The organism is Proteus sp. G2626, from assembly GCF_009915985.1.
Taxonomy (GTDB): domain Bacteria; phylum Pseudomonadota; class Gammaproteobacteria; order Enterobacterales; family Enterobacteriaceae; genus Proteus; species Proteus vulgaris.
On sequence record NZ_JAABNH010000005.1, the window covers coordinates 1 to 115,343 of the forward strand.

Here is a 115,343-nt window from a genome sequence, read left to right on the forward strand (position 1 = left end):
TGCTCGTTCTTCATCAGACAATCTGTGTGAGCACTGCACATAACACGTATCTCTTAGGTAAGGAGGTGATCCAACCGCAGGTTCCCCTACGGTTACCTTGTTACGACTTCACCCCAGTCATGAATCACAAAGTGGTAAGCGCCCTCCCGAAGGTTAAGCTACCTACTTCTTTTGCAACCCACTCCCATGGTGTGACGGGCGGTGTGTACAAGGCCCGGGAACGTATTCACCGTAGCATTCTGATCTACGATTACTAGCGATTCCGACTTCATGGAGTCGAGTTGCAGACTCCAATCCGGACTACGACAGACTTTATGAGTTCCGCTTGCTCTCGCGAGGTCGCTTCTCTTTGTATCTGCCATTGTAGCACGTGTGTAGCCCTACTCGTAAGGGCCATGATGACTTGACGTCATCCCCACCTTCCTCCGGTTTATCACCGGCAGTCTCCTTTGAGTTCCCGCCATTACGCGCTGGCAACAAAGGATAAGGGTTGCGCTCGTTGCGGGACTTAACCCAACATTTCACAACACGAGCTGACGACAGCCATGCAGCACCTGTCTCAGCGTTCCCGAAGGCACTCCTCTATCTCTAAAGGATTCGCTGGATGTCAAGAGTAGGTAAGGTTCTTCGCGTTGCATCGAATTAAACCACATGCTCCACCGCTTGTGCGGGCCCCCGTCAATTCATTTGAGTTTTAACCTTGCGGCCGTACTCCCCAGGCGGTCGATTTAACGCGTTAGCTCCAGAAGCCACGGTTCAAGACCACAACCTCTAAATCGACATCGTTTACAGCGTGGACTACCAGGGTATCTAATCCTGTTTGCTCCCCACGCTTTCGCACCTGAGCGTCAGTCTTTGTCCAGGGGGCCGCCTTCGCCACCGGTATTCCTCCACATCTCTACGCATTTCACCGCTACACGTGGAATTCTACCCCCCTCTACAAGACTCTAGCCAACCAGTTTCAGATGCAATTCCCAAGTTAAGCTCGGGGCTTTCACATCTGACTTAATTGACCGCCTGCGTGCGCTTTACGCCCAGTAATTCCGATTAACGCTTGCACCCTCCGTATTACCGCGGCTGCTGGCACGGAGTTAGCCGGTGCTTCTTCTGCGGGTAACGTCAATTGATAAAGGTATTAACTTTATCACCTTCCTCCCCGCTGAAAGTACTTTACAACCCTAAGGCCTTCTTCATACACGCGGCATGGCTGCATCAGGCTTGCGCCCATTGTGCAATATTCCCCACTGCTGCCTCCCGTAGGAGTCTGGGCCGTGTCTCAGTCCCAGTGTGGCTGATCATCCTCTCAGACCAGCTAGAGATCGTCGCCTAGGTGAGCCATTACCTCACCTACTAGCTAATCCCATATGGGTTCATCCGATAGCGCAAGGTCCGAAGAGCCCCTGCTTTGGTCCGTAGACGTCATGCGGTATTAGCCACCGTTTCCAGTAGTTATCCCCCTCTATCGGGCAGATCCCCATACATTACTCACCCGTCCGCCGCTCGTCAGCAAGAAAGCAAGCTTTCTTCTGTTACCGCTCGACTTGCATGTGTTAGGCCTGCCGCCAGCGTTCAATCTGAGCCATGATCAAACTCTTCAATTAAAAGTGTTTGATGCTCAAAGAAATCGAAAACTTAGCTATTCATAAATGAATTTACTTTTGTTGTTCACTCTTCAAGACTTGATACATCTAATATTTTAGAAGATATCGTCTCTGCGAGTGCCCACACAGATTGTCTGATAATTTGTTAAAGAGCAGTGCAACATTCGCTGCCGTTTCCGGTCTTCTGCATTGTTGCGAGGAGGCGTATATTACGTTATTCCTCTGAAGAGTCAAGAGTTTTTTCAAACTTTTTTCTTTTCTCTTCGCTGTCCTTCGTGGCTGTTGTCAGCTCATCGTCGGTCAGTGGATGCGCATTATAGGGAGATCTCGGATTAGCGCAAGTGTTTTTTTAAAATAATTTTTCGTTCGCTTTTTTTTTCAGCAAAACACGGAAAAACGCTCTATTTCTATGCTAATAGCGTAAAATCCGAACAGCTTTCTATAGCTGACTCACGTAAGATAGAAGATAAATTATGGTATAGGTAACCTTTATTATGCAATTTAGCGACCAACGTTCAGCTTCTCAAAAAAACCTTTCTTATATTGTTGCTGAAAAATTAGGTAAACAAATTCTTTCTAGTCATTACGAACCTGAATCTTTGTTACCAGGAGAAATAGAATTAGCAGAATTACTCTCTGTTAGTAGAACCGTTATTCGAGAAGCGATAAAAATGCTTGCGGCAAAAGGAATGCTTTTACCGCGCCCAAGAATAGGCACTCGAGTAACACCAATGCAGAACTGGAACTTATTAGATAATGATCTTCTTAATTGGTGGATAGACAGTGGTGAATTTAATAAAGTCAGCCACTACTTTCATCATGTTCGTTTAGCTATAGAACCTCAAGCTTGTTATTTAGCTGCATTTAATGCAACCGAAAGCCAAAAACAGTCTCTTGCTTTATTCGGCAGAGAAATGCAATTGCTTGATGATAATTTTGATAGGCAACATTGGTTAGATATCGATACTCAATTTCACTATCTTATTTATCAAGCCAGTGGCAATCCATTCTTTGCCTCTTTTGGCTCATTATTTCTTTCTGCTTATAAAAAGTATTTCGATCTTATTGTGGGTAATGAAACTGTTCAGCCAGAAACACATAACCAGATTGTTCAAGCTATTATTGATGGTGATGGCAATAAAGCACGCGATCTCTGTTTAATCTTATTAACGAGTGATTGAATAGTTTTAATACAAAAATTGTAGGTTTTCTGTTTATAATGAAGCGATAATCAAAATATAGAACAGACGGTATATGCTTCATGTTGAAATCCGCCAAAAATATGTCTGGGTTGCCTTGGATAGCTGCAATGGCTTTTTTTATGCAAGCTCTCGATGCAACCATTCTTAATACGGCATTACCTGATATAGCCAAGAGCCTTAATCACTCACCGCTCGCCATGCAATCTGCCATTATTAGCTACACATTAACTGTGGCATTATTAATTCCAGTTAGTGGATGGCTAGCCGACAGATTTGGAACTCGCCAAATTTTTATTATTGCAGTTTCTTTATTTTCTGCAGGTTCTTTATTATGTGCACTTTCTCCTAACCTCTCTTTTCTTGTTATTTCACGAATTATACAAGGAATAGGAGGGGCAATGATGATGCCTGTTGCACGACTTGCTTTATTAAGAGCCTATCCACGTAGTGAATTATTGCCTATTTTAAACTTTGTTACGATGCCAGGGCTTGTTGGTCCAATAATAGGACCTCTCTTAGGCGGGATACTGGTCACTTATGCCTCTTGGCATTGGATATTTATTATTAATATTCCTATTGGCCTATTAGGTATTTTCTATGCCATAAAGCATATGCCTAATTTCACCATGCCAAAACGTAAGTTTGATTTACTTGGTTTTATTTTCTTTGGTTTTGGCTTAGTGATGCTTTCCGTTAGTCTTGATCTTTTTGGTGATAAAAATATCTCTCGCTACATCCCTATAGCCGTTATTTTAGGTGGTTTTTCTTTACTTGGTTTATATATCAATCATGCAAGACGCCACCAGCAACCACTTATTCCATTAAATATATTTAAAACACGGACCTTCTCTGTTGGTATTGCAGGAAATATCGCAACAAGACTAGGGACTGGCTGTATTCCTTTTTTAATGCCGCTTATGTTGCAAGTCGGTTTTGGTTACCCAGCTATTGTTTCCGGTATGATGATGGCGCCAATGGCTCTGGGCTCTATTTTAGCCAAATCATTTGTCACCAAGATCTTAGTGAAATTTAGCTATCGCCGAACGCTCTTTGCTATCACTATTATTATTGGTTTGATGATCGCTCAATTTTCACTTCAATCTCCTGACATGTCTATTTACTATCTTGTTATTCCGCTCTTTTTATTAGGTGTGGTCATGTCGATACAATTTACATCAATGAATACAATTTCATTGGCAGACTTAACAGATAATAATGCAAGTTCAGGAAATAGTGTTTTAGCTGTCACTCAACAATTAGCGATTAGTTTTGGTATTGCCGTTAGCGCATCTATCTTAGGATATTTTGATACTGAAAATGTAGGCTCGACTGTAGATAACTTCCACTATACTTTTATTACCGTAGGCATTATTACGTTACTATCCTCCTTCGTGTTTTTACTCCTTGATAAACATGATGGCGATAACCTCACAAATAAAAAGAAAAAAAGCTAATTACTTTTATTCAGACTAAAATAGAAAAGAGAGCTTAAGCTCTCTTTTTATTTCTGCTTTATAAAGAAGATCACGATAACGATGTAGATAAAAAAGTATCAACTTCATGACGCCAAGGTACAGAAGGCTGAGCACCAGAACGAGTCACAGCAATTGCAGCCGCAGCATGAGCAAATTTAATCGCTGTCATCATAGGCTGTCCTTCTAATAAAGCAGTTATTAAAGCCCCATTAAAGGTATCACCAGCAGCTATGGTATCTACGGCTTTCACTTTAAAAGCTGGAACAATACAACCCCTATTATTTTGTTCACTCACCCAAACACCACGACTGCCTAATGTAATAAGCACTGTTTTAATTCCTTTATTATGTAAAACCTCTGCTGCTTGCTGTGCACTTTCATCATCAACTACTTTAATTCCAGTCAAATATTCAGTCTCGGTTTCATTGGGCGTAATAATATCCACCAATGAAAGTAATTCATCAGGTAGTGCTTGAGCAGGAGCCGGATTTAATATTACCTGCACATTTTCTTGTTTTGCAATTTCAGCTGCTTTTAACACCGAATCAAGAGGTGATTCTAATTGCATTAATAACGCATCGGCTTCTTTTATAATACCGCCATGACGTTGCACATAATGTGTATCTAACCGACCATTAGCACCAGCATGAATACCAATGACATTTTCTCCCTGCTGATTAACAAAAATCAGGGCAACACCGGTTGATTCATCATCAATTAACTCAATACTATGAGTTTTAATGTTGTCAGTAATTAATTGGGCCTTAGCTTTTTGGCCAATATCATCATTTCCCAAACAAGCAAGAAATGAAATATTAGCCCCACAACGCCCAGCAGCGACTGCTTGATTCGCTCCTTTACCGCCGAATACCAGTTGAAATTGATTACCTGAAATGGTTTCACCAGGAAGCGGAAAGTGGGCAACATTAAGAATATGATCAGCATTAACACTACCTAAAATCACAAGTTTCTTCGCTTCCATGATTTTTCCTTACTCTCAATAATAAATTCTAAATGTATAGCATAAATAACATGCAATATTTTAAACCGATCATCTCAGTAACATTAATGGAAAAATGTGATCACCATCGAAACGTTTCGCTAGTAAAACAAAAAAGAACCAAAAATAAGCAGTAGGAAGCTGAATCGATTTTTGTTATAAACAATTTGTGTGCTAATAGAATGTTTGACTATATGTCAGCGATCCTTTTCTGATATTTTCGGGGAATAATGAAAATAAGTACCCACTATTAGGAGTGTTTATGCAACTAGCAGAACGGATTTCACAACTTAGCCAATACCTTGAGACTGGCCTTTATGAGCGACAGTCTGCTATCCGTCTTTGTTTACTTGCCGCACTGAGTGGTGAAAGTGTTTTTTTACTAGGTCCTCCTGGAATTGCTAAAAGCTTAATAGCAAGAAGGATGAAAGAAGCTTTTAAAGAGGCAAAAGCATTTGAATATTTAATGACACGTTTTTCCACACCGGAAGAAATTTTTGGCCCTTTATCTATTCAAGCTTTAAAAGATGAAGGTAAATACCAACGTTTAGTTGATGGCTATTTACCTGATGCTGAAGTAGTCTTTCTTGATGAAATATGGAAAGCGGGGCCTGCTATTCTCAATACGTTATTAACAGCCATAAATGAACGTAAATTTAGAAATGGAGAAACTGAAGTTTGCATCCCCATGCGCTTATTAGTTTCAGCTTCGAATGAATTACCTGATGCAGATAGTAGTCTTGAAGCACTTTATGACCGAATGCTAATCCGAATTTGGCTAACAAAAGTGCAAGATAAGAAAAACTTTCGGGCTTTACTCGTTAATAAAGAAGTTGGTTCTTTTCATATTCCGGCCCATATTCAAATTACCACAGAAGAATTTTCACGCTGGCAATCAGAATTAGAAAAAATCACATTAGATGACCATTTATTCGATTTAATTTATCAACTTCGTGAGTCTTTAGATAAAAGTGATACTGCTCCTTATGTTTCTGATAGACGTTGGAAAAAAGCGGTTCGTCTTTTACAAGCCAGTGCATTCTTTAATGGTCGTAGTACTATTTCTCCATTAGATCTTATTTTATTAAAAGATTGTCTTTGGCACGATCAAGCATCATTTGCATTATTAGATAAACTGTTACACAACCTTTTAACAGAACAAGCTTACCACCAGCTAGAATTGATCAGAAAAACAGAGGGTTTGTGGGCTGAGTGGATGCAATCAACGAGAAGCAAACAAGATCAACAAGCTTTTCGTTTTGAAAAACAAAGTGGAATATTTGGCCGTAATGTTCATTTTAATCTGCCAGAAAAAATGCAGGCAGATAAATATACGCTGTTTTTACACATACCTCTGCATATTCATAGTATTCAAGTTAACTTTATTACATTTGAACACAAAGCCTTAGAAAACTTCTTATCCAAAGGAGAAGAATTGTCTGCACGTTTAAATGGTATTGGTTTTCCTCAATCTATTAATGCTCAAATTCGCCCAGATGGCATATTAGAAATTTTAGATGTAAGTCGACGCACAACTTCTCTTTACCAACAACAAGAAACAGCACCTACGCCCCTTATTGAGAATAACAATGAGTGGCAAGATAAAGTAAAAGATCTGACTCAAGAAATTTATGGTGAACAAGAAAAATTTAATCATCACCAACCAAATTTATTTATTGATAATGATTGGCTTATCTCCATCGAGCAAAGTTTTGTTCAGCTAAATGAAAAACTCTCTCAATTAAAAAGCCAAATAAAGTGATGATATTATGCTGACACTTTCGACATTAGATATGCTTTTAGCTATAAATGAAGGACAACTTATAGAAGAAGTTATTATTGCTATATTAGCCTCTCCTCAATTAGCTGTTTTTTTTGAAAAGCACCCAAGATTAAAAAAAGCATTACTTAAAGATATCCATCAATGGAAAAAAAGCTTACAACAAAGAGTTAAGGAAACATTAGTCCCCACAATGGTTGCTGATGAGTTTGCTCTTTATCAACAAACACAATCCTTAGGTAATGCGATATTTAATCAGCAAGTTGAACATATTCTTGCTGAATTAAATAAATTAGACTCCTCTTTTATTGAAGAAGCCTCCCAGCTTATAAAAACAAACAAACCGTTTTCTCCAGCTCAGCAAGCTTTGTTTATCCAACACTGGCGGATAAGTTTAATTTTCCAAGTCACGGCATTACACAAAGCCTTATTTGACCAAGAACAAGAGCAACTCCTCGCAGAACTACAAGAACGTTTAGCATTAAGTGGAAGCTTAAGTAACACCTTCTCAGAAAATGAGCGTGCAGCAGGGCGTTTATGGGATATGAGTAAAGGTGTTTTAACAAAAACCCCTTTTGATGAAAAAATAATTCAGCGCTATAGCGATTTTCTTGATCAACAACCTGAATTACATAAACTCGCAAGTTTGTTAGGCCGAAGCAAAACAGCGAAATCACTCCCTGAAGAGAGTGTTATCTTTGAGCCCATAACAATCGTTGAAAAAGCACCTGATACGACACCAGAGCAAGTTAACGGTATTGGGCTTAGTGACGATATCTTACGCTTACTCCCAGCCGAGCTCGCTTTATTAGGTATTAATGAAATAGAGTATGAGTTTTATCGAAAGCTGGTGGAAAAACAACTTAATACTTACCGATTACAAGGTGATAATTGGCAAGAGCGTACTGTCTTGCGCCCAGTAACTCATCATCATGATGAAGAAAGGCCTAGAGGACCATTTATCGTGTGTATTGATACATCGGGTTCAATGGGAGGTTTTAATGAACAGTGCGCAAAAGCTTTTGGGTTAGCATTGATGAAAATAGCGCTTGCTGACAATCGTTCGTGTCATGTGATGCTATTTTCAACGGAAACGGTACATTACCAGTTATCCTCATCTAACGGTCTACAAGATCTTATCAAATTTTTAAATCAATCATTTAGAGGGGGCACGGATTTAAGTGCCTGTTTGGATGATGTTGCAGAAAAACTAAATAGCCCTGCATGGAAAGATGCTGATGCTGTTGTTATTTCTGACTTTGTCGCCCAAAGGTTACCCGAAAACCTAATCAACAAAATCAAAAAAAGCCAACAGCAACAGCACAATCGCTTCCATGCGGTTACCCTATCCAATTACGGTAAACCCAGCATCATGAAAATATTTGACCATATATGGCGTTTTGATACTGGATTAAAAAGTCGTTTACTTCGACGCTGGCGTCAATAATTACAGCATATCAGCGAAAGCTAAACGGGTATCTTTTTCCCACACACCGCACTGCACTTGTCCAATATGCTCTTTTTGCAGAAGTAGCATTACTAAACGCGATTGACCGATACCACCACCAATAGTTTGTGGCATATCGCCATGCATTAATGCTTTGTGCCAATCAAGCTCTAAGCGCTTAGTATCATCTGTCAGAGTTAACTGGCGCATTAATGTTTCAGGATCAACACGGATACCCATTGATGACAACTCAAACGCATCTTGTAATACAGGGTTCCAGACTAAAATGTCACCGTTTAAACCTTCAAATCCCTCTTCGTTTGGTGTCGTCCAGTCATCATAATCAGGCGCTCTAACATCATGAGATTCGCCACTTGAAAGTTTGCCACCAATACCAATTAAGAAAACGGCACCATATTCTTTTGCTATCGCTTTTTCACGACCTTTAGCATCAAGGTCAGGATAACGGCGCAATAACTCTTCAGTGTGGATAAATTGAATTTGATCTGGTAGGAACGGTACCAGACCAAATTCTTCGCTGACGGCTTTTTCAGTTTCTTTTATTGCCTGATAAATTTTACCCACTGTCTGCTTAAGATAAGGAACAGTACGATCCTTAGCTTCCATCACTTTTTCCCAGTCCCACTGATCAACATACACTGAGTGGATCTGAGTTAAGCGATCTTCGTCTGGTCGCAACGCTTTCATATGTGTATAAAGCCCCTGACCAGAACTAAATCCAAAACGACCTAACGTTTTACGCTTCCATTTAGCTAATGAATGAACGACTTCAAAGGTAGAATCTGGTAAAGATTTGACTTTAACTTGTACCGCCTTCTCATGCCCAGATAAGTTATCTTGAGTTCCATCACCAAGGCGACTTAAGATCGGTCCTTGAACTTCAATCAGTCCTAATTCTTTTTCCAGCAGGCGAGAAAAATATGATTTAACAAAGCTAATTTGCTGTTGAGTCTGAATGAATGATTTTTCCATTTTTATGTCCCTAGTGGTGATGTTGTGTTTCGCTGATATAGATTAAGCAACAAAATGGGTACTAAATTCAATATACTTCATTAAAAATAGCCTTGCTTGTTTTAAATCGTTAAAAATAACGTTATAAAAATGTATTATCGTTAAAAATAGGAGGAGTTTATGGACAATATTTATCAGATCGACAATCTCGATCGTGACATACTTCACGCATTAATGGCGAATGCGAGAACACCTTACGCTGAATTAGCCAAAAAATTCGAAGTAAGCCCGGGCACAATTCATGTTCGTGTAGAAAAAATGAAGCAAGCGGGAATTATTACGGGAACACGTGTCGATATTAGTGCAAAGCAATTAGGTTTTGATGTCTGCTGTTTTATTGGCATCATTTTAAAAAGTGCAAAAGATTACCACACAGCATTAGACAAGTTAGATAAGTTAGATGAAGTAGTAGAGGTGTACTACACAACAGGGCAATACAGTATTTTTATTAAGGTAATGTGTAAAAGTATAGAAGCGCTACAAGATGTACTTATCAACAAAATTCAGACAATTGATGAAATTCAATCAACCGAAACATTGATCTCTCTGCAAAACCCGATAATGAGGACGATCAAGCCATAAGGATAAATTCTTATTTTTTTTTATAACCACATTATCCACAGGTAGATCCCAAGTGATTCACAGCGTACAATAGCGCGTCTTGAACATAAGGAGATCATTAATGAAAAAAGTCACTCTAATTAGTGGCAGTACCATGGGTAGTGCTGAATATGTCGCAGAACATCTTGCAGAGATCTTATCTGAAGAAGGTTTTGAGACTGATGTGCACCATGGCCCTTCACTCAATGATCTTCCAAATCAAGGGATCTGGCTGGTGGTTACCTCCACACATGGTGCAGGCGATATTCCTGACAACCTACAGCCTTTTGCTGATGAGATTTCGGCAAACGCTATTGATCTTAGCAATGTCTCTTTTGGTGCTATCGGTATAGGAAGTAGTGAATACGACACTTTCTGTGGTGCGATCAGAACATTGGATCAAAAATTAATAGAGAAAGGGGCTACTCGCCTTGGTGATCGTCTCGAAATTGATATTCAAAAGTATGACATTCCGGAAGATCCAGCTGAAGAATGGATAGCTTCTTGGAAAAACTTACTTTAATTTGCACAAAAAAACAGCAAACAGATGTGGATAACTCTGCCTAAAAGCAGGGGTTAACCCGTAGTTATCCATTGTATAAGCCTCTATCAAGAAATGACCTGTGCATAAGTCGTCATTTTGATCCCAGCTTATCAGCAGATAGATCACGGATCATTCACAGTATATGATCCTTTACACTTTTATGATCTTTAAATAGAAAATCCACTTATCCACAGAGGATCGCTTCCTTAATAAAAGATCTAATAAAGAGATCTTTAAATAAAAAGATCTTTAAATAATTACCTGCGGATCAGCTCGCTTGTATCTGTCAAAAAGTTGAGTAGAATTCGTTTTCCCAATGCAACACATTCAGCATTCGTAACATTTAAGGTTCACACATGTTTTATCCAGAACACTTTGACGTCATCGTCATCGGTGGTGGTCACGCCGGTACAGAAGCCGCTATGGCAGCAGCTCGTATGGGGCGTCAAACCCTATTACTGACCCACAATATTGATACTTTGGGCCAAATGTCTTGTAACCCAGCTATTGGTGGGATTGGTAAAGGGCATCTGGTAAAAGAGATCGATGCCATGGGTGGATTAATGGCAACCGCTATTGACCATGCTGGTATTCAATTTAGAACCCTTAATGCAAGTAAGGGGCCCGCTGTAAGAGCCACAAGAGCACAAGCAGACCGTGTTCTTTACCGCCAAGCAGTTCGTACAACACTTGAAAATCAACCTAATTTGATGATCTTCCAACAACCAGTAGAAGATCTGATTGTTGAAAATGACCAAGTAACGGGTGCAGTTACCCGTATGGGATTAAAATTCCGTGCTAAATCAGTTGTTTTAACTGTAGGAACTTTCCTTGATGGAAAAATCCACATTGGTTTAGAAAACTACAGTGGTGGACGAGCAGGAGATCCACCTTCAGTATCGCTATCACACCGATTACGCGAATTACCTTTACGTGTCGGTCGATTAAAAACAGGAACACCACCACGTATTGATGCTAGAACCATTGATTTTAGCCAATTGGCTGTTCAATTAGGTGATACACCGATGCCTGTTTTTTCGTTTTTAGGTAATGTGGATCAACATCCGGAGCAAATGCCTTGCCATATCACATACACTAACGAAAAAACTCACGACGTTATTCGTAATAACCTCGATCGTAGCCCAATGTATGCTGGAGTCATCGAAGGAATAGGGCCTCGTTATTGCCCATCTATTGAAGATAAAGTGATGCGATTTGCTGATCGTAATTCGCATCAGATCTTTTTAGAGCCAGAAGGTTTAACCAGTAACGAAATTTACCCAAATGGTATTTCAACAAGCTTACCTTTTGATGTTCAAATGCAAATCGTAAATTCTATGAAGGGTATGGAAAATGCGAAGATCATTAGACCGGGTTATGCTATTGAATATGACTTTTTCGATCCCCGAGATCTAAAACAAACTTTAGAAAGCAAATTTATCAATGGGTTATTCTTTGCTGGCCAAATTAATGGCACAACAGGCTATGAAGAAGCGGCTGCTCAAGGGATGTTAGCAGGCCTTAATGCTGCACGTTATGCCTATGATCAAGATGGTTGGTTCCCACGTCGTGATCAAGCTTACATTGGTGTATTGGTTGATGATCTTTGTACTCTTGGTACAAAAGAACCATACCGCATGTTTACGTCTCGTGCGGAATATCGCTTGATGTTACGTGAAGATAATGCTGATTTACGTCTGACAGAAATAGCTCGTGAATTAGGCATGGTTGATGATAACCGTTGGGCACAATTTAGTGAAAAAGTTGAGCTTGTTGAAAAAGAACGTCAGCGTTTAAGAAATATATGGGTTCACCCTCAAGCTGATAACCTTTCTGAAATCAATAAATTACTAAACACACCGTTATCTAAAGAAGCGAATGGTGAAGATTTATTGCGTCGTCCTGAAATGACGTATGACATACTAAAAAATATCACTCGTTTTGCACCGGGTATTGATGATTCAAGACCACAAGCGGCAGAGCAAGTTGAGATCCAAGTAAAATACGAAGGTTATATTAACCGCCAACAAGAAGAGATCGAAAAAAAGCTACGTAATGAAAATGCGGCACTGCCGATAGATCTCGACTACAAGCAAGTGAGTGGGTTATCTAACGAAGTTATTGCCAAACTTAACGATCATAAACCGACATCTATCGGTCAAGCATCAAGGATCTCAGGTGTAACTCCCGCCGCCATCTCTATTTTATTAGTATGGTTAAAAAAACAAGGCTTATTACGCAGGAGCGCATCATGAGTGACTTACTTAATCGGCTAAAAAAGCTGGCTAAGCAAGCCAATATTGAGCTAACAGATATTCAAGCTGAAAAGTTAACGGGTTATGTGATGATGCTTGATAAGTGGAATAAAGCGTATAACCTGACCTCAGTAAGAGATCCACAGCAAATGCTAATCCGCCATATATTGGATAGTATTGTGGTTAGCCAATACCTTGAAGGCGAAAGATTTATTGATGTAGGTACCGGGCCAGGATTACCCGGTATTCCTTTGGCGATAATGCGTCCCGATCATCACTTTGTCTTATTGGATAGCTTAGGTAAGCGCGTTCGCTTTATGAAGCAAGTTCAACATGAATTAGGGCTTCATAACATCGAGCCTATTCAATATCGTGTTGAAGAATACCAACCTGAGAAACCTTTTGATGGTGTTATCAGTCGTGCATTTGCATCTATGAAAGACATGCTTTCTTGGTGTTCTCATTTAGTGGCTGAAGAACAAGGGTATTTTTATGCATTAAAAGGACAAATTCATCAAGAAGAGTTGGATGAACTTGCTGATAGTGGCTTAAAGGCACCTAAGAAAGTGATCAGTTTATCCATTCCTGAATTGAATGAACAAAGGCATTTGGTGATTATTTAGTCAACCTTTGTGTGTCTTATTGACCTTTTTTTCATTTTTTGTGCTCTGGCGATAACATTTACAATGTTATCGCCATTTGTTTTATGGGGAATTATAAGAAGCATTGAATTTTACTTTAATAAAACAATAAATTAACATTTTATTATCTTTCGTGTTAATTCGCTTTGTAGCCTGAGTTTTTCTTATTTTATTTCCAAAATAAATTAATAATTCTGTGCATTATAAAAATATTGAATTTATTTAATTGAAAATGAGTCAATTTTTTTTCAATTCGTACTAAATTGTTCATAAAAAGGAAGTTAATTGTTAACTCAGTTGTATATTTTATGAAATAAGTTTTATTTATACTTTTATATTTGTGATATATATCACGCTATTTATTTTATTCGGCTCTATTATTTTTACTCTTTTTGTCCTTAATCATTTTTCATAAATGGAACCTTGGTAAGAAATTTAAATTAATCTTCACTTTTTCGCTACTTATTGATTGAATTCATTGCCACGCCCCGTATAATTTGCTCGTTTTTGTCACTTGACACTTTATAGCAAAGACAGTTTGATACATCATTCAGTAATACCTTTTACGATAGCTAGTCTGGAGAATACAAACGTCATGTCTGTCTCCCTCTACAACGGGAAAGTTGCACTGAAACTGTTATTTTTGCAGTTTATGACTTTTGTTATTCTCAGTGCGGTTTTCTACTTAAAGAGTACAGACTGGAGTTTTTCGGCTTTTTTAGGCGGAATAGCATGTTGGTTACCCAATATTGCTTTTTTATTGTTAATGCGCTTACAAAAAGTCAACGAAGAAGAAGCTCCAGTTCGCATAAACTGGCTTTTTGCTTTCAGTGAAGGGTTGAAGGTTATATTATCAATAGCCTTGCTGATTGTTGCTTTAGGAGTGTTTAAAGCGGCATTTGCACCACTGGTCATGACCTACTTAGCGGTGCTTGTTATGCAGGTCGTTGCACCAGCCGTCATTAACGGTTAGCGTTTTTAACAACAAAAGGGTAATTGGCATCATGTCTGCATCAGGAGAAGCATTAACCACTAGAGACTACATAGGTCACCACCTGAATAACCTTCAGTTGGACCTACGTACTTTCGAGTTGGTCAATCCCCATGCTGAAAATGCGCCATCATTCTGGGTGTTAAATATTGACTCACTTTTCTTTTCAGTATTAATGGGAGCATTATTCCTATGGCTGTTTAGAAAAGTAGCAGTAAGAGCAACCAGTGGCGTACCGGGAAAATTCCAGACTGCAGTAGAAATGATCATCGGTTTCGTTGATAGCAGCGTTCGTGATATGTATCACGGAAAGAGCAAGGTCATTGCACCTTTGGCATTGACTGTGTTCGTTTGGGTGCTGTTAATGAATGCCCTGGATTTATTACCAATCGACTTCATCCCTTATATCGGTGAACACATCTTAGGGTTACCAGCGTTACGCATCGTTCCAACTGCGGACGTGAGTATTACTCTTTCGATGGCAATTGGTGTATTTATCCTGATCCTTTTCTATAGCATTAAGATGAAAGGCATTAAAGGGTTTACTAAAGAGCTGACGTTACAGCCTTTTAATCACCCTATTTTTATTCCTATCAACTTAATCTTGGAAGGGGTAAGCCTGCTATCAAAACCTGTTTCACTCGGTCTTCGACTGTTTGGTAACATGTATGCAGGTGAACTGATCTTTATTCTTATTGCTGGTCTGTTACCGTGGTGGTCACAGTGGTTATTAAGCCTTCCTTGGGCGATATTCCACATATTGATTATTACGTTACAAGCCTTTATTTTCATGGTTCTAACGATTGTTTATCTGTCGATGGCATCTGAAGAACATTAATTATTAACTCTTTGAAGAAATAACTGAAACAAACTGGAGACTGTCATGGAAAACCTGAGTATGGATCTGCTGTACATGGCTGCCGCTATTATGATGGGTTTAGCTGCAATCGGTGCTGCAATCGGTATCGGAATCCTCGGAGGCAAATTTTTAGAAGGTGCTGCTCGTCAGCCTGATCTGATCCCTCTTCTGCGTACACAGTTCTTTATCGTTATGGGTCTGGTTGACGCCATCCCAATGATTGCTGTGGGTCTGGGCCTTTACGTGATGTTTGCTGTTGCCTAATGATGGCAATGAGCAGTAAAAGCATCAAGTTAGTTAATAACCAAGAAAGAGGTATTGTGCTGTGAATTTAAATGCAACAATCCTCGGCCAGGCCATCGCATTTGTCCTGTTTGTTTTGTTCTGTATGAAATTCGTATGGCCACCAATTATGGCGGCCATTGAAAAACGTCAAAAAGAAATTGCTGACGGTTTATCATCTGCAGAACGTGCGAAAAAGGACTTAGATTTAGCGAAAGCCGATGCAGGCGATCAACTAGCAAAAGCAAAAGCAGAAGCGCAAGCAATTATTGAGTCAGCGAATAAACAGCGCACTCAAATGATTGAAGAAGCTAAAGCGGAAGCAGAGCTAGAACGTAGTAAGATCGTAGCGCAAGCTCAATCCGAACTGGATGCAGAGCGTAAACGTGCTCGTGAAGAACTTCGTAAACAAGTCGCAATGCTGGCTATCGCAGGTGCCGAGAAAATTATTGAACGTTCCGTGGATGAAGCTGCTAATAGCGACATCGTTGATAAACTGGTCGCTGAACTGTAAGGAGGGAGGGGCATGTCTGAAATAGCAACTGTAGCTCGCCCCTACGCCAAAGCAGCTTTTGACTTTGCTGTGGAAAACCAGGCTGTCGATAAATGGCAGGTTATGCTGGCGTTCACCGCTGAAGTAGCACGCAATGAGCAGGTAACCGAATTACTTTCTGGTTCTTTAGCATCAGAAAAACTGGCTAACATCTTCGCCGACCTCTGTGGCGATCAATTAGATGAACATGCTCAGAATTTAATTCGTGTTATGGCTGAGAATGGCCGTTTATCAACGTTGCCTGAAGTATTGAGCCAATTTATTCAATTGCGCGCAGTACTCGAGTCAACGGTTGACGTTGAAGTAACATCTGCCATTGAGCTAACTAAACAGCAGCTAGCTAACATTTCTGCAGCGATGGAAAAACGTCTATCACGCAAAGTGAAGCTGAATTGCAAAATTGATAAGTCTGTTATCGCAGGCATGATTATACGCGCCGGTGACCTCGTCATCGATGGCAGTATTCGTGGCCGTTTAGAGCGATTAACTGACGTCTTGCAGTCTTAAGGGGACTGGAGCATATGCAACTGAATTCCACTGAAATCAGCGAACTGATCAAGCAGCGCATTGCTCAGTTCAATGTAGTGAGTGAAGCTCACAATGAAGGTACGATTGTTTCCGTCAGTGACGGTATCATTCGTATCCACGGTTTAGCCGAAGTTATGCAGGGTGAGATGATCGCACTGCCGGGTAACCGTTTCGCTATCGCACTGAACTTAGAGCGCGACTCTGTTGGTGCGGTTGTGATGGGTCCTTATGCTGACTTAGCAGAAGGCATGAAAGTTAAATGTACAGGTCGTATTCTGGAAGTGCCTGTAGGGCGTGGTCTGCTTGGCCGTGTGGTAAACACACTGGGTGAGCCGATTGATGGTAAAGGTGCAGTAGAGCATGATGGTTTCTCACCTGTTGAGATGATTGCTCCTGGTGTTATCGACCGTCAATCCGTTGATCAGCCTGTACAAACAGGTTACAAATCCGTCGATGCCATGATCCCAATCGGTCGTGGTCAGCGTGAATTGATCATCGGTGACCGTCAAACAGGTAAAACTGCTCTGGCTGTCGATGCGATTATCAACCAACGTGATTCTGGCATTAAATGTATTTATGTCGCTATTGGTCAGAAAGCCTCTACTATTTCGAACGTTGTTCGTAAACTAGAAGAACATGGCGCGCTAGAAAATACCATTGTTGTTGTTGCTTCTGCATCAGAATCAGCAGCGTTGCAATACCTCGCGCCTTATTCAGGTTGCGCAATGGGTGAATACTTCCGTGACCGTGGTGAAGATGCTCTGATTATTTATGATGACCTGTCTAAACAGGCTGTCGCATATCGTCAAATTTCACTGTTACTTCGTCGCCCACCAGGACGTGAAGCATATCCAGGTGACGTTTTCTATCTGCACTCCCGTTTACTTGAGCGTGCTGCTCGTGTGAATGCTGAGTACGTAGAAGCTTTCACTAATGGTGAAGTTAAAGGTAAAACCGGCTCTCTGACTGCGTTACCAATTATCGAAACGCAAGCAGGGGACGTTTCTGCATTCGTTCCTACGAACGTAATCTCTATTACCGATGGTCAGATCTTCTTAGAATCTAACCTGTTTAACGCAGGTATCCGTCCAGCTGTTAACCCAGGGATCTCCGTATCTCGTGTAGGTGGTGCAGCTCAGACTAAGATCATGAAGAAACTTTCTGGTGGTATCCGTACTGCACTTGCGCAGTATCGTGAGCTGGCAGCATTCTCACAGTTCGCTTCTGATCTGGATGATGCTACCCGTAAACAATTGAACCACGGTCAGAAAGTGACTGAATTGCTAAAACAGAAACAGTACGAGCCAATGTCTGTCGCACAACAGTCTTTATCACTGTATGCAGCAGAGCGTGGTTATCTGGAAGATGTTGAAATTTCAAAAGTTGTGCCATTTGAAGCGGCTTTATTAGCTTATGCTTCTCGTGAACATGCTGATTTATTGAAAGAAATCAACCAGACTGGTTCTTATAACGAAGAAATCGAAGCGAAGCTGAAAGGCGTGCTAGAAAACTTCAAAGCGACTCAGTCCTGGTAATAACTATTCGGCCTAATAGTTAAACATTAGGCCGTCTGGTTCATGAGGAGAAGCAGAAATGGCCGGCGCAAAAGAGATACGTTCGAAGATCGCCAGTGTGCAAAACACACAGAAGATCACTAAAGCGATGGAGATGGTCGCCGCGTCGAAAATGCGTAAAACGCAGGAACGCATGGCAGCCAGCCGTCCTTATGCAGAAACCATGCGCAGTGTGATTGGTCACCTTGCGTTAGGGAATCTGGAATACAAACATCCATACCTCGAAGAGCGTGAAGTTAAACGTGTCGGGTACCTGGTTGTTTCGACCGACCGTGGTTTGTGTGGTGGTTTGAACATTAACTTGTTCAAAAAACTGCTGGCAGACATGAAAGAGTGGTCTGAAAAAGGTGTACAGGTAGATTTAGCTCTAGTGGGTTCTAAAGCCGCTTCATTCTTCGGCTCTGTGGGCGGAAATGTTGTTGGTCAAGTAACCGGCATGGGCGATGATCCAAAACTGTCAGACCTTATCGGTCCAGTCAATATCATGTTGCAGGCTTATGACGAAGGTCGTTTAGATAAACTGTATGTGGTGGCAAATAAGTTCATCAATACCATGGCTCAAGAGCCTAAAATTCTTCAGGTTTTACCATTACCACCAGGTGATGATGAAGAGCTGAAAGAAAAATCTTGGGATTATCTGTACGAACCTGATCCTAAGGCGTTACTGGATACTTTACTGCGTCGTTATATCGAATCGCAGGTTTACCAGAGCGTCGTAGAGAACTTAGCGAGTGAGCAGGCCGCCCGAATGGTCGCGATGAAAGCCGCTACAGATAACGGTGGTAACCTGATTAAAGAGCTGCAATTGGTGTACAACAAAGCACGCCAAGCAAGCATTACTCAGGAACTTACAGAAATTGTGTCTGGTGCAGCCGCGGTATAACAGCTAGGTTTACGAATTACGTAGAGGATTCAAGATGGCTACTGGAAAGATTGTCCAGGTAATCGGCGCCGTAGTGGACGCCGAATTCCCTCAGGATAGCGTCCCTAAAGTGTATGACGCTCTTGAGGTTATGAATGGTAAAGAAAAACTGGTGTTGGAAGTTCAGCAACAGTTAGGCGGTGGTATCGTTCGTTGTATCGCAATGGGTACATCAGACGGTTTAAGCCGTGGCTTAAAAGTTGAAAACTTAGGCCACCCAATTGAAGTACCAGTAGGTAAAGCAACACTGGGACGTATCATGAACGTTCTGGGTACACCTATTGATATGAAAGGTGATATTGCAACTGAAGAACGTTGGTCTATTCACCGTGAAGCACCAACCTACGAAGAGTTATCAAACTCACAAGAACTGCTTGAAACCGGTATCAAAGTAATGGACTTAATCTGTCCGTTTGCTAAAGGTGGTAAAGTAGGTCTATTCGGTGGTGCGGGTGTTGGTAAAACAGTTAACATGATGGAATTGATCCGTAATATCGCGATCGAGCACTCAGGTTACTCTGTATTTGCTGGTGTTGGTGAGCGTACTCGTGAGGGTAATGACTTCTATCATGAAATGACAGATTCTAACGTTCTTGACAAAGTATCGTTAGTTTATGGTCAGATGAATGAGCCACCAGGAAACCGTCTGCGTGTAGCACTGACGGGTCTGACTATGGCTGAAAAATTCCGTGATGAAGGCCGTGACGTACTGTTATTCGTCGATAACATCTATCGTTATACCTTAGCCGGTACAGAAGTATCAGCACTGTTAGGTCGTATGCCATCAGCGGTAGGTTACCAGCCAACATTGGCTGAAGAGATGGGTGTTCTGCAAGAACGTATCACTTCAACCAAAACAGGTTCAATCACCTCTGTACAGGCTGTATACGTACCTGCGGATGACTTAACTGACCCATCACCAGCAACAACGTTTGCTCACTTAGATGCGACAGTTGTACTGAGCCGTCAAATTGCTTCATTAGGTATCTACCCTGCGGTTGACCCACTGGATTCAACCAGTCGTCAATTAGACCCACTGGTAGTTGGCCAAGAGCACTATGATGTCGCTCGTGGTGTTCAGTCTATCCTGCAACGTTATCAGGAACTGAAAGACATCATCGCTATCTTAGGTATGGATGAACTGTCAGAAGAAGATAAACTGGTTGTTGCGCGTGCGCGTAAGATCCAGCGCTTCCTGTCACAGCCATTCTTCGTTGCTGAAGTATTTACCGGATCACCAGGTAAGTTCGTTTCCCTGAAAGACACTATCCGTGGCTTTAAAGGCATTCTGAACGGTGATTATGACCACCTGCCAGAGCAGGCGTTCTACATGGTTGGTACTATCGAAGAAGCAGTAGAAAAAGCTAAGAAGCTTTAATACGGCTGACGGGAGGTTGATATGGCCGATACATCGTTCCACCTGAAAGTTGTCAGCGCTGAAAAGCAGTTATATGACGGCGAAGTCAAACGAATTCAGGTAACTGGTAGCGAAGGTGAGCTCGGTATTTATCCGCAGCATACCCCGTTATTAACTGCCATAAAACCGGGCATGGTACGTGTCGTAAAAACATCGGGCGAAGAAGAGGTTATCTACCTTTCAGGTGGTATTCTCGAAGTTCAGCCGACGGGCGTCATTGTACTGGCAGATACAGCTATCCGTGGTCGTGATTTGGATGAAGCGAAAGCGTTGGAATCTAAGCGTAAAGCTGAAGAACACATTCAATCCTCTCATGGTGATGTTGATTATGCTCAAGCATCAGCAGAATTAGCCAAAGCGATTGCAAAACTACGTGTAATCGAACTGACTCGACGTTGATGTAAATAGGCAGTCTATGAATAAAAAAGCCAGTTGGTTCTTAGCTAACTGGCTTTTTTGCGTCATGAAATATTTTGTGTGACGAAATATGTAGTATTATTTGGCATAAACAGGTTTACTTGCCATTCTTTACGGGAGTTATCAGGTTAATTATGTCTAATTCAGCTAAAAGCGTTGTTATTCTTGCTGCGGGAAAAGGCACCCGCATGTATTCACAGTTACCTAAAGTTCTTCATAAACTTGCGGGTAAATCCATGGTTCAACATGTGATTGATACTGCTAAGTCATTAGGTGCTCAACAAACACACCTTGTCTATGGACATGGTGGTGAACTAATGAAAGAAAAATTAGGTTCACAACCTGTTAATTGGGTACTACAAGCAGAGCAACTAGGAACGGGTCACGCAATGCAGCAAGCCGCGCCTTTCTTTGCTGATGATGAAGATATCCTGATGCTTTATGGTGATGTTCCTCTTATCACCAAAGAAACATTAGAACGTTTAATTGAAGTCAAACCAGAAGGCGGTATTGGTTTATTAACGGTTATTTTAGATAATCCAACTGGCTATGGTCGTATTGTTCGTGAAAATGGTGAAGTAATTGGCATTATCGAACAAAAAGATGCGTCTGAAGAACAACTCAAAATTAATGAAATCAATACCGGCATTTTAGTCGCAAACGGTGGTGATTTAAAACGTTGGTTAGGTAAGCTCGATAATAACAATGCACAAAAAGAGTATTACATTACTGACATTATCGCGTTAGCGCATAAAGAAGGTCGTAAAATTGAAACGGCTCATCCTCGTCGCCATAGTGAAATGGAAGGGGTGAATAACCGTTTACAACTGGCTGCATTAGAACGGATTTACCAAACAGAACAAGCAGAACGCTTATTACTCGAAGGTGTCATGTTGCTTGATCCTGCGCGTTTTGATTTACGTGGTACGCTAACTCACGGTAAAGACGTCGTGATTGATACTAACGTGATTATTGAAGGCGATGTCACTTTAGGCAATAACGTTGAAATTGGTACAGGGTGTGTTCTAAAAAACTGTGTGATTGGTGATGATTCTATTATCAGCCCATATACGGTGATCGAGGATGCAAATTTAGCACAAGAGTGTACTGTGGGGCCATTTGCACGTCTTCGCCCGGGTAGTGAATTGGCGGATAAAGCTCACGTTGGTAACTTTGTTGAGATGAAAAAAGCAAGTTTAGGTGTTGGCTCTAAAGCCGGTCATCTGACTTACTTAGGTGATACTGAAGTAGGTGCTAATGTTAATATTGGTGCTGGGACTATCACTTGTAACTACGATGGTGCGAATAAATTCAAAACAGTTATTGGTGATGATGTCTTTATTGGTTCCGATACTCAGTTAGTGGCGCCAGTTACTGTTGCTAATGGTGCAACCATTGGTGCAGGAACAACACTCACTAAAAACGTGAATGAAAATGAATTAGTGATCAGTCGAGTTAAGCAAACTCATATCAGTGGATGGAAACGTCCAGTGAAGAAAAAACAATAATTTTAAGAGAAGGGCGTATATTTCATTAGCGCCCTTTTCTTGTACGCTATTATTCTAAAAACAAAAAAATATCCCCGCTTTCTACAATGGCTTGGGGAATAAACCAATCAGGTATAGACATCCAAGTGCGAAAAAACGCACAGTTTTAGGAATAACACAATGTGTGGAATAGTAGGTGCAGTTGCACAACGCGATATCGCTGAAATATTAATTGAAGGCTTACGTCGTTTAGAATACCGCGGTTATGATTCTGCGGGGTTAGCCGTTGTTGATAATGACTGCAAAATGACGCGGTTGCGTGAAGCTGGCAAAGTACAAATGCTGGCTGAAGAAGCAGATAAAACACAAGTCATTGGTGGCACAGGTATTGCTCATACTCGTTGGGCAACACATGGTGAACCTTGTGAAGATAATGCGCATCCTCATGTATCTGGCACGATTGCGGTGGTACATAATGGCATTATCGAAAACTACCAAGAACTGAAAGCAGAATTAATTAAAAAAGGGTATCAGTTTGCTTCACAAACTGATACCGAAGTCATTGCTCATCTAGTGAACTGGGAGCAGCGTCAAGGTGGTACATTACGTGAAGTAGTGCAACGCGTTATACCTCAATTACGCGGTGCTTACGGTACGGTTATTATGGATAGTCGTACACCTGAATTATTAGTCGCTGCTCGCTCTGGTAGTCCGCTGGTGGTTGGCCTTGGTGTGGGAGAAAATTTCCTTGCTTCTGACCAATTGGCTCTATTACCTGTTACTCGTCGTTTTATCTACCTTGAAGAAGGGGATATTGTTGAAATTACCCGTCGCCACGTTCATGTTTTTGATGTAAATGGCAATGAAGTTGATCGTGATACGATTGAATCTAACGTTCAATACGATGCGGGTGATAAAGGTGTTTATCGTCACTACATGCAAAAAGAGATCTACGAACAGCCTCTCGCGATTAAAAATACGCTTGACGGCCGTTTAAAATCAGAAACGATTGATCTGAGTGAGCTAGGCCCTAAAGCTGAAGAGATCTTATCTAAAGTTGAACACATTCAAATTGTAGCTTGTGGAACGTCTTATAATGCAGGTATGGTTTCTCGTTACTGGTTTGAATCTTTAGCTGGAATTCCTTGTGATGTCGAAATCGCATCAGAATATCGCTATCGTAAACCAGCAACTCGCCGTAATAGCTTACTGATCACATTATCTCAATCAGGTGAAACTGCGGATACTTTAGCCGCTTTACGCTTATCCAAAGAATTAGGTTATTTATCCTCTTTAGCGATTTGTAACGTTGCTGGCTCTTCTTTAGTCCGTGAATCTGAATTTGTCTTAATGACTAAAGCAGGTGCTGAAATCGGCGTTGCCTCGACAAAAGCATTCACAACACAATTAACCGTTCTATTAATGCTGGTGGCATATATGGGACGGATTAAAGGTGTTGCGACATTAGAACATGATGTTTCAATAGCATTACACGCATTACCAAGCCGTATTGAAAGCATGTTATCGAAAGATAAAGTGATTGAAGCGTTAGCTGAAGACTTCTCTGAAAAAAGTCATGCTTTATTCTTAGGTCGTGGCGACCAATACCCGATTGCGGTAGAAGGTGCTTTAAAGTTAAAAGAGATCTCTTATATTCATGCTGAAGCGTATGCCGCTGGCGAATTAAAACATGGCCCATTAGCATTAATTGATGCGGATATGCCCGTTATCATTATTGCGCCAAACAATGAGTTATTAGAGAAATTAAAATCTAATATCGAAGAAGTTCGGGCTCGTGGTGGCTTACTGTATGTGTTTGCTGATCAAGATGCTGGCTTTGAAGAAAATGAAACGATGAAGCTGATTTCCTTGCCTCATGTTGAAGAGCTTATTGCGCCAATTTTCTATACTGTACCATTGCAGCTGTTGTCTTATCATGTTGCTTTAATTAAAGGCACGGATGTGGACCAACCTCGTAACCTAGCAAAATCAGTTACGGTTGAATAAAAATTAGCTTTTTATAAAGAATTTATTGTTAATTATACTTAAACCCAGTGAAATTTTAACCGATACACTGGGTTTTTTATTATATTTACAGTACGTTGGATCTATAGTTATAAATAAAATTTATTAAATTAGTAGAGGGATTCTAATTTACAGTTAGCATAAAAATAAAGAAATGAAAAATAAATAATGAGTGATACTTAACTTAGAGAGCAACTGACTAAGTTTAATAAAATTATAAAAATATACTTTTTATAAGAATAATTTGTTTTCCATAAAGAATAAAAAATATTTTATTTTTTTTAAATAAATTTATAATAAAATATTTAACTTATTGTTAATTATCGTTATTTTTATTTTACCATTTCATTTTTCCTATATTTAATTATCAAATATATATCAATAATCATTATTGATATTCTTTATTTTATCTATATTGATTTAAATTACGTTAAATTTAAATTCTTTTTTATTTGGTTTTGTTTGTCTAGTTTTTTATTAAAACAATCAAGCAATATTTAGGTTAATTCCCCTATCTCCTCCGATCTCTTATTAAAAACGATCTATTTTTAAAACCAATTTATTGTGAGTTTGATTAATTGTTGTTATGAGTTTAAAAAATAGATGCAATCATATTAAATATATGTAAAGTTTAAGGTTGTTTTATTTATTAACCCATAATGAAAATTACAAATTAACGCTAATAATCGTATTTGGCGTTTTGTTGCAGTTTTATAAGCAAGTTCTTTCAAGAGAAATAAAAGCTCAAAAACAAGCTAAGAAAAACGACAAATTATAATTACAAGAGGTAAGAGAAATGCAAAACACAATTCATTCACAATACAATGAAATGGTTGAATTTTTAAAAGAATTAGTGAACACAGAAAGTGGCTCTTATGATAAAGAGGGCGTTGATGCTGTGGCTAATTTACTTATTCAACGTTATAAACAATTAGGTTTTCTCGTCGAGGTTTTTGAGAATGAAAAGCTGGGTAATAATTATCGCTTAGTTCATAAAGAAGCCAAAAATCCACAAATTTTCATTGCTACTCATCTTGATACTGTTTTCCCTAAAGGTACAGTCGCTGAGCGCCCATTTAGTATCGACGGTACTCGTGCTTATGGACCTGGTGTTATTGATATGAAAGCCAGTCATGTTCTGACTTATTACGCTATTAATGCACTAATACAATCAGGTAATAACGCTTATAAAAATGTTGAAATATTCTTAAATTGTGATGAAGAGATTGGTTCAAAAACGTCACGTGGTTTGATTGAACAGTATGCAAATAATAAATCTTATGCCTTAGTGATGGAGCCTGCTCGTGCTAATGGGGCAATTGTTAGTGCTCGCCGAGGTGTGGGAACTTACGAACTTTTAATTGAAGGCAAAGCTTCTCACTCTGGTATTGCACCAGAAGCGGGAATTAGTGCTATTCAAGAGTTATCTTATAAAATTCAAGCATTACATGCACTGTCTCGCCATGATGAAGGGCTTTCTATTAATGTTGGTTTGATCTCTGGTGGCACATCAGTTAATACGGTAGCACCTAATGCTCGTGCTGAAATTGATGTGCGTATTTCAACCGATGAGCAAGGTGTTGAAATAGATAAATTAGTCAGAGAAGTATGCAGTAAGCCTGTTTTAGAAGGCGTTAAACTCACGCTTAATGGCGGTATTAATCGTCCTCCAATGGTAAAAACACCAGAAAGTGCAACTTTAATTGACATTATAAAAGAAGAAGCGCGTTTACTCAGTCTTGATATTGAAGATATTTCGACAGGAGGAGGCTCTGATGCTTCATTTACTGCGGGTGTGGGTACACCAAGTGTTGATGGGTTAGGGCCTATTGGCGGATATCAGCACAGTGATAAAGAATATATTGATTTACCTTCATTAACCGAAAGAACGGCGTTATTTGCCAATATCTTAAAGCGTCTGTCTCAATAAGGTGAATGTATGGATAAGAATAAAAAAATAAAATGGGCTATGCCTGATGCCTTTATTATTATTTTTGGCATTGTAATCTTAGCCGCAATAGCAACTTATTTAATTCCTGCAGGAACCTATGAACGCGAAACAGTAAATGGGCTAAATCGTGTTGTACCAGGTAGTTTTGGTTATGTTGATCAAAATCCAGCTTCGTTAATGGATGTGTTTTACGCTATTCCTGTTGGATTAAAGCAGTCAGCAAGTATTATTTTCCTGATATTTATGATTGGTGGTGCAATTGCTATTTATGACAGAACGCGTGCTATTGATTCAGGGATCAATGCGTTAATTGTCAAAACAAAGGGTAATTACCAAGCGCTGATTATTACGGTTGCATTTATCTTTGGTATGCTTTCATCATTGGGATTGGCGGCAAATGCTGTTATAGCCTTTATTCCAATAGGAATAGCCCTTTCACGTTCGATGAAATTAGATGCCATAACGGGTGTTGCTGTTGTTTACCTTGGATATTATGCAGGGAATGCTGTTGGTGTTTTGGATCCAACTATTTTAGGTACAGCACAAACCTTAGCTGAAGTGCCTTTATTTTCAGGCGTGATTTTTAGAATTGTATTATTCTCAGTTCTGATTGTGGTCACTATTGCTTATATTGTTTGGTATGCAAGACGTATCGCGAATAATCCAACTAAAAGTTATATGTATGGGTTAGCTACAGATGATCCTGATTATGATGATCACAAAGATCAAACCGTGGACGGTACTTTCTCTTTAATGCAGAAATTGAGTCTTGTGGTCTTTATTGCATTTATTGGGCTATTTTTATACGGTGCTTTTGAATATAAATGGGGTATTGAACACTTATCTGCCATCTTTATTATGATGAGTGTTGTGGTTGCTGTGATGTTTAAAATCGGGCCAAACGACTATATTAAAACCTTTATGAAAGGTGCCCAGTCTTTAGTTTATGGGGCATTAGTTGTTGGAATTGCAAGAGCGGTTATTGTTATTTTGGATGAAGGGCGTGTGCTAGACTCTATTGTTCAAGCTACACTCGTTCCATTACAGCAAACCTCCCATTTTTGGGGCGCTCAGTTACTTTATTTCTTTAATTTATTATTCAATTTATTAGTGACATCGGGTACAGGGCAAGCATCTATTGTGATGCCTATAATGGTACCTATTTTAGATATCTTAGATTTAACTCGCCAAACGGGTGTCTTAATTCTTAAATTAGGTGATGGATTTACTAACATTATTACACCAACATCAGGTGTATTAATGGCAGTATTAGCTGTCGGTAAAGTACCTTGGACTCGTTGGGTTAAATTTGTTTTCCCTATTTTAATGATTTGGATAGTGATTGGTATGGCGGCAATTGGTATTGCAACGACTATAAGTTATGGTCCTGTTTGATTGTATAAGGTAAGAAAAATAGCCGCATATTTTAAGCGGCTATTTTTTTATCATGATCCATTTATTTGATGCTGAAAACCTAAAATAAGATGCTCTAATCCAAAGTCAAAACGATAGGTAAAATCATCAGCAAACAGAACCTCTCTCGCTTGCCAAGTTTGAGGAAATTTATCTTGAACTAATTGTTCAAAAGCTTCTCTTTTATTGGCTAGTTCTTCTTTCTCAATCAGCATGACAGATTGCTGTTCTATACAGCAGCCTAAAATAAAATAGAGCAAGGTCATTGTTATTTTACTTGCGAGTTGAGCTGAAGTGCCGGACTGCATAATGGCGCTAATAAATGTATTGTTTATACGTAATACATTTTCAGATATCACATAAGTACCAGCAAATACTCTCGCCCCATCTCTGTGGCGTAAAAATGCATTTCTTAAATCATAAGATAGACGCTTAATATCTTCTTTCCAATTATTTTTAAATTCAAAATTTATTGCAACCTCACTGACTATTCTATCTGCCATCCCTTCAATTAAGGTTTGTTTATTATCGAAATGCCAATAGAGAGAGGCCGCTTTAATCTGCAACGCATCCGCGAGTTTACGCATTGTTAGGCCTTCAATACCTTCTGTCTCTAGCAATGAAAGAGCGGTATCTAATACTTTCAGCCGATCAATTTTAGGTGTTTTCATAAATAATTCTCATTACCCCTTTTCTATCTAACAATGTTAGTTTACCATATTTGAAAAACCTAACAATGTTAGATTGCTATTTAAGAGAGCAAAAGATCGGGGTTTGGAGTTAACAATGGAAAATATGCCATCAAATAAAGAGAAAATAACAAAGTTTATAATGACTTATACTCCTTGGGTTGCTGTCATTTGTGTGATTACATTTATTGGAATAGCCATAATAGATTGGGATAAATGGTGGAGCGATGCGCGTTATCAAACGACAGATAATGCTTACATTAAAACGGATACCACAATATTAAAATCTCGGATGACAGGTTTTATTTTAGATGTAAAAAAAGAAAATTATCAATATGTTAAGAAAGGTGAAGTTATTGCTACTATTAATAATAATGAGCAAATTCTCAATAAAGAAGCGGCTATTTCTGAGTTGAAAAAAGCACAATTACAACTTGATAATTTAAAAGAAGAGATAAAAGCTGCTGAACTTAATATTGGAATATTACGTAATCGCTATGAAGCTACGATAATTGATGTGGAACAGGCTAAGCGCAATCCTTTATTACGAAAAGATTTGATTCAAAGTGGTGCAATAACAAAACAAAACTACCTTGATGCACAGTCTGATTTGCAACGTTTAATTAAATTACAAAGTGCTGCTAAAAATGAATGGGAGCAAGCTAAGCAGTCATTAGTGTTACTGAAAGCGCAAGAACAGATCCGTTTAACAGAAAAAAATATTGCACAAACCAGATATCAACAAACAGAGACTGAACTCACCTATACCACTATCGAAGCCCCTTTTGATGCTCAATTAAATAAAATAAAAGTAAATATTGGTAGTCTAGTAACCTCTGGCACAGAGGTTGTTACGCTAACACCATTAAATCATATTTATATTATTGCTAATTTAAAAGAAACTCAGATAAAAAAAGTTATTCCAGAACAACGCGTTTTAATCAAAATAGATGCTTTTCCTTATGAAGAGTTTCAAGGGAAAGTTCGTTATATTGGCGCACAAAGTAGTGGTGAATCAGCACTTATTCCAGCGGATAATGCCAGTGGTAATTTTACTAAAGTGGTACAACGTATTCCTGTTTACATCACTTTTGATAGTAATAATAAATTATTAGCTAAATTACGTGCTGGTATGTCTGTCGAGGTAAAAATAGACACAGAAAGTTTATCTATAGAGGGTGATCATGAGGCTTAATTTCTTATTTAGCGCACAAGAAAACAGGCCAATCTTTATTGTGCTTTCTGTTTTTTCAGGTGCTATTTTATCAACACTTTTTATTCGTATGTTTTCTATTTCTTTAGCTGATTTACGCGGTATTTTTGCTCTAGATATAGTGCAAGGCTCTTGGTTAAACGTAGCAATTAATTCTGCTCAGTTAATCAGTATGACATTAGTACCTTGGTTTATGGTGATTTATGGTGCTGAGAAAATATTAATTAGCTCAAGCTTGTTACTTTTTTTCTGTTGTATTTTTGTCTCTAGTAGTGGTGATTTTATTGGACTCCCTTTTTTATTAATACTACATTTTTTGATTGGTTTTTGTTTGGGAGTCTATTTGCCAATGACAATATCTTTGGCATTAAGAAGTTTAAATCCTAATGTTTGGCTAATCGTTATGGCGGCTTATAGCCTACGAGTTTCAGTCGGAATGGATGCAGGAGTAGGAATATCTGGTTCAATATTCGAAATCTTAAATTGGCGCTGGCTCTATTGGGTTTCAATGTTATTTTCGTTAGCTATTATGTTTTTTGCTTGGCGAGGTATGCCTATATCCTCTATCAATAAAGAACTATTAGCACAAAGTGATTGGGGAGGTATGACATTAAAATGCTTAGGTTTAATTTTATTGTATATTGGTATTGTGCAAGGTGAATTACTAGGATGGTGGGATTCAGGGCTGATTATTTCTTGTTTACTAGCTAGTTGTATCTTAATACTCACTTTTATTATTAGAGCGTCAGTTTATAGCAAAAGCTTTGGATATTTAAATTGGTTCAAAAATTATAATTTAAGGCTCTGCTTTATTATTGCTTGTTTATATGGTTTTTTAATGTTGCCTAACTCTTTGTTTATACCATCCTTTTTAAGTATTGTGGCAGGTTTAAAAGCTCAGCAAATAGGTGATGTGAGTAATATAGCTTTTATTATTTATCTTCTTTTCAGCCCTTTTGCCATAATGATTGCTCGTCGATTAGAGCCTCGATTAGTGATGATAATAGGGATAACGATTATTGGAATTGCTTGCTTAATCGGACATCAAATGACTTATCAGTGGCGAGCAGATGATTTCTTTGTGCTAATGATGTTACAGGCTATTGGGGAGTGTATTTTATTAATTGGGTTGATTGCATCATTTGTCACAAACATTAAGCCTAGTGAAGCATTACATCTTGGTGCATATATTTCGATTGCTAGAGTATTAATGCCTGCATTAGCTGGGGCTTTAATGAATACCTATTTACGAATATCTTATGATACGCATCACAACTCATTGAGGGGTTATATTCAAACGGGAGAGCAGAAATTATCTAGTGATTTATTAGAAAATGTTCAATATATAGTGTCATTAATAGCAAGGGGATCTCATGTCGCCTCTTTTATAGATGGATTTCATTTAATAACGTGGTTTGTTATTTTAGGGCTAATTTGTATGATTTTTTTAAAGCCTTCACCTGCTAATCCTATTGTGCCAACATTATTTACTATCCAAAAATAAAGTACTGCCTGTAAAATCGAAAACAGGCAGAGAAAAATAACGCTATCGGAGAGCTATATTGCTATTAAAACGACACGATAGTAAGAACAAAATTAGTTGTAAGACTTAAACAGTGACTGATTACCTGATTTATCAAAAGCAATCACTTGGTAAGGCTCTTTATAATCACCCGCATACATACCTAAACTACCTGCTGGCATACCTGCAACCGCAATACCAGATTTCGATTTATCCACTAAATTGATATTTTTTAAACTATCAACAGGAATGTGCCCAACTAAGTCTTTACCTTGGTAAGTCGCTAAGTGGCAACTAAATAAATTATTTGGTACGCCTGCTTGTTGATATTTTTCCATTAATTGCGTTTCTGAAACAATATTTACCTTAACGTTAAAACCAGCTTCTTTTATGCCATCAGCCCATAAAGCACAGCATCCACAACTGTCCGTTTTATAAACCTCAATAATATTATGATTATTAGATGCATAAGCGGTGCTTGTAAATACTGAAATTGCAATAATCGAAGGTAGTAATAATTTTTTCATTGTCCATTCCTTTCATTAAATTGATGGGTATAACAATAATGTTTCCCCCTACGGGAAGGTCAATGTAATAAAAGTATAAACACGTAGAGTTTTGTAAAAAAATATTTATATAAAACAAAGATATAAATAATACTATGTTTATGTTTTTTAATTTTTTTCGAAAAAAAAAGCACTTAATATAAAAAGAAAAAAGCCAATTTATTCAATAAATTGGCTTTTTTAATAAGAGATGCTAATTTTGTTTAGATACAAATTATTTGATGATAATTATTTAATGATAGTAATTTGTTTTACGTCGATCTCTGTACTTGTCCACTCTTTATCTACTTTACCTTCAATTCTGACGGTATTATCAGGGGTCACTGTTTGCCCGCGCCATCTTTTATTATCAATATCTACATTGATACCACCGGTACTATCTTCAAAAACATACAACTCATCACCAATCTTTTTCGTAATTTTACCGGTTAAGATAACCCAAGTGTCATCCGAAAGATCTTTTGCTTTAGCAACGGTGGTTTCACTAATAGAAGGGCCTTTAAATCCACCTTGTTCTGTTGGTGCTTGAATTGAGCCTTGAAAACCACCTTGTTGTGTCGTATTTGCTTGAGATGCAAAAGCCAACGTACTACCAATTAATAATACCAGTATTTTTTTCATAACAAGCTCGCTTATAGGTTAATAATATAACTAATTATTGTGTTAGATTTTATTTCATTTTCATGTATAAAACCGCATATTAAGGTAAATTTCGGTATTCATATATCAACTGATTGATATTACCTCTTAAATTATAGACTGTTATTTTTCTTTGTATTTTTTATTGATATAAGCATCTATCACTAAATACTTCTTTTCTCTAAGTTAAATCCACTAGTTATTTCCCCTTAGTATCAACGTGGGCAGTTATTCAAAAATATACCCATCGGGATCATTGTTTTTAAATGTATTACCTCTTATTATCCAGCGCCTTCAAATTTTTTTTAATTTTCCCCTATTATTTTTAGAGGTTTTAGGTTTTATGACTAACGAACGTATTGCCAATCCGGGTCCATTAGGTTTGATGGGTTTTGGTATGACAACGATTTTGTTGAACATACATAATGCCGGTTTTTTCCCTGTTGTCTCTGTCATTATGAGTATGGGAATTTTTTATGGTGGGATCGCACAGGTTATTGCTGGAATTTTTGAGTTTAAAAAAGGCAATACTTTTGGCGCGACCGCATTTACCTCTTATGGCTTCTTTTGGGTCACATTAGTGGGAATTTGGTTATTACCCGTAATGGGGTTGAGTGAACCCACAACTCCTGTCTTTTTAGGTGTCTTTCTAGCATTGTGGGGAATATTTACCTTTTTCATGTTTATTGGCACATTAAAAGCCAATAGAGCACTGCAATTTGTCTTTTTAAGTCTGACAATTTTATTTGCCTTACTGGCGATAGGAAATATCACCAGTAATGCACTGATTTTAAAAATTGCTGGCTTTGAAGGTATTATTTGTGGCGCCAGTGCTTTTTACCTTGCAATGGCTGAAGTATTAAATGAGATGTATGGCAGAACAATATTGCCAATCGGCCACAAATAATTGTTTTATCAAGAAGTGGCTTTTTATTTAGCCACTTCTATTATTTGGCTTTTTCGTCGGACTAATTTTTTTGCGCACCATGCATAAAATAGTCCCGCAACCACACCTGCAATATGTGATTCAGTCGATACACCTAATTGACCAGGAATTAAGCCATAGGCCATTGATCCATAATAGAATAGAACAAAGAGTGCTATCACGATATCGATAATTTTACGACGTGTAAACGCATGAGCAATCAACAAAGACCATAATCCAAAAATCCAGCCACTTGCACCAACATGAATGGCACTTCGTCCAAAAACCCACACTAATAAACCACTTACGATAATAATAAATATGCTTGATAAAACATACTCTCGTAAAGATTGTGTCATGGATAAAAAACTAAGGATAAGAAGAGGGAGTAGATTACTAAACAGATGAGACCAAGAACCATGAATAAAGGGTGCGATGAAGATACCTATTAATCCTTCACCTGTTCTTGGAATAATTCCCCATTGAAGAAGTGAAATTGGTAAGAGAGAGCCAATTAACTGAAGTAGGATTAATGTGATAGTTAATCCACCAAGAAAAGTTAATCTTTTTTTAAACCATATCTTATCCATAACGATCGCCTTAATACCGAGTGACGTAGATAAAACCGTTTTGATAGAAGAGCCTTTAATAAAAGAAGAAAGGCTCTTTTTTGTTTATCAGTCTAATAAATTAAGGCAAGCAGCTCCACGGGCGCCACCTGCATCACCATGACGTGCTTTTTCTATTGCTGGAATTTGTGCATTTCCATAAATACAGTGAGAAAGATATTTAGGTAATTGGTCATACAATGCATTAAATTGTGATAATCCACCACCAATAACAATTAAATGTGGGTCAAGTACAGTAAGAATATTGCTTAGGTAAATTGCCAGTACTTTCATATAACGATCAACATGCTCTTCCGTTTTTTTATCTCCAGCATAATATTGCTCAACAATATCAACGGCTCTTTTGGGGGCATTATTGAAGGCTTTATACATACGTTCAAAGCCTCTGCCTGATAAATAAGTCTCAAAACACGCTTTTTTGCCACAACCACAGATAATTTTTGGCATGGTGTCACCTATGACGTTATCTGCATCCACCGTTAAATTCATATGGCCAATTTCACCAGCAATACCATTTTTACCGGAAAGAACTTTTCCATCAACAACAAAGCCACCCCCGACTCCTGTACCTAAAATAAGGCCAAGTACTGAAGGGTGGTGACGAAATTCAGGATCCCATGCTTCTGATAAGGCAAAACAGTTAGCATCATTTTCAACTTTAACGGGTCTATTGAGTATATGTGCGAGATCATGAACCATTGGTTTGTATTTGGCTGCGGGAACGTTGGTGGTAAATACTGTTCCTTCTTTTGCGTTAACAATGCCTGGCACACCTACGCCGATTTTCCCTTTGCATCCTAATTCTTTATCGGCTTCTAAAGTGAGCTCCTTAAACACATTCAATAATGCCTGATAGTCATTTTTAGGTGTAGGAACACGCTTTTGCCATACTTGAGTAAGATCTTTATCAAAAACGGCAAGCTCAATTTTTGTGCCGCCCATATCAAAACCATAATACATATCAGTCTCTTAATTATTCTGTAAATATTATTTATAGTAACAATAAAGTTGTTGTTACCGGGCCATTTCTATTTCAGTCAATACTTAAGTTATCTCTACTGTTTATATACACTAGGTTAAATAAGAACAGTGATTGGTGACAGTTGAGTTTTTTACCTATTGATGACTGCCTTCAATTAAAACACGACGTACTTTCATTAGAGCAAAGCCTAATAAATTTAATCCATTCCATAAAAGGGGATTACCGATCTCTTTGTCTTGTTCACTTAAACCTACTCCCCATATCTTATCAACGGGGCTTGCTTCCACAAGCACACGATTGCCTGTCGAAATTAAAAAATTACCTAGCGCATTATTTTGAGAAAATTTAGCAATATTAGCTCGAATAACAATAGCCATACGTTGTTGTTCCCAAATTTCTTGGTTAAATCCTTTTACTTCTCGACCAAGTGCTTTAGCTGTACCTGGGTTTGATGTTGTAATTATACGTTCTCGTATTTCTATATCATTAAAAAGCTTTGCTTTCTCTGCCATCATATAGTGTTCAGCACTAACGTAATGAACATCATCTAAGATAAACGGTGCAGGATACCATTGGCTAAAGCAACTTTTTGTGACGTCATCTGTTTTACTTTTGTGCCCCCAAAAATAGATAAATTTTATTTTCTTACCAGTACGAAAATCTTTCTTTAATTGTTCTAAATCCATCTTTTTTCCATTATCGCGAATACGTTCGATTCATCTAATAAAGATAGCATAGAAGTAAAGAAGGATAGAGTGCCTTTTTGTTATTCTGTGAGTAGGTGAAACGATTCCGCAATTTTGAATTATCGCTGCAAAAAACCATCTTAATTTGATGTTTTTTTGCTAAAAGATAAAAAAAATACAACTTAGATTCATAAGATTACTCTTAAAAAAATGCATCTGAAGAGTACCTTTATTTACGTATTTACCTAAAAAGAAGGTCTTAAAATGATACTCTCTGTTTAGTATAAAGCTATAGTTAATTAAGTATTTTTAATATAAAAAATCACTTTGATTGGTATTTATACTAATTATTAGTATTTATAACTAAGTGGTTGTTTGTTTTTATTTTAATTCAATGTGTTATGTTGAATTGTTAGCTTATTTTCATTGTTACATTTATTATTTGAACCAAATCACGATTGTCTGTTTGTTAAGCTAAGTTAACAATATTATTTTAGTAGTAAAATATTACTTAAGTTAATTATTCTGAAATACAGGTTATACTTAGCAGTATTTACTATAAGTAAATAATAAGACTATTCATAGATTGATAATCTATTTTTGTATTTTTTTAGATGTTTTTTTCTAAAACTTAACGAATACTGATGTGTTTTATTTTTTCTTTATAAAATAAAACTATCAGAATATGACAAAAAACAATAAATTCTCTTTTTAAGAGTAAAAAATAAACCTATTTTGATGCTAATCAATATGAATAAATAATTATTTTTATTTTTTTTTATTATTTATTAGTCATTTTTAGAATGGAAATAAGGTGATTTTTTTTAATTGATCTTGAAAGGTTCTTTAATTTTTAGAAGAAATAATATTAATACTTAATTATTTTAGAATTTTATTTTTATAAAATTTATACAAATTGTTATTAGTTGACTTTAGTTATTATCTGGCTTTTAAACCTATTTTTTTAGAGTAAAAAGACACTCTTTTTGATGATAATAATCAATATGAAGTTAAGTAAAAGTACTCATTTTTATAAAGCAAAAATAAGGTGTGGCTAAGTTTTTATATTTTTTTTGATGTTGTATTTTTCATTAAAATAATTATACAATTTAATTTAAATAATCATTACTCCTAATCGAATGATGTTTATTTGTAATTTAATAAATTAATATAAATAAGATTGTTTTACCCTACATAGTTGATGTTCATTAATTGATGTTTTAATGAAAGTTTAAATTTGAGTTTATAAAGATATATTTTTAACTTGTTGTGGATATTATCTCTAAAGTACTCACTTTCTTATTTTAGATGAGCATCAAATTATTGAACAAGGTTTAGAGTATTGTTATTAAAGGGGCCACACTATGTATGATGACATTAGTAATCTAAAAGATAAGTTTCAGGAAGATGCCTTTGCTTTCCAAGAGTTTTCTTCTTCTCCAACACAAGATGTTGATAATAAAGTAGAACCAATAGTTATAAGTAATGAAGATAACAATAAAATGGGTAATTTAAGTAATAAAACGTTTTCAGAAAGTTCATCTTCTTCTATGAAAAACGAACAAAAACAATCTCTTATGGTTTCTTTAAACCCTTCTTATCGCCAGGATGCTTTAGTTGTTAAAGCAAAGAAAGACAATTTAATTAAGAGCAAGAAAAATTTGTTAGCAGATAATAAAATATTTGATAACAAAGAAACGGATAGAGTTTATGCGCATGAAAATATATCACTAAAAGATATATTTTCATTTATTGCCTCTGTCTAATTTAAATAAGTAACACTCTTTGTATAAATAAATAATATTGACTAGTGTCAATCTTTAGCCATTGTTATTTTATTTTTTAAGCTAGGTTTGTTTTTTTCGATATTTATTTATATCGATGAATAACTATTTTCTTAAGAAAAAATCTATGGCGATGACAAAGGTATGGGTTTATGAATAAAGTATTTAAAACATTAATTACGGCTTTTCTATTGATAACAATGTTTTCACTTATTGTTATGCCAATGAGTGCCGAACAACAATATATATTCGGCATTATCAATATATTGTTGTTATTTGTTGTCGGCTTTAAAAAATCAAAAAAACGATTGTTAACAATGGTTTTTATCTCGTTGTTGATGTCAACACGTTATCTTTACTGGCGTGCAACGAATACCCTTAATTTTAATACAACCATCGAAGCTGTTTTAGGTAGCGGTTTATTTATGGCTGAAATTTATTCTTGGGTTATTTTAGTCTTAGGATATTTTCAAACATCATGGCCATTAAATAGAAAAATAGCGCCTTTACCTAAAGATATTTCTCAATGGCCAACAGTTGATATTTATATACCGACGTATAACGAAAGTTTAGATGTGGTACGTGATACGGTTTTAGCGGCTCAAGCTATTGACTACCCACAAGATAAAATGAAAGTGTATATTTTGGATGATGGTAGTCGTGAAGAATTTAAACAATTCGCAGGTGATGTTGGGGTAACTTATATTGAACGTGAAGTTCATGATCATGCCAAAGCAGGTAACTTAAATCATGCTATGGGATTAACAGATGGTGAACTTATTTGTGTTTTTGATTGTGACCATATTTCAACCCGTATTTTCTTGCAAGCAACAGTTGGTAGCTTTCTTGAAGATCCTAAATTAGCGCTTATTCAAACACCACACTATTTCTATTCTCCAGACCCTTTTGAACGTAATTTAAGTGCAGCAAAAGATGCACCACATGAAGGCGCCCTTTTCTATGGCCCTGTTCAACGTGGTAATGATAACTGGAATGCGACTTTCTTCTGTGGTTCATGCGCTGTAATGCGCCGTAGCGCACTTGAAGAGATCGGTGGTATTGCAGTTGAAACAGTAACAGAAGATGCCCACACCGCGTTGAAATTACAACGCCTAGGTTGGAACTCTGCATTTATTGATATTCCTTTAGCCGCAGGCCTTGCAACAGAACGTTTAGCATTACACGTTAATCAACGTATTCGTTGGGCGAGAGGGATGACACAAATATTCCGTGTTGATAATCCAATGTTAGGTCGTGGTTTAACATTTCCTCAGCGCTTATGTTATCTCAATGCCATGCTCCATTTTCAGTACGGTTTACCTCGCATTATCTTTTTAACTGCCCCATTACTGTTTATGTTATTTAACCTCAATATTATTGCTTCATCTGCCAGCATGATATTCGCCTATGCATTGCCACACTTAATCATGTCGGTTTATGTAAACTCAAAAAATATCGGTAAATATCGTTATTCTTTCTGGGGGGAAATTTATGAAACCGTCATGGCTTTTAGTTTGGTTTTACCTACGCTACTCAGCTTAGTTTCACCAAAATTAGGTAAATTTAACGTAACAGATAAAGGTGATTTACTTGATAAGAGCTATATGGATTATCTCACTGTACGCCCTTTAATTATTACCGCTCTTCTTTTAATTACGGGTATTTCATGGGTCGTTATCCGTTATCTATTAAATGATTTTCAAGGTATTGATCCTCTAGTTATTGTTTTAAACCTAACTTGGGCAACTTATAGCTTATTTATCATTCTTGCATCGATTGCTGTCGGTAAAGAGACTCGTCAAATTCGTAAACATACCCGAATTAATGCTGCTCTTCCTATTACATTGTATTTTGATGATGGCGCGAAATTAAGCACAACCACTGAAGATATTTCAATGGGGGGCGTTCGTATCGCAGTGAATAAAATGGCGGAATTTCGCCAACGCAATGTCACTTCAATCACGCTCAATGTTCAACGCGATGAAGTTTCAGTTCCTGTTGAAATAGTAAGTTTAGAAAATAATCAATTACGCCTTGAATATTTACCTATTAATTTAAATATTCGTCGTAAATTGGTGCGTATTATTTTTGGTCGTGCTGATGCATGGATCCATCAAGCAGATTATAAAGATAAACCTTTTAAAGAGTTAGCAGGTATTACTCGTTGTATTTTTGAATTGTTCTTTGGTCGTCGCCAAAAAGTAAAAGCAGCCGCAACAAGAACCAAAGCCAAAACTTCACTCTCTGTGCAATCAATTAACGGGGATGACTAAGCATGAAAAAGAAACTGACATTAATGCTAAGCCTGACTGCGATAGCGATTGCGAGTATTAATTTATCTCAAGCAGCGACGGGTATGTTAGAACTCGGTGGTGAAATTTTGCCTGACCCGACTTCTTATATCCAATCAACCGTACAACAAAATGTCAATAATCCCATTCGAATTGAAGATGCGAGATTATCTGAAGCTCGTAATATCGAAGAGCAATTAACATTGGCACAGATGGGAAATCCATCGCCTATCGTATTATCAGGAAGAAGATTACTTTCTGGTGTGACTTTTAATATGGCGAATGATTTATTTATTGATAACGCCACATTAACGATGAAGGTGAAGGCATCTCAAGGATTAGTTCAGTCTGACCAAACACTCCATTTAATGTTAAATGGTCAACCTATGGGATTTTTACCTTTAGAAGAGGGTGGGCAAGAACATGAATATGTTTTAGAAATCCCTGAAATGATGTTGACGAATGAAAATAACCTCAGCTTTCGTTTAGCTAGCCGTGATGCATTGGATGAAAATCAATGCATGCCACCATTAGCCGAAGGGCTTAGCCTCGTTATTTCACCTGATTCATCATTAGATTATCGAGGTCGTTGGATTAATGGCGGGTATAGTCTGGAACGATTGCCCCTACCGTTCTTTGATCCCGACAGAATGACAGCGACCTCGTTACCTATCATATTGTCAGATAAACCTGACCATGCGGAGGTAACAACAGCTGCGATTGCAGCATCATGGTTTGGTAGTTTTAGCCATGATATTAAGCAAGTTGATTTACCGGTTTTAATGAATCAATTACCTGAAAGTGACGGTATTTTAGTTGGGTATTCAGGACAAACTATCGCAGGTATAACTCTTCCTTCAGGGAATAGTGGGCAGTTAACGATAGTTGATAACCCTGTTGATCCTGTTTTCAAATTATTACTGATTAGTGGTGATAATGAGAAATCATTACGCCAGGCGGTATGGGCGTTAAACAACGGTAAATTGCCACAAAATGATCACTTGGTCGTTCCTTTTCAAACATTGGCTGTACGAAAAGATTACGATGCACCACGTTGGTTAAACACGGATAAACCGGTCACATTGGGTCAAATTGCTAATGGCAATGATGATTTCTCACGCCAAGGTATTAATCATGCACCGAATCAGTTTTCGTTTCGTGTTTCTCCCGATCTTTTTTGGTGGGATGGTGATGCGTTACCTTTAGAGTTGAAATATGTTTTTCCTCATTCAGATAAGCTAAATAGTCGTCGCTCGTCATTGATTGCTTCTTTGAATAACCAATTCTTAGGTGCGTTATATCCAGCACGTTCAGAGCCTTTAGGTATGCTAAGACAATGGCTAGGTATGGAGAGTGAACAACAAAATAGCACTCTTTATTTAAATCCTCGCCAAATTTATAGCCAGAATCAATTGCAATTTTATTTTGATTTACGCGAGCCAGATGATTCTCCTTGTATTTTAACGGATGGCAGTAGCTTGATTAGCCAAATTGATCCGCAATCAACACTGCAATTTAAAAATACTTGGCACTATTCAAGAATGCCGAACTTAGCGTATTTTTCTGGGGCTTCATTCCCATTTAGTCGTCGTGCTGATTTTTCACAAACCACACTTCTATTACCTGAAAATCCGACAACAGAAGAGCTTTATACCTTATTCAACTTAATGGCGAGAACGGGTTATGCCACAGGTACACCGGTTTCTCATACTTCTGTGTTCTTAGGGGCTAAGGCGCTAGAGAAAAATAATCTATCTCAACAGGATATATTAGCGATTGGTTCATTAAGCAGTGAAGGCTTTTTACCTACACGTTTTTCACAACAGGCATTCTCTTTTTTAAATAAAAATATCGAGATCAAATCACAGTCATTTCTTGATAAAGCAAAAGGCTGGATCGCGGGTGATTATTTATCTCAAAGTAGTGATGCCACTAATTATCTCGCTTCCATGAAAAACTGGCGTGGCATGGTGAGTTTTATCTCACCTTGGGCGAGCGATAGGGTTGTCGTGTTAGTGACTGCTAAAGGTAATGATTCGATAAAAACCATCATCAACGATTTAAATTTAGCTCAGATAAATGCAGCCATTAAAGGCGACATCACACTGATTAGTGGTAAAGACACAGTAAGAAGTTTCCATTTAGGCGAACACTTTTCTCAAGGGGACTTACCTTTATTACAACAATTTCTTTGGTATAGCTCTAGGCATGTGTATTTGCTTGGTCTTTTAGCTGTTGGTTTTTGTGCGTTGACGGGCTTAGTGACTTATTACTGGTTACAGCGTCGCTCAACTCGTCGTTTACATCAGATATCACAGCATCGTTCAGGTAAATAGGAGGATATGGGATGAAAAACCACGCACTTAACATCATCGTTAAAGTTATTTATGCCGGTTGTATTTTAGGCGCTTCAAGTCAAGTACAAGCTACGGCAAATGATGTAAATACAACAGCTACTGATCCAAATATTGTGAGCTCTCTTATTGAACAAGCTAATTATTGGCACGGTAAAGCGCATGATGCGCGTGCAGTAGAAGCGCTACAAAAAGTGTTGATTATGGAAAGTAATAATCAAGACGCTTTATATTTAATGGCATTCTTTACAGCACAGCAAGGGAATGAAAAACAAGCGACCTATTGGCGCGAAAAACTTGCACAAGTCGCACCGCAAGATCCGCGCATTAATGGATTAAAAAACATCCGATCATCACAATTTAATGATCAACAATTAGGCTATGCCAGGGAATTGGCAAAAAAAGGGCAACATGAAGAAGCAGTAAAAGCGTATCAACGTTTATTTGTTAGCAGTGAACCACCTGAAACACTGGCATTAGAATATTATCAGACGATGGCTGGTATACCTGCAATGTTGCCACAAGCCATTACTGGGTTAAAACAGCGTGCAGCATTAATGCCTGATAATAAAGAAACACAAAGAGCATTAGGACTGACACTCACCTACAACGAAGAAACACGTCGTGAAGGGATAACTATTTTAAGCCATATTTCGGGTGATGAGTCAGCAAAAAAAGGCCTTCGTCAAGCACTGCTATGGCTGAATGTTCGCCCTGATGATGACGTGTTATATAAAACTTACTTACAAGCGAATCCGAATGATAAAGCGATTGCGGAACATTTCCAAGGCGCTATACAAGGTAATGCTCGTCAAGCAGGTTATACCGCTTTAAATAAAGGTAAATTAAAAGAAGCTGAAGGTTATTTTAAACAAGCATTAGCAGCAGATAATAATGATGCGCAAGCATTAGCAGGGTTAGGTTATACCGCATTACGTTCAGGTGATTTATCAACAGGTCAGCGCTTATTAAATCAAGCTGCACAATCAGGTGGCGAGCAGGGCAGTAAATGGAAGCAACAAGCTGAAGATGCGGGTTTCTATGCGCAATTACGTGATGCGCAACACCGGGCTAAACAAGGAAATATTCAACAGGCACTTGATAAATTAGCACCTTTAACGGGCGCTTCAGGTGAGAAAGGATTATCCGCTAATTTGCTACAAGCTGATTTATTACGTAAACAAGGTAATTTACCCGCTGCTCACCAATTATTAGCCGGCCTTTATCAACAAAATAGTCGTAATGAAAAAGTGATTTCTGCTTACTACTATTTATTGGTTCAGGAAGGGCAAAATACGAAAGCAGAGCAATTACTGGCTCAACAATCAGCCTCTTTACGTCAAAAACTTACTGCAAATACAGATCCTTCAGAGACATTACGTCGTGAAGCACAAAAAGCGTTAGAAAATGGTAATCGTGTTCAAGCAAGACAATTACTGACACAAGCACAACGTAAGAATCCACAAAATAACTGGGTTTATCTTGATTTAGCTCGTTTAATGGCTGCTGATGGCGATAGTGTTGGTGCAAAAAATATTATTTCACAATTGCAAAATCGCAAAACAAGAGACACAGATTACGTCGCTTCTCTATTTTATGTTGAGCAAAAAGAGTGGGATAAAGTTTTTAACTTGTTAAGTAGTCATAATCAACAGACAGAAGCTGAAAAAGAGTTATTACAGCGTGCTCGTTTTCATCGTCAACTTGCGCAAGCGGACCATTATCGCCAAGCGGGCAATCTTGTAGCAGTACGTAATACCTTGCGCCCTTTAATTAATCAAGTTGCTGATTATCCAAATGATGTAGGTGAATTAGCTGAACGATTAGTAAGTAGTGGATTAAACGATGAAGCGTTGCAGTTAGTTGAAAATGATATTGCCAAAGGCACTAAAGGCTCTGTAGGTAACTATGCTGGGCATATCAATGTTCTCAATGAATTAGGTCGTTATACACAAGCATCTAGCTTGATTAACGATCCAGTATTGCAACAAGAAACACCGATTGTTGAGAAGAAACGTTTAGAAGTCGCGACTAAAGTTGCCCAAGCCGATAGCTTACGTGAAAAAGGTGAAATTAAAGCAGCTTATGACATGCTGGTTGTCGCCTTAAAATCATCCCCTAACGATCCTGATTTATTAATGGCATTAAGTCGTGTTTATTTAGCGCAATCCATGCCGGAACAGTCAAATAAAATTCTCTCTTATTTAGAAAAAGAGCAAGGAAAAGATACCAAATTAATCCAGGCTCAAATTGAAGTTGCATTAGCGCAACAAGATGGTCGAAAAGCACAGCAGTTATTGCAACAAATTCCGTCCTCTTCACAACCCGCTTATTTATTACAAGCAGCGCAAATTGCGCAATTAAACGGTGAAAACCGTAAGGCCTTAACCTTGCTACGTAGTGCGCAATGGCAAAACAACGATAGTACATTGAATACTTCTGCGGGCCAATTACGTGTATTAGAGAGCGATAATACAGCCATAGCAGGTTCTATCTATGAACGTAAAGAGATGGCTTCTGTTCAACGTTCTATTCGTGAGTTAGAAGAAAAAGTCTCACCGTGGGTGCAAGGTGGTGTTGCTGTACGTCACCGTAATGGTGATAAAGGATTATCTAATGTGACAGAAATTTCTGCACCAATCAGCATTTCAAGTGTTCCTGGAGAGGAGTTCCGCTGGGAATTTAATGTCACCCCGGTTTCTATGACGAGTGGCTCAGTTTCGGGTGAGAGAGCAAATCGTTTTGGTACAGGTCAGCTTCAACATGCTGAACGTTTTGCTAAAAATAGCGATAACCATGATGAGAAAAACAAAATTAATGCCGATGAAGCCGGTAGCCAACGTGCTTCTGGTGTTGAATTAGGACTACGTTTATCTGACAAGAATGTCAGCTTTGATGTTGGCTCAACACCATTAGGTAAAGATACGGCAACGGTTGTCGGTGGTCTCACATATTCACCTAAAATTGGCCAAAATGGGCAATTAACACTGACTGCAGAGCGCAGAGCTATCAAAGATAGTCTACTTTCTTATATGGGACGCACTGATCCTACTACGGGTGAAAGTTGGGGCCGTGTAACACGTAATGGTGCCAAAGCTCAATATGCTTGGGATGATGGCAAAGTTGGCGCTTATGTCGGAGGGGGGATTTATAACTATGAAGGTAAAAGTGTTGCGAGTAATGATGAAGTGAAAGCATGGATGGGATCTTACGCTAAGTTCTATAAAGATGAGCAGCAAGAGGTGAAAGCTGGTGTGCATGTTGATTATATGAACTTTAGAAATAACCAAAATAACTTCTCATTAGGGCATGGCGGTTACTTTAGTCCACAAGATTATGTTTCTGTTTCATTACCTGTTGCTTATACCCGCCGTTTTGAAAAAGGTGAAGTGTCCTTAAATGGTGCGATAGGTATACAAAGTTACAAACAAAAAGGCAGTGATTATTTTCCAACACATAGTTATATGCAGGACGTCCTAAATAAACATAACGCGAGCGATCCTCGTATTAAATCTCGTTATGAAGAAAAAGACGAAACAAATATTACTTACAGATTAGGTTTAGACGCGAAATATTATTTAAACAAAGAAACCGAGTTAGGTGTCAGCTTATCGCATGATACATCCGGTGATTATGCTGAAGATAATATGTGGTTACACCTAAAATATACTCCAGACTTTCTGTCTAAATAATTAAGGAAACAAACAATGAATAAGCATGACAGTGATATCTTACAATTACCTTTTGAAAGCGGCTGGCAAGATCTAACTCAATTATTATTTTTTCAAGTATTAAATGACAATGATATTTCTACCGCCGAAAGTAAATTAAGAAATATTGGTAAAGATATTGCCTTACGCTATCCTTTGCCAGAAAGTGAAAATATTCAATTACTTGAATCACATATTAATCGCGTATTAACGTTATTCAAATGGGGTTTTGTCACCATATCTCCTGCAATGAGTGAGCTTTTATTAGTGCACTGTGCATGGCCTCATTTTACGCAAAGCCAAGATGATGTTCAGTGGCGTGTTGCAAGTGCTGGCGTATTAGAGGGGCTATATGAGGGTTGGTTAACCCATCAAGGCGGTAATGCAAAAATGCAAGTACATCGTCAACCCACTGATGCTAAAGATGTTTTTATTTTTCGCTATGCGCATAACTCATCAGCCGAATAATAATATATATGCTTTATTGATGAGCATAGGAGGTCAAAAATGAATGAAATGATATTTAATGATGATAATTCTAAATGCTTATTAATAAAGCAATTTACTAATAATGTTTTTATGATGTTAGTAACTGATATTAATGGCGTTATAGTTTATGCTAATGAAAAATATTGTGAGTTTAATAATGTTCATTTCGAAAATATAAAAGATAAAAAATACAACTTATTTTATTTAATTGATGAGAATCAAATCAATTATTGTGTAAATGGTAATAATGATAATAAAGGCGTTTATCGATTAGAAGCAAAGAGAAATAATGAATCTCAACAAGATGTATGGGAAGATATTAGTATTATTCCTGTATTTGATAAAGATAATTTAATTTCTCATTATGTATTTATCAGCTTGGATATTACTGATAAAGTAGAATTAAGAAATGAGTTGTTTAGTAAAAGCTATATTGACTCATTAACCGGAATATCAAATAGATTGAGTATTGTTGAAAAAATTGAAAATGAGCGATTAAATATTTCACATCCATCATCATTTTGTCTTGGTATTATTGATTGTGATAAATTCAAAGCAATTAATGATCAATTTGGGCATCATGCTGGTGATAAAGTATTGTGTGAAATATCAAAGCGATTATCACAATTAGAAAACAGTGAAGTCTATTGTGGTCGACTTGGCGGTGATGAGTTTGCTGTGCTTTTCCCTAACGGATTACGTTCTTGTTCAGTTATTTTATTAGAAATAATAGAGTCACTTTGGAAATCGATGGAAAAGCCAATCAATATTAATTCAGACTATATGTTAACGCCCTCCATTAGTTTAGGTATCGCAGAATATCCTAAAGATGGAAAAACATTATCTGAATTATTAAAATCTGCAGATGAAACACTTTATTCCATTAAAGAAATGGGTGGTAATAAATATGGGTTTTATTCTGGATTTTAAATAGAAAGTTTTTTAAATAAAGATATATAAAATAATATTATCTCTTTTTTAATAAAGAGGGAGATAGCTATATTTAAAATATATCTTGCACTCCTTATGAAATATAAGAGTAACTTTAAAATAATATTAATTATTAGTTTTAGATAAATATCTATTAGAGGATTTTATTATGATGAAAGCGGTTATCCCTGTTGCTGGATTAGGTACTCGTATGTTACCTGCAACGAAATCAATTCCTAAAGAAATGCTACCTATCGTTGATCGCCCTTTAATTCAATATATTGTTGAAGAGTGTGCTCAGGCAGGAGTTGAGGAAATTATTTTAGTCACTCACTCTTCTAAAAATTCAATTGCAGATCATTTTGATACTAGCTTTGAATTAGAAAATATGCTTGAACAGCGTATTAAAAATAAATTATTAGATGAAGTACGTTCAATTTGCCCTGAAAATGTCAAAATTATACAAATTCGTCAAGGTCATGCATTAGGCTTAGGCCACGCTATTTGCTGTGCTCGTCCTGTGATAGGTGATAATCCATTTATTGTTTTACTCCCTGATGTTTTATTGAATGCACATTATTGTGATCCTAAACATGACAATTTATCAGCAATGATAAAACGTTTTGAAAAAACAGAACGTAGCCAAATCATGGTTGAACCTGTGCCAATGAGCCAGGTGCAACAATATGGTGTTGTGGATTGCGAAGGCATTTTCTGTCCTCAAGGTAATTGGGCTCCTATTCGTCGTATCGTGGAAAAACCAAATCCAGAAGATGCACCTTCTAATCTTTCTGTAGTAGGTCGTTATGTTTTCTCTTCTGCTATTTGGGAATTATTAGATGGTTTACCAGCTGGCGTTGGTGGTGAAATTCAGTTAACTGATGCAATTGATTTATTATTGAAAAAAGAGACGGCTGAAGCTTACACCTTAGTGGGTAAATCTCATGACTGTGGTAATAAGCTGGGATATATGAAAGCCTTTGTTGAATATGGTTTACATAATTCCGTTTTAAAAGAAGAGTTCGCTTCTTGGATGCAGGATTTTTGTGAAAAAACATTGTTACCCAAAACAGAAGTCATAGAAGAAGACGAAATTAATGAAGAACAAAAGATAGTTGCTATCTTTTGAGTTACCTTGAAATAACATGCAATGTGCCGACCGAAATATGATAACGGTCGGCAATAGCAGGAGAGAAAGGCAATGTCTTTTAGACACTTATCTCGTTTTAATTATCTATTTTTTACTTTTTTTATTTTAGGTTTGTTGCTTATGGTATCTCCCTCAATACAAGCAGCAGATACTCAAACCGGATGGCAGCAGTTTAAAGAGCGCTATATTAAGGATGATGGGCGTGTGATAGATAGTGCTAACAACAATATCTCGCACTCAGAAGGTCAAGGCTATGGGATGTTGATGGCGGTAATGAGTGATGATCATGAGACATTTAAGAAACTGTGGCGTTGGACTGCGACCTCTCTTTATCGAGGCGATTTAGGGCTGTTTAAATGGCGTTATGAACCTGAAAACAGTGAACATACTCCGGATCCTAATAATGCAACAGATGGTGATATTTTAATTGCTTGGGCATTATTAAAAGCGGGTGAAAAGTGGAATGATGAAAGTTATCTTTCAGCTTCGGATTCTATTCAACATGCTATTTTAGAACATACTTTAGTTAAAATAAAAAACTATACTGTATTATTACCCGGAATTAATGGCTTTAAAACGCCAGAAGAAATTATTATTAATCCATCCTATTTTATTTTTCCAGCATGGAAAGATTTTTACCGTACAAGCAAAGATGTTCGTTGGAAAGCATTAATTAATGATAGCCAATCTTTACTTAGAAATATGCGATTTGGTGAATATCAATTACCAACAGACTGGGTGAGTTTATATCCTGATGGAAAGATAGAGCCTAGTAAAAAATGGCCAGCACGATTTAGTTTTGATGCTATACGTATTCCTCTTTATTTAGCTTGGGCTCATGATGAATTAGCATTACAACCTTTTGTGCAGTATTGGCAGCAATTTGATCGTTATAAAACCCCTGCTTGGGTCAGTATTGATGGTCAAGAGCGCGCTGAATATAACCTCACACCAGGTATGATGGCTGTGAGAGATTTAACGATGAAAACCCCTATTGATGATGTCGATTTGAGTAAAGATACGGATTATTATTCTTCAGCTTTACATTTGTTAGCGACATTTGCTCAGAATGGGCAATAAGTATTTTTAATTTAAACAATAGATAGCTTAAATTACTTTTAATTAACAGGTTTCTTAAGTTATCTATTTCGTTTATGGTAATAATGATAAAAATAACAAGATATAACTCTCTGAATTTATTTCTATTAATTCACTAGTTCTATTTATAACGCTGTATTTTTAAATAATAAATAAACTTTAAACTATGATCTAAGAATAATTTATTGGATAGTATTTATGGTACTGTTATCTGAGTGGTTTCATAGCGTTATTTATATAATTTCTCATGAATAATAGAGGTGGATAAATGAAAGTATCAGCACGCAATCAGTTAGTTGGTAAAGTTATTGATATTATTGAAGGTGCCGTTAATAACGAAGTTGTTTTATCGTTAGCGCATGGTGAAAAACTGGCAACCATTATTACTAAAGAGAGTTGTGGCAGTTTAAATATTAAAAAAGATGGCGAAGCAATTGCCATTATTAAAGCGCCATGGGTTGTTTTAGCACTACCTGATTGTGGTTTGAATTTTTCTGCACGTAATCAGTTTGCAGGAAAAGTAACTCAAATCGTACAAGGCGCTGTAAATTCAACGGTGCACTTAGAAACAGCGAAAGGCTTAGAGTTGACTGCGGTTATTACAAATGAGAGCTTGCAAGAGATGATGTTGGCAAAAGGCAGTGATGTTTTAGCATTAGTGAAAGCATCTAGTGTGATCGTTGCAACGCGTAAATAATAGCATTCAATGTTTTGAGATAAAAAAAGAGGCTAGATAATTAGCCTCTTATTCGTTGATATTAATCAGATTTATAATCCCGATCATCCATTATTTAAGTGACAAAAATTAATCATCAGCGACACCAGCAACTTTCAGTTTTTCGTAAATATAATTTTTATAACTGTTAATTAATTTTTCGTCTTCACAGTCATTTAATTTCCCTTCACATAAGTGTCGCATTTGAATATTGGCTTTATAGAAAGGAGATAATGGTAAACGTGCACGCTCCAGTATCATTCCACCTAAGAAGCTAATATCTGTTAATTCACCTGTTGTTATTGGTGCACCTTGAGTTAGATTGTCTCTTAATGTGAATTGAGTAATATGTGCGGGATTAGTAAATGGTGACTGGTAATTATTTAATTCAATATTAGGTTGATGATCACCAAAATAAAGAAACATTGTTGGTTTTTCTCTTTGAGCAACAAAATTAGAGAAATCTTTAATTGCTGGATCACTAGTAATAATTTTTTCCATATAGTGGCTAAATTTACCTGGTGCATTATTGCTTTCTGTTTGACCCGTAATTTGGTACATATCTCTGTGTGATTCATCATAAGGACCATGCTCATACATGGTTAATGAGAATATAAACAATGGTTTGTCAGTCCTTTTTTTCAATACCTCTTCAACGTAACCTAGCATATCTTGCGTCGATATCTTCCACAGATTTTCTTCTAATGTCCCAGGGTAGCCAAGTTCTTGAGGTTGAATGATTTCATCAATTCCCATTTTTTCATAAGCGTAGCCTGCATGGTAAGCACTGCGATTAAATGGGGTGAGTAAGACGGTGTAATAACCTTCTGCTTTGAGTTGACGGAATAAACTCTCATTCAGGTTATCGACAACAAAATAGAATACAGAGTTTTTACGTGCACCAAAATCATCCGTATTTAACCCTGTTAATACAGAAAATTCAGAAAGCCAAGTACCACCACCAAAGGTTTGTACACGTAAAGGGCTTTGCGCACTTACTCCTTCATCTTTTTGGAACATAAATAAATCAGGGAGTGTGGCATCTTTATCAAATTGATAAATGGAAGGATTAACTGTTGATTCTTGTAATAAAACGATAATATCAGGTTTTATTTTAACCTGTGTTTCAGGTAATACGGTTTTGCTTGCCTTTTCAAGAAAGTAGTCAGCACTTTCTTGAAAATAAGGCGGATGATATGTTGTTTGGTAACCTGACATCATTAAATTAGTGACAGTACCTCTTCCTCCTGGAAGCGTTCCTTCCCATTCAGCTTGCCATTTTTCTACGGTAAAATGGATTGTGGTAAACCCAATGATGATGAAAAGTAAGCTACTTATACGTAAGGCTGGGCGTGATTTTTTGGAAAAACGCCAAGCAATAGACATATTGATAAGAAGCCATATTAGCATTGCAACTAATGCTACAGCGGCTTCCCAATAATGCCCTAATGTCCCTAAATTTGAACTGTCAAAGGCTAAGTTAAAGTCAGAGAACATTAATGTTTCTTTGTAATAATGGACTTTAAGTTGGTTAATAAACTTAGTGATAAGGAAAAGCGTACCGGTGGTAATAGCCGAAAATAAAACACGCGCTGATAAAATAAAGCAAATAGAAAAAATAATAAAATAAGCACCTACAGAGAGTAGTGCAGTATAAATAAACGTTGCTTTCTCAAAAACAATAAACAGAGAGCCAATAAGAATGAGTGCAAGATAAGCACTTCCTAATAGTTTTTTCATATCTCTTCCGAGTATAGCGATAAAGAATAAAGGGGATATTTTACAAATATTGTAGGTGATAACCTTAACTTAGGCTAAATAAAGTTATTTAGCCTAAGTTAATATGGATATTTAGAATAACCCTTTATCTCGTAAAATATGAAGATCTTTTTTGCGACGAGTAAAACCAGTGCGGTCAAAATATTCTAAGATTTGTACTGCTAATTTACGTCCAACAGATAACTCATCACGAAAGTCCGCAGCGGTGACACTGCCATTATTCTCATTGTATTTCACAATAATGGAAGCAAACTTTTCTATAGAAGTATGTGTATAGTAGCGATCAGCAATAATCGGAATAATTAAACCTAATTGTGCTGCTTTGCGTAATAAGGAACGAATTTCTTTTTCATCGATTTTCATTTCGTTTGCAAGATCACGTACCCACCAAGGCTCAGATTGTTCAAAATAGACTTTAGCATGTTGCCATAAAGACTCTTGTTCTGACGAAAAAGCAAGACCATGAGTCGGGAGGTGAAGCCAACCACGACTTTGGCTAATCGCACCTTCTTTACGTAATTGATCAATTAAGTGGTATACCAATTCATCGTGATACGTTGGGAGTGCCATCCGTTTTAAACGAGAGCGTCCAACTCCCATTTGATCATTATGTTGTTGGTGATATTCCTCAAGAGTATTAAGTAATTTTTGTTTTGCATTATCAGCATTATTTTTAGAAAGAATAATGCCCGCAACGTTGACTAGCTCAAATGTCTCTAATAACTGCTCAAGTGCATTTTCGGTTAATTGTTGGGCCCAAGCAAATTGATTGAGAGATAATTCACCTTTCGGTAAACATAGCGCCAAATTAGCGCGAGCACTGTCCGCCTTATCCAGTTGATGTAGCCAAGTTAAAAATTCACGTTGTCGTTTACCTCTGCGTGGTGAATGCAAATGTAAGACTTTTGCCGCTGCTAATGTACGTTGAGCACTAATATCACGTAAAATCAGTCTATCGTTATCCACCAGCCAAAGTGGTTCATCAAGAATAAGCTCGGCTAATTGTGGTGTATCGTTCGCTTCATTTAAGAGGGCAACTCGTCCCGTAATATGACGAGTACCATGGTGAATATGTACCGGTTGCCAATGTTTTAAAGGTTCATCTGCGATTAAACTAACTAAGACTTTATGGGCTTGATAGTTGGGCTTTTGAGAAAGCAACCAATCGCCACGAGAGACGTTTTCTTTGCTGACATCTCCCGTGATATTAATTGCGATACGATGACCTGCTCCTGCACTTTCTACGGGATGATTTTGTGCATGTAACGCTCTTATTCTTGCCGGCTTATCAGCGCCTGTTAACCAAAATGTATCACCAACAGAAATTTGCCCTGCCAGAGCGGTACCTGTAACCACTAACCCCGCCCCTTTAATACTAAACACGCGATCTATTGCTAAGCGGAAGCGTTTATGCCATTGAGGGTGTTGTTGCTCTTGTTGATGAAGCTCAACAAGATAGTCACGAAGTGCTGGGATCCCTTCACCAGAAGGCGCTGAAGTGACAAAAATATCAGGGTGTTGCCAACCTAAATTTGCTAATACATCGGTTGTTTGTGCACGAACTTCTTCAATGCGAGCTGATGTAACACGATCTGCTTTTGTGAGAATAACCGTGACTTGAGGACAGCCAGCAAGGTGTAAGATAGAAATATGTTCGATGGTTTGTGTCATAACCCCATCGTCACAAGCCACAATTAATAATGCATGAGAGATCCCACCAACCCCAGCAAGCATATTTGAAAGAAATTTTTCATGGCCAGGTACATCGACAAAACCAATAGACGTTCCGTCATCTTGGCGCCAATAGGCATAACCTAAATCTATCGTCATGCCTCGTTTTTTCTCTTCGGGTAAATGGGTTGTATTTACCCCAGTGATAGCTTGTATAAGTGTGGTTTTTCCGTGGTCTACGTGACCTGCTGTTGCAAAAATCATAGTAAAAGTGCCTGTATTAATGCATTTTCATCCTCAAGACAGCGCAGATCAAGCCACAGGCGACCATCCGTAATTCGACCTATAATAGGCTTTTCTAAATCACGCCAAAGCGCGGCTAATGCATCTAATTGGCTACCTTTTCCATCTTTCGCCTCAAAGGTCAGTGCAGCACTTGGTAAACTTTCAATAGGTAACGAACCACTGCCTATTTGAGATGCACATGAGGATATCGTGATATGGTAATTTTCCCCATAATATGCCTGAAAATGGGGTAATAACCGTTGCGCCATGTCATGAATTTCTGTTTGTGTCCGAGTTAACAAACGTAATGTCGGAATTTCAACAGCCATTTTTTCAGGTTGCTGATAAAGGCGTAATGTGGCGTCTAATGCCGCTAATGTCATCTTATCAACACGTAGCGCACGCTTTAGAGGGTGATGTTGAATAGCTTCAATCCACGCTTTTTTACCTAAGATGATCCCCGCTTGAGGTCCACCTAATAATTTATCACCAGAGAAGGTGACAAGGTCGATACCTTGTTGCAGATAATCTTGAGGCATGGGTTCTGAAGGTAAGCCTAAGGTAGCCAAATGAGTCATTGAGCCACTACCTAAATCGATAGCAGTAGGTAAATTCATCTCTTGACCTAAAGCAGCTAACTCATCACTATGTACTTCAGCGGTAAAGCCTTGAATAGCGTAATTGCTGGTGTGAACTTTCATCAGCAATCCCGTATTTTCATTGATAGCGTTACGATAATCTTTAAGGTGAGTACGGTTTGTTGTGCCCACTTCTTTGAGTGTACAACCTGCTTGTGTCATCACATCAGGGATACGAAAAGCGCCGCCAATTTCCACTAATTCACCGCGAGAAACAACAACTTCTTTATTTGGAGCCACTGTTGCAAGCATCAGTAAAACAGCCGCTGCGTTGTTATTTACTATACAGGCATCTTCTGCTCCTGTTAATTCACATAACAAGTCAGCGATAGCGCGATCACGGTGTCCTCTTGAAGCACCATCAAGAGAATACTCTAAGGTTGCTGGTGAACGCATAACTTGGCTAACGGCTTCGATGGCGGATTCTGCCATTAATGCACGCCCTAGATTGGTGTGTAAAACGGTACCTGTTAAATTGAAAACAGGTTTAATCGAAGATTTTCGTTGTAATGTAATGCGATTTTTTAATTCATCAGCCCAATGGTTGTGCCATTGTGGTAGGCCATTTTTTTGGCGAATAGTGATACGCGCTTCTTCTTGTAACTTTCGTAAATGCTCAGTAATAAATGTCTGACCATAAGAAGCAACTAAAGCCTGAATTTCTTCTTGATGCAACAACTTATCAATAGACGGTAGTTGGCTGTAAAGTGAGCGCGTATCATTTGTCATACTAGTACCTAATTATTATTCATTGGGGAACAGGAAAGGGTTAATGCTACTACGAGCAAAGCCTTCTTCTTCCATTTTTGCATCAAGAACAATAGAGGCTAAATCATCAGCCACCGCATCGACATTCGCATCTTTTTCTTGATATAAAATTTTCAGATAGCTTCCACAGTCACCACAGCTTTCTGCTTTAACAGGCGCATTTTCGCTGTCTAATGACCAGTAATTTAATTGACCTGTTAGTTCACAGTTGGTGCATTTTATACGCACAACATGCCACTCGGTTTCACATAAATTACAATGTAAATAGCGTAAGCCTTGTGTTGTTCCGATTTGTACTATGCTTGTCACTGGCATACTGTTACAAACAGGACAGAATTGGCGGTTTTCACCATATTCTGTTTTCGCTTTACCAGGAATATTAGAGGCCAATTGTGCCCAGTAAAGAGATAATGCAGACCAGATAAAGACCGATTTATCTGCAGACACTTTTGAATATTCATCATTAAGTAATGCTGTCGCCATCTCTTCTAATTCAGTTTCAGAAGCTTTAGACAGGTTTTCTAAGGTGATAGTGACGCTTTCAGGTACAACTGGATGTAATTCAGCGATGATAGAGGCTAATAAGGCGTGCCAATGTTTACTACGCTTGAATGTTCTTTTGTCTAAAGGTGCAATACCCGCTTGCTGAGTGAGAAGTGGTGCAAGATCAATAATCAATGGGTTGTCGTGGAGTGCTTTTTCTTGTGCCTTAGCAATTTCAGCTGCGAATTCAAGGTAGTCTGCAAAAGGATTCTCTTTTGCGAGTGCGTGAAAACGTTCAGCACGACGTTGGTAGAGATTTTTCAGATTAGGGAATAAGACGGGGGGAATAAAGCTAATGCCTTTTTCTGATTGCTCTTTGCCTAATTGCTCTTTAGGAACGATGCGAATACTCATAACGTTCTATCTTCCTATTATCTTAAATTTTATAGTGAATACCCACAGGGTTTGGCTTCAGGATAAATCAAATACAAACACGAAGCCATGACAGCAGGTAATAATAGCGTGATTTTATTGTTTTTTTACGTTTTAAAACGGACGTAAATTGAATAAAAAACGGAGGCTAACAAGCCTCCGTTTGTTCAGAAATGTGCTCTATTGCATTATTTCTGTGACTGCTTTTCGGCTTCTTTTTTCTCTTCTTCGAGAATTTCACGATACCAACGAGGATGGTGTTTTTTAGCCCAACCACGAGTTACCCAGCCTTCAATCATGCTACGAATTGATCCTTTCACCCAGAATGCCGCATAAGCATGAACAAATACGGTGATTATCAGTAAAATAGCTGATAATGAGTGAACTAATAAGGCAATTCGAATCACTGGGATTGAGAAATATTCTGCGAAATAAGGGCGCCAAATGATAATGCCACTGACTGTGAGTAAGATAAGGCTAATACTTAACATCCAGTAAATACCTTTCTGACCTAAGTTATAGTGACCGATATCACCAGCTTCTTCGTTTTGCAGCACTTTATGAATATTTTTAGCCCAGACTAAGTCATCTTTATCAATAAAGTTATACTTCAAATATCTGAAGAACATAAAGATAAAGAGAATAGCCATCGCACTACCTACAAATGGGTGTAACAGGCGTGACAGTTCTGGTGTACCTAATATATTCATGAACCAGTTCAGAGATGGGAAGAAGAAACCCAATCCGCTGATTGCTGTGAACAGAAAGACAATCACAACGACCCAGTGGTTTATACGCTCTGATGCGGTGTGGCGAAGAATTTTATCACCTTTCTTCTTCATCATTTCTGCTCCTCCTTATTCACAGAGGTCTGTGTTTTAGAAGATGCTTCCATCTCTTTGAGTGCTTCTTCTTCATCTTCTTCAGTTGTACGGTTTGGACCGACACCTAAATAATGGAAAATCGCACCCGCGAAGGTTGCGGCAAAACCAACAGCAGCTAATGGTTTCCAGATACCTTTCCAGAACTTAACGGTTGAGCTAATTTCTGGATTTTCTGGTAAACCATGATACAGGTTTGGTTTGTCAGCATGATGGAGAACATACATCACATGTGTACCACCTACGCCTTGTGGATCGTAAAGACCTGCGTTGTCATAGCCACGCGTTTGTAGTTCTGAAACACGTTCGCTTGCAAGATTGATCATCGCTTCTTTCGAACCAAAATGAATCGCTCCTGTAGGACAGGTTTTCACACACGCAGGCTCTTGGCCAACTTCAACACGGTCAACACATAACGTACATTTGTAAGCACGGTTATCTTCTTCATTAATGCGAGGCACGTCAAAAGGACAACCAGCAATACAATAACCACAACCAATACAGTGTTCTGATTGGAAATCAACAATACCGTTAGCGTATTGAATGATAGCACCTTCCGCAGGGCACGCTTTTAAACAGCCCGGATCGGCACAGTGCATACAACCGTCTTTACGGATCAACCATTCCAGCTTGCCATTCTCTTCAACTTCAGAAAAACGCATGACTGTCCATGATTTTGCCGTTAAGTCAGTTGGGTTATCGTAAACACCAACGTTAGTGCCAATTTTATCGCGAATATCATTCCATTCAGAACAAGCAACCTGACAGGCTTTACAGCCGATACAAGTTGTTACGTCGATAAGTTTTGCCACTTCTTCCTTGTAATCCCGCACATGAGGTGCGGGTGTTAGGGAGTTGGTGGCAGAGCGACGAATAATGTCTTGGGATTGCAGTGACATAATTTATCTCCTTACACCTTTTCCACATTAACAAGGAACGCTTTAAATTCAGGCGTTTGTGTATTTGCATCACCAACAAATGGTGTCAACGTATTGGCAATAAAGCCTTTGACTGCAACACCTTCAAAGCCCCAGTGGATAGGAATACCAATGGTATCCACTTTGCGCCCATCAACATCAAGGGTTTTAATACGCTTAGTGACCACTGCTTTGGCTTTGATATAACCACGTTTTGAGCTGACTTTAACGGTATCGCCTTGTGTAATCCCTTTTTCTGCGGCTAAACGCTCACCAATTTCAATAAATTGTTGTGGCTGAATAATCGCATTTAAGCGCACGTGTTTAGTCCAGAAGTGGAAATGCTCTGTCAGACGATAAGTTGTTCCGACATATGGGAAGTCTTCTGCTTTACCCATCTCTTTCCAGTCATCTTTAAAGACACGCGCTGCCGGGTTTGAAACCACATTTGGATGCAGTGGGTTAGTCCCTAATGGTGTTTCAATGGGTTCATAGTGCTCAGGGAATGGACCTTCTGCCATCTTATCGATAGCAAATAGACGTCCCATACCTTCCGGTTGCATGATAAATGGACCCACATCAGAACCTGGTGCAGCGTTGCTATAGTCAGGCACATCAATACCTGTCCATTTACTGCCATCCCATTCGATTAACTGACGTTTAGGATCCCATGGTTGACCTTGTGGGTCTGCCGATGCGCGGTTATAAATAATGCGACGATTAAGTGGCCATGCCCATGCCCAACCTAATGTATTACCCAATCCCGATGGATCTGAGTTATCACGGTTAGCCATTTGGTTGCCTTTTTCTGTCCAGCTACCAGAGAAGATCCAACAACCACTTGACGTTGTACCATCATCACGTAACTGAGCAAATGAGCTAAGCAGTTGGCCTTTTTTCAGAATGATATTGCCATCAGCATCTTTTAAATCGACTAATGCTCTACCATTACTTTCTTGTGCCACTTCTGCTGGTGTTGGATTATCAGGATCAAAATAATCCCAAGTCATATTCAACACTTGCTCTGGCATCGCACCGCCTTCTTCTTTGTAAAGTTGGCGTAAGCGATGGAAAATACCCGATAAAATTTCAGCATCAGGGATGGCAACGCCTGGGGCATCTCCCCCTTTCCAGTGCCACTGCAACCAGCGACCTGAGTTAACAATAGAGCCGTCTTCTTCTGCGAAACAGGTTGTTGGTAAACGGAAGACTTCAGTTTGAATATCTTCTGTCTTAACGTCGTTCTCTTCTCCGTGGTTCTGCCAGAAACAAGATGTTTCTGTGTTTAGCGGATCCATCGTGATAAGGAATTTCAGTTTTGATAATGAACGGATCACTTTGTTCTTATTTGGGAACGAGGCTACAGGGTTAAAGCCTTGGCAGATATAGCCGTTGACTTCACCTTTATCCATCATCTCAAAATATTGCAGAACATCGTAAGGTTTATCCCACTTAGGTAATAGTGAGAAGCCCCAATCATTATCACGTTGAGCGTTATCACCATAGAATGTCTTCATCATACTGACGAAGAATTTAGGATAATTGCCCCAGTAGTTTACTTGTCCTGGTACTGTCGCTTTTGGCGTATTCGCAGCTAGGTAGGTTTCTAATGACGTCTGCTTTTCAGAAGGCAACGTCAGATAACCTGGTAAGCTTTGAGATAACAGACCGAGGTCAGTTAAGCCTTGAATATTGGAGTGACCACGTAGCGCATTAACACCGCCACCCGCCATACCCATATTACCTAACAGTAATTGGATCATTGCCATGGTACGAATGTTTTGGGCACCGACAGTGTGTTGAGTCCAGCCTAATGCATACAGGAAAGATGCTGTTTTATCTTTCGCTGCTGTTTCAGCGATATATTCACAAACTTTTAAGAAATCATCTTTTGGTGTACCACAAATCTGAGTGACAACATCTGGTGTATAGCGACTCACATGTTGTTTTAACAGATTCCAGACACAACGAGGATGTTGTAATGTGGTGTCGCGTTTTGCGAAACCATTTTCATCCATCTCGTAATTCCACGTGGTTTTATCGTATTGACGTTTTTCAGCATCATATCCACTGAATAAACCATCATCAAAATGATAGTCTTCGCGGACAATTAAGCTCGCATTGGTATAAGCTTCAACGTACTCTTTTTGATATTTCTTATTTTCGAGCAGATATAAGATAACGCCCGATAAGAACGTAATATCAGTACCAGAACGAATAGGCGTATAGAAATCCGCAACAGCCGCTGTACGGGTGAAGCGTGGATCAATAACAATGAGCTTGGCATTATTATGGATTTTAGCTTCCATTGCCCAGCGGAATCCCACAGGATGCGCTTCTGCCGCATTACCGCCCATGACGACGATAAGGTTGGCATTTTTCATATCAACCCAGTGGTTGGTCATCGCACCGCGACCAAATGTTGGAGCAAGACTTGCTACCGTTGGTCCGTGTCAGACACGCGCTTGGTTATCGACGGCAAGCATCCCAAGAGCTCGGGTGAATTTCTGAGTTAAAAACCCTGTTTCGTTACTTGCTGCTGAGGCGCAAAGCATACCCGTTGTTAACCAACGGTTGACTTCTACACCTTCTTTATTAAGTTTCTGGAAGTTGGCATCGCGGTCTTTTTTGATTAAGCGCGCAATTCTGTCAAACGTTTCTTCCCATGAGAGTTTTTCCCATTTATCCGAGCCGGGTGCACGGTATTCTGGGTATTTTAAACGACCTTCACTGTGGATGAAATCCACAAGACCAGCACCTTTAGGGCATAATGCACCGCGGTTTACTGGATGGTCTGAGTCACCTTCAATATGGAATATCGTTTCTTTTGCGTTTTTTGCGCCATCGCCCAGACTATACATTAATAGTCCACAACCGACAGAACAGTACGTACAGGTATTGCGGGTTTCGCGGGCTCTCAATAATTTATACTGACGCGAACCTGCTAGCGCAACTGCTGGTGCAAAACCGAGCGCTGCCGCTGTAGTACCTGCCATACCGCCAGCACAGATCTTAAAGAACTGTCTTCTGCTGACCTGCATGGGGTCTCTCCTCATCATACATTGCTTTTACTGACTCTGATTTTCTTCACGAAAATGGAGCTGATTGTTTTTTTATTCCTATTATCCCTAATAGGATCAGGTTCATTGCCTGATAGGTAGTGTAAAATCGTTTTACCCGTATTGTTATTATGTATTAATAAATTTAGGAATTCATCTTATGGATGAAACAAAATCGACAAAATTGTTAACTAAACGTGTAATCGTTGGCGTAGATCAAACAATTGTGCAACACAAAGGATCGCTTAACAGACAAGAAAGCGATTATATTGCACTCGAAGTTCCTGTTGCATTAGTGTACAACGGAATTTCCCACGTTGTTATGATGGCAAGCCCTAAAAATTTAGAGTTGTTTGCTGTCGGATTTTCTTTATCCGAAGGCATTATAGAATCTTCTAATGAAATTCGCAGTATCGAAATTGTTGAAAGTTGTAACGGAGGCATTGAAGTTCAAATTGAATTATCAAGCCGACGTTTTATGGGATTAAAAGAGCGACGCCGAAATATGACTGGGCGTACAGGTTGTGGTATTTGTGGAACAGAACAACTTGAAGAGGTTTTCCGTCCTATTACGCCATTACCTTTTACACAAACATTTGCACTTTCTAATCTTGATAAAGCGTTAGAACAGATGACGACAGTACAAGAAATTGGTGAATTAACTGGGTGCACTCATGCTGCTGTTTGGTTATCACCAGAGGGTGAAATGCAAGGTGGTTGTGAAGATGTGGGACGTCATGTGGCTCTTGATAAATTGTTGGGCATGAAAGCGCAAGAGAAGTGGTGTCAAGGGGCGGTATTAGTCTCTAGTCGAGCCAGTTATGAAATGGTGCAAAAAGCGGCTATGTGTGGTGCTGAAATATTATTTGCAGTTTCTGCGGCAACCTCTTTAGCTGTTGAGGTCGCTAATAAATATAATGTGACGCTGGTGGGCTTTTGTCGTCGAGGAAGAGCAACCGTGTTTACTCATCCACAACGACTAACTGATTAATGAGCATGAAACACATTAAAATAGGTGTAATAACTCTATATTCTCGCATTACACCTATTTGATCTTTCACCTTATTTATATTTATGACCACAGTTTACCTAGTGTGTAATCCCATTCTTGTGGCTTAATCGGAATCCGCCCTGCATTTGGAGTAAAGGTCATTTCGCTAAAGATAAGTCTATTTTCAGACATTAAAAAATCAACACGACAATAATTAAAGTTATCAGCCATTTTTGTGGCTAACTGCAACATTTTTTCAAATTGGATTGGTTTTTCAACCGGTTCTGGCGTGTTGGGATCTTCTAATGTGAAGGGTTGTAGTAGCCAGTCTGTATCATACACATTTATATACTCATTCCCTTTGGTATCAGAAATATCAATTTCAGCATAATGAGGATGACCATGAAAACAATGAAGACGGCAGGTTGTAGGGATCATAGGGCTTTGTGTATCAAACAAATCAATATATTCTTCACAAAGAATTTGAGGTTTAATATTTTTATAATGCCATTCTCGTGTAACAGGATAGAGATTACGTTTTAAATGAAAATGGAGCTTTTTTTTTGCTTTTTCAAAATCAAAGGTTGATTTATCGAGGCAGATCACCGTGCTTCCACTGTCATGATTGCATTTCAATACAAAGCGTGAAGGGAGTTGAGAGATATCTATTTCATCAGGGTGTGAATAAGTTTTAATAATAGGAACAAGGTAGGATGAGCCTATTTTTTCTATCACATAGTCTCTCACTTTAATCTTATCTGCCAAGCGCGTATAAATCGGATTTCTATCAAACAACATACGTGCATTGATTTTTTCATTTAGTGAAGTCGGTAGTTTAAAATTAGGCTGGTAACCTAAGTTACGAATGAATTTATTCTTTAAATAAATACGATCAGGTAATGCGATAGTACGAAATTTTTTGAAATAATATTCTATAATTTTCATAAGCGAATTTATATTTTAGTTTATTTTTTATATTAAGAAATAATTAAATTTATATTAAAAAAGTATTAACTTATTGAAGCAACGATAAGATGGTTAAATAAATATCTATTTATAATTTTTTTATTAATATAGATATCAACGCATCGATATTGAGAGTATTGACAGAAATTATTTTAAATTAATATAAAAATAGCGACATTAAGAGAGAATTAACAAATGTAAAAATTGATTAAGAGAATATTAATTGGATGACCACTTAGTTATATGAATAGGTTTATCCCAATTATGAAAGCGTAATCCTTTACCTGTTCGATTGCCGTGAGTATCTAATATTTCATAATACTCTTCAACAATTTGGCTACGACCACGTTGCCATTCATTGGTTGTTGCAAAAGGATCGATTAAATAGATATCACCGACAACGGTATATAGCTCACCTAAATAGCGAATTTTTTTTGTACTGCTATTTGAATAATGAGAAAACATAATTTGGTAGGTTTTATAGTGTTCAGGTTGGCCATAAGGGCCATATTTCATCGCGATATAACGAATACCTTGAGGATCAGAGAGGTTTGTACCACCTGGAACGGGCATATCTGGGGTGATATTAAAAAGAGTATACCGAGAGCTTGCAGTAGGTTGTCTTAATGCTTGTCGATAGCTTTGTGTATCGAGTCCTGTGGTGTTCCATGTTCTGTCCACCAGCCCATTTCCTGCAAAACAGGAAACAGATAATCCTAATAATGAAAGAATTATAAATAGGGACTTAGCAAACATAAATACTCCTTTATTGCCATTATGATGCCAGAAAATAAGGGATCTATTCCGTGAAACAGAGATGTAGAACCCTGTTATTTCTTGCTGTAACCCCAATCGATTCCAAAAAGTTATCAAAAAGAGAAAATAAGTGATTTTATTTTGAGCAATAAATACGTTTTTATATCGAGAGAATATAAGGTTTAATAGGTGAAAACGTATGAACACATACCAAACATTGCGAGTCGCGACAGTGCAGTTTCAGCATAAAGCGAATGATAAAACTAATAATCTAGCGAAAATTCATCAATTTATTGATAAAGCGGCGACTGAAAAGGTAAATGTTTTAGTTTTTCCTGAAATGTGTATTACGGGGTATTGGCATGTTCCTAAATTATCGGAGCACTCAGTGTATGCATTAAGTGAAAGAATTTTGGATAGTAGATCATTAGCATTAATAAAACAAAAAGCGATAGAGCATCAGATGGCGATAGGTGTTGGGTTAATCGAACGGGATGAAGATAACTCTCTTTATAATACATGGGTTGTTTGTATGCCTGATGGCTTATTACATAAACATCGTAAATTACATGCCTTTGAACATCCAATCATCAATAATGGTGAGCAATACACTGTATTTGATACCCCTTGGGGCGTCAAAATAGGGATACTCATTTGCTGGGATAATAATTTGGTTGAAAATGCACGAGCTAATGCATTATTAGGTGCTGATATTTTGCTAGCGCCTCATCAAACTGGGGGCACAAATTCACGTAGCCCATATAGCATGAAGCCCATTCCTATGATTCTTTGGAAAAACAGACACCAAGATCCAAAATCATTACAAGATGCTTTTCAAGGAGAGCATGGACGAGGTTGGTTAATGCGTTGGTTACCAGCAAGAGCCCATGATAACGGGATGTTTGTGCTCTTTAGTAATGGAGTTGGGCGAGATGAGGAAGAAATTCGCACAGGTAATGCGATGATTATTGATCCTTATGGGCGAGTCGTAAAAGAAAGTAACGCTATTACTGATGATATGGTGATTGCTGATATTGATTTGACGTTATTAGAAAACTCCACAGGAAGACGTTGGCTAACAGGGAGAAGACCTGAGCTGTATTCTATTTTGACAACGAAATTGGGTAATGAGCAAGATCCTATCTCGGTACGATTTGGTAAAGCATAATTCAATAAAAAAACAACTCACATTTTGTTAGCTGTTTTTGTTTTAGCTAGAGAATAATTTCAAAGAAAGATAGAACATTTGATTTATCAGGTTGTTGGTGTTGGTTATTAATTTTATTTATTTATTCTATGATAGAATAATAAAAGGAAAAATAATGTAGGATTAATGATTAATCATGGACACTCGTTTATTGAATGCCTTTGTTGTATTGGCTGAAACCGAACATTTTGGCGAAGCATCATCACGGCTTTGTATTAGTCAGCCTGCACTCACAAAACAAATAAAAACATTAGAAACCCAATTGGGTATTACTCTTTTTCAACGTGGGCGCCAAGGTGCAAAACTCACGCCTGAAGGACAATATTTACTTAATCAATCTCAATCAGTATTAAGAGAAGTTCGTCTTTTAGAAAAACAGGCTCGCCAATTAATTGAGCCTCAAAAGATCGAGCTTTATGCTGGGTTTGGCTTGTCATCATTAAGCTTTATCACCCCTTTATTGGCTAAATTTAAGCAAAAATATCCTAATATAACGGTTCATATTGATGATATGCCCTCTAATATAATGGAAGACAAATTACTGTTAAGTGAACTGGATTTAGCTTTTTCACGTTTGCCTATTTCTGAGCCATTAAAAGGTCTCCAATTAGCACAAGAGAGACTAATGTTAGCTGTTCCAATACAAAATATTACGGTATTAGAGGTGGATGATAATCCATTACACTATTTTGATACGCTTGGGCTTATTCAACTTGTGCCTGAAAAAGGAGAAAAGCTTTATCAGCAGATCCATGCTTTTTTAAAGTATCATCAAATAAAGCCTCGAGTATTACAACAATCACAAGATATTCAAACACAATTGGCGTTAGTTGCAGCAGGTTTGGGGGTAGCTTTTGTTCCTAATAGTGCTGAATTTATCTGTGATAAGCAAAAAGTAACACTATTACCACTTTCTGGTTTATATACACAATGGGAAATAGGTATTATTTGGAATAATAATATTAAAAATAAAGAGCGTGATCTTCTTATAAATATAGTTTCTGAAGAAATAGATATAACCTAATTAATAAAAGAGTCTTTTTTATTTTTAGATGTGATTATGTTTATAATTTTATTATATATTAAATTATAAATACTCATTTAATATTAATTAGTTTTAAAATAAAGCGATTTAATTAATTGCGAGACTGTTCACAAAAATAAACATGAAATACTTATTGGTTTTTTATGTATTTAAATAAAAAATTAAAGTAAATCATTTAATTAATCTAATTATCATAACATAAGTAGGGTTAATTAAAATCGCTCTAATTAAAATGTGTTATTTACAATAAAAGAGATTTATTTAATATTACCTACGAACAACACAGCAAACTTTATATTCGTAAGTGAAGCTAGAAAGATAGATAAAATATTAATATTTCTGTAAGTGGCTACTTGTTATTTCTATTTATAATAAGTAGCCACACCCTCAAATAAATAATAAGGAAGTTATTATGAAAAAACGTAATAAATTAGTCTGCGCATTATTTATATTAATGGGCTCTCATGCAGTACATGCTGAAATTCACTCTAATCAAAGTGGCCCTTTAACAACGATGGCTGTAGGTGCAAGTGATCCTGTTCAATATGGTTCTCATCAAATGCCTGGTGGAGAGCCGGGTGTTGGTATTAGCACAGTAGGAGGTGGAAAAAAAATTGGTTTTGCTTCGTTAACATCAGCAAGAATGAGTGGTGGGGCGGATAGTAATGGAATTTACACTATTCAGCCTAACGAAAGTACGCCTGCTAGTCATAGTAATATGGGTGTTTTCCACTTTGCCAAAATCACTGATGCCAATGTCTATTTTGGTGACTGGGCAAAAACAACATTAACGACAGATGCGACACATCAAACCTATTATGTCGGCAAAGATGTCACAACTACATTACCAACAGATAGTGCCACTTATACGGTAATGGGTATTAGTCGATACAGTGGTAGTAATCTACTTTCAGGTACGTTCGATGTTAATTTCTCACAAAAGAAAATTGAAGGTTCATTAGTTAATAACCAACGTACAGTTGAGTTAGAAAGAGGAAAACTTTATACAGCAAATAATGAAGTGACGTTTTCTGCAGATGCAAAGGAAGGATCAACATCAGGGACTGTTGAAGGGGCTTTCTTTGGTGAAAGTGCAGAAGCCTTAGCGGGTATTGTGGTGTTTAGTACAGATCATAAAAAAGATATTGGTTTTGGTGGTATAAAAAATAGCAGTGACAGTGAATAAATGACAGCAAGCATGGATGCTTCTTGATTTTTTCAAAAATAATATTATAGATTTATTTGGTAAAACAATCGGTTAATTCTTTAAAAGTGGTATTAGTGGTTATTACGCTAAATGTTAGCAACAGATAATCTGGTATAGGGTTATCTGTTTTTTTTTATCTAAATTAAACCGATTTAAAGGAATTGTTCTTTTGTTTTTATAAGGATATATCATGAATTATTATCAACTCTTAACTAGAGGGTTACTGGCTTTATTGCTTATTTTATTTTCATTTAATGGGAGTGCAAAAGAGAGCCGCGACAAACTACTTTATTATCTTGAAACAACGAGTACAGCTAAAGTAGGTCAGCAACTTTATCACTATTTGCAACAACAACAGTGGCAAAAAGCAGAAAGATTACTGCTTTATTATCAACAACAACCTCAACATGAAGCATTACTTGTTAATTACGCAAAGGCGTTATTGGCACAAAACAGAGGTGATTTTTTAAACGCTGAATTTTATTATCAGCAACAACTTAAGCAAAAAGCCGATTTTATCCCAGCCCAAACTGGGCTAATTCAACTTTACTTTCATTTACGAGAATATAAAAAAGCACAGCAACAACTTAATCAACTGAGCAATATTATTGATTTATCTAAAGATATTATCCAGTCTATTGAGTTTTATAAGGTTAAGTTAGCCTCTTATTTTCAAGGCCAACGTTTCTATCAACTTGGCTTTTTCTATGACGATAATATTAATCATGCACCTTACTTATCTGAAAAAATTGTCTCTCAATCCACTCAAGGAAAAACGACGCTAAGAGGTGCAAAACCTATTGCATCTACAGGAATTACTCATTATTTTTCTTTTTATCAACCTTTTATTATTTATTCTTACTATACTTTTTCTTCTTATACTTATGCTAGATATATAGATTATCACTCTCATCGTAACGCCAATTTTTTTGCATTATATACACAACTGGGTTATCGCTATCAAAAACCTCAATATCAGTGGTCAATAACACCTTATTACGAAATAAAATCATCACGGGAACAATATGAATATCAAGCATGGGGAAATGAAACACAGCTTTCTTATTTTATTAATAAAAAGCAAACTATTAATTTAAGCTTGGATTATAAAATAAAGAAATATCAAAAAACGTTAAATAATTTAAATAGTAAGCGATTTAGTTATAGTGCTTACCATAACTATTATTTTAATAATAAAATACACTTAGTTAATCAATTAAATTATCAGTTAGTTCGTAAAAAAAACACTTTATTAAATTATCATCTGTATGGTATAAAAACTGGTATTTATTATCCATTGTCAGCTAATTGGCATATCTCTCTTTTTTTACAGTATCAATTTAAATATTTTAATAACTATAATCCTTTATTAAAAAAGAGAAGAAAAGATAATAGTATTATTTTTACAACCAATATTAAAAGCAAATCACCTTTTGTTTTAGGGTTTTATCCCACAATTGAATTACGTTATACCCGAAGATTAAGCAATGTGGATTGGTTATATCAATATCAGCAACATGAAGTGTTATTTAAATTAGAAAAACAATTTTAATTAAATAAGTGACTTCCTTTATTAATTGAATAGGTAAAATAATGCATGTAATGCTTTTTAGAAAGCGGAAAATTGTGTCAATCTTCGTTTCTCTATCACTATTTTCTCCTTGCTTTTATCTGCAAGCCAAAGAAGATAAAACCAATCTTGGTCATATTCAAGTTTCTGATAATAAAGAAAAAGATAAACAGGGTTATTCACACGTTTATGAAAAAGATGTTTCTAATGTTTATTTAGGAAAAGAGCTATTAGAGCGTTATCAAGGCGTTTCTCCCGCTGATTTACTAAAAAGCGCCATTGGTGTTTATAGTGGTGAAGCGCGTAATGGGGGAGCGCTTGATCCTAATATTCGTGGTATTCAAGGGCAAGGTAGAATACCTGTTACTGTGGATGGGACAGAGCAGGCAATTACCGTTTATCGAGGTTATAGTGGTGCATCTAATCGTAACTATATTGATTCTAATCTGATTAGCAGTATCTATATTGAAAAAGGTCCCTCATTAACACCTGATATGAAAACGGGTATTGGTGGGGGTATTGCAGTAAAAACCCTAGATATTCGAGATATTGTACCTATTGGCGATTCTTTTGGTATCAATTTTAAAGGAGATATCAGTAATAACTCCACACGGTATAAAGAAGTTTATACAAATATGATTGAAGATTACCGCTATTATCCAACGTTTTATCAGCAAAATGCTTACATTATTGATCCTGCTTTAGAAATAACCCCTCAAAAAAGTAAAGTACAAAATTTTCAAGATTATTCATTTCGTCTTGGAGTAGGATTTGAAGAAGAAAAATTTAACTTATTATTTGCTTATGCTCTACGAGAGAAAGGAAATTACTTTGCAGGAAAAAGGAATGCCAAAAAATATAGTGAGAATAATAAAGACTTATTAGAATCCGTTCATGTAAGGGATGGAACAAGAAATTTTGAGCCTTATTTACCTTTTATTGCTCATATTTATCGTCCTGATAATGAAGTCCCTAATACCTCTAATCGTAGTCGCTCTCTTTTAGTTAAAGGAACGTTATTTCCTGAATTAATACACCGTTTTTCTATTAATTACCGATACACTGATTTACTATTTGGCGATATTATGCCATCACGTTTAAGTTGGGTTCGTTATGATAAAAATTTAGTCAATCAGTGGCCTCTGGGAAATATTACACAACAGGCAGGAATATTAACCTATCAATATAAACCAGAAGATAAAAAAACAGATTTACTATTAAGGCTATGGGGTAATTTAACTACAGGTCATACTAATACACGAGGAGGAAAACCAAGGGAGCCAAAACAAGTGGATCCATTTTCTAATAGAAATACACAATGGGATCTCAGTTATGAGACAGGATTTATTGATACATCTTCTCTTTATCAAGAGAACAATCGCTATGGTATCGATTTATCTTCTATATTTAAATTATCGCCTCAATTTTCTATTTCATTTTCCAGTAATTATCAGTTTGAAAAATTAGACAGTGATGAATTAGAAGTACCAGCCGGTTTTGATTTTGTTACCTCAGGGCGAGCAGGGCAACGTCATGAAATTAATTTAGCCCTTTCCACAGATTGGAAGCCACTTTCTTGGTTAGCCATTACTGCTGGCGGCAAATATCATTACTATCATTTAACGGATACTTTTTTAAATAATAAGCGACGGAATAACGTAAAAGGTTATGAGAAAACCTCATCAATAAGAGGCTTTATTCTTCCTTATCGACGAACTTTAACTGCTGAGGAATATTTATTATATAGAGCCTATCACCGTATTGATGTAGAAGGTTTACCGGAAGAACTAAAGAATGATCGACGTTATCCAGAAAGCTATAAAAAAATACGTGAGTTTGTACAATCTAAGTTTATTTACCCTGAATATGAAAACTTACCATTAGAAATAAAAGAAAAGATAATTAATAGTAATGGAGTTAAAAGAGTTCAAGTTGATATGATGCAGGATGATTTTCTTCGTGATAAACAAGGAAATCTCAACATAAAATCTTCTCAAAAACGTCTTATGGTCACTGAATATACAGTCTTACTTTATGATGAAAATGGAGAGTTACCTAAAAGTAAAAACATCTTCTTAAGTGGCTATGTTGATATTAATGAAAAAGTACCTGATCCAATTACAGGTGAACTAGTTAATAAGTATGAAATGGGCGTTTTTAATTCAATACCTATTTATCTTGATGATGATAAAGATAATTTTGCACTAGAGCCCAGCTATCATCATGGCGCATTTTCACCCTTAGTGTCTGCGACGGTATATGCCAACGATATATTACGTATTTATGGACGTTATACTGAGCAACTACGGTTACCTAATCTATTTGAAGACACCAGTGGTTTTTCTGGGTCCAAAGCGCGTTATTACGGTTTTAAATTAAAACCCGAACGTGCAAAAAGTACTGAGTTAGGTGTTGTTTTCGATTTGACAGATTGGCTAAATGTGGAGCGCCATGCCGATATTAAAGTTAATTATTTTCGTACCAATATTGAAAATGTGTTTGATAGAGATACGAATTGGCAAATTAGGCAATTTGAAAAGCAAATATTAGAGGGGTTAGAGGTTCAAGCTCGCTTTGATAATGGCTTTATTTTTATGGATACAGCTTTAGTTTATAGCCATAAAAATAAAGTATGTGATAAAAATGCTTTTAGTAACTATGATCCATTTGGTTTTTTGGGTATTAAAGAGTGTATGACGGGTGGTTATCCTGGTGGTTTTTTACGTACCTCTATTCAACCTAAATATTCGGTTAATTTACATTTAGGTACTCGTTGGTTAGATAATAAATTAGAAATTGGTAGTCGCTGGCTTTATTCATCAGAAGTGGAAAATAAAGATGAAAAATGGCTAAAAGAAAAATTACCACGAGAAATGTACGGTCAAAATAATAATCCAATGCGTTGGGCAAAAGTCTTTACCGTTGATGCTTATATTAACTATCAATATAGCCCTAATTTATCTTTTGAAATAACGGGCAGTAATTTATTAAATGAATACTACATTGATCCTTTAACGCGATCAGGTATGCCTGCACCCGGAAGAACATTCCGATTAGGTATGACTGCACAATTTTAACTAAAAGAGAGTAAGGAGCTTTTATTTATGTTGGCACTTTCTGTCAGGCATCCGTTTAATATTTATTATTGGCTAATAGGCATATCATTAGTTTATATCGCCATATTAAGTTGGGTGTTGCGTTCACTTTCTATGACAGAAAGTGCACACCATATTCATCAGCAACAAGAAAATACATTATCCGTTTACCAAGTGGTATTTTCACCGCCCCAACAATCTACAGTGATACCTGAGCCGATTGAAAAAATTGAGCCTCAAGACACTGCCATTATTTTACCGAGCGCTCAACAAGGTGAATTTGTTGAAGTACAAAAAAAGCCCCCTGAAAAAATAAAAGAAAAGCCGATACCTCTAAAACCAAAACCAATTACACCAGTAAAAAAACAGGTGGTGCAAGAAAAAGTAGAGCCGACAGAACAGCGTGAGTTAGAAAGCCAAATAGCGCAAACGACATCAGAAGCCTCGGCAGAAAGCTTGACGCAACATACGGCAAGTTCGTTAGCAGGAAGAAGTCATGCATTAAGCGAGAAAGGGATAGGGCAAGGCGGATCTGATAATCACTATATTAGCTCACTGCGTCGAGAAATAGAGCGTCATAAACGTTACCCATCACAAGCACGTCGTATGCAACATGAAGGTCAGGTGGTGGTGAGTTTTTCACTCACATCAGAAGGTGTGATTTCAAGGGTTGAGATAGAAAGTACCTCGGGTATTTCTTCCCTTGATAATGCGGCTATTGCTGCGGTTAAACGCGTAAAACCTATAGGTCCTAAACCCGAAAACTTATTGAATCCTTTGATTGTTTCATTAGATTTCGAATTAAATTGAGGATTGTCTAAAACACCTAAGTTTACATCGTACTTAGGTGTTTTTTAGGAACAACTATTAGAACATAACAGTAATATCTGCTAATACCGTATTCGGTTTAGAAAAGTGTAAATAGAAATAAAGATTTGATTCATTCTCATGAGTAAATAAACAATTTAATTCAAGCTGATAGGTACGAAAATAGGCTTTATTATTTGTGATAGGGTGATTAAGTAACGGCTTTATATTATAAATAATATTGTCTTGGTTAAGCCCAAGAGAAAACTCATTTGAGGCAATCAATGAACCATTAATCGCGTTACCCGTTCTTATAAACACTGATAATTGTTGTTCGTTTTCAGCTGCACACTGTAATAATATTTTCATCTTCTGAGCGGAATTTGTTTTACCTATGGGTTCTTCTGAAGGTAAGCAAAAATAGGCCTCTTGATTTAATAAAATACAGTTTTTACCTACCAGCATATCGCTATAACCAGATTGGGCGTTACTTAACTTTGTATCAAACCCATGATTTAAATCTAACTCATAGCTTTTTTGCGGTACAGGTAAATGGTTTTCAGTTTCTAATAAAAGAGATGCGTAGCCATCATAAAAACGAAATATTGGTGCTGACTCTGTTAGCCAAGCGCCAGAATCATCATGGCATTGTTTACCATTATGTCGGCTTAAATAAAGGTTTACACCATTAAAACAGTAACCTGGAATATTGAGATAGGATTTGTTCTCTCTGTTACCTTGTCCAAGAGTAAAGCTATCATTATTTACATCATCAAGCACCATATAATGTAAAGTGCCCCAAGGTGTATCAGAAATATAGCGAACAGAAGGTAAAATTTGAGAGGGCGATAAATAGGCTTTATTACTATCTGGTGTGAAGAATGTTCTTGTTTTCACGACATCTTGGTTATCACCCGTCACACCATAACAGCCTTCATATTGAAAACTATCGGCCACTTTTTCAACGCTGAAATAGTTGTGTTTAATGCGAATAATGGCATCAATATGGGAATACGTTTCGATACTTTGCAACATTGATGTTCGGTGTAATATGTCTTTTCCTATATCAAAATAAGCGTTGTAATAACTGATTTTTGGATCATGACTATAGTCATTTCCATATAACTCTAAGCTATTCCAGCGAGAAAATGGGGTATTTAACTCAATGGCAAAACTTCGTTTTACCCAAGTCTGATAAAAAGAGAGGCCGGAGGTATAGATACCAGATAAAAAAGTATTACTTTTATTGTAATCATCTTTAAATATCCCAGAGGTTTGCTGATAAATTGCAGTATGAATTTCACGATTGAACTTATCTATACTTTCTCTTAATGTTCTTAAATTACTTTTAAAGTAATTATCACTTAATCCTAGGCTATCTTTATTGGTCAGAATATCGCAGTGTGCTGCAACAAAAAGTGCGCAACAATGGCAGTAAAAAGGGAGTCCTGCTGATTGTGCTAAATTTAAAACTAGCGGTTGTTGAGAAATAACCGTCGTAATAACATCATCGAAACGGTTTAGTACTTGTTCTTGTAAGTCTTTTTTTTGTTGCTCAGAATAATTCGCGTTAGGATCAAGATAACGGGAGAGAGTATCAGAAAATAGTTGGTAAACATCAGAAATTCCTTCCGTAGTTAACTTGATAATTTTGACATTATTGTCAGTAATTTTTGCATCAATAATATGAGAGACATGTTCAATAATCTGGTCAGCGAGAGATCTATCTTTCATATTTTTATTCATCATATTAAAGAGCGCTGAAGTGACTTTGGATAATACACCGCCAACAACAGGTACTAAGCCAATAATATGTCCAATAACTGTTTGTCCGACAATAATGGGGGCATTGAGTGGATCTTGTTCATTAAATTTATCTACAATTGTAGGCAATACATTACTGTTACGATTAATCATATCTAACATACCATCTTGTAATTCTTGATAATCGATACAATGTAATTGCTGTGTAGCGGGTAATGATGACGGACTCATGGCGATTTTTAATGGGTTTAAATGCATAACTGAAGCTCCTTATTTGAACTAATTCCAATGCTCGATTAATTCGGGTTGCCCTGATAATCCGTTATAAACCGCAATAGAAAATTGAGAGCCCCGGATGTCGACAGATAAGTAATCGCCTTTAAATAAAGCGCCACTGTTATAAACAGGAATATCACCAAAGATCTCACTTCCTCCATAGCGATTATCCTGCCCAACATAATGGGTATGACCAACAAATACAGCTTTCACACCATAATGCTCAAGCATGTATTTAAAGAATGAGAGTTCCTCTTGTGAAGAGTTTTCAGGAAAGTGTTGGTTACCATCATGAAAGTTTAACACGATGGTTTTATTACGATTTCTTGCTTGAATTAAATCTTTTTCTAACCAATCAATTGAATCGGTGACTGTAATTGTGGATGCAGCCCAGTGATCAAGCACGACATGATAGGTAGGATAGTTTTGTAATTGTACAAAATGAATATCACCATACTCCCAAGAATAGGCTTTACTGCCGGAATATTCGCTACTATCAGCTCTAAAGTTTTCAGAAGTTGCATAATGTTGATATTCTTCAATGCGGTAGTGCATATCAAATACCATGCCACGAGCACAGGCATTCATACTGTAATCAGAATTACCAGGCTCAGCGCAATCACCAACATTATTTTGATAGTCATGGTTACCAAGACCGACATAGGTGTTAAATCCTAATGGGGATGGGGCAAAAAGAGAACGAAAACTTTCTCGTTGGTAACGACGACCGAATTCAGTTAAATCACCATTGATAATGCCAAAAGCAAATGATTTCTCATGGTGTAATAATTTGATGCTATCTCTGACTTTTCTAACGGTAGATCCCCAACGGTCTTGGTCATTATTGGGGTCGTTATTATCTAGATCCAGTCGCCAAGGTTGAGGGTCGGACATGACGATAATGTTGTAATCTGTCGATTTTGGGGATGTCATTTCTATATTCCTTTTTACTGAAGTTGAGGACCTCCTTTTTGACTCAATAGATAAATAACTACAATTTCAAAGTTTGTTAGTAATATATGGAAAAATAAAATAGAAGAAAAATAAAAAGCAATACTTTATTAATGCGTACCGCTTTTTATTTATATGATAAAAGAATTAAATTACATTTTTTTGTGATTTATTTGCAATCCAAAGTCCACTCATTTTCATGGCATAACCAAATAAAACACCGACAATTAATGAAGGGATAGTTTGAGGGAGATCCCCTTGAGCGGCAAATAGAGTGCATGCTCCAATAAATGTCCCTGGGATATAAGCAAGCAGAGCGCTTTTGGCTTGAATACACATCACGAAGGCAATCACACCCGTTACGGCATAACCAAAAATAGAGATATCATTAAATACTTGGCTACCATAAATAATCGCTAATGCCCAAATAATGCCACTCATAATGGTTGCTATAGTGACAACTAACCCTTTAATGCCTTCTTTAGGGTAAGCGAAATAAGCAGTACAACCTAAGAAACCAGCCCAGCTTAATAAACCAAATTGATTGGCAATAAATGCCCAAATGGCAGAAAGAATGCCTGTTGTCAGCGCAGTAAAATAAAGCGTTCTCACGATAGACTCTTAAATATAAGGGGGATATTTACCCAGTTAACTAAAGGCGAAGTTTATCATTCTGGTGGACTGCTAATCTATATTTAGATCATAAAAAAGCACAATTAATAAAGGTATTAATACATACTTTAGATATTGATTTTTATTAAAAATAGAAAAAATAAAAAGTAAACGATTGCGTAATTAAATTTGAATGAACGTATTTTCAAGCGTCTCTGCTATTAATTTATAAAATCATCTGGGTATTAATAAGAAAGAATAAAAAGGTATTTTATATAAAGCATAAAAGCGAAATTGTTTATATGAACTATTGTTCTTTAATAATTAATATGAGTCGTTTTTGGCTAAACAGTCAGAAATGACGGCGTTATTTTTAAGAGAAATGGTAGCGTGTAAATCTTAGCTTACCTGTTATAACCGGTAATGCAGAAATGACACGCTATAGGTGGTAGAAAATAGAAGGTTACTTCCCGATACAGAAACTAGAGAAAATACGACCTAATAAATCATCTGAAGTAAATTCACCCGTGATTTCACTTAAGGCTTGTTGAGCAAGTCTTAATTCTTCTGCTAATAACTCACCCGATTTTGCATAAACCAATTGTTCATGACCTTGGCGTAAATGTTCTGCCGCGGTATTTAAGGCTTGCAAGTGGCGACGACGAGCCAAGAAACCACCTTCAGTATTACTATTAAAGCCCATCGCTTCTTTTAGGTGATCGCGCAGTAATTCGATACCCATACCATCACGGGCGGATAAGCGGATCATTGGGTAGTTACCTTGTGCCGTGATCTCGACATTTTCACCGGTCAGATCGGATTTGTTACGAATAACAGTAACAGGCAAGGTATTTGGTAAACGAGCCATAAATTCAGGCCAGATATCTTCAGGCGCTGTTGCATCGGTTGTGGTGCTATCAACCATAAATAGTACTCTGTCTGCTTGCTCAATCTCTTTCCAAGCACGTTCAATACCTATGCGTTCAACTTCATCACTTGCTTCACGTAAGCCTGCAGTATCGATAATATGCAATGGCATACCATCAATATGAATATGTTCGCGCAATACATCACGAGTCGTTCCCGCAATATCTGTGACAATGGCGGCTTCTCTGCCAGCTAAGGCGTTTAATAGGCTCGATTTACCTGCATTAGGGCGACCTGCAATAACGACTTTCATCCCTTCGCGTAATAAGCTACCTTGGCGAGCTTGAGCGCGAACATCATCTAATTCAGCAATAACGGCGTTAAGTTTTCCTTCGATGATACCGTCAGAAAGAAAATCTATCTCTTCGTCTGGGAAATCAATAGCTGCTTCAACATAGATACGTAGATGAGTTAATGACTCCACCATCTCGTTAATATGAGAGGAAAATGTACCTTGTAGAGAATTAATTGCTGAACGGGCGGCTTGTTCTGAGCTGGCATCAATTAGATCAGCAATCGCTTCTGCTTGTGCTAAATCGAGTTTGTCATTTAAAAAAGCACGTTCAGAAAATTCCCCCGGGTTTGCAATACGCACACCTGGGATCTGCAAAATACGTTTTAGTAATAAATCCAGAATAATAGGACCACCATGGCCTTGTAGCTCTAAAACATCTTCACCCGTAAATGAGTTTGGGTTAGGAAAGAAAAGAGCGATACCCTGATCAAGTACTGAGTTGTCATCATTGCGAAATGGCAGGTAATCGGCATAACGTGGTTTAGGCAACTTACCTAAAACAGTTTGCGCCACAAGGGCCGCTTTGGGGCCAGAAACGCGTAGGATACCGACACCGCCTCTTCCCGGAGGTGTGGCCTGAGCGACGATAGTATCAGTGCTATGCATGGTGTACTCGCTTAATCAGAATAATCATATCAATATAAAAACAGAAGGCGGTCATTGTAGACCGCCTTCGCTATTTTATGTCACTTTCCTTTGAATGTAACCAAGGAAGAGGTTTTTCCTCATGAGACTTTATTTTTTGTCTCTACTGTGTAAGCCACGTTTTTCCAGGCCGCGGTAAATTAACTGCTGCTGGATGATGGTCACTAAGTTACTGACGATATAGTACAGAACCAGACCTGATGGGAACCACAAGAAGAATACGGTAAACACAACTGGCATAAAGGTCATGATTTTTTGTTGCATCGGATCAGTCACTGCTGTTGGCGACAGTTTCTGAATGATGAACATTGTTACACCCATTAATAATGGCAGGATGTAGTACGGATCTTGTGCAGACAAGTCTTGGATCCATAACATGAATGGCGCATGACGTAATTCAACTGAGCCCATCAGCATGTAATACAACGCAAGGAAGATTGGCATCTGGATAATTAGTGGTAAACAACCCCCCAGAGGATTCACTTTCTCTTGTTTGTATAACGCCATCATTTCTTGGCTCATACGTTGTTTGTCATCACCAATACGTTCACGCAGTGCAGCCAGTTTGGGTTGCAATAAACGCATTTTCGCCATGGAGGTGTACTGCGCTTTGGTCAGCGGGTACATGATACCACGAACGATAAAGGTGATCATGATGATGGAGAAGCCCCAGTTACCGATAAAGCTGTGAAGGAATTTCAGCAGTTTAAACAGTGGCTGAGAGATAAACCATAACCAACCGTAGTCTACAGATAGGTCTAAATGTGGCGCGATAGCGGACATTTCTGACTGAATTTCAGGGCCAACCCATAATGTAGAAGTGATATCCGCTGTACTATTGGGAGCAATAGTGACAGGTGCTGATTTATAACCAATCAGAGCAATAGATTTATTTTCTAAAGTAATAGAGTAGAAGTTATTGTTCTGACTATCTTTAGATGGGATCCATGCTGTTGCGAAGTATTGTTGTAACATCGCAACCCAACCATTATTTGTGGTTATAGATAAGTTTTTATCTTCGATATCACCAAAACTATATTTTTTATAGTTGGTTTCGTCTGAGGAGTATGCCGCACCACGATAAGTGTGTAGCGCAAAGTTGCTGCTACCCGTATCGCGACTTTCTGGCAATTTAACAGATTGTTTTAACTGACCATAGAAGTTCATTGTCAGTGTCTTATCTGTTGTATTCTCAATTTTGTATTCAATACCGATATCGTACTGGCCTTTTTTCAGAATGAAGGTTTTGACGAATTTTACGCCTTCTTCATTCACAAAAGTCATAGGTACACGTAATTCATCTTGATTTTCACCAAGTACGAAGTCGTTTTTATCAGCACTATAAATTGGGCGAGATTTCTGATCTGGGCCATCAGGGCCGATTAAGCCACTTTGAGCCTGATACAGGAATTGAGGTGTAGTTTCCAGTAAACGGAAAGGTGTCTGTGAATTAAGCTCGGCGGGATAGGCTAACAAATCAGCCTCATCGATTGTACCGCCCTGAGTATTGATACTAAGATCAAGTACATCAGTTTTTACGGTAATCAATTTTGCCTGCTCATTGCTGTTACCAGTTACAGCAAGACTATCACTACTCGGCATGTCCGCTTGTTGCGAGATCTGAGTGGTAGTGGTGGTGTTTTGTGAAACTTTATCACCCTCCCACTGCTGCCAGATCAGGAAAGAAACGAACAGCAAAGCGATGAATAGAAGATTGCGTTGCGAATCCATCGTTAATTTTCTCTGTTATCGTCGTTTTTTCTAGGTGGGACAGGATCATCACCACCTTCGTGTAAAGGGTGGCATTTTAATATGCGTTTCACTGTTAACCAACTACCTTTTATCATTCCAAACCTGCGCAATGCCTCAATTCCATAATGAGAGCACGTAGGATTAAAACGACAACGAGGCCCCAACAGAGGACTAATCCCCAGTTGATAGCCCCTAATCAGCAAGATCAGGATTTTTGAGCCAAGCGACAATGACGACGCCATAATTTACCCAACACTTCCGTCAATTGGTGGTTATCAAGTTCAGCAACCCCTTTTCTTACTAATAACACAAAATCCATCGGCGGTAATTCATGCTGATGTAAACGAAAGTATTCACGGGCTAATCGTTTAATACGATTACGCTCATGAGCACGTTTAACGTTTTTCTTTGCGATAGTTAGACCGATGCGGGGATGCCCCAGCTCATTCTGGCGACCCAAAATAGTAACTTCTGGTGAACTCGCGCGTTGTGGTTGCTGGAAAACAAAATTGAAATGCTTGGGAGTTAACAAACGTAACTCCCTTGGAAAAGCGAGCTTAACCACGGAATGGTTAGCTTTTATTATTTCGAAGAAACGGTCAGACGAGAGCGGCCTTTCGCACGACGGCGAGCCAGAACCTGACGACCATTTTTAGTGGCCATACGAGCGCGAAAGCCGTGGTTACGGTTGCGCTTCAGTACAGACGGTTGAAAAGTGCGTTTCATGGCGATTTCTACCTACTTAATATTATTACTGATTCAGCAAATGCGTTGACAGACAGGCGTGCAATAAATAAACAAACCAGTACTTCAATCGCAGCATCAATGATGGAAAGATGCGGGATTGTAATAAAATCACTCAAATGCGTCAATCAAGATGACGCTTTAAGTACCGATTTTTGTCGTCTTTTTTAGCAAACCCGATAATCAATCCTGACTTATGCGCAACGAGTACGCTTATTATCGACCTAAAAGAGAGTCTTAATAAGTGACTTTGTTGGTACAAGCACGCAGGGTGCAAGATTATACGGACTCATGGTGAAAGCGCAAGGATCTTTGGTGGATCAAATGAGAGATATTTGATCACTTACTATAAGAAAGAGAGATTTATACAAAGAGAAAGTTATCCCCAATTGCTATTTATAGGGCGACTCAAGTACACTAGAACGCCTTTGCATATTTCATTTGGTGAATTATCACAAATCGGCAAGCCTGTGGATAAAAACCATAAAAACTGTGCAAAAGAAAGAGGATCTTCGTTTCATTTTGCGATATGATCCCCCGTCACGATCAGAATAGCCAGTCTGCGATCGTGAGTCACGATGTAAAAAAATCGTTGTCACCAAGAGTTGTTCCTTATTAAGAATTGAAGAGGAACGGTGTTGTGCACTTTGTATTTAGGCACACAGTGTTTAACTGCATTTTTCCTGTTTATTTTTTAGTCTTGTTTTTTTAGGGGAGTTCGCCGTGTCACTTTCGCTTTGGCAGCATTGTCTTGCCCGATTGCAGGATGAGTTACCTGCCACTGAATTTAGTATGTGGATACGTCCCTTGCAGGCAGAACTAAGCGATAATACGCTGGCGCTGTATGCACCTAATCGTTTTGTTTTAGATTGGGTGAGAGAAAAATACATTAATAATATCAACGCATTACTAGTGGATTTTTGTGGTTCTGAAGTCCCTTCCCTACGTTTTGAAGTGGGTAATAAACCGGTATCAACACAGACAACGGAAAGTATTCCTAAAGCTGTTGTGCATCCGACAGTCAATACGGCACCCACGTATAGTCAGTCTGTTCGCCCTAGCTGGGATAATCAACCCGCATCTCAACTGCCTGAGCTTAATTATCGTTCGAACGTTAACCCAAAACATAAATTTGATAACTTTGTTGAAGGTAAATCAAACCAGTTAGCAAGAGCTGCCGCGAGACAAGTTGCTGATAATCCTGGTGGTGCTTATAACCCACTTTTTTTATATGGTGGAACTGGGCTGGGTAAAACGCACTTGTTGCATGCTGTAGGTAACAGCATTATGGAACGTAAAGCAAATGCAAAAGTGGTTTATATGCATTCTGAGCGTTTCGTTCAAGATATGGTTAAAGCGTTACAAAATAATGCGATAGAAGACTTTAAACGCTATTACCGTTCTGTGGATGCGCTATTGATTGATGATATTCAATTTTTTGCCAATAAAGAGCGTTCACAAGAAGAATTTTTTCATACCTTTAACGCATTGTTAGAGGGTAATCAGCAAATTATTTTAACATCAGACCGTTATCCGAAAGAGATAAACGGTGTTGAAGATAGATTAAAATCACGCTTTGGTTGGGGATTAACGGTGGCGATAGAGCCACCTGAACTTGAAACTCGAGTGGCGATTTTGATGAAAAAAGCGGATGAAAACCAAATTCAGTTACCTGACGAAGTGGCCTTTTTTATTGCCAAAAGACTTCGTTCTAACGTCCGTGAGCTTGAAGGTGCATTAAACCGAGTGATTGCAAACGCGAATTTTACAGGTCGTGCGATTACTATCGACTTTGTACGTGAAGCATTACGTGATTTGCTCGCTCTACAGGAAAAATTAGTCACTATCGATAATATTCAAAAAACAGTTGCTGAATATTATAAAATTAAAGTTGCTGATTTACTGTCAAAGCGGAGATCCCGATCGGTTGCCCGTCCGAGGCAAATGGCAATGGCGCTGGCAAAGGAACTCACAAACCACAGCTTGCCTGAAATCGGGGATGCCTTTGGTGGTCGTGATCATACAACTGTTCTTCATGCATGCCGAAAAATAGAGCAATTGCGTGAAGAAAGTCACGATATCAAAGAAGATTTTTCTAACTTAATCAGAACATTATCATCCTAGCGCTATGAAATTTATCATTGAACGTGAACAGCTTCTTAAGCCGCTACAACAAGTGAGTGGCCCTTTAGGTGGTCGTCCTACCTTACCCATTTTAGGTAATTTATTGCTTAAGGTGACTGAAAACACTTTATCATTAACGGGAACTGACCTTGAAATGGAGATGGTGGCAAGAGTTAATCTTAGCCAATCTCATGAAATTGGCGCCACAACTGTTCCTGCGCGTAAGTTTTTTGATATTTGGCGTGGGTTACCAGAAGGTGCTGAAATCAGTGTTGAGCTCGATGGTGATCGCCTTTTAGTGCGTTCAGGTCGTAGTCGTTTTTCGTTATCAACCTTACCTGCATCTGATTTTCCTAACTTAGATGATTGGCAAAGTGATGTTGAATTTACCTTGCCTCAAGCAACATTAAAACGCCTCATTGAGTCCACACAATTTTCAATGGCGCATCAAGATGTGCGTTATTACCTCAATGGTATGTTGTTTGAAACTGAAAATACAGAATTACGCACAGTGGCAACAGATGGACACCGTTTAGCGGTTTGTTCAATGGATATTGGACAATCTTTACCTGGGCATTCTGTTATTGTTCCTCGTAAAGGTGTCATCGAATTGATGCGCTTACTCGACGGTGGTGGTGAAAGCTCACTGCAACTGCAAATCGGTAGTAATAATCTACGTGCTCATGTAGGTGATTTTATTTTCACCTCGAAATTGGTTGATGGACGTTTTCCTGACTATCGTCGGGTATTACCGAAAAACCCAACCAAAACAGTGATTGCGGGTTGTGATATCCTTAAACAGGCATTTTCTCGTGCTGCAATTTTATCAAATGAGAAATTCCGTGGTGTGCGTATAAATCTCACGAATGGTCAATTGAAAATTACAGCAAACAACCCAGAGCAAGAAGAAGCAGAAGAGATTGTTGATGTCCAGTATCAAGGCGAAGAAATGGAAATTGGCTTTAATGTCAGTTATCTCCTTGATGTCTTGAATACCTTGAAATGTGAAGAAGTTAAGCTGTTGCTAACGGATGCTGTTTCAAGTGTTCAAGTTGAGAATGTGGCAAGTTCTGCCGCGGCTTATGTTGTTATGCCAATGCGTTTATAATAGCCACTAAGATGATTTTATCCCGTTTATTGATCCGCCATTTTAGAAATATTGAACAAGCGGATCTGCCATTAGCGGATGGCTTTAATTTTCTTGTTGGGCCAAACGGAAGTGGTAAAACAAGTATACTTGAAGCGATTTATACCTTAGGACATGGACGAGCATTTCGTAGTTCTCAAGCAAATCGCGTGATCCAACATGATGAACATGAATTTATTCTTCATGGGCGCTTAAGTGGGCTTAATGACGAGAGCCGTGGCTATGCGATTGGATTGAGTAAAGATCGCGAAGGTAATAGCACGGTACGCATTGACGGAAGTGATGGTCATAAAATTGCAGAATTAGCTAAATTGTTACCGATGCAATTAATTACACCAGAAGGTTTTACCTTGCTAAATGGTGGGCCTAAATATCGTCGCGCGTTTATCGATTGGGGTTGTTTTCATAATGAACCTCGATTTTTCGCCGCATGGTCTGATTTAAAACGTGTTTTAAAACAACGTAATGCGGCACTAAGGCAAGCAACGTCTTATCGACAGCTGATGCCTTGGGATAAAGAGCTTATCTTATTAACGCAACAGATAAGTGAATGGCGAGCTCAATATACTGAAGATATCGCTAAAGATATTGAAGAAACGTGTCGTCTGTTTCTACCTGAATTTTCGCTGAAAGTCAGTTTTCAGCGTGGATGGGATAAAGAAACTGATTATGGTGAATTGCTAACACGTCAATTTGAACGTGATAAAATGTTAGCATACACCTCTCTTGGTGCTCATAAAGCGGATCTACGTATTAGAGCAAACGGCACGCCAGTAGAAGATATGTTGTCACGAGGTCAGCTCAAGCTATTGATGTGTGCATTGAGATTGGCACAAGGTGAATATTTCACTCGTAAGAATGGGCAAAGATGCCTGTATCTGCTCGATGATTTTGCTTCCGAATTAGATGCAAGTCGGCGTCAATTATTAGCCGAGCGTCTAAAATCTACGCAAGCTCAAGTGTTTGTTAGTGCGATAACACAAGGGCAAGTGAAAGATATGCTAGATGTAAATAGCAGGCTATTTAGCGTAGAACGTGGCAAAATAGAGGTTAAACCATAGGAATAAAGCGAGAAACGTTGATGTCGAATACATATGACTCCTCAAGTATCAAAGTATTAAAAGGGCTGGATGCGGTGCGTAAGCGCCCGGGGATGTACATCGGGGATACAGATGATGGAACCGGTCTGCATCACATGGTCTTCGAGGTGGTCGACAACGCAATCGACGAAGCCCTCGCGGGTTTCTGTGATGAGATAATTGTCACTATCCATTCAGATAACTCCGTCTCTGTTCGAGATGATGGTCGTGGAATTCCAACCGGCATTCACCAAGAAGAGGGTGTTTCAGCAGCAGAAGTCATTATGACGGTTCTGCATGCCGGGGGTAAATTCGATGATAACTCCTATAAAGTCTCTGGTGGACTTCATGGTGTAGGGGTTTCTGTTGTTAATGCGTTGTCTGAAAAACTTGAACTGACGATTCATCGCGATGGAAAAATCCATCAGCAAATTTATCGTCATGGTGTACCTGATGATCGCTTAAAAGTGATTGGTGATACTGAAAAATCTGGCACATTTGTTCGCTTCTGGCCAAGTCTTGAAACCTTTAAAGGTGAGACCGAATTCCAGTATGACATTTTAGCAAAACGTCTTCGTGAGTTGTCATTCTTAAACTCCGGTGTTTCTATCCGTTTAATCGATAAACGCGATAATCGTGAAGATCATTTCCACTATGAAGGCGGTATTAAGGCATTCGTTGAATACTTAAGCCGTAACAAAACACCGATTCATCAAAATGTATTTTATTTCTCAACTGAAAAAGATGGCATCGGTGTTGAAGTGGGGATGTTGTGGAATGATGGTTTCCAAGAGAATGTTTATTGCTTTACCAATAATATTCCACAACGCGATGGTGGTACCCACTTAGTTGGTTTCCGTACGGCAATGACACGTACGCTAAATAACTATATGGATAAAGAAGGCTTTAATAAGAAATCAAAAATTAGTGCAACGGGTGATGATGCGCGTGAAGGCTTGATTGCGGTTGTTTCTGTTAAAGTACCTGATCCTAAATTCTCATCGCAAACAAAAGATAAACTAGTTTCTTCAGAAGTTAAAACAGCAGTAGAAACGCTGATGAATGAGAAGCTGGTCGAGTATCTGTTAGAAAATCCAAACGATGCAAAAATTGTTGTCGGTAAAATTATTGATGCCGCTCGTGCTCGTGAGGCTGCGCGTAAAGCACGTGAGATGACACGTCGTAAAGGCGCATTAGACTTAGGTGGCTTGCCGGGTAAATTAGCAGACTGTTCGGAACGTGATCCTGCTTTCTCTGAACTGTACTTAGTGGAAGGGGACTCTGCGGGAGGCTCTGCCAAACAAGGACGTAACCGTAAAACACAGGCTATTCTTCCGTTAAAAGGTAAAATCCTAAACGTTGAGAAAGCGCGTTTTGATAAAATGCTAGCATCTCAAGAAGTCGCAACGTTAATCACTGCATTAGGTTGTGGTATTGGCCGTGATGAATATAACCCAGATAAGTTGCGTTATCACAGCATTATCATTATGACGGATGCTGACGTCGATGGTTCTCATATTCGTACACTATTACTGACATTCTTCTATCGTCAAATGCCAGAAATTATTGAACGTGGTCATATTTTTATTGCTCAACCACCGCTTTACAAAGTGAAGAAAGGGAAACAAGAGCAATATATCAAAGATGATGACGCGATGGACGAGTATCTGATGTCGATAGCACTTGATGGTGCGGCACTTTATATCAGTGAACATGCGCCAGCAATGCACGGTGAGCAACTTGAAAAACTGGTTGTTGACTACCATGCTGCACATAAAATTATTCGTCGTATGGAGCGTATTTATCCACTGAGCATGTTAAACAGCTTGGTGTATCACGCAACACTCACAGAAGAAGATTTATCTGACAAAACTAAAGTTGAAGAATGGATGAGTGGCTTGGTCAACCGTTTAAATAATACGGAAGAGCAAAGCAGTACTTATAGTTATACCATCACTCAAAACGATGAAAATCGTTTATTTGAGCCAGTATTACGTATCCGTACTTACGGTATCGATACAGACTATAAACTGGATTATGACTTTATCCACAGCAGTGAATATCAACGTATTACTCATTTAGGTGACATTATTGGTAACCTGATTGAAGAAGGTGCGATTATTGAGCGTGGAGAGCGCCGTCAGGCGATTTCAAGCTTTGAAGAAGCACTTGAGTGGTTAACAAAAGAATCACGTCGTGGTCTTGCTGTACAGCGTTATAAAGGTCTTGGTGAAATGAACCCAGAGCAGTTATGGGAAACCACGATGAATCCAGATACACGTCGTATGATGCAAGTGACCGTTAAAGATGCAATTGCAACGGATGAGCTATTTACTACGCTAATGGGGGATGCGGTTGAACCTCGTCGTGCCTTTATTGAAGAGAATGCGCTGAAAGCTGCCAATATTGATATCTAATTTTAGATTCGATAGATTAGAAAAAGCGGAGCCGTAAAAACGGCTCCGCTTTTTTGTTGATAATAACGCTTATCCGCGTTGTCCTATTAAACGGCACAGCATTTCGGTCACTAAATAGCTCTTTTCAAATGAGCTAATAGGCAAAAATTCAAAACGAGAGTGGAAATTCAATGCCCCAGTGAAATAGTTTGGTGTCAGTAATCCTCTTGCTGAAAGTGCAGAGCCATCTGTTCCTCCTCGCATTGGGATCACGTTAGGTTGAATGTCTAATTGTTTTAATGCTTCAAAAATAAGTTCGATAGCAGTGCGATCTTCCCCAATGGAGTCGCTGATATTGCTATACACATCGACAATTTCATAGTCGATTTGTGCACGAGGGTGGCGAGCACGTAGTAATTCAACAGATTGTGCAATGTATTGTTTACGTGCTTCATAGCTTTTCTTGTCGAAATCACGAATAGCCATTTTAATCACTGCATTATCAGGATTAGCGATTAAATCAGTGACATAGAAATAACCTTCACGATGCTCGGTGTGCTCTGGTGTATCAAAACGGTCAAAACAGCCAATAAAATCATGAGCAACACGAATTGGGTTTAATAAGACGTTTTTTGCGGACATTGGGTGTGCCGTAATACCTTTTACGGACACATTAATGGACGCTGCATTAAAGGTTTCATACACGACTTCTCCTAATGCACAGCAATCAATGGTGTAAGCAAAATCAACATTGAAGCGAGATAAATCCATCAATTTAGAGCCACGTAACCCAATTTCTTCATCAGGTACAAACGCCACATAGATATCACCGCAATCAAAATCAGCGTGTTGAAGTTTATCCATTAACGCCATAACCACGGTGATCGCCGCTTTATTATCAGCACCTAACACACTTGTACCATCACTGAAGATAATCTCTTCACCAATATAAGGTGTGGCTTCGGGGTGTTCTTGAGCTTTAAACCAGATATCCTTCTCTTTATTTAAGCAGAGATCGTTTCCCTCATAACGCAGTGTTTGCGGGTGAATGTCTGGCGAAATACCTACATCAACAGTATCAAGGTGGGCAACAAAGCCCACTTTCGGTGCATTCGGCTTATTGCCTGGCCTCATGGCATATAAAATGGCATGAGAATCGATATAGATATCTTTTAATCCATAAGTTTCTAACTCTTTAGCTAGTAATTTTGCTAACTCAAGTTGCCCTTGTGTGCTGGGTACCACAGATGCAGATGCATCACTTTGGCTTTCAATTGCCAGATAACGGAAGAAACGCTGTTCTAATTTTTGACCTAGGGTGTTCATTATCATGTTGTTCCTAATTCAGTTATTTTTATAAGTGTGAGCTAAGAGGCGGGTTGCCATGTATATCCGCTGTCAAAACCCAGAGGAATATCGAGCCCCCAGAAAATAAACAGTGTCGTTGTTAATACAATAAGCAAGCCAATAGTGAATGGGATCATCATTGAGCACAGTGTGCCGATACCTGCCCCTTTATAGTATTTTTGGCAATACATCAAAATGAGTGGATAGAATGGGAACATCGGTGTACTCACATTCATTGCGGAATCACTGACACGAAACGCGGCTTGCGTTAATTCAGGTGAAATACCGACAGCCATTAACATTGGTACTAAAACAGGTGCAATGACAGCCCATTTTGATGTTGCTGAGGTGATCATGATATTTAAAATCGCAGTGAGCAAAATCACCCCTAATACAGTCATACCTGAAGGCATATTAAGTGTACGTAGTAGTTCTGCACCCGATAACGCTAATAACGTTCCTAAATTTGAATGTTGGAAAGAGTAAAGGAACTGAGCTGCAAAAAAGGCAAAAACGATAAATGGGATCAGCGATTTAGTGATATTTTCCATTGCTTTGACGATATCTTTTGTGGAGGCAAAAGACTGCGTCATATAGCCATAGATTAATCCAGGTACAGAGAAGAAGATAAACAGTAAAGGCACAACAATTTGCATTATTGGGGCTTTAGGACTGGTTAAACTGCCTTCGGGTGAGCGTAGTGGTGAGGTTTCTGGTAATAACAGCGCAAATAAACCAATCCCCATTAAAATGACGGACCAACCCGCAAAACGGAATGCTCGTTTTTCTGTCGGTGTGATTTCACCGAGCTCTGCATCTTTGGTGTCAATACCAGAGGAAACAGGGCAGTTTTTATTTAACCAAGGTTCGACAATTTTTTCAGTGATATACCAACACGTTAAAATAACGCCAAATGTTCCGCCCACACTAAAAAAATAGTTACATAAAACGTTAACACTATATCCTGGCGCCATAATTTGCGCCGCTTCTTGAGTAAAGCTTTGCATTATGGGATCAATAATTGACGGTGTATAACTTGCGGTAAATCCACCCGCTAAACCCGCAAATGAGGCTGCGATACCAGCTAAAGGATGACGACCACTAGCATAGAACATCATCGCTGAGACGGGCATTAGAATAACGTAAGCGGAATCCGAGGCTAAGTGCGCAACGATACCAACAAATACAACCGTTGGCGTTAGCATTTTAGGAGAAATAAACGAAAGCATCTTTTTTAACGCCGTTTTAATAAAACCACTACTTTCTGCAATGCCGATCCCTAAAGTTGCAACAATCGTTATTCCAAGTGGAGGAAAGCTAATGAAATTTTTCACTGCACTTGTCACAAATAATATAATTTCTTCATATTGAAACATATTAATGACGGCGATTTTCTCTTTAGTCACTGGATGGAAATAATCAAAATGTACAAAAGAGAGAAAAAATGAGAATATCCAGCAGATCACTAAGGCGTAAACGAACAACATCGTAACATCAGGCATGATATTACCAATGCGCTCTACTCGGTTTAAAAAACCTTTTTTATTGGGTTGTGTTTGTGTTGTCATATTTATAATGCATCTTTTTATTAAAGTAATAAAAATCACCTTAAATAAATGGCAATACAAAGTAAATTTATTTTTAAATAATAAGTAGTTACCGTGATTTATATAAAATTAATAATATATTAGAAATTATTATATTTAGGTTTTTGTCGTCATTATTTTTCAGTTGTTAAAAAATGCTTTATTAATTTTTACACTCTGTTTTTAATAAAAATAGGTAGATTATGCTGAATATTCTGTCTGAATTCTTTAGCATTATTATTGAAAGTATCGCAGAAAACGTATTTTATAAAGAGTCATAAAACTAAAAATAAATAAAATATGAAAAATTAAAAAATAGTTTTATGAAAAAATAAGAATGGGATGTGGGCAATGAAGTGAATAACGATTGAGAATAAGAATATCAACCATTTCTATTTTCTAAAAATGGTCAATATTCTAAAGATTTAATATTAACGCAGAATATTCAACATACGACGTAAAGGCTCTGCGGCACCCCATAACAGTTGGTCACCCACAGTAAAGGCTGAAATAAATTCAGGGCCCATATTCAGTTTGCGAATACGTCCTACAGGTGTGCTCAATGTACCTGTTACGGCTGCAGGTGTTAATTCTCTAATCGTCAATTCACGATCATTAGGAATGACTTTTACCCAATCGTTATGACTTGCCAGTAATTGTTCAATGTCAGCAACAGGTAAATCTTTTTTTAGTTTTAGAGTGAATGCTTGGCTGTGGCAACGTAACGCACCAATACGAACACAAAGACCATCAACAGGGATAATATTTGAACCTGTGTTTAGGATCTTGTTCGTTTCAGCTTGTCCTTTCCACTCTTCACGGCTTTGACCATTTTCTAGTTGTTTATCAATCCAAGGGATCAAGCTACCCGCAAGAGGAACACCAAATTGATCTGTTGGCATCGTACCGCTACGCGTAAAGTTAGTCACTTTACGTTCAATATCTAAGATGGCAGAAGCTGGATTTTCGAGCTCTTTGACTACTTGATTATGTAAAGAGCCCATTTGTGACAGTAGCTCTCTCATATGACGAGCGCCAGCTCCAGAAGCGGCTTGATAGGTAGATACACTTGCCCATTCTACTAAGTTATTAGTAAATAGACCCCCTAATGACATCAGCATTAAACTGACCGTACAATTACCGCCAACAAACGCTTTAATCCCTTTATTTAAACTATCTTGAATATGTTGACCGTTAACGGGATCGAGAATAATCACGGCATCATCATTCATACGTAATGCGGATGCAGCATCAATCCAATAACCTTGCCAACCGGCTTGGCGCAGTTTTGGGTAGATTTCATTGGTATAGTCACCACCTTGGCAACTGATAATAATATCGAGTGATGCTAGGGTATCAATATCATAAGCATCTTGCAGAGTGCTACGGTGGTTACCATAAGCGGGTGCTGCTTCACCCAACTGAGATGTGGTGAAGAAAACAGGGTTTATCCCATCAAAATCACGTTCTTCAACCATTCTTTGCATTAAAACGGAGCCGACCATACCACGCCAGCCCACAAAACCAACATTTTTCATTGTAATTACCCTGTCTTTGTCTGTAGGAATAGTGAGAGACCTCACACTAACCTGACAAAATATAGAGGTAGGTGCAAGTGAATTTATTGATTATTGACCAAAGAATTAGAAGTGTTTCTTATAGTCTGCGTAGAGTTAACAAAAGAAAGCCACAGAACGAACAAATATCAATGAGTTGTTAAAAAAGAAAATGGACTCGCCATAAAAATGTAAGAATATTCTGTTATAGCTTATTTTGTTTTTTAGGATAAATAAAAATATATTCTTGTTTAAGAAAATAGAGTAAAAATAGAAAAATGTAAAATAGTGTAATATATAAGAAAAACGTATTTACTTAGAGGCCACTCCAAGCTTTATACTAAATGCTACTGTTTAATAGATGATTTATTTTCATAAATAAAAAATACTGGTGAAGGTTACTCATTGAATTTGAATTTTATTTTACTGCTTATTAAGTGGTATTTGGAGGCGAAATGGATATATCAACAGTCATTCCATTATCTACGTACTATTCGTATTTAAAACGGTTTGTGATTTCACCAACCACTATGGGTACTATTGCGCCTTCATCTCGTTGGTTATGTTATGAAATGTTGGATAAACTCAATTGGCAACGGGACATTCAAATTGCAGAGTTGGGGGCTGGCACAGGGGTTATTACCCAACAAATATTAAAAAGAATGTCGGTGGATTCTTCATTAGATGTTTTTGAAATAGAACCCAGTTTTGCAACAGAGTTAGATAAAATCGACGATAATCGATTAAGGGTTTATACCGCTTCAGCAGAAAAATTGAATAGTCATTATAATATGATTATTTCAGGGCTACCTTTTTTATCTATACCAAAGAAAACTGGCTTAAGAGTTTTAAAACAGGTACATAAAGAGTTATTAAAAACACAAGGCTGTTTTGTCTTATTTCAATATACAACTCGATATGAAAAAACGTTATCTCGTTATTTTCATTTAGAAAAGAAATTAGTCATGCTTAATGTTCCCCCTGCTTGGGTTTATTATTGCACGCCTAAAAATAATATAGGGTAAATAAAAAATTTACTCGATTTTTATATCATAAATGACCAATAAGAATAAATGTTATTTATTTAGATAAAGCGTGAGCAAGCAAAAGAATACTCTTTTCAATTTCATTTGTATTATGAGCCGCATACCCTAACAATACACCTTGTCTAGAGTAAGATTGAATACAGTAACGAGACAAAGGTTGTATGGCTAATCCAATATTTCGCGCTTTTTTTACAATATATTCTTCTGTATAACCTGGCTGCAACCAGCAGACAATATGGATACCTGAGTCAGTCGGTTCAACATGAAAAACATGAGATAGATGTGTTTTTATGGTATGAGTTAACACTTGATAGCGTTCATAGCAGGCTTTTCTTATCCTTCTCACATGGCGGGCGTAATGCCCTTGAGAAATAAATAGCGCTAATGTCGCCTGTTCTAAAAAACCTGAATGTGAGTCGGTGTAGTATTTAGCCGCTTTAAATGCATCAACTAAAGATAAAGGAACCACTAAAAAGCCTAAACGAAACCCGGGATACATCATTTTTGAGAATGTGCCAGCATAAATAACACGCTGATATTTATCTAACCCTTGTAGTGATTGAATGGGTTTAGTGTGATAACGAAACTCACTGTTATAGTCATCTTCAAAGATCCACACATTATTAGACGATGCCCACTCTAATAATGCGATACGACGTGAAAGTGAAAGCGTATTGCCCAAAGGAAATTGATGTGACGGGGTTGTAAAAATGAGTTTTGCTTCGGGACACTGTGCTATTCCTTGAGAAATATTCATTCCATTAATATCTGAACTAATAGGGTATGTTTTTATACCATAAGACGTGAAGATGCCTCGTGCGCTGTCATAACCAGGATCATCTAACCAAACAGTATCGCCCTCTTGTAATAGTACTCTAGTGGTGAGATTAATCGCTTGTTGCGTACCATTGACAATAACGATTTGCTCAGATTGGCAAGAAAGCCCACGAGTTGATTGAACATATTGGCATATCATCTCTTTTAATGGCGTGTAGCCTGTTGGCGAATTAAACGTTGCGAGTGCTTTTTTTGATTGTCGCCAAACCCGCCCTAATAATCTACCCCACAGTTCATGAGGGAAAAGATCCACACATCCAACACCAACATGAAAGATAGGACTGCTATTGATAGTGGGTTGTGATTGTTGCCAAAAAGCGTGTGCTTTTTGCATATTAGGATTAAGGGTGTCTAATGGGCTTTGTGGCTGAGGTGAAAAGGGAGGATAGGGTATTTTGTTCCACTTATCCGAAATAATGACATCAGGGATTGTGTTTGCAACAAAAGTCCCCGCTCCACGACGAGTAAATAAATAGCCTTCATCAATTAAACGTTCAAATCCTGCAATAACGGAGTTGCGAGAAATCGACATCATTTCAGCTAATGTACGACTAGATGGTAGACGACTGCCCGAAGATAAACGTCCCTCTAAAATAGCGTTTCTAATCGCGTGATAAACCTGTGAACCAATAGGTCCTTCTTCTAAAACAAGGTTAGGAAAATAGGCTGTTTTTTTCTGTTTCATAAAGTGGATCCTATAAAAACACAAAAAGTGTACCTTATTAAGAACCAAAGTTAAACGTACCATGACAACGATAGAAGACAGGGTGATACCTTATTTATGGCGTTTATAAGAGTAGAAGGAAGTGAAGCAATGAGCACAACAGCAATAACGGTTTCAATCCAATTAGTTGAACAAGTGCATTATGCACAATGGCTACCACATTGGTTAAATTATCAAGCATTTTATAACGTTGCATTATCGGAAAAAACAACATTAAAGACATGGGCGCGCTTTTTTGATGAAAAAGAGCCTGTTTATTGTGCTGTTGCAATGGACGGTGAAAAAGTATTGGGTTTTGTTCATTATCTTTTTCATCGTTCAACATGGGCTGAAAGTGATTTTTGTTATTTAGAAGATTTATTTGTTTCACCAGACACACGTGGTCGCCATGTAGGTAAGCAACTTATTGAGTTTGTTAATCAACAAGCAAAACAGCGTGGTTGCGCTCGCTTATATTGGCATACACAGGAAACCAATTTACGTGGTCAGCGCTTATATAATTGGGTCGCTGAAAAGCCAGGTATGATTGAATATCGTATGGCGCTGTAAAAGCATGTTAGGTAGGGCCGATAGGGGAGAAAATAGGGGGTAATAATTACCCTCTATTTTTTGAGTTAGCATTATTTATAAGATTTAATTTGGGTTAATTAAACGCTTGTTGGCAATAAAATTCATTGCCAACTTTTTTTGCTTCTTCACATGCTTGTTTCATTAATTCATCAGCTTTTTGTTTATTTGGCTCGATAATATGATATTGACCAGAAAACATAAAAGAGGCCATGGCTTGAGCAAATCCCTCAAACGTCATTTCATTAGCTTTTGCAAACCACATATTGGCTTTCTCCGTATCTACGGGCACATTGCCAACACCACTATAGATAACTCCTAACCAAATTGGAGCGTAAACAAGTTCTTGTTGATGAGTCGTTGCGACTTCTTCTAATAATACAATCGCTTTTTTGTGATCTGTTTCGCCAGATAATGGCGCAATGAGAGCGGTTGCTAAACTTATTTTACCTCTTAGGCTCCCTTTATTTACCGCGAGAGTGGCTAATTTCTTTGCTTCGATATAATTATTTTTAAAATAAGGATCGGCATTAAATAAGTAGATATCAGCAAGTAGTGCGTAGGCATCAGCATAATCACTTTTTATCGCTTCATTTGCCCACAGTTGTGCATTTAGTAGGTTTTTTTCTACCCCGGTGCCCATGAGATACATTTCAGCTAATTGATATTGAGCCTGTGCATCATGGTTTACTGCTGCTTTGCGAGTATTTTCAAATTTTATTTTGTCTTGTTCTTCAAAATTAGCCTGCAAAGAAAAAGAGAAAAAAAGTGTAATTAGACTGATAAAGGTCGAAATATATTTAATAAATGTCATGTAGAGTACCGTTTGTAATGATTTTGAAAATCTTACCAAGAATAATGGTATAAAAGCAGTTTATTTCTTCGGCTTAATCAAATAAATAACAATATTGGGAGAGCGATAATGGCGATTGACCTTAGCAATCTTGTCACTGAAAGTAGAAATCATAACAGTGAAAATATAGACACGCTTTCAACATTAGATATGCTAAAAGTCATTAATAATGAAGATAAAAAAGTGCCATTAGCCGTCGAAAAAGTGTTACCTGAAATAGCTCAACTCGTTGATAAAGTCGCCACGGCTTTTACTCAAGGTGGTCGTCTGATTTATTGTGGTGCTGGCACATCAGGACGATTAGGGATCTTAGATGCCAGTGAATGCCCGCCAACCTACGGTATACCTCATGAAATGGTGATTGGTTTAATTGCGGGTGGGCATAAAGCGATTTTACAAGCTGTCGAGAATGCTGAAGATAATGCTCAATTAGGTGAAGAGGATTTACGCCAACTTCATTTTAACGATAAAGATATTTTAGTGGGTATTGCGGCAAGCGGTCGAACACCGTATGTGATGGGGGCCTTGCAATATGCAAAATCACTCGGAGCGATAACGGGAGCGATTAGCTGTAATCCTGAAAGCCCAATGGCTAAACTTGCGGATATTGCGATTACACCGGTTGTGGGCGCTGAAGTGATAACGGGTTCATCACGAATGAAAGCGGGTACAGCACAAAAACTTATTTTAAATATGATCACGACAGGTGCGATGATAAAAATTGGCAAAGTTTTTGGTAATTTAATGGTGGATGTTGAAGCGACTAATGCCAAATTGGTTGAACGTCAAATTCATATTGTAATGCAAGCAACAGAGTGTGAAAGAGCTATCGCTGAAGCAGCATTATCACAATGTCATCGTCACTGTAAAACGGCAATTTTAATGATCCTTGCAAACGTAAATGCACAACAAGCCACACAAATGCTTAATCAAAATAGTGGGTTTATTAGAAAGGTGTTGGGTGAGTGATTTTTATTTATTAAATAGAAAGTTAAATTTTATTCTTGATAAAAGCCAGTAAATACAAGGTATCTACTGGCTTAATGATGGGCTGTAAACCGCTAAGAAATCTTACTCAATATTTTGGATCTGCTCGCGCATTTGTTCAATTAAAACTTTTAATTCAATGGCTGAATTGGTGACTTCTGTATTAATTGATTTTGATGCTAACGTATTCGATTCACGATTAAATTCTTGCATCATAAAATCAAGACGACGACCTACTGCTTCTTTTTTCACAAGAATTTTGCGTGTTTCTTTAACGTGAGCTTCTAATCTATCTAGCTCTTCAGCGACGTCTAAACGTTGCGCTAACATCACGAGTTCTTGTTCTAAACGATTATTGTCGATTTGAACTTGAGCCTCTTCTAATTTGCTTGTTAAGCGCTCACGTTGCCAGAGTAATATTTCTGGCATTTGGGCTCTTACTTTCACTACTTCTGCACTAACCGCATCTAAACGTTGTTCGATAAGTGCTTTGAGTGATTGTCCTTCGGTTTCACGGCTAGCAATAAAAGCATCAATCGCTAAATCTAATTCGGCTAAAAGTTCAGTCCCAATCGCATCTAAATCTTGCTCTTGTGCTGAAATCACACCCGGCCAACGTAAAATATCAAAGGGGTTGATAGTCCCTTCATGGCTATGACTTTTTACCCAGTTGGCAGAAACAATCAGTTGTTTTGCCAGATTTTCATCAAGATTAAGTTCGCCTTGAAAGCGGGCATTAAGATCAAAGCGTAAGTTACATTCAATTTTACCACGCGTTAAGCGATTACGTAGACGTTCACGAATAACAGGCTCTAAACTACGTAATTGCTCAGGCAAACGAATATAAGTTTCAAGGTAACGTTGGTTTACGGAACGCAGTTCCCATGCAGCGCTACCCCAGTCTTTTTTGATGTCTCGGCGGGCAAAAGCGGTCATGCTACGGATCATAATAGGGTCTCAATAGTGTAAAAGATGGTACGATTATAACCTTAGGCATCGATACAGGATAGGCATAAGCGATTTTAGGTCGTATAATGCGCCCCCAATATGTCAGAGAAAGCGGAGATAACACCATGCGTCCAGCAGACAGACAAGCAAACCAAGTACGTCCTATTACCATCACTCGTCATTATACAAAACATGCTGAAGGTTCTGTATTAGTCGAGTTTGGTGATACTAAAGTCTTGTGTAACGCCACTGTGGAAGACGGTGTACCACGTTTTCTTAAGGGACAAGGGCAAGGTTGGGTAACCGCAGAATACGGTATGCTTCCTCGCGCAACCAATAGCCGTAATGCACGAGAAGCGGCTCGTGGTAAACAAACTGGCCGTACTATGGAAATCCAGCGTTTAATTGCACGCTCATTACGTGCTGCGGTTGATTTAAAAGCATTGGGTGAATTTACCATTACTATTGATTGTGATGTTATTCAAGCTGATGGTGGTACTCGTACAGCTTCTATCTCTGGTGCTTGTGTGGCATTAGTTGATGCATTAAATAAAATGGTTGAAGAAGGTAAGCTGAAAAAAAGCCCGCTTAAATCAATGGTAGCTGCAGTCTCTGTGGGGATTGTTGATGGTGAACCATTATGCGATCTTGAATATGTTGAAGATTCCGCAGCAGAAACCGATATGAATGTGGTGATGATCGATGATGGTCGTATGATTGAAGTTCAAGGTACGGCCGAAGGCGCGCCATTTAGTCATGAAGAATTGCTTGCTTTACTCGCCCTTGCGAAGGGGGGATTAGAGAAGATATTTGAAGCGCAAAAAGAGGCGCTTAAGCAATAGATTTTATATTTAAGGCGACTGAGAAGTCGCCTTTTTTATGCCTAAATTTTGTCATCAAGTAACGTAGAGAGGAGAAAAAAATGAAAGCCTACCAACGCCGCTTTATCGAACTAGCATTAGCAAAAAATGTTTTGAAATTTGGTGAATTTACACTGAAATCAGGACGAGTGAGTCCTTACTTTTTTAATGCCGGTTTATTTAATACAGGGCGTGATTTGGCTTTACTGGGGCAATTTTATGCACAAACATTATTAGATAATAATGTACCTTGTGATGTGTTGTTTGGGCCCGCTTATAAGGGGATCCCTATTGCAACCACAACGGCAGTCGCATTAATTGAACATCATGACATTGATATTCCTTATTGCTTTAATCGCAAGGAGGCGAAAGATCATGGTGAAGGAGGAACATTAGTAGGAAGCCCATTAAAGGGTGATGTTGTCATTGTGGATGATGTTATCACAGCAGGTACTGCTATTCGGGAATCAATGGAAATTATTAAACAGCATGATGCAACGCTTTCGGCTGTGCTATTAAGCTTAGATAGACAAGAAAAAGGACGAGAAAAACTTTCTGCCATACAAGAGCTAAAACGTGATTATCAGTGCCAGGTGTATTCAATTATTACCTTAGATGATTTAATCAGCTATTTAAACGAGAGTGAGACGTTATCTGAACATTTACCTGCGGTTAAAGCTTATCGTGAGCGCTATGGCGTTAATTAATAAAGTCAAAATACGATAAATGAAAGGTTAATTCTAAATAAAAAAAAGCCCTCGCCCAATAATGGGCGGGGTGAGTAGTACAATGAATCTTCTGTGATAATTACCACAGATGTTGAAATATAAAAGGACTTTTACAGCAGGGGCAAAGCGATTTGCTAATGCCACAATGTAGGAACTGCACGAATGCCATTCCGGATAAATATATTGAGGTACTTCTGTACCAGAGGATGCATGTTAACACAAATAAGAAAAAAACGGCATATTTGTCAATTTCAAATTCTTGAGTTAAATCACGAGTCCATCAATTCATTGTAACTGTGCCAATATTAATGGCCAACGCGCTTCAAATTCTTGGGTCGGGTGATAACGAAATTCAGTGCGTACAAAGCGCGCTAGCATGCCTTCACAAAAAGCGAGTAATTGTGAGGCGATCAAGGCTTCATCGTGTAAGAAAGTACTACCTTCACGAATTTTACGCTCTTTGATAACTTGTCGAAGTTGAACTTCAATGCGCTCATAAAGTTGATTTATACGACCTTGTAATCTATCTTGCTCAAACATCAAAGCATGACCCGTTAAAATACGAGATAGGCCTGGATTTTTTTCAGCAAAACCGAGGATCAAGATAAGAATTAAGCGAATTCTTGCTATCGTTTCTTTCTCGTCTTTTAAGATCAAATTAATACGAGAGACTAAGCTGTCTTCGATAAACTCAATCAGGCTATCAAACATTTTGGTTTTACTTGGGAAATGTCGATAGAGTGCCGCTTCAGATACACCGACAGTGGCTGCAAGTTTTGCCGTTGTAATGCGTTGGCTACCATCACTTGACTCTAACATTTGAGCTAGTGATTGTAAGATTTCATCCCGTCTATTTCTTTTCTTTTTGGTTTCTTTTTTTTCTGCCATGACTGATAAGGCCCCTGCTAAAAGCAAAACAAATCAGTAAACCTTTGCACTCAAATTTTCAGTGCAAAGGGAGTGATATCGTCATTGAAATAATTAATGCAAGACGTCGTTATTATTGGCGGCCGGAATGACCAAAACCACCACTACCGCGTTCCGTTGCGGTAAAATCTTCAACAATATTAAATTCAGCTTGAACAACGGGCACGATAATCATCTGAGCAATGCGCTCACCGGGTTCAATAGTAAACGCTTTTTGGCCACGATTCCAAACTGATACCATCAGTTGGCCTTGATAGTCAGAATCAATCAATCCCACTAAATTACCTAATACAACACCGTGTTTATGGCCTAAGCCTGAACGAGGAAGCACCATTGCTGCTAAACCTTCATCGGCAATATGTACAGCAAGACCTGTCGGTAATAATTCAGTTTGCCCCGGTTCAAGGATCAATGGTGCATCAAGGCAAGCACGTAAATCTAAACCAGCAGAGCCTGTTGTGGCATAAGCAGGAAGTGGATATTCTTGACCAATACGAGCATCAAGAATTTTAACATCAATTTTTTTCATCATAGTGTTTGGCTATCTCATCAAGTAGGCGATGGCTAAGTTGTGCTTTACTACTGTGTGGTAAACGCGTTTCTCCATTAGCCCAAATAAGGTGTAATGCATTATTGTCACTGTTAAAGCCTTGATTTTCTAATGAAACATCATTGGCACAGATTAAATCGAGCTGTTTCTGTTCTCGTTTTTTGCGGGCATATTCTTCCACATTCTGGGTTTCGGCTGCAAATCCAACAACAAAAGGGCGGTGCTCAATCATTTTTCCAACACTGGCGACAATGTCGGGGTTTTTTACCATAGTGATGGTGACTTCATCACCTTGTTTTTTTATTTTTTCAGTGGCGACAAGTTTAGCGCGATAATCTGCAACAGCCGCACAACCAATAAAAATATCTTGTGAAGGCGCGAGCGTCATCACTTGTTCATACATTTCTTGTGCGCTTTCAACGTCAATACGTTTAACACAAACGGGTGTCGGTAATGTGACAGGGCCTGCGATAAGAGTGACATCAGCACCACGTAATGCAGCAGCTTGTGCAATTGCAAAGCCCATTTTTCCAGAGCTATGATTACTGATAAAACGTACGGGATCTAATGCTTCACGCGTTGGTCCTGCTGTTATCGTGATCTTTTTACCTGCAAAGTCTTGTGGTTGTAAAGCAAGTTGTTTTTCAGCTAAAGAGACAAGCTCTAAAGGATCTAACATTCGCCCAGGCCCTACATCACCACAAGCTTGGCTACCAGAATCGGGTCCCCAAATTAAGTAGCCTCGTTGTTCTAAAGTAGATACATTTTCTTGTGTGATCGTGGCTCTATACATTTGTTGATTCATTGCTGGTGCAATAGCAATAGGGGCACTACTCGCTAAACAGAGAGTGGTGAGTAAATCATTTGCCATCCCGACGCGTAAACGAGCAATAAGATCAGCTGTCGCGGGTGCTAGCAGAATGAAGTCAGCCCATTTGCCTAATTCAATATGTCCCATTGCTGCTTCTGCTACGGGATCAAGTAGGTCATCTGCAACAGGAAAGCCAGAAACCGCTTGTAATGATAATGGTGTGACAAAAGCATGTGCCGCGGGTGTCATTACAACACGGACAATAGCACCTTTATCACGTAAACGGCGAACAAGTTCAGGTGCTTTATAGGCCGCAATACCACCACTAATACCAAGAATAATCTTTTTGTTGTGAAGTGTAGTCATGATGAAATGCCTAAGTACATAAATAATTGTCCGCAATTTTACCACAAGGTATCCGTGAATTCGGAATTCTATGTAACTTCATGTTTTATTGATTAAATTTTTGTGGGTTATCTCGCACAATTTTGGTTGGTGTCTTTTTCATACAATATAAGCAGTTTATAGTAAATGAACTGTATAAAACAACAGTTGTTTTATGATTGGCATTTTATGAAGAGTAATGAAAAATAATAATGTGATTAATATAAATAAAATCAATGACTAACTTTATAACCTTTACTCAATAAGGAGCCCAAGGATGGAAAATCAATCGGTTAGTGAGCTTTTACCTAGAGAAAAATTGTTGCTTTATGGCGTGGGATCCCTCTCTGATATTGAGTTGCTTGCGCTTTTTTTACGTACAGGAACCTATGAAAAATCAGTATTAGAGTTGGCGGCTTTTTTACTAAAAGAGTGTGGTTCTCTGTATCATGTTCTAAATGCTGATTATGAAACGTTAGGGCGTTTTAAAGGTGTAGGGATCGGTAAATTTACCCAGCTACAAGCAATTAATGAAATGGCGCAACGCTTTTCCACAACACAATTTATGTATAGAAATGTGCTATCTTCCTCTGAAGATACAAAGCATTACTTACAAAAATTACTGCATTGGCGAGACCGAGAAGTGTTTGTGGTGCTTTTTCTTGATAATCAAAATCAATTGATTGCTTTTGATGAAATGTTTAAAGGTACAATTAATCGAGTCGAAGTTCATCCTAGAGAAATTGTTCGCCAATCAATAAAAAAGAATGCAACATCTATTATTCTTGCTCATAATCACCCTTCTGGTATTTGTGAACCGAGCCTTGCCGATACAATTAACTGAAAAAATTTTTACAGCTTGTCAGTTAGTAGGCGTAAAAGTACTCGATCACCTTGTAATAGGGCATGATAACTGTGTTTCTTTTGCAGAGCGTGGTTGGTTGTAGCAAATATTTTTGTAATTATTGTCAATCTTTATTTGTACGGGTCTTGAGCGTTGAGGCCATTGGGCGTATACTACGCCACCTTTGAGGATCTTGGGTTTGGCGAGAAGAGCCTATCTCAGCAAGTTTTTTCTGAGGTGTTAACACAGTTTTTCAATCGTTAAAAGTTGCTGAGATGGGCTCCAAAGCCTGACGAGGCGGTCAAACCTGATACTAAAGCTCGAGCTGATTAGATTTTTGGAGAATAGACATGTCCCGAGTCTGCCAAGTTACCGGCAAGCGTCCTGTGAGTGGAAACAACCGCTCTCACGCATTAAACGCGACTAAACGCCGTTTTCTGCCAAACCTGCACTCTCACCGTTTCTGGGTTGAGTCTGAGAAACGTTTCGTAACTCTACGTGTATCTGCTAAAGGTATGCGTGTGATTGATAAGAAAGGCATCGAATCTGTATTAGCAGATTTACGTGCCCGTGGTGAGAAGTTCTAAGGAGCTGAAAAATGGCTAAAGGTATTCGCGAGAAAATTAAACTCGTCTCTTCTGCTGGTACAGGTCACTTCTATACCACTACGAAGAACAAACGCACTATGCCAGAAAAACTGGAAATGAAAAAATTCGATCCAGTTGTTCGTCAACATGTGCTTTATAAAGAAGCTAAAATTAAATAATTTCAGTTTTCTTAAAAAACCCGACCTTTGTGTCGGGTTTTTTGTTATATGAGGTTTGCTAAGTATAACAAAGTAAAGCTATTGTGATCTTCGTTTACTCTTTAGTTATACTATAGTTCTTTTGAATCATCAGGTGAATGGATTGCGGATGAGTAAGTCAGTGCTATCAATATTACATACAGAATCATCTTGTGGGTGGGGTGGTCAGGAAATTCGTATACTGACAGAAGCTCAAGGCATGATCCGTAGAGGACATAAAGTTGCACTTGTGTGTTGTCCCACCTCTAAAATTGCTAAAGCCGCACCTGATTATGGTATTGAGGTTTTTACATTACCTGTTGAAAAAAAACGTGCCTCTGCATTAAAAGCACTTCGTCAATGGCTGAAATTACATCATCACCAATTTGATGTTATTAATACCCACAGTTCTACCGATGCATGGCTAGTGGCTGTTTCTTGTGCCACATTGCGCCATTCACCGGTTATTGTCCGTACTCGACATGTTTCTACCGATGTTTCTCGTTCACTGCCCACTCGCTGGCTTTATCTTTCATCTAGTGCTCATATTGTAACAACAGGTGAGAAATTACGTTATACATTGCATGAACATAATCGATTTCCATTGGAAAAGATGACATCCGTACCTACTGGTATTGATTTACAACGTTTCTTTCCACAGGATAAACAGCATGCCAGAGAGAAAATAGGTATCCCTAATAAACCAACGTTAGGGATAGTGGCGACTATGCGAGTATGGAAAGGACATAAATATTTAGTTGAAGCATGGAAATCGTTACACCAGCAGTTTCCCGATTGGCAATTAATTTTTGTCGGTGATGGACCTCAGCGTAAAAATTTAGAGCCGATGGTTAAAAAGGCAGGATTAGCGCAAAGTATTTTCTTTTTAGGTAATCGTGATGATGTGCCTGATTGTTTAAATGCGATGGATTTATTTGCATTACCTTCTTTTGGTAACGAAGGTGTACCTCAAGGTATTATGCAAGCAATGGCCTGTGGTTTACCTGTTGTTTCTACAACAGTGGGTGCGATTAGTGAAGCTGTGATTGATAGTAAAACGGGTTTTACTTTGCCTCCTCAGGAACAAGAGATACTGACGAGTTATTTAGCTAAATTAATGGGTTCAGAACAATTACGTGAGCAGATGGGGAAAGCTGCGCTTGAACATGCTGTTTTACGATTTGGCTTAGATAATATGCTAGATAAAATGGAAAAGATCTTTATTCAGGCAATTAATGATAAAAATAAATCAGTATGATTAATGTTGATAATAAAGTTAAGAAACGATTATTTCTACTTGTCATACTTGAAGTGATAGCGTTGCCGACTACGTTTATTCGCGCAAGTCATATACTTATGTCTGCGCCCAGATCTTTTTAAGGAATAGATCCACATGTTGCCGAGCTACACCTTGAATTGATTTAAAGTATCTATTATCAACTGAGTGTATTCATTCCATTGATGAATATTTGTAATACTTTTTAGTGTATAGTCTGAGAAGTAAAGGTATCATTTAAGCTAAATAAAAAGCATATGGATCCAAATAATATATTGGTTATAGCGATAGCCCGTTTCGGTGATACATTACTTATCACGCCGGTTATCCATGCATTAAAACAGCGCTGGCCTAATGCTCATATTCATGTGCTTGCACATAAACGTAGCGCATGCATTCTTGAGCATAATCCCGATATTGATTGTATTAGACATTTTTCTAAAAAAAGAGCCGTTTGGGCGGGTTGGTTACCCCATAAACCTTATGATTTAGCACTAGTATATGGCAATGATAGTGCGCTGGTGAGTTATGCTCGTCGTCAATCTCACCATACAGTGGCTTTTGCTGATAATAAGTCACAACAGCAAAATGATGTGACTTGGGTTGAACGCCCTAAAAAACTAATGGTGGCACAGAAAGAACGTGCCTTATTAATTAATGCATTAGGGATTTATCCGAGTTGTTGGCAGTTACGCTACTTTATCAGTGATGAAGAAGCGGATTTTGCACAACAGTTTTTAATAGATAATTCATTAATTAATAAGAATATTATTGGTTTTCAATTACAAAGTTTTCCAGCTAAAGCCTATAGAGATTGGCCTGTGGATAACTTTCTGCAATTAGCAAAGCAGATTATTACCCATGACGCGAGTACGTATTTCTTGCTATTAGGTAGTAAAGAAAGTGAACAACTTTCCATTGATTTAGCTAAAAAAATGGGTGAAGAGCGCTGTTTAGCCTTAGCTGGTCGAGTTTCAATGCGACAAAATGCGGCAATTATGGCAAATTTATCGCTTTATGTTGGGGTAGATACAGGACCCACACATTTAGCAGGGGCTTTAGATATCCCAATGGTAGCGTTATACCATAGCTATCACCCTGGGTGCTATTTAGCGCCATTACAACATTCTTGTTGTCAGGTTATCCAACATCCAACCTCGTTGGAAAATGCGCGTCGTGAAGACAATATGGCTGACATATCAGTCGAAGAAGTGTGGAATGCAGTGCGTAATATCATTAATGGAATGAAGGTGAAAAGTAATCCATGAAGATCGGTATAATTGATGTCACAATCACCATGTCTTATGGCGGGATCCAAACAGCGGTTTGGGAACTGGCTAAGCAGTTGCATGATGCTGGGCATGAAGTTCATCTTTATGGTGGCAATGGTGATATCCGACACAATCTGGCAGGACGCCAAATACAGGTTCACACTTACCCTTATACACCAAGAGATAACGTGATTGATCTTGGTGGGCGTTTTCGTCGTATTGTTGAGCGTTATACTTTTGCACGACATGCGAAAAAAGAGGTGATCAGCCAACATTTTGATTGGGTGATTTTAACAAAACCATTTGATTTTTTTTGGCCTTCTATGATGCCTAAATCATCCTCAACGCGTTTTTGCTATATGAGTGGAGGAACCAGTTTTTTTAAAGGCGATCGCAGATTAGGTAAAAAAATTTCAGCATGGGTTGCATGTAGCCACTTTAATGCTTGGCAAATCCAACACCATTTTAAGCAGTTTCCTAGTGTGATTTATAATGGTGTGGATATTGAAAAATTTAGACCTATGACCACGTCGTTGCGTGAGCAATTAGGAATTAATGAGTCTACTTTTTTACTTTCATTTGCTGGCCGGTTAGTGGGTTGGAAAGGCTTAAGTGTGGCTATCGATGCCATTGAAAAGCTAAAAGGTGAAGATGTTAAATTGCTCATTATCGGTGCCGGCGATGATCTTGAGCGATTGAAAAGCAAAGCGACAGCCAAAGGTATTGCTGAACAAGTGATTTTCCACCCCCCCGTTGAACATAATACATTACCGGAATTTTATGCAGCCAGTGATGCGGGTATTTTTCCGAGTACAGGAGATGAAGCCTTCGGTATTACGATTGCAGAAGCGATGGCGTGTGCAAAACCTGTCATTGCTAGTCATATTGGGGGAATTCCTGAAGTGGTGGGTAATGAAGGCTCTGCTGGATTACTGGTGGCACCGGGAAATGCCGATGAAATTGTGATGGCAATTAATCATCTTCGTACATTATCGGATAGAGGTAAAAGCATGGGAGAGAAGGCACGCCTGCGTATAAAATCACGTTATACTTGGCAACATTCTGCGCAACGTTTATTACAGGCATTGGCGTCATAATAATGAAAATTGCCTATCTTGATCCTTATCCGGTTCCTGATTTACGTGTGGCTTCATTGCAAATATTGCAAAATGTAGATGCATTTGCCCGAGCTGGCGCTCAAGTGACATTAGTCACACCCAAAGGACAATATCGAGATAGCGATATATTAGGTCGTTCAATACATGTTAATGCTAGCCTAGTTGCTTTAAGAGATATTCGTCGTAAATGGTATTTTCCATTTAATTCACAAAAACTTTTCTCATTACAGATAGCTCGCTGGATAAAGCAAAATAATATTGATGCTTTATTTACCCGTAACTTAAAACTCGCGTGTTATCTTTGTGAAAATCATCCAGAAATTCCTCTCTTTTTTGAAAGTCATGAAATTTTCGCTCAATCTTTTGCAGAGTCTCATTCATTTGAGAAAAAAAAGAATCGTGCAAAATATCATAAACTATTAAAAATGGAGAAACTCGTTTACAGCCGAGCGACAGGCATATTTGTTCTTACTTCATTATTAAGAGATGATATTGTTTCGCAATATCAAGTTTCTACACCAATAACAGTGGTTCCTGATGGCGTAGATTTACATGCTGTAGCTGATCATCAGATAGCGCCTTCTACAGTAAATAAAACTATTACGGAAGTGCTCTATTTAGGCAGTTTGCATAAATGGAAAGGGATCCCTACCATGATGCGAGCAATGAAATACCTGGATAACGCACGGTTGAATATCGCAGGGGGAACACCGGAGCAGATTGGTGGATTAACCTTATTAGCTCAAGAAATGGACGTAAAAGACAAGGTCAATTTTTTGGGATTTATTGATCCCAAAAAACGCTTTAATACGATTGCTCAGCACGATATCTGTGTACTCCCGCTTACGTTAACCAGCATTGGAAGCCGTTATACTTCACCACTCAAGTTATTTGAATATATGGCTATGGAAAAGCCTGTGGTGATTTCAGATTTTCCCTCAATTCGTGATGTGGTAGATGAAAGAGCGGTAAGTTTTGCAGATAGTGGTGATGCACAAAGTTTTGCAAAGCAGATAATACAGTTAAGAGATAACCCGCAACGGGCAAGTGAAAAAACAACTCATGCCCGTTCTCTTGTTGAAAATTATTACAACTGGGATAAACGGGCTGAGGTTATTCTAAAAACAATAGAGACGTTAATTCAATAAGTTATTGTTGTTTATCTGGCGGTGTTGCTGATGGATTATTACGTAAAGCATGACGCAATGCCAACATTAATCCCACTAAAATACCCACTTGATTAATATACGCATTTTCAAATAACCCTCTCAATACATAGACCCCTAAAAATGACATCAGTAATACAAGAGAGGCTTGGCGAATAATCCCATGATTTTTTCTTATTAGCTGGATACCTTGGACAATAATCGAAGAGCAGAAATAAAGAATACCAAATAGCCCCAAAATACCGCCCGCAAACCAGAAAGCTAAAAAGATATTATGAGGACCAATGGATTTTTTAAATACCCAGTTTTTATGCTCTTTAATACGCTCATTATAGATGTTATGGTAAACCTGATTGCCATAGCCATAACCTTTAATTGGTTGTTCTAAAATAAGATCTAAAGCTGAGCCTTGAGTACCGTTATCAAAACGTAATCCACTATTAGTTTGAGTTAATTTATGTTGAAGTAATTTACTTACGACTGGATTTATAGGTAATTTTGTTGCACTTACAAATAATAACGTACAGATCAATACACTTATTATCATAAGTAGCCATTGACGGTTAATAATTAAAGTAAACAATGCGCTAATTGATAATGCGATCCATGCACCTCGCGCTAATGTCCCTAACATAATAAAAGTAAATGATAGGCTAATAATGGTTAATAAAAGCCAATTAATAGCAGAATTACTTTTTTTTAATGTCCAAAGTATTAATATAATAGGAAAGAAAAAAAGCAATGAATAGGATGTTTCTCTATGATTTAACTGATTTTTTATTGTAAATAACCAAGGGTTTTTTTGATACTCAAAATAATACTGCACTAACTCCTTAACCATAATTACCAACAACCCAATCGCAAAAGCCACCATCACCATCTTGGCAATATCAGTAGGTTTCTCTTTATACAGCACAATCGGAAAGGTCACGGCAAAAAGCAGTAAGCCATTGAGTATGGGCTTATTAATCTCTTTTATACTGATGCTGGGCTCGACAGAAATCACGATGGAATAACCAATTACCAGCAATAAAAATAGCAACGAGAATGACAGATTATTTTTAAATATCTTACAGATAGCCTTAAAGTCACGTATCAGATACCACAGTGCTGTTGCACCAATCAATCCCATTACAATATTTTTATAACGGGTGATATCTGGTAAGTAGATCAATATAATGTAAAGCCCAACAATGGATAAATTCCAAAGGGATTTTTTACTACAGTTTTTAAACACCATCATAATAATCTGCTATCGTCCTTTATGCTTTTAGGGAAGCTGATCATACAATAAAAATGATGTTATCGCTGTATCTCTTATCTGATAATCATGGAGCCACCTGTGCCTGAATTACCGGAAGTTGAAACCAGTCGCCGAGGTATTGAACCTCATCTTGTAGGCAATGTGTTGCACTATGCTATTGTGCGTAATAGCAAATTACGCTGGCCGGTCTCTGAAAAAATAAAAACCTTATTGAATGAGCCTATTTTAAGTGTGAAACGTCGCGCTAAGTATCTGTTAATAGAGCTTAATACTGGGTGGATCATAATCCATTTGGGGATGTCGGGAAGTGTGCGTATTTTATTAGAGGAACAGCCTGAAGAGAAACATGATCATATCGATTTAATTTTCCGAGATGGCAAAGTTCTGCGCTATACCGATCCGCGACGCTTTGGTGCTTGGCTATGGTGTGAAGATTTAGCCACAAGCTCTGTATTAGCCCACTTAGGGCCAGAACCGCTATCTGATGAATTTAATACGGAATATCTCTATCAACAGTGCAAAAATAAAAAAACAGCCATCAAGCCTTGGTTAATGGACAATAAGCTAGTTGTTGGTGTCGGCAATATTTATGCTAACGAAGCGCTATTTTCATCGGGTATTATGCCTGATAGAAAAGCCAATAGCTTAACACTTGAAGAGTGTGCTGTGCTGGTAACCGCGATTAAACGGGTGCTAACTCGCTCAATTGAGCAAGGTGGTACAACACTTAAAGATTTTCTGCAATCAGACGGTAAGCCCGGTTATTTTGCGCAAGAGCTCTTTGTTTATGGGCGTAAAGATAAGCCTTGTTTGATTTGTGGACAACCGATTGAAAGTATTAAGCAAGGGCAACGTAGCACATTTTTCTGCCGACATTGCCAACATGGCGACAATGAGTGCTAAATTTTGCCTAGTTTTTTTAGCATTGCGGTGGTGACGACATCAGGTAAGAAAGTAGAGACATCACCGTCATGGCGTGCCACATCTTTAATTAAAGAGGAAGAGACAAATGAAAGGTTTTGAGATGGCAGTAAAAACACACTGTCGAGATCGGGTGCAAAGTGACGGTTCATGTTCGCCAGTTGCCATTCATATTCAAAATCAGAAACACTACGAACACCGCGAATTAGGATCGTGGCTTGTTGTTTTTTAGCAAAGTTAGCCATTAATTCACTAAAGCCAACGACTTCGACATTAGGTAAATGATGAGTAACATCTTGGGCTAAATTCACCCGTTCTTCTAAGGTAAACATTGGGTTTTTACGGGCACTATCAGCAATCGCTAATAAAACCGTATCAAACATACCCGCAGCGCGGGTTAAAATATCGATATGTCCATAAGTGATGGGATCGAATGTTCCGGGGTAGATAGCTTTATTTTTCATGATTTACAGTCTTCTGGCTGAGTTCCCATAAAGAGGCGTATTTATTAAAGGTATACTGTGCATTAACCAATGCCAGTATTAATCCTTGTTTCCCGTCTAAAATGCCCATTCGTAATAACCAAGTTTTAAAAAAAGCGCCTAATGTATGGCTTAAGATAGAACAGTAACGGGTTGTTTTACCTTGTTGATAGCGCTCTTTTGCCCACTCGGTAGCATATTTTAGCTGTTTTTGCTGAAACTCCATGAGATCACGGCAGGTAAGATGTAACAGATCACCTTGCAACGTTTTAACTGTTGCGCCTTGCGTTTCTAACGATTCATGAACCAAATTATTGTTATATTGATAACGTTTTCGATCGTATAAACGCGTGACTTTATCGGGATACCAACCACTGTGTTTCATAAATCGGCCCATAAACAAGTTACGGCGAGCACAGTTATAAACCACATTTTCTTCAGGTTGTTGTAATATCGCAAGGATACTGGTTTTTAACTCAACAGTGACACGTTCGTCACTATCGATCATAAAAATATAATCACCCGTGGCATATTGTTGTGCTAATTGGCGCTGTTTACCAAATCCTGGCCACTCGCTGTTTACAAAGACTTTCGCTCCTTTTTCTGTTGCAATACGACAGGTGTCATCTTGACTCCCTGAATCCAATACAATAATTTCATCCGCCCATTGTACAGTGTCTAAGCATTCACCAATGACATCAGCGACATTTTTACTGATCATCACCACAGAAAGGCGCTTACTCTGGCTCATTAGTGACTCCGAGGGGGAAGATAAGGTGAAAGTAAGGTAAGTAAACGCAGTAATGCTCCTTGGTTTTCATGAAGCACTTCAACAGCATGGCGACCATAGTAACGGCGATAATCTTCATCATTAAGCAATGAGGCAATAGCTGTTGCCATCGATTCACTGTTTGTAACCGTAATTAACCCTTCAGCTTGATCAAGCTTGGCACAGATATTTTTAAAATTAAAAGTATAAGGCCCCATGATCACTGGGATCGCATGTGCTGCGGCTTCTAAAGGATTATGACCACCACGCTCGACTAAACTTCCTCCAACAAAGGCCAGATCTGCAATGCCATAGAGCAACATAAGTTCACCCATGGTATCACCAATAACCACTTGAGTTTGTGCATTAGGCACAGTATCAGTACTTCGTAAGGTATATTTTAACCCTGCTTCGCGTGTTAGTTGTTCGGCTTTAGGAAAACGCTCTGGGTGTCGAGGTACTAAAATTAACAGAAGTTGTGGAAATTGTGTCAGTAGCTTTTTATGTGTCTCTAAAATAATGGTTTCTTCACCTTCATGGGTACTTGTTGCGATCCAAACTGGACGATGAGCAGCCCATTGACGGCGTAAAGCAACAGCTCTTGCCGCTAATTCAGGGGTAACCGAAATATCAAATTTTAGGCTACCTGTCACATGCAAATGTGAACGTTTGAGTCCTAATTCGATAAAACGCTCACCATCTTCTTGGTTTTGAGCGGCAATTAAGGTGATTTTTTGGAGCATCGTTTTGACAAAACTACCTAATTTCTGATAACCAGTAGCTGAGCGTTCTGATAAACGGGCATTGGCGATAATTAACGGGATTTTTCGTTGATGTAGTTTTGAAATTAGATTAGGCCACAATTCGGTTTCCATAATGATAACCAATTTGGGATCAACCGTTTTAAGAAAACGATTAACTGAACCGGGTAAATCATAAGGAAGATAGACATGGTAAACATCATCACCAAACGCAGAGCGTACACGTTCTGAGCCTGTCGGAGTCATGGTAGTGACAGTGATAGGCAAATCGGGATAGTGATGACGAAGGGCGCGAACAAGTGGCACGGCGGCGAGTGTTTCACCGACAGAAACGGAATGTAATAATATCCCTTGAGGCACAACTTTGCCTTTGCAAAAGCCATAGCGCTCTCCCCACCGTTTGCGGTAGGCGGGTGCTTTACGGCTACGTAGTAAAAGACGTAACCAAATCAGAGGTTGAATAAGGTAAAGAAGTACCTGATATAAACGCAACAACATGCTATCAAATTCACTTATCTGGACGAACGCTTATAGTATCATACTGTGTAGTAGAAAGTGTGTAAAAACAAACGTTATGGTATTAAACAACGCGGTATAATGCTTTTTTATTAATTTTAACAGGCTTTATTCAGGAAACTTGATAAAATTTTTTTTATAATCAAATCACATTGCTAATTATTCAAGTACATTTGGAATGTTATGAGTGAAAAAATGAAGTTAATACAAAGGGTTCTTATTATTAAGTTACGACATCATGGTGATACTTTGTTGATTACCCCTGTTATTAATACATTAAAAGCTAACTTTCCAAATGCTGAAGTTGATATCTTAATCAATAAAGAAACGAAGCCAATGATTGAGCATTTTTCCTCTATTCATCATATCTTTGTACTAGACAAAGCATGGAAAAATGAAGGGAAGCTGGCAAGGTTACGTCATGAATGGAAGTTAATAACCGACTTGAAAAATCAACAATATGATGTCGTTATAAACTTAGCTGATCAATGGAATAGTGCAATAATAACGCGTTTTACGGGGGCTAAAATTCGTGTTGGATATGATATTTATAAACGTCAAAGTCCTTTTTGGAAAAAATGTTTTACCCATTTGATCCCTTTAGATTCCGTTTATACTCAACATATCGTGGAGCAAAATTTAGCGCTCTTGCAGCCACTACAGTTACCTAAAATAGATACTCAAGTATCAATGGCGTACAGTGAACAAGATAAATATATTGTTACCGAAAAATTAAAAGGACATAAAGTATTAGGAAGTTATATTGTTATTCAACCTACATCTCGATGGTTTTTTAAATGTTGGGATGAAAATAAATGGTCTGAATTAATCGATGCCTTACAGCAAGATGGACACCAAATTGTTTTAACATCAGGCCCGGATCCAAGAGAGCAAGAGATGGTTGAAACTATAATTAAAGGGTGTACTTCAAATAATGTGGTTTCATTATCAGGACAACTCTCTTTACCTCAACTTGCTGCGTTAATTGATCATGCTCGTTTATTTATTGGGGTTGATTCCGTTCCTATGCATATGGCCGCAGCACTTAAAACTCCTCTTATTGCACTCTTTGGGCCATCAAAACTATTTCATTGGTCGCCATGGGAACATATTGGCGAAGTGTTATGGGCAGGCAATTATGGTGAACTCCCTGATCCTGATGATGTCAATACCAACACACAAACGCGTTATCTCAGTTTAATACCTGTCGAAGATGTACTGAATGCCGCAAGGGGACAACTAAAATGAATTCATTCCGATTGGCTATAGTGCGTCAAAAATACCGACCTGATGGGGGGGCGGAACGATTTGTTTCTCGAGCACTTGAGGCATTGGATAATCAAGCCGTAGAACTTAATGTGATCACGCGTTCATGGATTGGTGCAGTACAACCTCAGTGGCATATTCATATTGCCAACCCAATGAAATGGGGACGAATTAGCCGTGAAAAAGGCTTTGCTCGAGCAGCAAGACAGTGTTGGCAAAAAGAAAAGTTCGATTTAGTACAAAGCCATGAACGTATTGCAGGATGTGATATTTATCGTGCAGGAGATGGTGTTCATCACCGCTGGTTATTACAACGTTCGCGTGTTTTAAGTCCTTTGCGTAGTCAATTATTGCTTAATAGTTGTTATCACCGCTATGTAATGAAGGCTGAAAAAGAGATGTATCATTCACCAGAACTAAAACGCGTTATATGTAATTCAGAGATGGTAAAACGTGAAGTGATGGAAGACTTTGGTATTGAAAGTGAGCGCATTAGCGTAATTTATAATGCGATTGATAATCAGCGATTTTTTCCAGCAACAACACTTTATCGTGAG

At 38.1% G+C, this 115,343-nt stretch carries 97 protein-coding genes, 1 rRNA gene and 1 pseudogene (1 of these 99 running past the window's edge); 59 read left to right on the top strand and 40 right to left on the bottom strand.

Going from position 1 to position 115,343, the window contains the following annotated elements; all coding sequences use genetic code 11:
- Positions 1-58 precede the first annotated feature (58 nt).
- Positions 59-1,601, bottom strand: a 16S ribosomal RNA gene (locus GWJ05_RS01460).
- Between the two features lie 494 nt (positions 1,602-2,095).
- On the opposite strand from GWJ05_RS01460, the gene GWJ05_RS01465 reads away from it, so the two are divergent.
- Positions 2,096-2,782 (top strand): FadR/GntR family transcriptional regulator, encoded by a 687-nt coding sequence (locus GWJ05_RS01465; RefSeq protein WP_036933543.1) that lies wholly within the window; start codon positions 2,096-2,098, stop codon positions 2,780-2,782.
- Between the two features lie 80 nt (positions 2,783-2,862).
- Positions 2,863-4,257, top strand: a complete 1,395-nt coding sequence (gene mdtD / locus GWJ05_RS01470; RefSeq protein WP_036933541.1) for a multidrug transporter subunit MdtD — start codon at positions 2,863-2,865, stop codon at positions 4,255-4,257.
- 70 nt (positions 4,258-4,327) lie between these two features.
- Here the strand turns inward: mdtD and rbsK are convergent, their stop codons facing one another.
- Entirely contained in the window at positions 4,328-5,260 is a 933-nt protein-coding gene (rbsK, locus tag GWJ05_RS01475; protein WP_036933539.1) for a ribokinase, read from the bottom strand.
- A 280-nt stretch (positions 5,261-5,540) separates the two neighbouring features.
- Between rbsK and ravA the strand changes: the two genes are divergently transcribed.
- Complete coding sequence (gene ravA, locus GWJ05_RS01480) at positions 5,541-7,040, top strand: ATPase RavA (RefSeq protein ID WP_036933537.1); 1,500 nt, start codon at positions 5,541-5,543, stop codon at positions 7,038-7,040.
- A 7-nt stretch (positions 7,041-7,047) separates the two neighbouring features.
- The gene (gene viaA, locus GWJ05_RS01485) at positions 7,048-8,505 is read left to right on the top strand and encodes an ATPase RavA stimulator ViaA (protein ID WP_036933535.1); all 1,458 of its coding nucleotides are present in this window, start codon (positions 7,048-7,050) and stop codon (positions 8,503-8,505) included.
- Here viaA and asnA read toward each other — a convergent pair whose 3' ends face one another.
- Complete coding sequence (asnA, locus tag GWJ05_RS01490) at positions 8,506-9,498, bottom strand: aspartate--ammonia ligase (RefSeq protein ID WP_036933533.1); 993 nt, start codon at positions 9,496-9,498, stop codon at positions 8,506-8,508. It lies immediately after the preceding gene.
- A 159-nt stretch (positions 9,499-9,657) separates the two neighbouring features.
- Here asnA and asnC point away from each other — a divergent pair, with 159 nt between their 5' ends.
- The 17 genes from asnC (at position 9,658) to GWJ05_RS01575 (ending at position 27,978) form a co-directional block, all read left to right on the top strand.
- Positions 9,658-10,119 carry a transcriptional regulator AsnC gene (gene asnC, locus GWJ05_RS01495; RefSeq protein WP_036933532.1) on the top strand — a complete coding sequence of 154 codons (462 nt, stop codon included), beginning with the start codon at positions 9,658-9,660 and terminating at the stop codon, positions 10,117-10,119.
- 100 nt (positions 10,120-10,219) lie between these two features.
- On the top strand, positions 10,220-10,660 hold the full coding sequence (gene mioC / locus GWJ05_RS01500) for an FMN-binding protein MioC (RefSeq protein WP_087803786.1): 441 nt from the start codon (positions 10,220-10,222) through the stop codon (positions 10,658-10,660).
- Between the two features lie 377 nt (positions 10,661-11,037).
- Positions 11,038-12,936 (top strand): tRNA uridine-5-carboxymethylaminomethyl(34) synthesis enzyme MnmG, encoded by a 1,899-nt coding sequence (gene mnmG / locus GWJ05_RS01505; protein ID WP_036933524.1) that lies wholly within the window; start codon positions 11,038-11,040, stop codon positions 12,934-12,936.
- Complete coding sequence (gene rsmG / locus GWJ05_RS01510) at positions 12,933-13,559, top strand: 16S rRNA (guanine(527)-N(7))-methyltransferase RsmG (protein WP_036933523.1); 627 nt, start codon at positions 12,933-12,935, stop codon at positions 13,557-13,559. Before mnmG ends, rsmG begins: the two co-directional genes overlap by 4 nt.
- 613 nt (positions 13,560-14,172) lie before the next feature.
- The gene (gene atpI, locus GWJ05_RS01515) at positions 14,173-14,550 is read left to right on the top strand and encodes a F0F1 ATP synthase subunit I (RefSeq protein ID WP_036933520.1); all 378 of its coding nucleotides are present in this window, start codon (positions 14,173-14,175) and stop codon (positions 14,548-14,550) included.
- Between the two features lie 31 nt (positions 14,551-14,581).
- On the top strand, positions 14,582-15,406 hold the full coding sequence (gene atpB, locus GWJ05_RS01520) for a F0F1 ATP synthase subunit A (RefSeq protein WP_023583322.1): 825 nt from the start codon (positions 14,582-14,584) through the stop codon (positions 15,404-15,406).
- A 45-nt stretch (positions 15,407-15,451) separates the two neighbouring features.
- A complete protein-coding gene (gene atpE, locus GWJ05_RS01525) occupies positions 15,452-15,691 on the top strand; it encodes a F0F1 ATP synthase subunit C (RefSeq protein ID WP_004246596.1) in 240 nt (79 codons plus the stop codon).
- Between the two features lie 61 nt (positions 15,692-15,752).
- The gene (gene atpF, locus GWJ05_RS01530; protein WP_036933518.1) at positions 15,753-16,223 is read left to right on the top strand and encodes a F0F1 ATP synthase subunit B; all 471 of its coding nucleotides are present in this window, start codon (positions 15,753-15,755) and stop codon (positions 16,221-16,223) included.
- Positions 16,224-16,235: 12 nt separating this feature from the next.
- Positions 16,236-16,769 (top strand): F0F1 ATP synthase subunit delta, encoded by a 534-nt coding sequence (atpH, locus tag GWJ05_RS01535; protein WP_036933515.1) that lies wholly within the window; start codon positions 16,236-16,238, stop codon positions 16,767-16,769.
- Between the two features lie 14 nt (positions 16,770-16,783).
- Positions 16,784-18,325: a F0F1 ATP synthase subunit alpha gene (atpA, locus tag GWJ05_RS01540; RefSeq protein WP_036933514.1), complete on the top strand. Its 1,542-nt coding sequence runs from the start codon at positions 16,784-16,786 to the stop codon at positions 18,323-18,325.
- Between the two features lie 58 nt (positions 18,326-18,383).
- Complete coding sequence (gene atpG / locus GWJ05_RS01545) at positions 18,384-19,247, top strand: F0F1 ATP synthase subunit gamma (RefSeq protein WP_036933511.1); 864 nt, start codon at positions 18,384-18,386, stop codon at positions 19,245-19,247.
- A 34-nt stretch (positions 19,248-19,281) separates the two neighbouring features.
- The gene (gene atpD, locus GWJ05_RS01550) at positions 19,282-20,664 is read left to right on the top strand and encodes a F0F1 ATP synthase subunit beta (RefSeq protein ID WP_023583323.1); all 1,383 of its coding nucleotides are present in this window, start codon (positions 19,282-19,284) and stop codon (positions 20,662-20,664) included.
- A gap of 21 nt (positions 20,665-20,685) precedes the next feature.
- Entirely contained in the window at positions 20,686-21,102 is a 417-nt protein-coding gene (locus tag GWJ05_RS01555) for a F0F1 ATP synthase subunit epsilon (RefSeq protein ID WP_006534340.1), read from the top strand.
- A gap of 152 nt (positions 21,103-21,254) precedes the next feature.
- Positions 21,255-22,628 carry a bifunctional UDP-N-acetylglucosamine diphosphorylase/glucosamine-1-phosphate N-acetyltransferase GlmU gene (gene glmU / locus GWJ05_RS01560; RefSeq protein ID WP_036933507.1) on the top strand — a complete coding sequence of 458 codons (1,374 nt, stop codon included), beginning with the start codon at positions 21,255-21,257 and terminating at the stop codon, positions 22,626-22,628.
- A gap of 159 nt (positions 22,629-22,787) precedes the next feature.
- Positions 22,788-24,614 carry a glutamine--fructose-6-phosphate transaminase (isomerizing) gene (gene glmS, locus GWJ05_RS01565; RefSeq protein WP_036933505.1) on the top strand — a complete coding sequence of 609 codons (1,827 nt, stop codon included), beginning with the start codon at positions 22,788-22,790 and terminating at the stop codon, positions 24,612-24,614.
- 814 nt (positions 24,615-25,428) lie between these two features.
- Positions 25,429-26,562: a M20 family metallopeptidase gene (locus tag GWJ05_RS01570; protein ID WP_161680967.1), complete on the top strand. Its 1,134-nt coding sequence runs from the start codon at positions 25,429-25,431 to the stop codon at positions 26,560-26,562.
- Between the two features lie 9 nt (positions 26,563-26,571).
- A complete protein-coding gene (locus GWJ05_RS01575) occupies positions 26,572-27,978 on the top strand; it encodes a YfcC family protein (RefSeq protein WP_036933501.1) in 1,407 nt (468 codons plus the stop codon).
- Between the two features lie 50 nt (positions 27,979-28,028).
- Here the strand turns inward: GWJ05_RS01575 and GWJ05_RS01580 are convergent, their stop codons facing one another.
- Positions 28,029-28,667: a TetR/AcrR family transcriptional regulator C-terminal domain-containing protein gene (locus GWJ05_RS01580; protein WP_036933498.1), complete on the bottom strand. Its 639-nt coding sequence runs from the start codon at positions 28,665-28,667 to the stop codon at positions 28,029-28,031.
- Positions 28,668-28,782: 115 nt separating this feature from the next.
- On the opposite strand from GWJ05_RS01580, the gene GWJ05_RS01585 reads away from it, so the two are divergent.
- Both GWJ05_RS01585 and GWJ05_RS01590 read left to right on the top strand, forming a co-directional pair.
- Complete coding sequence (locus tag GWJ05_RS01585) at positions 28,783-29,880, top strand: HlyD family secretion protein (protein ID WP_082239430.1); 1,098 nt, start codon at positions 28,783-28,785, stop codon at positions 29,878-29,880.
- Entirely contained in the window at positions 29,870-31,402 is a 1,533-nt protein-coding gene (locus GWJ05_RS01590) for an MFS transporter (RefSeq protein ID WP_036933496.1), read from the top strand. Before GWJ05_RS01585 ends, GWJ05_RS01590 begins: the two co-directional genes overlap by 11 nt.
- Positions 31,403-31,494: 92 nt before the next feature.
- On the opposite strand, the gene GWJ05_RS01595 is transcribed toward GWJ05_RS01590, so the two are convergent.
- Positions 31,495-31,947, bottom strand: a complete 453-nt coding sequence (locus GWJ05_RS01595; RefSeq protein WP_036933494.1) for a DUF411 domain-containing protein — start codon at positions 31,945-31,947, stop codon at positions 31,495-31,497.
- A gap of 267 nt (positions 31,948-32,214) precedes the next feature.
- Positions 32,215-32,622: a YgiW/YdeI family stress tolerance OB fold protein gene (locus tag GWJ05_RS01600; protein ID WP_373364701.1), complete on the bottom strand. Its 408-nt coding sequence runs from the start codon at positions 32,620-32,622 to the stop codon at positions 32,215-32,217.
- A gap of 346 nt (positions 32,623-32,968) precedes the next feature.
- Here GWJ05_RS01600 and satP point away from each other — a divergent pair, with 346 nt between their 5' ends.
- Positions 32,969-33,532: an acetate uptake transporter gene (satP, locus tag GWJ05_RS01605; protein ID WP_036933489.1), complete on the top strand. Its 564-nt coding sequence runs from the start codon at positions 32,969-32,971 to the stop codon at positions 33,530-33,532.
- 23 nt (positions 33,533-33,555) lie between these two features.
- Here the strand turns inward: satP and GWJ05_RS01610 are convergent, their stop codons facing one another.
- The 3 genes from GWJ05_RS01610 to GWJ05_RS01620 form a co-directional block, all read right to left on the bottom strand.
- A complete protein-coding gene (locus GWJ05_RS01610; RefSeq protein ID WP_036933488.1) occupies positions 33,556-34,140 on the bottom strand; it encodes a rhomboid family intramembrane serine protease in 585 nt (194 codons plus the stop codon).
- Between the two features lie 87 nt (positions 34,141-34,227).
- The gene (gene nagK / locus GWJ05_RS01615) at positions 34,228-35,139 is read right to left on the bottom strand and encodes an N-acetylglucosamine kinase (RefSeq protein WP_036933486.1); all 912 of its coding nucleotides are present in this window, start codon (positions 35,137-35,139) and stop codon (positions 34,228-34,230) included.
- 156 nt (positions 35,140-35,295) lie between these two features.
- Complete coding sequence (locus GWJ05_RS01620) at positions 35,296-35,847, bottom strand: NADAR family protein (RefSeq protein ID WP_036933484.1); 552 nt, start codon at positions 35,845-35,847, stop codon at positions 35,296-35,298.
- A gap of 1,364 nt (positions 35,848-37,211) precedes the next feature.
- Here GWJ05_RS01620 and GWJ05_RS01625 point away from each other — a divergent pair.
- The 9 genes from GWJ05_RS01625 to GWJ05_RS01665 all read left to right on the top strand — a co-directional run bounded on the left by GWJ05_RS01625 (position 37,212) and on the right by GWJ05_RS01665 (position 50,350).
- Positions 37,212-37,613 carry a hypothetical protein gene (locus tag GWJ05_RS01625; protein ID WP_161680969.1) on the top strand — a complete coding sequence of 134 codons (402 nt, stop codon included), beginning with the start codon at positions 37,212-37,214 and terminating at the stop codon, positions 37,611-37,613.
- Positions 37,614-37,783: 170 nt separating this feature from the next.
- On the top strand, positions 37,784-39,904 hold the full coding sequence (gene bcsA, locus GWJ05_RS01630; RefSeq protein WP_052038417.1) for a UDP-forming cellulose synthase catalytic subunit: 2,121 nt from the start codon (positions 37,784-37,786) through the stop codon (positions 39,902-39,904).
- Between the two features lie 2 nt (positions 39,905-39,906).
- Positions 39,907-42,258 carry a cellulose biosynthesis cyclic di-GMP-binding regulatory protein BcsB gene (bcsB, locus tag GWJ05_RS01635; RefSeq protein WP_161680971.1) on the top strand — a complete coding sequence of 784 codons (2,352 nt, stop codon included), beginning with the start codon at positions 39,907-39,909 and terminating at the stop codon, positions 42,256-42,258.
- Between the two features lie 11 nt (positions 42,259-42,269).
- Positions 42,270-45,968, top strand: a complete 3,699-nt coding sequence (locus GWJ05_RS01640) for a cellulose biosynthesis protein BcsC (RefSeq protein WP_087803788.1) — start codon at positions 42,270-42,272, stop codon at positions 45,966-45,968.
- 15 nt (positions 45,969-45,983) lie between these two features.
- Positions 45,984-46,454, top strand: a complete 471-nt coding sequence (bcsD, locus tag GWJ05_RS01645; RefSeq protein WP_036933477.1) for a cellulose biosynthesis protein BcsD — start codon at positions 45,984-45,986, stop codon at positions 46,452-46,454.
- Positions 46,455-46,493: 39 nt separating this feature from the next.
- Positions 46,494-47,405, top strand: a complete 912-nt coding sequence (locus tag GWJ05_RS01650; RefSeq protein WP_036933475.1) for a sensor domain-containing diguanylate cyclase — start codon at positions 46,494-46,496, stop codon at positions 47,403-47,405.
- A gap of 169 nt (positions 47,406-47,574) precedes the next feature.
- The gene (galU, locus tag GWJ05_RS01655) at positions 47,575-48,534 is read left to right on the top strand and encodes a UTP--glucose-1-phosphate uridylyltransferase GalU (protein WP_052038416.1); all 960 of its coding nucleotides are present in this window, start codon (positions 47,575-47,577) and stop codon (positions 48,532-48,534) included.
- A 72-nt stretch (positions 48,535-48,606) separates the two neighbouring features.
- Positions 48,607-49,635, top strand: a complete 1,029-nt coding sequence (locus tag GWJ05_RS01660) for a glycosyl hydrolase family 8 (protein ID WP_036933473.1) — start codon at positions 48,607-48,609, stop codon at positions 49,633-49,635.
- A 286-nt stretch (positions 49,636-49,921) separates the two neighbouring features.
- Complete coding sequence (locus tag GWJ05_RS01665; protein ID WP_036933472.1) at positions 49,922-50,350, top strand: TOBE domain-containing protein; 429 nt, start codon at positions 49,922-49,924, stop codon at positions 50,348-50,350.
- Between the two features lie 108 nt (positions 50,351-50,458).
- Here GWJ05_RS01665 and GWJ05_RS01670 read toward each other — a convergent pair whose 3' ends face one another.
- The 7 genes from GWJ05_RS01670 to fdnG all read right to left on the bottom strand — a co-directional run bounded on the left by GWJ05_RS01670 (position 50,459) and on the right by fdnG (position 61,263).
- Positions 50,459-52,108, bottom strand: a complete 1,650-nt coding sequence (locus GWJ05_RS01670; protein ID WP_123822464.1) for an LTA synthase family protein — start codon at positions 52,106-52,108, stop codon at positions 50,459-50,461.
- Between the two features lie 111 nt (positions 52,109-52,219).
- The gene (selB, locus tag GWJ05_RS01675) at positions 52,220-54,082 is read right to left on the bottom strand and encodes a selenocysteine-specific translation elongation factor (RefSeq protein WP_161680973.1); all 1,863 of its coding nucleotides are present in this window, start codon (positions 54,080-54,082) and stop codon (positions 52,220-52,222) included.
- Entirely contained in the window at positions 54,079-55,470 is a 1,392-nt protein-coding gene (selA, locus tag GWJ05_RS01680; protein WP_036933467.1) for an L-seryl-tRNA(Sec) selenium transferase, read from the bottom strand. The genes selB and selA overlap by 4 nt, the downstream gene beginning before the upstream one ends.
- A gap of 15 nt (positions 55,471-55,485) precedes the next feature.
- Complete coding sequence (gene fdhE, locus GWJ05_RS01685; protein WP_036933464.1) at positions 55,486-56,406, bottom strand: formate dehydrogenase accessory protein FdhE; 921 nt, start codon at positions 56,404-56,406, stop codon at positions 55,486-55,488.
- 206 nt (positions 56,407-56,612) lie between these two features.
- A complete protein-coding gene (gene fdoI / locus GWJ05_RS01690; protein ID WP_023583347.1) occupies positions 56,613-57,269 on the bottom strand; it encodes a formate dehydrogenase cytochrome b556 subunit in 657 nt (218 codons plus the stop codon).
- Entirely contained in the window at positions 57,266-58,204 is a 939-nt protein-coding gene (gene fdxH, locus GWJ05_RS01695; protein WP_036933457.1) for a formate dehydrogenase subunit beta, read from the bottom strand. Before fdxH ends, fdoI begins: the two co-directional genes overlap by 4 nt.
- A gap of 11 nt (positions 58,205-58,215) precedes the next feature.
- A complete protein-coding gene (fdnG, locus tag GWJ05_RS01700; RefSeq protein WP_161680976.1) occupies positions 58,216-61,263 on the bottom strand; it encodes a formate dehydrogenase-N subunit alpha in 3,048 nt (1,015 codons plus the stop codon).
- A 178-nt stretch (positions 61,264-61,441) separates the two neighbouring features.
- On the opposite strand from fdnG, the gene fdhD reads away from it, so the two are divergent.
- On the top strand, positions 61,442-62,272 hold the full coding sequence (gene fdhD, locus GWJ05_RS01705) for a formate dehydrogenase accessory sulfurtransferase FdhD (protein ID WP_036933450.1): 831 nt from the start codon (positions 61,442-61,444) through the stop codon (positions 62,270-62,272).
- Between the two features lie 81 nt (positions 62,273-62,353).
- On the opposite strand, the gene GWJ05_RS01710 is transcribed toward fdhD, so the two are convergent.
- Both GWJ05_RS01710 and umoA read right to left on the bottom strand, forming a co-directional pair.
- Positions 62,354-63,217 carry an ATP-grasp fold amidoligase family protein gene (locus GWJ05_RS01710; RefSeq protein WP_036933448.1) on the bottom strand — a complete coding sequence of 288 codons (864 nt, stop codon included), beginning with the start codon at positions 63,215-63,217 and terminating at the stop codon, positions 62,354-62,356.
- 240 nt (positions 63,218-63,457) lie between these two features.
- Positions 63,458-63,994, bottom strand: coding sequence for a UmoA family flagellar biogenesis regulator (gene umoA, locus GWJ05_RS01715; RefSeq protein WP_161680978.1), 537 nt, complete (start codon positions 63,992-63,994; stop codon positions 63,458-63,460).
- Between the two features lie 199 nt (positions 63,995-64,193).
- On the opposite strand from umoA, the gene GWJ05_RS01720 reads away from it, so the two are divergent.
- The 6 genes from GWJ05_RS01720 (at position 64,194) to GWJ05_RS01745 (ending at position 72,928) form a co-directional block, all read left to right on the top strand.
- Positions 64,194-65,162: a nitrilase family protein gene (locus tag GWJ05_RS01720; RefSeq protein ID WP_036933443.1), complete on the top strand. Its 969-nt coding sequence runs from the start codon at positions 64,194-64,196 to the stop codon at positions 65,160-65,162.
- A gap of 175 nt (positions 65,163-65,337) precedes the next feature.
- Positions 65,338-66,225, top strand: a complete 888-nt coding sequence (locus GWJ05_RS01725; protein ID WP_036933441.1) for a LysR family transcriptional regulator — start codon at positions 65,338-65,340, stop codon at positions 66,223-66,225.
- 433 nt (positions 66,226-66,658) lie between these two features.
- Positions 66,659-67,432, top strand: a complete 774-nt coding sequence (locus GWJ05_RS01730; protein WP_161680980.1) for a Slam-dependent surface lipoprotein — start codon at positions 66,659-66,661, stop codon at positions 67,430-67,432.
- 211 nt (positions 67,433-67,643) lie between these two features.
- The gene (locus tag GWJ05_RS01735; RefSeq protein WP_036933438.1) at positions 67,644-69,005 is read left to right on the top strand and encodes a surface lipoprotein assembly modifier; all 1,362 of its coding nucleotides are present in this window, start codon (positions 67,644-67,646) and stop codon (positions 69,003-69,005) included.
- Positions 69,006-69,046: 41 nt separating this feature from the next.
- Positions 69,047-72,100 carry a TonB-dependent receptor domain-containing protein gene (locus GWJ05_RS01740; protein ID WP_161680982.1) on the top strand — a complete coding sequence of 1,018 codons (3,054 nt, stop codon included), beginning with the start codon at positions 69,047-69,049 and terminating at the stop codon, positions 72,098-72,100.
- A 27-nt stretch (positions 72,101-72,127) separates the two neighbouring features.
- Positions 72,128-72,928, top strand: coding sequence for an energy transducer TonB (locus GWJ05_RS01745; protein WP_103005197.1), 801 nt, complete (start codon positions 72,128-72,130; stop codon positions 72,926-72,928).
- 57 nt (positions 72,929-72,985) lie between these two features.
- On the opposite strand, the gene GWJ05_RS01750 is transcribed toward GWJ05_RS01745, so the two are convergent.
- The 9 genes from GWJ05_RS01750 to rpmH all read right to left on the bottom strand — a co-directional run bounded on the left by GWJ05_RS01750 (position 72,986) and on the right by rpmH (position 80,873).
- Positions 72,986-74,947 (bottom strand): insecticidal delta-endotoxin Cry8Ea1 family protein, encoded by a 1,962-nt coding sequence (locus GWJ05_RS01750; RefSeq protein WP_082239429.1) that lies wholly within the window; start codon positions 74,945-74,947, stop codon positions 72,986-72,988.
- Positions 74,948-74,968: 21 nt separating this feature from the next.
- A complete protein-coding gene (locus tag GWJ05_RS01755) occupies positions 74,969-75,898 on the bottom strand; it encodes a metallophosphoesterase (protein WP_036933432.1) in 930 nt (309 codons plus the stop codon).
- Positions 75,899-76,063: 165 nt separating this feature from the next.
- The gene (locus tag GWJ05_RS01760; RefSeq protein WP_082239428.1) at positions 76,064-76,528 is read right to left on the bottom strand and encodes a DUF1097 domain-containing protein; all 465 of its coding nucleotides are present in this window, start codon (positions 76,526-76,528) and stop codon (positions 76,064-76,066) included.
- A gap of 463 nt (positions 76,529-76,991) precedes the next feature.
- The gene (gene mnmE / locus GWJ05_RS01765) at positions 76,992-78,356 is read right to left on the bottom strand and encodes a tRNA uridine-5-carboxymethylaminomethyl(34) synthesis GTPase MnmE (protein WP_036933429.1); all 1,365 of its coding nucleotides are present in this window, start codon (positions 78,354-78,356) and stop codon (positions 76,992-76,994) included.
- A 129-nt stretch (positions 78,357-78,485) separates the two neighbouring features.
- Positions 78,486-80,093 carry a membrane protein insertase YidC gene (gene yidC / locus GWJ05_RS01770; protein ID WP_233496979.1) on the bottom strand — a complete coding sequence of 536 codons (1,608 nt, stop codon included), beginning with the start codon at positions 80,091-80,093 and terminating at the stop codon, positions 78,486-78,488.
- Positions 80,050-80,175: a hypothetical protein gene (locus tag GWJ05_RS18655; RefSeq protein WP_259470041.1), complete on the bottom strand. Its 126-nt coding sequence runs from the start codon at positions 80,173-80,175 to the stop codon at positions 80,050-80,052. Before GWJ05_RS18655 ends, yidC begins: the two co-directional genes overlap by 44 nt.
- The gene (gene yidD, locus GWJ05_RS01775) at positions 80,129-80,389 is read right to left on the bottom strand and encodes a membrane protein insertion efficiency factor YidD (RefSeq protein ID WP_012368639.1); all 261 of its coding nucleotides are present in this window, start codon (positions 80,387-80,389) and stop codon (positions 80,129-80,131) included. Before yidD ends, GWJ05_RS18655 begins: the two co-directional genes overlap by 47 nt.
- A complete protein-coding gene (gene rnpA, locus GWJ05_RS01780) occupies positions 80,353-80,712 on the bottom strand; it encodes a ribonuclease P protein component (protein WP_071788569.1) in 360 nt (119 codons plus the stop codon). The genes yidD and rnpA overlap by 37 nt, the downstream gene beginning before the upstream one ends.
- A gap of 17 nt (positions 80,713-80,729) precedes the next feature.
- Positions 80,730-80,873 (bottom strand): 50S ribosomal protein L34, encoded by a 144-nt coding sequence (gene rpmH, locus GWJ05_RS01785; RefSeq protein ID WP_036933424.1) that lies wholly within the window; start codon positions 80,871-80,873, stop codon positions 80,730-80,732.
- 741 nt (positions 80,874-81,614) lie between these two features.
- Here rpmH and dnaA point away from each other — a divergent pair.
- Genes dnaA through gyrB form a run of 4 tightly spaced genes read left to right on the top strand, consistent with a single transcriptional unit; the run spans position 81,615 to position 87,658 of the window.
- Positions 81,615-83,015: a chromosomal replication initiator protein DnaA gene (gene dnaA, locus GWJ05_RS01790; RefSeq protein ID WP_161680984.1), complete on the top strand. Its 1,401-nt coding sequence runs from the start codon at positions 81,615-81,617 to the stop codon at positions 83,013-83,015.
- A 4-nt stretch (positions 83,016-83,019) separates the two neighbouring features.
- Positions 83,020-84,123 (top strand): DNA polymerase III subunit beta, encoded by a 1,104-nt coding sequence (gene dnaN, locus GWJ05_RS01795; protein ID WP_036933421.1) that lies wholly within the window; start codon positions 83,020-83,022, stop codon positions 84,121-84,123.
- 11 nt (positions 84,124-84,134) lie between these two features.
- A complete protein-coding gene (gene recF / locus GWJ05_RS01800) occupies positions 84,135-85,223 on the top strand; it encodes a DNA replication/repair protein RecF (RefSeq protein ID WP_036933420.1) in 1,089 nt (362 codons plus the stop codon).
- A 20-nt stretch (positions 85,224-85,243) separates the two neighbouring features.
- Positions 85,244-87,658 (top strand): DNA topoisomerase (ATP-hydrolyzing) subunit B, encoded by a 2,415-nt coding sequence (gene gyrB / locus GWJ05_RS01805; protein WP_036933417.1) that lies wholly within the window; start codon positions 85,244-85,246, stop codon positions 87,656-87,658.
- Positions 87,659-87,727: 69 nt separating this feature from the next.
- Here gyrB and pepT read toward each other — a convergent pair whose 3' ends face one another.
- From pepT to asd, 3 genes are all read right to left on the bottom strand, one after another.
- Positions 87,728-88,966: a peptidase T gene (gene pepT, locus GWJ05_RS01810; protein WP_192940847.1), complete on the bottom strand. Its 1,239-nt coding sequence runs from the start codon at positions 88,964-88,966 to the stop codon at positions 87,728-87,730.
- 38 nt (positions 88,967-89,004) lie between these two features.
- Positions 89,005-90,552 (bottom strand): AbgT family transporter, encoded by a 1,548-nt coding sequence (locus tag GWJ05_RS01815; RefSeq protein WP_036933412.1) that lies wholly within the window; start codon positions 90,550-90,552, stop codon positions 89,005-89,007.
- A gap of 449 nt (positions 90,553-91,001) precedes the next feature.
- Entirely contained in the window at positions 91,002-92,108 is a 1,107-nt protein-coding gene (asd, locus tag GWJ05_RS01820) for an aspartate-semialdehyde dehydrogenase (protein ID WP_036933409.1), read from the bottom strand.
- A gap of 473 nt (positions 92,109-92,581) precedes the next feature.
- On the opposite strand from asd, the gene GWJ05_RS01825 reads away from it, so the two are divergent.
- Positions 92,582-93,151: a class I SAM-dependent methyltransferase gene (locus tag GWJ05_RS01825; protein ID WP_036933408.1), complete on the top strand. Its 570-nt coding sequence runs from the start codon at positions 92,582-92,584 to the stop codon at positions 93,149-93,151.
- Positions 93,152-93,206: 55 nt separating this feature from the next.
- On the opposite strand, the gene pdxR is transcribed toward GWJ05_RS01825, so the two are convergent.
- Entirely contained in the window at positions 93,207-94,694 is a 1,488-nt protein-coding gene (gene pdxR / locus GWJ05_RS01830) for a MocR-like pyridoxine biosynthesis transcription factor PdxR (RefSeq protein ID WP_036933406.1), read from the bottom strand.
- Between the two features lie 129 nt (positions 94,695-94,823).
- On the opposite strand from pdxR, the gene GWJ05_RS01835 reads away from it, so the two are divergent.
- On the top strand, positions 94,824-95,282 hold the full coding sequence (locus GWJ05_RS01835; RefSeq protein WP_161681030.1) for a GNAT family N-acetyltransferase: 459 nt from the start codon (positions 94,824-94,826) through the stop codon (positions 95,280-95,282).
- Between the two features lie 94 nt (positions 95,283-95,376).
- On the opposite strand, the gene GWJ05_RS01840 is transcribed toward GWJ05_RS01835, so the two are convergent.
- Entirely contained in the window at positions 95,377-96,114 is a 738-nt protein-coding gene (locus GWJ05_RS01840; protein ID WP_036933401.1) for a tetratricopeptide repeat protein, read from the bottom strand.
- Between the two features lie 108 nt (positions 96,115-96,222).
- Here GWJ05_RS01840 and murQ point away from each other — a divergent pair, with 108 nt between their 5' ends.
- Positions 96,223-97,122, top strand: a complete 900-nt coding sequence (murQ, locus tag GWJ05_RS01845) for an N-acetylmuramic acid 6-phosphate etherase (protein ID WP_087803793.1) — start codon at positions 96,223-96,225, stop codon at positions 97,120-97,122.
- A gap of 102 nt (positions 97,123-97,224) precedes the next feature.
- Here murQ and GWJ05_RS01850 read toward each other — a convergent pair whose 3' ends face one another.
- Positions 97,225-98,088, bottom strand: a complete 864-nt coding sequence (locus GWJ05_RS01850; RefSeq protein ID WP_036933397.1) for a YicC/YloC family endoribonuclease — start codon at positions 98,086-98,088, stop codon at positions 97,225-97,227.
- A 125-nt stretch (positions 98,089-98,213) separates the two neighbouring features.
- Between GWJ05_RS01850 and rph the strand changes: the two genes are divergently transcribed.
- A complete protein-coding gene (gene rph / locus GWJ05_RS01855; protein ID WP_036933396.1) occupies positions 98,214-98,930 on the top strand; it encodes a ribonuclease PH in 717 nt (238 codons plus the stop codon).
- Positions 98,931-99,010: 80 nt separating this feature from the next.
- Positions 99,011-99,655: an orotate phosphoribosyltransferase gene (pyrE, locus tag GWJ05_RS01860; RefSeq protein ID WP_036933394.1), complete on the top strand. Its 645-nt coding sequence runs from the start codon at positions 99,011-99,013 to the stop codon at positions 99,653-99,655.
- Positions 99,656-99,961: 306 nt separating this feature from the next.
- Here the strand turns inward: pyrE and slmA are convergent, their stop codons facing one another.
- From slmA to coaBC, 3 genes are all read right to left on the bottom strand, one after another.
- Entirely contained in the window at positions 99,962-100,564 is a 603-nt protein-coding gene (gene slmA, locus GWJ05_RS01865) for a nucleoid occlusion factor SlmA (RefSeq protein ID WP_036933393.1), read from the bottom strand.
- A gap of 112 nt (positions 100,565-100,676) precedes the next feature.
- Positions 100,677-101,135: a dUTP diphosphatase gene (dut, locus tag GWJ05_RS01870; protein WP_036933392.1), complete on the bottom strand. Its 459-nt coding sequence runs from the start codon at positions 101,133-101,135 to the stop codon at positions 100,677-100,679.
- Positions 101,119-102,330 carry a bifunctional phosphopantothenoylcysteine decarboxylase/phosphopantothenate--cysteine ligase CoaBC gene (gene coaBC / locus GWJ05_RS01875; protein ID WP_161680986.1) on the bottom strand — a complete coding sequence of 404 codons (1,212 nt, stop codon included), beginning with the start codon at positions 102,328-102,330 and terminating at the stop codon, positions 101,119-101,121. Before coaBC ends, dut begins: the two co-directional genes overlap by 17 nt.
- A gap of 295 nt (positions 102,331-102,625) precedes the next feature.
- Between coaBC and radC the strand changes: the two are divergent.
- The 7 genes and pseudogenes from radC (at position 102,626) to GWJ05_RS01910 (ending at position 108,789) form a co-directional block, all read left to right on the top strand.
- Positions 102,626-103,295, top strand: a pseudogene (gene radC, locus GWJ05_RS01880) (RadC family protein).
- Between the two features lie 247 nt (positions 103,296-103,542).
- Complete coding sequence (gene rpmB, locus GWJ05_RS01885; RefSeq protein ID WP_036914542.1) at positions 103,543-103,779, top strand: 50S ribosomal protein L28; 237 nt, start codon at positions 103,543-103,545, stop codon at positions 103,777-103,779.
- Between the two features lie 11 nt (positions 103,780-103,790).
- Positions 103,791-103,958, top strand: a complete 168-nt coding sequence (gene rpmG / locus GWJ05_RS01890) for a 50S ribosomal protein L33 (protein ID WP_006534250.1) — start codon at positions 103,791-103,793, stop codon at positions 103,956-103,958.
- A 148-nt stretch (positions 103,959-104,106) separates the two neighbouring features.
- A complete protein-coding gene (locus GWJ05_RS01895) occupies positions 104,107-105,234 on the top strand; it encodes a glycosyltransferase family 4 protein (RefSeq protein WP_103005209.1) in 1,128 nt (375 codons plus the stop codon).
- Between the two features lie 275 nt (positions 105,235-105,509).
- Entirely contained in the window at positions 105,510-106,520 is a 1,011-nt protein-coding gene (locus GWJ05_RS01900; RefSeq protein WP_036933388.1) for a glycosyltransferase family 9 protein, read from the top strand.
- Positions 106,517-107,620 carry a glycosyltransferase family 4 protein gene (locus GWJ05_RS01905; RefSeq protein WP_161680988.1) on the top strand — a complete coding sequence of 368 codons (1,104 nt, stop codon included), beginning with the start codon at positions 106,517-106,519 and terminating at the stop codon, positions 107,618-107,620. Before GWJ05_RS01900 ends, GWJ05_RS01905 begins: the two co-directional genes overlap by 4 nt.
- Complete coding sequence (locus GWJ05_RS01910) at positions 107,620-108,789, top strand: glycosyltransferase family 4 protein (RefSeq protein ID WP_161681032.1); 1,170 nt, start codon at positions 107,620-107,622, stop codon at positions 108,787-108,789. Before GWJ05_RS01905 ends, GWJ05_RS01910 begins: the two co-directional genes overlap by 1 nt.
- Before the next feature lies 1 nt (position 108,790).
- On the opposite strand, the gene rfaL is transcribed toward GWJ05_RS01910, so the two are convergent.
- The gene (gene rfaL, locus GWJ05_RS01915) at positions 108,791-110,050 is read right to left on the bottom strand and encodes an O-antigen ligase RfaL (protein ID WP_161680990.1); all 1,260 of its coding nucleotides are present in this window, start codon (positions 110,048-110,050) and stop codon (positions 108,791-108,793) included.
- 99 nt (positions 110,051-110,149) lie between these two features.
- On the opposite strand from rfaL, the gene mutM reads away from it, so the two are divergent.
- Positions 110,150-110,974: a bifunctional DNA-formamidopyrimidine glycosylase/DNA-(apurinic or apyrimidinic site) lyase gene (mutM, locus tag GWJ05_RS01920; RefSeq protein ID WP_161680992.1), complete on the top strand. Its 825-nt coding sequence runs from the start codon at positions 110,150-110,152 to the stop codon at positions 110,972-110,974.
- Here the strand turns inward: mutM and coaD are convergent.
- The 3 genes from coaD to waaA are packed head-to-tail and all read right to left on the bottom strand — an operon-like array spanning position 110,971 to position 113,502.
- The gene (gene coaD / locus GWJ05_RS01925) at positions 110,971-111,456 is read right to left on the bottom strand and encodes a pantetheine-phosphate adenylyltransferase (RefSeq protein ID WP_036933382.1); all 486 of its coding nucleotides are present in this window, start codon (positions 111,454-111,456) and stop codon (positions 110,971-110,973) included. The genes mutM and coaD overlap by 4 nt on opposite strands.
- Entirely contained in the window at positions 111,446-112,225 is a 780-nt protein-coding gene (locus GWJ05_RS01930; protein ID WP_036933381.1) for a glycosyltransferase family 2 protein, read from the bottom strand. Before GWJ05_RS01930 ends, coaD begins: the two co-directional genes overlap by 11 nt.
- Positions 112,225-113,502, bottom strand: a complete 1,278-nt coding sequence (waaA, locus tag GWJ05_RS01935) for a lipid IV(A) 3-deoxy-D-manno-octulosonic acid transferase (RefSeq protein WP_161680994.1) — start codon at positions 113,500-113,502, stop codon at positions 112,225-112,227. Before waaA ends, GWJ05_RS01930 begins: the two co-directional genes overlap by 1 nt.
- 201 nt (positions 113,503-113,703) lie before the next feature.
- On the opposite strand from waaA, the gene rfaQ reads away from it, so the two are divergent.
- Together rfaQ and GWJ05_RS01945 are read left to right on the top strand one after the other, a co-directional pair.
- Complete coding sequence (rfaQ, locus tag GWJ05_RS01940; protein WP_087803799.1) at positions 113,704-114,768, top strand: putative lipopolysaccharide heptosyltransferase III; 1,065 nt, start codon at positions 113,704-113,706, stop codon at positions 114,766-114,768.
- Positions 114,765-115,343: the 5' portion of a glycosyltransferase family 4 protein gene (locus GWJ05_RS01945; RefSeq protein WP_123822471.1), read on the top strand. Its footprint extends 552 nt past the window's final position; 579 of the gene's 1,131 nt are visible here — the first part of the coding sequence; it begins with the start codon at positions 114,765-114,767; its stop codon lies beyond the right edge, outside the window. The genes rfaQ and GWJ05_RS01945 overlap by 4 nt, the downstream gene beginning before the upstream one ends.

Bases quoted from the DNA above. Each gene is read 5' to 3' on its own strand.
- GWJ05_RS01660 (WP_036933473.1), top strand. From the start codon at position 48,607: ATGTCTTTTAGACACTTATCTCGTTTTAATTATCTATTTTTTACTTTT.
- rpmB (WP_036914542.1), top strand. From the start codon at position 103,543: ATGTCCCGAGTCTGCCAAGTTACCGGCAAGCGTCCTGTGAGTGGAAAC.
- GWJ05_RS01720 (WP_036933443.1), top strand. From the start codon at position 64,194: ATGAACACATACCAAACATTGCGAGTCGCGACAGTGCAGTTTCAGCAT.
- coaBC (WP_161680986.1), bottom strand. From the start codon at position 102,330: ATGACTACACTTCACAACAAAAAGATTATTCTTGGTATTAGTGGTGGT.
- umoA (WP_161680978.1), bottom strand. From the start codon at position 63,994: ATGTTTGCTAAGTCCCTATTTATAATTCTTTCATTATTAGGATTATCT.
- fdhE (WP_036933464.1), bottom strand. From the start codon at position 56,406: ATGAGTATTCGCATCGTTCCTAAAGAGCAATTAGGCAAAGAGCAATCA.
- fdhD (WP_036933450.1), top strand. From the start codon at position 61,442: ATGGATGAAACAAAATCGACAAAATTGTTAACTAAACGTGTAATCGTT.
- GWJ05_RS01710 (WP_036933448.1), bottom strand. From the start codon at position 63,217: ATGAAAATTATAGAATATTATTTCAAAAAATTTCGTACTATCGCATTA.
- rph (WP_036933396.1), top strand. From the start codon at position 98,214: ATGCGTCCAGCAGACAGACAAGCAAACCAAGTACGTCCTATTACCATC.
- atpA (WP_036933514.1), top strand. From the start codon at position 16,784: ATGCAACTGAATTCCACTGAAATCAGCGAACTGATCAAGCAGCGCATT.
- rpmG (WP_006534250.1), top strand. From the start codon at position 103,791: ATGGCTAAAGGTATTCGCGAGAAAATTAAACTCGTCTCTTCTGCTGGT.
- GWJ05_RS01735 (WP_036933438.1), top strand. From the start codon at position 67,644: ATGAATTATTATCAACTCTTAACTAGAGGGTTACTGGCTTTATTGCTT.
- GWJ05_RS01575 (WP_036933501.1), top strand. From the start codon at position 26,572: ATGGATAAGAATAAAAAAATAAAATGGGCTATGCCTGATGCCTTTATT.
- bcsB (WP_161680971.1), top strand. From the start codon at position 39,907: ATGAAAAAGAAACTGACATTAATGCTAAGCCTGACTGCGATAGCGATT.
- GWJ05_RS01815 (WP_036933412.1), bottom strand. From the start codon at position 90,552: ATGACAACACAAACACAACCCAATAAAAAAGGTTTTTTAAACCGAGTA.
- asnC (WP_036933532.1), top strand. From the start codon at position 9,658: ATGGACAATATTTATCAGATCGACAATCTCGATCGTGACATACTTCAC.
- GWJ05_RS01580 (WP_036933498.1), bottom strand. From the start codon at position 28,667: ATGAAAACACCTAAAATTGATCGGCTGAAAGTATTAGATACCGCTCTT.
- rfaL (WP_161680990.1), bottom strand. From the start codon at position 110,050: ATGATGGTGTTTAAAAACTGTAGTAAAAAATCCCTTTGGAATTTATCC.
- atpI (WP_036933520.1), top strand. From the start codon at position 14,173: ATGTCTGTCTCCCTCTACAACGGGAAAGTTGCACTGAAACTGTTATTT.
- galU (WP_052038416.1), top strand. From the start codon at position 47,575: ATGATGAAAGCGGTTATCCCTGTTGCTGGATTAGGTACTCGTATGTTA.
- GWJ05_RS01570 (WP_161680967.1), top strand. From the start codon at position 25,429: ATGCAAAACACAATTCATTCACAATACAATGAAATGGTTGAATTTTTA.
- GWJ05_RS01745 (WP_103005197.1), top strand. From the start codon at position 72,128: ATGTTGGCACTTTCTGTCAGGCATCCGTTTAATATTTATTATTGGCTA.
- nagK (WP_036933486.1), bottom strand. From the start codon at position 35,139: ATGTATTATGGTTTTGATATGGGCGGCACAAAAATTGAGCTTGCCGTT.
- GWJ05_RS01620 (WP_036933484.1), bottom strand. From the start codon at position 35,847: ATGGATTTAGAACAATTAAAGAAAGATTTTCGTACTGGTAAGAAAATA.
- selB (WP_161680973.1), bottom strand. From the start codon at position 54,082: ATGATTTTTGCAACAGCAGGTCACGTAGACCACGGAAAAACCACACTT.
- selA (WP_036933467.1), bottom strand. From the start codon at position 55,470: ATGACAAATGATACGCGCTCACTTTACAGCCAACTACCGTCTATTGAT.
- dnaN (WP_036933421.1), top strand. From the start codon at position 83,020: ATGAAATTTATCATTGAACGTGAACAGCTTCTTAAGCCGCTACAACAA.
- pdxR (WP_036933406.1), bottom strand. From the start codon at position 94,694: ATGAAACAGAAAAAAACAGCCTATTTTCCTAACCTTGTTTTAGAAGAA.
- GWJ05_RS01750 (WP_082239429.1), bottom strand. From the start codon at position 74,947: ATGCATTTAAACCCATTAAAAATCGCCATGAGTCCGTCATCATTACCC.
- atpG (WP_036933511.1), top strand. From the start codon at position 18,384: ATGGCCGGCGCAAAAGAGATACGTTCGAAGATCGCCAGTGTGCAAAAC.
- mdtD (WP_036933541.1), top strand. From the start codon at position 2,863: ATGTTGAAATCCGCCAAAAATATGTCTGGGTTGCCTTGGATAGCTGCA.
- GWJ05_RS01850 (WP_036933397.1), bottom strand. From the start codon at position 98,088: ATGATCCGTAGCATGACCGCTTTTGCCCGCCGAGACATCAAAAAAGAC.
- GWJ05_RS18655 (WP_259470041.1), bottom strand. From the start codon at position 80,175: ATGATCCTGTCCCACCTAGAAAAAACGACGATAACAGAGAAAATTAAC.
- yidD (WP_012368639.1), bottom strand. From the start codon at position 80,389: ATGGCGTCGTCATTGTCGCTTGGCTCAAAAATCCTGATCTTGCTGATT.
- mnmG (WP_036933524.1), top strand. From the start codon at position 11,038: ATGTTTTATCCAGAACACTTTGACGTCATCGTCATCGGTGGTGGTCAC.
- mnmE (WP_036933429.1), bottom strand. From the start codon at position 78,356: ATGCATAGCACTGATACTATCGTCGCTCAGGCCACACCTCCGGGAAGA.
- atpB (WP_023583322.1), top strand. From the start codon at position 14,582: ATGTCTGCATCAGGAGAAGCATTAACCACTAGAGACTACATAGGTCAC.
- GWJ05_RS01625 (WP_161680969.1), top strand. From the start codon at position 37,212: ATGTATGATGACATTAGTAATCTAAAAGATAAGTTTCAGGAAGATGCC.
- GWJ05_RS01730 (WP_161680980.1), top strand. From the start codon at position 66,659: ATGAAAAAACGTAATAAATTAGTCTGCGCATTATTTATATTAATGGGC.
- atpH (WP_036933515.1), top strand. From the start codon at position 16,236: ATGTCTGAAATAGCAACTGTAGCTCGCCCCTACGCCAAAGCAGCTTTT.
- GWJ05_RS01465 (WP_036933543.1), top strand. From the start codon at position 2,096: ATGCAATTTAGCGACCAACGTTCAGCTTCTCAAAAAAACCTTTCTTAT.
- dut (WP_036933392.1), bottom strand. From the start codon at position 101,135: ATGATGAAAAAAATTGATGTTAAAATTCTTGATGCTCGTATTGGTCAA.
- GWJ05_RS01595 (WP_036933494.1), bottom strand. From the start codon at position 31,947: ATGAAAAAATTATTACTACCTTCGATTATTGCAATTTCAGTATTTACA.
- GWJ05_RS01755 (WP_036933432.1), bottom strand. From the start codon at position 75,898: ATGACATCCCCAAAATCGACAGATTACAACATTATCGTCATGTCCGAC.
- GWJ05_RS01665 (WP_036933472.1), top strand. From the start codon at position 49,922: ATGAAAGTATCAGCACGCAATCAGTTAGTTGGTAAAGTTATTGATATT.
- murQ (WP_087803793.1), top strand. From the start codon at position 96,223: ATGGCGATTGACCTTAGCAATCTTGTCACTGAAAGTAGAAATCATAAC.
- asnA (WP_036933533.1), bottom strand. From the start codon at position 9,498: ATGGAAAAATCATTCATTCAGACTCAACAGCAAATTAGCTTTGTTAAA.
- GWJ05_RS01725 (WP_036933441.1), top strand. From the start codon at position 65,338: ATGGACACTCGTTTATTGAATGCCTTTGTTGTATTGGCTGAAACCGAA.
- GWJ05_RS01930 (WP_036933381.1), bottom strand. From the start codon at position 112,225: ATGAGCCAGAGTAAGCGCCTTTCTGTGGTGATGATCAGTAAAAATGTC.
- GWJ05_RS01840 (WP_036933401.1), bottom strand. From the start codon at position 96,114: ATGACATTTATTAAATATATTTCGACCTTTATCAGTCTAATTACACTT.
- gyrB (WP_036933417.1), top strand. From the start codon at position 85,244: ATGTCGAATACATATGACTCCTCAAGTATCAAAGTATTAAAAGGGCTG.
- viaA (WP_036933535.1), top strand. From the start codon at position 7,048: ATGCTGACACTTTCGACATTAGATATGCTTTTAGCTATAAATGAAGGA.
- GWJ05_RS01640 (WP_087803788.1), top strand. From the start codon at position 42,270: ATGAAAAACCACGCACTTAACATCATCGTTAAAGTTATTTATGCCGGT.
- waaA (WP_161680994.1), bottom strand. From the start codon at position 113,502: ATGTTGTTGCGTTTATATCAGGTACTTCTTTACCTTATTCAACCTCTG.
- mioC (WP_087803786.1), top strand. From the start codon at position 10,220: ATGAAAAAAGTCACTCTAATTAGTGGCAGTACCATGGGTAGTGCTGAA.
- rfaQ (WP_087803799.1), top strand. From the start codon at position 113,704: ATGAGTGAAAAAATGAAGTTAATACAAAGGGTTCTTATTATTAAGTTA.
- glmU (WP_036933507.1), top strand. From the start codon at position 21,255: ATGTCTAATTCAGCTAAAAGCGTTGTTATTCTTGCTGCGGGAAAAGGC.
- atpD (WP_023583323.1), top strand. From the start codon at position 19,282: ATGGCTACTGGAAAGATTGTCCAGGTAATCGGCGCCGTAGTGGACGCC.
- GWJ05_RS01895 (WP_103005209.1), top strand. From the start codon at position 104,107: ATGAGTAAGTCAGTGCTATCAATATTACATACAGAATCATCTTGTGGG.
- bcsD (WP_036933477.1), top strand. From the start codon at position 45,984: ATGAATAAGCATGACAGTGATATCTTACAATTACCTTTTGAAAGCGGC.
- ravA (WP_036933537.1), top strand. From the start codon at position 5,541: ATGCAACTAGCAGAACGGATTTCACAACTTAGCCAATACCTTGAGACT.
- pyrE (WP_036933394.1), top strand. From the start codon at position 99,011: ATGAAAGCCTACCAACGCCGCTTTATCGAACTAGCATTAGCAAAAAAT.
- GWJ05_RS01650 (WP_036933475.1), top strand. From the start codon at position 46,494: ATGAATGAAATGATATTTAATGATGATAATTCTAAATGCTTATTAATA.
- coaD (WP_036933382.1), bottom strand. From the start codon at position 111,456: ATGAAAAATAAAGCTATCTACCCCGGAACATTCGATCCCATCACTTAT.
- GWJ05_RS01835 (WP_161681030.1), top strand. From the start codon at position 94,824: ATGAGCACAACAGCAATAACGGTTTCAATCCAATTAGTTGAACAAGTG.
- GWJ05_RS01585 (WP_082239430.1), top strand. From the start codon at position 28,783: ATGGAAAATATGCCATCAAATAAAGAGAAAATAACAAAGTTTATAATG.
- fdoI (WP_023583347.1), bottom strand. From the start codon at position 57,269: ATGATGAAGAAGAAAGGTGATAAAATTCTTCGCCACACCGCATCAGAG.
- GWJ05_RS01740 (WP_161680982.1), top strand. From the start codon at position 69,047: ATGCATGTAATGCTTTTTAGAAAGCGGAAAATTGTGTCAATCTTCGTT.
- GWJ05_RS01590 (WP_036933496.1), top strand. From the start codon at position 29,870: ATGAGGCTTAATTTCTTATTTAGCGCACAAGAAAACAGGCCAATCTTT.
- GWJ05_RS01825 (WP_036933408.1), top strand. From the start codon at position 92,582: ATGGATATATCAACAGTCATTCCATTATCTACGTACTATTCGTATTTA.
- recF (WP_036933420.1), top strand. From the start codon at position 84,135: ATGATTTTATCCCGTTTATTGATCCGCCATTTTAGAAATATTGAACAA.
- bcsA (WP_052038417.1), top strand. From the start codon at position 37,784: ATGAATAAAGTATTTAAAACATTAATTACGGCTTTTCTATTGATAACA.
- atpE (WP_004246596.1), top strand. From the start codon at position 15,452: ATGGAAAACCTGAGTATGGATCTGCTGTACATGGCTGCCGCTATTATG.
- slmA (WP_036933393.1), bottom strand. From the start codon at position 100,564: ATGGCAGAAAAAAAAGAAACCAAAAAGAAAAGAAATAGACGGGATGAA.
- GWJ05_RS01670 (WP_123822464.1), bottom strand. From the start codon at position 52,108: ATGAAAAAACTATTAGGAAGTGCTTATCTTGCACTCATTCTTATTGGC.
- GWJ05_RS01555 (WP_006534340.1), top strand. From the start codon at position 20,686: ATGGCCGATACATCGTTCCACCTGAAAGTTGTCAGCGCTGAAAAGCAG.
- GWJ05_RS01900 (WP_036933388.1), top strand. From the start codon at position 105,510: ATGGATCCAAATAATATATTGGTTATAGCGATAGCCCGTTTCGGTGAT.
- rbsK (WP_036933539.1), bottom strand. From the start codon at position 5,260: ATGGAAGCGAAGAAACTTGTGATTTTAGGTAGTGTTAATGCTGATCAT.
- glmS (WP_036933505.1), top strand. From the start codon at position 22,788: ATGTGTGGAATAGTAGGTGCAGTTGCACAACGCGATATCGCTGAAATA.
- satP (WP_036933489.1), top strand. From the start codon at position 32,969: ATGACTAACGAACGTATTGCCAATCCGGGTCCATTAGGTTTGATGGGT.
- rsmG (WP_036933523.1), top strand. From the start codon at position 12,933: ATGAGTGACTTACTTAATCGGCTAAAAAAGCTGGCTAAGCAAGCCAAT.
- GWJ05_RS01905 (WP_161680988.1), top strand. From the start codon at position 106,517: ATGAAGATCGGTATAATTGATGTCACAATCACCATGTCTTATGGCGGG.
- rpmH (WP_036933424.1), bottom strand. From the start codon at position 80,873: ATGAAACGCACTTTTCAACCGTCTGTACTGAAGCGCAACCGTAACCAC.
- GWJ05_RS01610 (WP_036933488.1), bottom strand. From the start codon at position 34,140: ATGGATAAGATATGGTTTAAAAAAAGATTAACTTTTCTTGGTGGATTA.
- fdxH (WP_036933457.1), bottom strand. From the start codon at position 58,204: ATGTCACTGCAATCCCAAGACATTATTCGTCGCTCTGCCACCAACTCC.
- asd (WP_036933409.1), bottom strand. From the start codon at position 92,108: ATGAAAAATGTTGGTTTTGTGGGCTGGCGTGGTATGGTCGGCTCCGTT.